This window comes from Xanthomonas sp. fls2-241-TYG-148 (genome assembly GCF_030208815.1).
In the GTDB taxonomy this organism is placed as follows: domain Bacteria; phylum Pseudomonadota; class Gammaproteobacteria; order Xanthomonadales; family Xanthomonadaceae; genus Xanthomonas; species Xanthomonas campestris.
In genome coordinates this window covers 170963-263820 of record NZ_JARVTE010000004.1, presented here as the reverse complement: position 1 = coordinate 263820, position 92858 = coordinate 170963, and the positions used below count along the sequence as shown (strand labels likewise).

The 92858-nt window shown below is 65.4% G+C and carries 80 protein-coding genes, 1 other RNA gene and 1 pseudogene (1 of these 82 cut by a window edge); 34 read left to right on the top strand and 48 right to left on the bottom strand.

Annotation, left to right across the window (positions count from 1 at the left end; genetic code table 11):
- Both QRM60_RS09130 and QRM60_RS09125 read left to right on the top strand, forming a co-directional pair.
- Window positions 1-705 (top strand): hypothetical protein (locus tag QRM60_RS09130; protein ID WP_343237649.1); only part of this gene is annotated, 705 nt, incomplete at its 5' end.
- Between the two features lie 586 nt (window positions 706-1291).
- The gene (locus tag QRM60_RS09125; protein ID WP_238595527.1) at window positions 1292-1678 is read left to right on the top strand and encodes a hypothetical protein; all 387 of its coding nucleotides are present in this window, start codon (window positions 1292-1294) and stop codon (window positions 1676-1678) included.
- Between the two features lie 225 nt (window positions 1679-1903).
- Here the strand turns inward: QRM60_RS09125 and QRM60_RS09120 are convergent, their stop codons facing one another.
- Together QRM60_RS09120 and QRM60_RS09115 are read right to left on the bottom strand one after the other, a co-directional pair.
- The gene (locus QRM60_RS09120; protein ID WP_285446027.1) at window positions 1904-2842 is read right to left on the bottom strand and encodes an XVIPCD domain-containing protein; all 939 of its coding nucleotides are present in this window, start codon (window positions 2840-2842) and stop codon (window positions 1904-1906) included.
- A 9-nt stretch (window positions 2843-2851) separates the two neighbouring features.
- The gene (locus tag QRM60_RS09115; RefSeq protein ID WP_076038269.1) at window positions 2852-3490 is read right to left on the bottom strand and encodes a hypothetical protein; all 639 of its coding nucleotides are present in this window, start codon (window positions 3488-3490) and stop codon (window positions 2852-2854) included.
- Between the two features lie 174 nt (window positions 3491-3664).
- Here QRM60_RS09115 and QRM60_RS09110 point away from each other — a divergent pair, with 174 nt between their 5' ends.
- Both QRM60_RS09110 and QRM60_RS09105 read left to right on the top strand, forming a co-directional pair.
- The gene (locus QRM60_RS09110; protein WP_285446026.1) at window positions 3665-4363 is read left to right on the top strand and encodes a transposase; all 699 of its coding nucleotides are present in this window, start codon (window positions 3665-3667) and stop codon (window positions 4361-4363) included.
- A 26-nt stretch (window positions 4364-4389) separates the two neighbouring features.
- Window positions 4390-5088: pseudogene (locus QRM60_RS09105) on the top strand (IS4-like element IS1481A family transposase); the annotation flags it as partial.
- Window positions 5089-5200: 112 nt separating this feature from the next.
- On the opposite strand, the gene QRM60_RS09100 reads toward QRM60_RS09105, so the two are convergent.
- The 7 genes from QRM60_RS09100 to QRM60_RS09070 all read right to left on the bottom strand — a co-directional run bounded on the left by QRM60_RS09100 (window position 5201) and on the right by QRM60_RS09070 (window position 15305).
- Entirely contained in the window at window positions 5201-6673 is a 1473-nt protein-coding gene (locus QRM60_RS09100) for an Eco57I restriction-modification methylase domain-containing protein (RefSeq protein WP_285446025.1), read from the bottom strand.
- A 37-nt stretch (window positions 6674-6710) separates the two neighbouring features.
- Complete coding sequence (locus tag QRM60_RS09095) at window positions 6711-7703, bottom strand: hypothetical protein (RefSeq protein WP_285446024.1); 993 nt, start codon at window positions 7701-7703, stop codon at window positions 6711-6713.
- Window positions 7700-8764 carry a DUF262 domain-containing protein gene (locus QRM60_RS09090; RefSeq protein ID WP_285446023.1) on the bottom strand — a complete coding sequence of 355 codons (1065 nt, stop codon included), beginning with the start codon at window positions 8762-8764 and terminating at the stop codon, window positions 7700-7702. The genes QRM60_RS09095 and QRM60_RS09090 overlap by 4 nt, the downstream gene beginning before the upstream one ends.
- 95 nt (window positions 8765-8859) lie before the next feature.
- The gene (aceE, locus tag QRM60_RS09085) at window positions 8860-11547 is read right to left on the bottom strand and encodes a pyruvate dehydrogenase (acetyl-transferring), homodimeric type (protein WP_285446022.1); all 2688 of its coding nucleotides are present in this window, start codon (window positions 11545-11547) and stop codon (window positions 8860-8862) included.
- 458 nt (window positions 11548-12005) lie between these two features.
- On the bottom strand, window positions 12006-13007 hold the full coding sequence (locus QRM60_RS09080; RefSeq protein ID WP_285446021.1) for an arabinogalactan endo-1,4-beta-galactosidase: 1002 nt from the start codon (window positions 13005-13007) through the stop codon (window positions 12006-12008).
- Window positions 13008-13395: 388 nt separating this feature from the next.
- Window positions 13396-14709, bottom strand: coding sequence for an XVIPCD domain-containing protein (locus QRM60_RS09075; protein WP_285446020.1), 1314 nt, complete (start codon window positions 14707-14709; stop codon window positions 13396-13398).
- Window positions 14706-15305 (bottom strand): hypothetical protein, encoded by a 600-nt coding sequence (locus QRM60_RS09070; protein WP_285446019.1) that lies wholly within the window; start codon window positions 15303-15305, stop codon window positions 14706-14708. The genes QRM60_RS09075 and QRM60_RS09070 overlap by 4 nt, the downstream gene beginning before the upstream one ends.
- A 297-nt stretch (window positions 15306-15602) precedes the next feature.
- Here QRM60_RS09070 and QRM60_RS09065 point away from each other — a divergent pair, with 297 nt between their 5' ends.
- From QRM60_RS09065 to QRM60_RS09050, 4 genes are all read left to right on the top strand, one after another.
- On the top strand, window positions 15603-17552 hold the full coding sequence (locus tag QRM60_RS09065) for a SpoIIE family protein phosphatase (RefSeq protein WP_285446037.1): 1950 nt from the start codon (window positions 15603-15605) through the stop codon (window positions 17550-17552).
- Window positions 17553-17984, top strand: a complete 432-nt coding sequence (locus tag QRM60_RS09060) for an ATP-binding protein (RefSeq protein WP_011038704.1) — start codon at window positions 17553-17555, stop codon at window positions 17982-17984. It abuts the gene before it with no gap.
- The gene (locus QRM60_RS09055) at window positions 17981-18400 is read left to right on the top strand and encodes an STAS domain-containing protein (RefSeq protein WP_011038703.1); all 420 of its coding nucleotides are present in this window, start codon (window positions 17981-17983) and stop codon (window positions 18398-18400) included. The genes QRM60_RS09060 and QRM60_RS09055 overlap by 4 nt, the downstream gene beginning before the upstream one ends.
- A 93-nt stretch (window positions 18401-18493) precedes the next feature.
- Window positions 18494-19117 carry an HAD family hydrolase gene (locus tag QRM60_RS09050; RefSeq protein WP_285446018.1) on the top strand — a complete coding sequence of 208 codons (624 nt, stop codon included), beginning with the start codon at window positions 18494-18496 and terminating at the stop codon, window positions 19115-19117.
- A 1013-nt stretch (window positions 19118-20130) separates the two neighbouring features.
- On the opposite strand, the gene QRM60_RS09045 is transcribed toward QRM60_RS09050, so the two are convergent.
- The 10 genes from QRM60_RS09045 to mdcA all read right to left on the bottom strand — a co-directional run bounded on the left by QRM60_RS09045 (window position 20131) and on the right by mdcA (window position 29177).
- Window positions 20131-20850, bottom strand: coding sequence for a GntR family transcriptional regulator (locus QRM60_RS09045; RefSeq protein ID WP_285446017.1), 720 nt, complete (start codon window positions 20848-20850; stop codon window positions 20131-20133).
- Window positions 20851-20929: 79 nt separating this feature from the next.
- Window positions 20930-22285, bottom strand: coding sequence for an SLC13 family permease (locus QRM60_RS09040; RefSeq protein WP_014509127.1), 1356 nt, complete (start codon window positions 22283-22285; stop codon window positions 20930-20932).
- A gap of 89 nt (window positions 22286-22374) precedes the next feature.
- On the bottom strand, window positions 22375-23295 hold the full coding sequence (gene mdcH, locus QRM60_RS09035; protein WP_115556856.1) for a malonate decarboxylase subunit epsilon: 921 nt from the start codon (window positions 23293-23295) through the stop codon (window positions 22375-22377).
- Window positions 23296-23458: 163 nt separating this feature from the next.
- On the bottom strand, window positions 23459-24298 hold the full coding sequence (gene mdcB / locus QRM60_RS09030) for a triphosphoribosyl-dephospho-CoA synthase MdcB (protein WP_285446016.1): 840 nt from the start codon (window positions 24296-24298) through the stop codon (window positions 23459-23461).
- A gap of 323 nt (window positions 24299-24621) precedes the next feature.
- Window positions 24622-25263, bottom strand: coding sequence for a malonate decarboxylase holo-[acyl-carrier-protein] synthase (mdcG, locus tag QRM60_RS09025; protein WP_285446015.1), 642 nt, complete (start codon window positions 25261-25263; stop codon window positions 24622-24624).
- Window positions 25264-25265: 2 nt separating this feature from the next.
- Window positions 25266-25970, bottom strand: coding sequence for a biotin-independent malonate decarboxylase subunit gamma (gene mdcE, locus QRM60_RS09020; protein WP_042597222.1), 705 nt, complete (start codon window positions 25968-25970; stop codon window positions 25266-25268).
- Window positions 25967-26863 carry a biotin-independent malonate decarboxylase subunit beta gene (locus QRM60_RS09015; protein WP_285446036.1) on the bottom strand — a complete coding sequence of 299 codons (897 nt, stop codon included), beginning with the start codon at window positions 26861-26863 and terminating at the stop codon, window positions 25967-25969. The genes mdcE and QRM60_RS09015 overlap by 4 nt, the downstream gene beginning before the upstream one ends.
- A gap of 14 nt (window positions 26864-26877) precedes the next feature.
- Window positions 26878-27207, bottom strand: coding sequence for a hypothetical protein (locus tag QRM60_RS09010; RefSeq protein ID WP_285446014.1), 330 nt, complete (start codon window positions 27205-27207; stop codon window positions 26878-26880).
- Window positions 27204-27521 (bottom strand): malonate decarboxylase acyl carrier protein, encoded by a 318-nt coding sequence (gene mdcC, locus QRM60_RS09005; RefSeq protein ID WP_040940535.1) that lies wholly within the window; start codon window positions 27519-27521, stop codon window positions 27204-27206. Before mdcC ends, QRM60_RS09010 begins: the two co-directional genes overlap by 4 nt.
- A 9-nt stretch (window positions 27522-27530) precedes the next feature.
- Entirely contained in the window at window positions 27531-29177 is a 1647-nt protein-coding gene (mdcA, locus tag QRM60_RS09000) for a malonate decarboxylase subunit alpha (protein ID WP_285446013.1), read from the bottom strand.
- A 197-nt stretch (window positions 29178-29374) separates the two neighbouring features.
- Between mdcA and QRM60_RS08995 the strand changes: the two genes are divergently transcribed.
- Complete coding sequence (locus QRM60_RS08995; protein WP_285446012.1) at window positions 29375-29908, top strand: PadR family transcriptional regulator; 534 nt, start codon at window positions 29375-29377, stop codon at window positions 29906-29908.
- Window positions 29909-30015: 107 nt separating this feature from the next.
- A complete protein-coding gene (locus tag QRM60_RS08990; protein ID WP_285446011.1) occupies window positions 30016-30804 on the top strand; it encodes a siderophore-interacting protein in 789 nt (262 codons plus the stop codon).
- A gap of 224 nt (window positions 30805-31028) precedes the next feature.
- Here QRM60_RS08990 and QRM60_RS08985 read toward each other — a convergent pair whose 3' ends face one another.
- Both QRM60_RS08985 and QRM60_RS08980 read right to left on the bottom strand, forming a co-directional pair.
- On the bottom strand, window positions 31029-31751 hold the full coding sequence (locus QRM60_RS08985) for a YceI family protein (RefSeq protein WP_012437248.1): 723 nt from the start codon (window positions 31749-31751) through the stop codon (window positions 31029-31031).
- Between the two features lie 90 nt (window positions 31752-31841).
- A complete protein-coding gene (locus QRM60_RS08980) occupies window positions 31842-32432 on the bottom strand; it encodes a malonic semialdehyde reductase (RefSeq protein WP_011038689.1) in 591 nt (196 codons plus the stop codon).
- A 135-nt stretch (window positions 32433-32567) separates the two neighbouring features.
- On the opposite strand from QRM60_RS08980, the gene QRM60_RS08975 reads away from it, so the two are divergent.
- The 7 genes from QRM60_RS08975 to QRM60_RS08945 all read left to right on the top strand — a co-directional run bounded on the left by QRM60_RS08975 (window position 32568) and on the right by QRM60_RS08945 (window position 38422).
- Window positions 32568-33512 (top strand): mitochondrial fission ELM1 family protein, encoded by a 945-nt coding sequence (locus tag QRM60_RS08975; RefSeq protein WP_285446010.1) that lies wholly within the window; start codon window positions 32568-32570, stop codon window positions 33510-33512.
- Window positions 33513-33558: 46 nt separating this feature from the next.
- Window positions 33559-34419, top strand: a complete 861-nt coding sequence (locus tag QRM60_RS08970) for a DUF2145 domain-containing protein (protein ID WP_285446009.1) — start codon at window positions 33559-33561, stop codon at window positions 34417-34419.
- A complete protein-coding gene (locus QRM60_RS08965) occupies window positions 34416-34919 on the top strand; it encodes a hypothetical protein (protein WP_011269490.1) in 504 nt (167 codons plus the stop codon). Before QRM60_RS08970 ends, QRM60_RS08965 begins: the two co-directional genes overlap by 4 nt.
- 228 nt (window positions 34920-35147) lie before the next feature.
- On the top strand, window positions 35148-35705 hold the full coding sequence (locus QRM60_RS08960; RefSeq protein WP_042597233.1) for a VUT family protein: 558 nt from the start codon (window positions 35148-35150) through the stop codon (window positions 35703-35705).
- Between the two features lie 800 nt (window positions 35706-36505).
- Window positions 36506-37534 (top strand): alpha/beta hydrolase, encoded by a 1029-nt coding sequence (locus tag QRM60_RS08955; protein WP_285446008.1) that lies wholly within the window; start codon window positions 36506-36508, stop codon window positions 37532-37534.
- A 273-nt stretch (window positions 37535-37807) separates the two neighbouring features.
- Window positions 37808-38182, top strand: a complete 375-nt coding sequence (locus tag QRM60_RS08950; protein WP_285446007.1) for a cyclophilin-like fold protein — start codon at window positions 37808-37810, stop codon at window positions 38180-38182.
- Between the two features lie 166 nt (window positions 38183-38348).
- Window positions 38349-38422, top strand: a non-coding RNA gene (locus tag QRM60_RS08945) — sX9 sRNA.
- 4 nt (window positions 38423-38426) lie between these two features.
- Here QRM60_RS08945 and glnE read toward each other — a convergent pair.
- The 7 genes from glnE to QRM60_RS08910 form a co-directional block, all read right to left on the bottom strand.
- A complete protein-coding gene (gene glnE / locus QRM60_RS08940; protein WP_285446006.1) occupies window positions 38427-41249 on the bottom strand; it encodes a bifunctional [glutamate--ammonia ligase]-adenylyl-L-tyrosine phosphorylase/[glutamate--ammonia-ligase] adenylyltransferase in 2823 nt (940 codons plus the stop codon).
- 189 nt (window positions 41250-41438) lie between these two features.
- A complete protein-coding gene (locus QRM60_RS08935) occupies window positions 41439-41789 on the bottom strand; it encodes a DUF3325 domain-containing protein (protein ID WP_161962822.1) in 351 nt (116 codons plus the stop codon).
- On the bottom strand, window positions 41786-42106 hold the full coding sequence (locus QRM60_RS08930; RefSeq protein WP_115556871.1) for a DUF3649 domain-containing protein: 321 nt from the start codon (window positions 42104-42106) through the stop codon (window positions 41786-41788). The genes QRM60_RS08935 and QRM60_RS08930 overlap by 4 nt, the downstream gene beginning before the upstream one ends.
- The gene (locus tag QRM60_RS08925; RefSeq protein ID WP_285446005.1) at window positions 42103-43701 is read right to left on the bottom strand and encodes a PepSY-associated TM helix domain-containing protein; all 1599 of its coding nucleotides are present in this window, start codon (window positions 43699-43701) and stop codon (window positions 42103-42105) included. Before QRM60_RS08925 ends, QRM60_RS08930 begins: the two co-directional genes overlap by 4 nt.
- A gap of 55 nt (window positions 43702-43756) precedes the next feature.
- A complete protein-coding gene (locus tag QRM60_RS08920; protein ID WP_285446004.1) occupies window positions 43757-46285 on the bottom strand; it encodes a TonB-dependent receptor in 2529 nt (842 codons plus the stop codon).
- A 533-nt stretch (window positions 46286-46818) separates the two neighbouring features.
- Window positions 46819-47844 carry a FecR family protein gene (locus QRM60_RS08915; protein ID WP_285446003.1) on the bottom strand — a complete coding sequence of 342 codons (1026 nt, stop codon included), beginning with the start codon at window positions 47842-47844 and terminating at the stop codon, window positions 46819-46821.
- A gap of 12 nt (window positions 47845-47856) precedes the next feature.
- Complete coding sequence (locus QRM60_RS08910) at window positions 47857-48366, bottom strand: sigma-70 family RNA polymerase sigma factor (RefSeq protein ID WP_014509154.1); 510 nt, start codon at window positions 48364-48366, stop codon at window positions 47857-47859.
- A gap of 482 nt (window positions 48367-48848) precedes the next feature.
- On the opposite strand from QRM60_RS08910, the gene QRM60_RS08905 reads away from it, so the two are divergent.
- Window positions 48849-49367 (top strand): hypothetical protein, encoded by a 519-nt coding sequence (locus QRM60_RS08905; RefSeq protein ID WP_285446002.1) that lies wholly within the window; start codon window positions 48849-48851, stop codon window positions 49365-49367.
- Complete coding sequence (locus tag QRM60_RS08900; RefSeq protein WP_285446035.1) at window positions 49367-50284, top strand: SMP-30/gluconolactonase/LRE family protein; 918 nt, start codon at window positions 49367-49369, stop codon at window positions 50282-50284. Before QRM60_RS08905 ends, QRM60_RS08900 begins: the two co-directional genes overlap by 1 nt.
- Window positions 50285-50494: 210 nt before the next feature.
- Here QRM60_RS08900 and QRM60_RS08895 read toward each other — a convergent pair whose 3' ends face one another.
- On the bottom strand, window positions 50495-52951 hold the full coding sequence (locus tag QRM60_RS08895) for a hypothetical protein (protein ID WP_285446001.1): 2457 nt from the start codon (window positions 52949-52951) through the stop codon (window positions 50495-50497).
- A gap of 577 nt (window positions 52952-53528) precedes the next feature.
- Window positions 53529-55706, bottom strand: coding sequence for a hypothetical protein (locus tag QRM60_RS08890; protein WP_285446000.1), 2178 nt, complete (start codon window positions 55704-55706; stop codon window positions 53529-53531).
- 164 nt (window positions 55707-55870) lie between these two features.
- On the opposite strand from QRM60_RS08890, the gene QRM60_RS08885 reads away from it, so the two are divergent.
- Together QRM60_RS08885 and QRM60_RS08880 are read left to right on the top strand one after the other, a co-directional pair.
- Window positions 55871-57385 (top strand): acetyl-CoA hydrolase/transferase family protein, encoded by a 1515-nt coding sequence (locus QRM60_RS08885; RefSeq protein WP_285445999.1) that lies wholly within the window; start codon window positions 55871-55873, stop codon window positions 57383-57385.
- 181 nt (window positions 57386-57566) lie between these two features.
- Window positions 57567-57770, top strand: a complete 204-nt coding sequence (locus QRM60_RS08880) for a hypothetical protein (protein ID WP_285445998.1) — start codon at window positions 57567-57569, stop codon at window positions 57768-57770.
- Between the two features lie 396 nt (window positions 57771-58166).
- Here QRM60_RS08880 and QRM60_RS08875 read toward each other — a convergent pair whose 3' ends face one another.
- Both QRM60_RS08875 and QRM60_RS08870 read right to left on the bottom strand, forming a co-directional pair.
- Window positions 58167-58370, bottom strand: coding sequence for a hypothetical protein (locus QRM60_RS08875; protein WP_153065454.1), 204 nt, complete (start codon window positions 58368-58370; stop codon window positions 58167-58169).
- Between the two features lie 225 nt (window positions 58371-58595).
- Entirely contained in the window at window positions 58596-59669 is a 1074-nt protein-coding gene (locus QRM60_RS08870; RefSeq protein ID WP_070689544.1) for a 3-deoxy-7-phosphoheptulonate synthase, read from the bottom strand.
- 658 nt (window positions 59670-60327) lie between these two features.
- On the opposite strand from QRM60_RS08870, the gene QRM60_RS08865 reads away from it, so the two are divergent.
- Window positions 60328-61146, top strand: a complete 819-nt coding sequence (locus tag QRM60_RS08865) for a pepsin/retropepsin-like aspartic protease family protein (RefSeq protein ID WP_285445997.1) — start codon at window positions 60328-60330, stop codon at window positions 61144-61146.
- A 372-nt stretch (window positions 61147-61518) separates the two neighbouring features.
- Here the strand turns inward: QRM60_RS08865 and QRM60_RS08860 are convergent, their stop codons facing one another.
- The 5 genes from QRM60_RS08860 to QRM60_RS08840 form a co-directional block, all read right to left on the bottom strand.
- Window positions 61519-64404, bottom strand: coding sequence for a TonB-dependent receptor (locus QRM60_RS08860; protein WP_285445996.1), 2886 nt, complete (start codon window positions 64402-64404; stop codon window positions 61519-61521).
- Between the two features lie 770 nt (window positions 64405-65174).
- The gene (yghX, locus tag QRM60_RS08855; protein ID WP_285445995.1) at window positions 65175-66062 is read right to left on the bottom strand and encodes a YghX family hydrolase; all 888 of its coding nucleotides are present in this window, start codon (window positions 66060-66062) and stop codon (window positions 65175-65177) included.
- Window positions 66063-66371: 309 nt separating this feature from the next.
- The gene (locus QRM60_RS08850; RefSeq protein ID WP_285445994.1) at window positions 66372-66605 is read right to left on the bottom strand and encodes a hypothetical protein; all 234 of its coding nucleotides are present in this window, start codon (window positions 66603-66605) and stop codon (window positions 66372-66374) included.
- 116 nt (window positions 66606-66721) lie between these two features.
- Window positions 66722-68362 carry a chaperonin GroEL gene (gene groL / locus QRM60_RS08845; RefSeq protein ID WP_011035771.1) on the bottom strand — a complete coding sequence of 547 codons (1641 nt, stop codon included), beginning with the start codon at window positions 68360-68362 and terminating at the stop codon, window positions 66722-66724.
- Between the two features lie 145 nt (window positions 68363-68507).
- Window positions 68508-68795, bottom strand: coding sequence for a co-chaperone GroES (locus QRM60_RS08840; RefSeq protein WP_003483210.1), 288 nt, complete (start codon window positions 68793-68795; stop codon window positions 68508-68510).
- 272 nt (window positions 68796-69067) lie between these two features.
- Between QRM60_RS08840 and QRM60_RS08835 the strand changes: the two genes are divergently transcribed.
- The 7 genes from QRM60_RS08835 to accC all read left to right on the top strand — a co-directional run bounded on the left by QRM60_RS08835 (window position 69068) and on the right by accC (window position 77756).
- A complete protein-coding gene (locus tag QRM60_RS08835) occupies window positions 69068-70858 on the top strand; it encodes an endonuclease (protein WP_285445993.1) in 1791 nt (596 codons plus the stop codon).
- 591 nt (window positions 70859-71449) lie between these two features.
- Complete coding sequence (gene cutA / locus QRM60_RS08830) at window positions 71450-71782, top strand: divalent-cation tolerance protein CutA (protein WP_115571981.1); 333 nt, start codon at window positions 71450-71452, stop codon at window positions 71780-71782.
- Between the two features lie 5 nt (window positions 71783-71787).
- Window positions 71788-74094: a protein-disulfide reductase DsbD gene (locus QRM60_RS08825; protein WP_228418638.1), complete on the top strand. Its 2307-nt coding sequence runs from the start codon at window positions 71788-71790 to the stop codon at window positions 74092-74094.
- 840 nt (window positions 74095-74934) lie between these two features.
- Window positions 74935-75381, top strand: a complete 447-nt coding sequence (gene aroQ / locus QRM60_RS08820) for a type II 3-dehydroquinate dehydratase (RefSeq protein WP_115571983.1) — start codon at window positions 74935-74937, stop codon at window positions 75379-75381.
- 78 nt (window positions 75382-75459) lie between these two features.
- Window positions 75460-75942: an acetyl-CoA carboxylase biotin carboxyl carrier protein gene (gene accB / locus QRM60_RS08815; RefSeq protein ID WP_011035766.1), complete on the top strand. Its 483-nt coding sequence runs from the start codon at window positions 75460-75462 to the stop codon at window positions 75940-75942.
- 77 nt (window positions 75943-76019) lie between these two features.
- The gene (locus QRM60_RS08810; RefSeq protein ID WP_238152258.1) at window positions 76020-76346 is read left to right on the top strand and encodes a four helix bundle protein; all 327 of its coding nucleotides are present in this window, start codon (window positions 76020-76022) and stop codon (window positions 76344-76346) included.
- Window positions 76347-76388: 42 nt separating this feature from the next.
- Complete coding sequence (accC, locus tag QRM60_RS08805; RefSeq protein ID WP_014509173.1) at window positions 76389-77756, top strand: acetyl-CoA carboxylase biotin carboxylase subunit; 1368 nt, start codon at window positions 76389-76391, stop codon at window positions 77754-77756.
- Between the two features lie 629 nt (window positions 77757-78385).
- Here accC and QRM60_RS08800 read toward each other — a convergent pair.
- Window positions 78386-78751: a hypothetical protein gene (locus QRM60_RS08800; protein ID WP_011035763.1), complete on the bottom strand. Its 366-nt coding sequence runs from the start codon at window positions 78749-78751 to the stop codon at window positions 78386-78388.
- Entirely contained in the window at window positions 78748-79653 is a 906-nt protein-coding gene (locus QRM60_RS08795) for a hypothetical protein (protein WP_115556882.1), read from the bottom strand. Before QRM60_RS08795 ends, QRM60_RS08800 begins: the two co-directional genes overlap by 4 nt.
- A 462-nt stretch (window positions 79654-80115) precedes the next feature.
- Between QRM60_RS08795 and prmA the strand changes: the two genes are divergently transcribed.
- Window positions 80116-81036 (top strand): 50S ribosomal protein L11 methyltransferase, encoded by a 921-nt coding sequence (gene prmA, locus QRM60_RS08790; protein ID WP_115556884.1) that lies wholly within the window; start codon window positions 80116-80118, stop codon window positions 81034-81036.
- Between the two features lies 1 nt (window position 81037).
- Here prmA and QRM60_RS08785 read toward each other — a convergent pair whose 3' ends face one another.
- Entirely contained in the window at window positions 81038-81532 is a 495-nt protein-coding gene (locus QRM60_RS08785) for a hypothetical protein (protein WP_161962827.1), read from the bottom strand.
- A 148-nt stretch (window positions 81533-81680) separates the two neighbouring features.
- Between QRM60_RS08785 and QRM60_RS08780 the strand changes: the two genes are divergently transcribed.
- From QRM60_RS08780 to fis, 3 genes are all read left to right on the top strand, one after another.
- Window positions 81681-82058: a helix-turn-helix transcriptional regulator gene (locus QRM60_RS08780; protein ID WP_011035759.1), complete on the top strand. Its 378-nt coding sequence runs from the start codon at window positions 81681-81683 to the stop codon at window positions 82056-82058.
- 287 nt (window positions 82059-82345) lie between these two features.
- Window positions 82346-83644, top strand: a complete 1299-nt coding sequence (locus QRM60_RS08775) for a DUF3426 domain-containing protein (protein ID WP_285445992.1) — start codon at window positions 82346-82348, stop codon at window positions 83642-83644.
- A gap of 115 nt (window positions 83645-83759) precedes the next feature.
- Window positions 83760-84032 carry a DNA-binding transcriptional regulator Fis gene (gene fis, locus QRM60_RS08770; RefSeq protein ID WP_011035757.1) on the top strand — a complete coding sequence of 91 codons (273 nt, stop codon included), beginning with the start codon at window positions 83760-83762 and terminating at the stop codon, window positions 84030-84032.
- A 289-nt stretch (window positions 84033-84321) separates the two neighbouring features.
- Here fis and QRM60_RS08765 read toward each other — a convergent pair whose 3' ends face one another.
- From QRM60_RS08765 to QRM60_RS08730, 8 genes are read right to left on the bottom strand one after another with little or no spacing between them, the layout of a single operon-like run.
- Window positions 84322-85296, bottom strand: a complete 975-nt coding sequence (locus QRM60_RS08765) for a phosphatidate cytidylyltransferase (protein WP_012437216.1) — start codon at window positions 85294-85296, stop codon at window positions 84322-84324.
- Window positions 85293-85925 (bottom strand): lysophospholipid acyltransferase family protein, encoded by a 633-nt coding sequence (locus QRM60_RS08760; RefSeq protein WP_042597267.1) that lies wholly within the window; start codon window positions 85923-85925, stop codon window positions 85293-85295. The genes QRM60_RS08765 and QRM60_RS08760 overlap by 4 nt, the downstream gene beginning before the upstream one ends.
- Window positions 85922-86569, bottom strand: coding sequence for a CDP-alcohol phosphatidyltransferase family protein (locus QRM60_RS08755; protein WP_070689533.1), 648 nt, complete (start codon window positions 86567-86569; stop codon window positions 85922-85924). The genes QRM60_RS08760 and QRM60_RS08755 overlap by 4 nt, the downstream gene beginning before the upstream one ends.
- Complete coding sequence (locus tag QRM60_RS08750; RefSeq protein WP_285445991.1) at window positions 86569-88062, bottom strand: TIGR04222 domain-containing membrane protein; 1494 nt, start codon at window positions 88060-88062, stop codon at window positions 86569-86571. Before QRM60_RS08750 ends, QRM60_RS08755 begins: the two co-directional genes overlap by 1 nt.
- Window positions 88059-88502: a hypothetical protein gene (locus tag QRM60_RS08745; protein WP_115529741.1), complete on the bottom strand. Its 444-nt coding sequence runs from the start codon at window positions 88500-88502 to the stop codon at window positions 88059-88061. The genes QRM60_RS08750 and QRM60_RS08745 overlap by 4 nt, the downstream gene beginning before the upstream one ends.
- Window positions 88499-89836 carry a phosphatase PAP2/dual specificity phosphatase family protein gene (locus QRM60_RS08740; protein WP_285445990.1) on the bottom strand — a complete coding sequence of 446 codons (1338 nt, stop codon included), beginning with the start codon at window positions 89834-89836 and terminating at the stop codon, window positions 88499-88501. The genes QRM60_RS08745 and QRM60_RS08740 overlap by 4 nt, the downstream gene beginning before the upstream one ends.
- A complete protein-coding gene (locus QRM60_RS08735) occupies window positions 89833-91596 on the bottom strand; it encodes a bifunctional alpha/beta hydrolase/class I SAM-dependent methyltransferase (protein ID WP_285445989.1) in 1764 nt (587 codons plus the stop codon). The genes QRM60_RS08740 and QRM60_RS08735 overlap by 4 nt, the downstream gene beginning before the upstream one ends.
- A gap of 54 nt (window positions 91597-91650) precedes the next feature.
- Window positions 91651-92265 carry a CDP-alcohol phosphatidyltransferase family protein gene (locus QRM60_RS08730; protein WP_285446034.1) on the bottom strand — a complete coding sequence of 205 codons (615 nt, stop codon included), beginning with the start codon at window positions 92263-92265 and terminating at the stop codon, window positions 91651-91653.
- 75 nt (window positions 92266-92340) lie between these two features.
- On the opposite strand from QRM60_RS08730, the gene purH reads away from it, so the two are divergent.
- On the top strand, window positions 92341-92858 hold the start of the coding sequence (purH, locus tag QRM60_RS08725; protein WP_285445988.1) for a bifunctional phosphoribosylaminoimidazolecarboxamide formyltransferase/IMP cyclohydrolase. 1066 nt of this gene lie beyond the right edge of the window; the window shows 518 of its 1584 coding nt (coding positions 1-518); it begins with the start codon at window positions 92341-92343; the stop codon falls past the right edge of the window.

Genomic DNA, 92858 nt, shown 5'->3' with positions numbered 1-92858 from the left:
GTTCATCCATTTGGCCTTCTTGGCACTATTACTCAGAAGATCGTGAACAGGTTCTTAGAAGAACGCCTAAGGGTGCTGCCAGAGTTCCCGGCAGACACTGCCAGCCCTAGCCGCCTAGTGCGCGGCGCTGCCATCGTTTTGGCGTGCGGAATAGCCTCTACGCTGATTGCGTCGTTCTTCAGTTTTACGAGTATTCAACCCCAGTTGCTAGCGAAGGTCGCAACCGCCGGCTTCTGGGTTGCATTGGCGGCGCTAGGCGTCCTGATGATAATTAGTCTCTACGGGATAGTGAGTGATCTACGTCAATGGACAGTCGATCAGGCTATGCGCACTGATCATCAGCTAGAGCAATTTCTGCAGGAAGTGACTTGGTTGAAGGGGTATCCGGCAGCAACCCTGCAACTCATGCTGGATCACGCCCGCTACAGCCATACGCGCCGTGCGGGTCGAATTGCGTTATTAGCCGGTAGCGTCGACAAGCTAGGTCTGCTTCCAGTCGCGGCGTCGCTCTTCCTGGTTATGCGCGCTGGTGGAAATCCTCTAGCGATGTCTCCAATGACAGCGATGGTTGGTATTTTGCTGCTGTTCTTTTGGATGGTCTGCTGGGTAGCCACCTCGGCTAGGGGCAAGCTTCAGACCTATGAATATTTGCTCGAGATGGCATTGAAGAGCAAAGAAAAGGATGAAGCAGCAACCGGCGCATAAACTTGATTCAAACGAGGTCAAGTTGACCTGACACTGTTACGTCCTAGCTCCATTACTTTACGGGAGCATACTTGCAACCGACATCCACATGGATGATCGTCTGTGTGATTGCGTTGGAGTTGTCAAAACATGCAAACAAATCCTTTGGCCAACCGCAGCCTTCTGGCAATACTGGCAATCGCTAGTCTTTTTTTTATATCAGGATGCTCTGCCATGCAGCAAGACCCACGGCTCGGCTTTGATCCTCAACAGTCTGCCGCCAAAGCAAGGCAGCAGCTTGAAGCGGCCAACCCGGCTGGTTCGCCCGTCACGGCCGTGCAAAGGAGTCTTGAGAACCTTGGCTTTCATTGCAAAGCACTGAGCTCTCCGGGAGCAGGTTACAAGACATCAGTTGCGTGTACGCTCCCGCCCATCGTGAAAGAATCGCAGCCATCAGTGACAGCACCAGCCGTAGCGGTTACCTGGATGGTCGGATTTCATTCAACTGACGGAATCCACTTAAGCAAGCTCGTAGTGAATCGAGCTCCTCAGGATATTGGGGAGTAGTCGCCAATCTATTTAGACGAGTCCACACAGGGGCATTGATGTGAATTTAAAAATTAGGCTGACTCTTGCTGCGGGATTACTTGCGATATCAACTTTGACTGCGTGTACAGTAGGAAAGATACGCTCTGATTACAAGAAAAAAGATGTTCAGCCGGTCAAGATCGAGAAAGCAGAGAGAAACGTAATCCGAATTAGCTACTACATGCCTGCAGAAAGCCTCTTTTGTTCTCCCGGTGTGGATTTCGCGAACGACCACGGCGTATTGCGTATTGCCATTCGCAGATGCGGCATCAATGAGAAATGTGACCCCATGGCGAAAGTTGAAATTTCCAAGACTGAGTCCTCGTCACCTGAGGTCGCCTTACCGTATGCAGGCGAAAAGGTCGTGCTGGTCTACGCAGATACCGAAGAAACGTTGACCTTCTAATTCAATCATAAGAACGATAAAACCGTAATCTGCCATTATTCATGGCAGCGGCAGGGGCCCAGCCAGGCTGTCTTTCAAGCGTCGCTCGAAGTAAGGACCTGCTGCTTCGTCGGCGTCAAGCTCACTTATCGGTCACGCAAGCCAAGTGCCGCCAACTGATAAGTAACCCTGACCCCAGCTATTCCCTCACTAACCGCCTCCCTTTCCCAGCCAAACGAACGGCGATCAACCCATCTGCATCGGCGCGCGACTTTGCTCAAGTGCAGGCTCCTGCTGTGCTGCCAACGCACGTTCCTGTTGGGTGTTAGAGATTTGCTCGACCTTTGCGAATGACTGCTCGACAGGTGTTTTTGCTGCTTCTTCGGCCTTTATCGATGATCTGAGGTGAGCAGGGTTATTCAGCTCGCCTTGCACTACAAATAGGCGCTGGCCTGCTCCGTCACCGGGAGTATTTCCGAGTACCACGTGGTCTACGCGGCTTAGTCCGCCTTCCTTCGCGGTTGCCAGTAAGCTAACTGAAATCTTCTCGCTAGTGGCATCGTAGGTCCTGCCATGTTGTTGATCGATGCCTGCAACCTGTTCCCGAATCGTGTTGAGCATCTGACGATCTTTTTCTGGCAACTGCGCATCACTGATCACGCGCTGCAGGAGTGTCCGCTCCGGCATGCGATTGTACTGCTCATTGTTCAGTTCGCTATCGGGAACAGGAGCCTGGATACTACGAATGTACTCAACGTTGCTGAGCGGCTTCAGTCCACCCTCGAAGTCCTTATCCTGTATGACCTTCAGGTCGGTACGATGCAGACCAGCATAATTGATAGCACCCCATGTGTAATCGATGCAGCTGTTCATTGCGCCGTGATACTGCGTATTGAAGCCATGTTCGCCGGGCTTTGCACCAAACTCCATCAATTTTTCGTATTGATCCTTGCTGATCTCCATCGTGCGTTGATAGAAAGGCTTTTGGTATTGATCTGCATCATCGTTGTAGACCCTTCCAGGCCCTCTCATCACGCCGTGCTCGATGGGTGAAAACCCGAAGCTGGTTTGCTCCTTCCCGTGCGTGACTGTGTAGTACATGTGCCCTGCTGCCGATGTTCCACCGTCAAGAAGCGGTGTCCCCGGCGCGGCAACGTAGAGGGTGACAGCGTATTTATCGTCCATGAGGTTTTCCTACTTTGATTTGTGTCGGTAAGCGATCAGCAACTCGGATTGGATCGATGCCAACTGTGGCGGCTGGCCAAGCAGCCTGATGCTCAACTGATACTTGCCAGGCTGAATTCCCTGCGCCCATGCGAAGGCAAGCTGCGTGTAGCGACGCCCTGGAGATTCCAAACCCGCAGATTGAAGGGAAGAGCCATCCACCTCGTCCAGCCACACGCCAGGAACACGCCCGTCTGCACCCACTGCGATGGTCCTAGCGGGAGCTCCTGCATGCGATTCAACACGCACCAATGGCATGTTGATTGCGCCGCTTGGTTCAAGCCGTTTCAGAACAAGCTCAGCGTGCAGGCCGGATCTGCGGAGTGCTTGAGCAGCTTCAAGTGACTTCAGAGCATCCTCGTCACCAACGCGGATACCCAGGAAGAGTGTGCCAGTCGCATTCTTGCCAGGAGGCTGCACGTTGAATTCGACCATCATCGGACTGGTCATCGCAGCCAACTGCAGCGCTCGTACGATGGGAAGCTGCCCATCAGCCGCAGCGCGCGTTGGCACGTCCTGCATCTGGTTTGTCTGTGCGTGACAGCTTGTCAGAAGCAAGATGCCTGAGCAGACCAGAACACATAGAAGTAGTTGCCCGTATCGTTGCATGTGTATTCCTTCACTTTAAGCAGGACTAGCAAGCCGCGCGTCTATGGCTCTACTTGTTTATACACCGCTAACAGCGGTCAAGTTTACTTCCTACCCAAATTTCAGGCTACGGCCTCAGCTTTCGGGAGGGTGTCCTCGCTATCGGCACCAACGCCTTTCCGCGAGTCTTGCCAGGTGGCCAGACTTCCGCGCATCGACCTTCCCGGCATCCCGCAGCACATCGTGCAGCGCGGGAACAACCACTTGCCGTGCTTTCTGGATGATGGCGACCGATTGCGCTACCTGCACTTGCTGCATGAGGCTCTGCACGCCACAGGCTGCCAGCTGCATGCCTATGTATTGATGGACAACCATGTGCACTTGCTAGTCACGCCACCTGCGGCGGGACGAGTCGGGCAACTGATGCAGCGGATTGGGCGCAACTACGTGGCGCTGTTCAATGGCCGCCACGGGCGCACCGGCACGCTATGGGAAGGGCGCTACAAAGCCTGCCTTGTGGACAGTGCGGACTACGTCCTTCGCTGCTATCGCTACATTGAGCTCAATCCGGTGCGTGCTCGCCTGACCGACAACCCGGCGGCGTATCGCTGGTCCAGTTGCTCAGCCAACCTAGGCCAGCGCAGGCACTCCGCACTGACACCACATCCCTGTTGGCTTGCGCTTGGCAGCGACCCAATTGAGCGATACAAGGCCTACCGCGCCCTGCTCGATGAAGCCCTCTCCGACGAACTGCTCGCTAGCATTCGCCTTCATCTACAGCAGCAGCGAGCATTGGGCCACGATGCCTTCCGCGCAATGGTCGAAGCCAAGACCCGTCGCTTTGCGGGCATCAGGCCCGCTCATCGGCCACGCAAGCCGAGCGCAGTCGATTGATAAGTTAACCTGACCCCGTTATTCGGGCCATGGGCTGGTGTTGGGTTGGGCGACTGCGCGGGCGCACGCAAGTCAAGCCGCAGGACGTGCGGGATGAAGCAGATCAGTGGATCGACAGCCGGAAACTGCATGTGTTGGCGTCCAATCGTGCATGCGAGTTACCGCCGATGCAGGCCAATCGCAGCGATCCACTCGATTGCAGGTTGGTGATTTACGCCAAGGCACGGCAAGGGCGCAAACAGTGCAATCGCCGCTCACCCGCCAAAGCCTCACGTGCGTCATCGAGTCTGAAGGCCGCAGCGCGTGAGCGCGAGCCTTGGCTGATCGTTGCATCCCCGCAGCTGCAGGCACCCAGCGCAAAGCAGTTGGTTAATGTGTACGCACGACGGATGCAGATCGAACTGGCATTTCGCGATCTGAAATCACATCGCTACGGCCAGGCGCTGGAAGACAGTTTGACCCGACGCGGCGAGCGACTGCAGATCCTGCTGCTGATCAATACGTTGGCTGCATTCGCCAGCTGGTTGGCAGGGCTGGGATGCGAAGCGACCGGTATCGCCCAGTGGCTGTCTCCACGCAACAGCACACGCAAGCTCTACTCCACGCTACGCATCGGCCGAGAAGCCTTGGTCCGGCACTGGCCGATGGAGCCCATCTCACGGTGGATAGGGCGCTTGCGAGCACTGCCTGCGGCAGTGCGCGAGCAGATGATGCTTACGGTGTAAAACGTGGGGATACCTTAGAACCTGACCCCGTTATTCGACCCAGGCCTGTACGTCCGGTTCGCCTAATTACCTCCGTCCCCATGGCGGAGGCGCCTACTACGTTTTATGCTTATCACAGACCAAGTGTGTCAAGCACCAGATCATCTATCCGCAAAAAATCAAATTTCGCGTTAATTATTGCATCACCCAAAACTCTAAGCCGCTCAAGTGAAGGATAAGGCAGGGAATTTAAATCCGCAGCATTAACTTGCGTATGGCCATTAAAACTACGAAAATATTGATCAACGCACTTACTATTTAGATACGCCCAAAGACCTGCCGCAAGGCAGGGCTCAAGCGAAGATTTACGAGCGTGCAAGACGTTGAGACCGTTATCAAATGCGAGATGCGTTTCACCATCAAAATTCGTTGGCTGCACCAAAGCCGCCACTATGCGCCTTTTACTCTCTTTCGGAGACAAACGCTTGACGATGACGTAGACACCCATCGGGAATAATAAGCCCCCCGTCAACCTATTAATCTTTAGGCGCCGCTTTTTACTGTGCCTTTCAGTGGGCCATTCGACGGACTGGTCAACAATGTTGCGCGAGTAAATCATAGGCGCGGACCGCGATGAACGGCGATCTGTTTGATGTTCAATGGTTCGGAAAGAGACGACCGGGCCAGTTGAAACGGAAACACCAAGCTTCTCAAGCTTGCATCTACCATTAAGATTCGCAAGCCTCAGTAGCTCACGCTCCAGAGGTATATGTACAAATTTTTGCGGATCTTCGGGCAGGACTACTTCTTCAAAGCTTACATTGCGGATATTTATGTCATTAAAAATATCCTCTTTTGAGGACGACAGTCCAATATCGCCTTGGAGCCCGCCTTTTTCCAGCAAGATTATTACACTTTCTTGAAGCACATCGTCGTCCTTAAACGGCGCGTATCTGCTCTCAAAAGAGTGAATTCGCTTTATCGCCGCGCGATCCAGGATGTGTTCACGAAATGCTTGATGGTAGACACCATTACAAAAAGACCTAGGAATGATGGCAACAAGCTGCCCACCTAACTCAAGCTGTTCGAGTGCCATTCCGACAAAAGCAGAGTAAAGATTCGCGGCGTGTACACCGCAATCCTTTGCCATACGCGCGGCGCCGCTAGATGGACCAATTTTCTTATATGGAGGGTTGAGAATTGCGTGCGTATAGCTGACCCGACCTTTAAGGATTTGCGCGCGCGCTACACCCAAATAATCCTGACTATGCAGATCAACATTAACTCCGCCACCCTGCAAATCAGCCTGGATCAGCGCAAGATGCGGAATTAAACGTTCGTCAATCTCGAAGACGGTTGCATATACTGACTTAGGCTCTAAACCTTCAGAAAGCCACTTATCAACTGCAGCACAGACAAGGGCTCCGAGACCCCCACACGGATCAAGTAACCGAACATTAGTCTCTTTACTCTCCAGTAGGGATGCCATGAATACGGCAGTCTCCATAGGAGTCATAAACTGGCCCAAGGCCGCTTTGTATTCGCGCTTGGTATTGCCGGCTACATCGCGACGAGATTTTTCGATATTTTCAAGGAAGAAGTTCATAAACAACGCTCACCAAGCCAGTCTTGTAGCCCATCTCTCATGCCTCTGGAAGTGAGACCACAACCAAGCCGGGGTAGGCATTGGCATTATCGAAAAAATCTTCGAAGCCCTCGATAGGGCGGGCCATCATCACGTAGACCTGCCTCTTGTCGGGTTTTCCTGATACGTAATTGCGCACCAATTCGCCGCGTTGGCGAAGCAGGTAGATAAGAAGAGTTTCGTATGGAGAAGAATCTAAAGAATGACCCTCTCTACCTTGTTTACCTTTATCAAGAATTTTTTCCAGCTCGTCAACTTCAATTTGAAGGCTTTCCAGTAATGCACAGAAGTTAGCAGCAACCCTTCTTACGTCCTTGGGAAGCTGTCCGGGCTCCCAATGACGAGCAACGACACCAATGACTTTACTCGTCCGCTCCGTCGCGCTGTCGACCTTTTTGAGGAAGCTACTATCGCTTATCTTGGGAGCCTCTGCGATTACAAGCTCAGCGTGTTCCAGCATTGCTTTTACCTGGAATGAAACACGTTCCAGGGGCCAACTAACGCTGTCCGCCTTATAAACAAGGTCGTGTGTAGCAATGGCCCAAGCGTGCTGAAGAAACGTTTTTATCTGGACCTCGAACTTCATACCTACGATCTGCGAATCTACGAACCAGGCGGGTGATTCCTTTGGCGTTACGTAAAGCCGAAGATCATCAAAATCAAACACTGCAGGCCTCTTATGAGTCTTATCGTCCTTCCTGGGACGTTTCTCCTTAATATCAAAATGCTCCTCAATGAGCTCCACGGCTTCTGCAACATCCCTATAGCTCGGGACAACAAGTGTGCACGCAAAAATGTCCTCCATTGCGCTGGCTTCTTTCACACGACCTGTCTCAAGCTTTAGGGCGAAGCTCTCTAGCGACTTCACTCTGGCCTCGTAGTGCCATCGATTGTTGCGCTGGTTTAGGCGTCCAGCGCAATAGTTCTTTAGCAACTCAGCTTTCGGCGCTATTACCTCGTACAGCGCTCTGACAGGCGTTGATATTTTCATTGATTGATTAGCGCTGAGATGACATTGTGCCGCGCGAGTCTCTGAGCCGGCTCGGTGCTAGCACCCTTGAGGTTTGTGAGATACACCAATGCTTGGGCATACTCGCCCTCAGGCTTATTCCTAATAAATGAATCAATATCACCCTGCTCGTTCAGTTCGCTAACTTTATCCATCAAAGCTGCATACTTCTCGGCAAAGTCGCCAACGGGTGGCAAAGCATCGCTTAGAGCCAGAGCTCCCCACAGTGAATAAAATTGCCCTGCCTGCTTTGCATACTTCGAAACCAGAGAATACTCATCTTCAAGCCGAAGCATGAAATTCTTCAGCAACGCAACCCTTTCAGCAAAAGCCTCGACATCGAAGTCGCCACCGACATCATCAAGGTCATCAAAACGGGCGTAACCTTCATCGATATAATCTTGATCAAAGCCAACAATTCTTCTATCCAGCACCACTAGCAGCAGCTCCGAGATAAACTGAATATCACTCATCCGCTTTGCGCGAGCCTTTGTCGCAATGCTGAGAGTGACCCAAGCTTTTTCCGATGCCTCGTTCTCAGCGTAATTTATCAGCCAGCCATCGAAGCGTGCGTGACGCATCTCCTGGCGCATCAGCTTTCGGGAATTTCTATTCAGACGGTCAAAAACGTTATTTACGACGCCATTGTCTGAAACATCAATCATTTCAACGGTGATTTGGTAGTTCCAGAAGGACTGCATCAATTCATCGACCTTCTGTATTTCAGACCACTTTTTGTTATCAATTCGAAGGTCACCAAATTCTTTGGCCGCACGCAACTTATCGCTTACAAATTCGAGAATCGTCTGTATTCTCTGCTTTCCATCAACAACGTGGTAAGTGGAGAGACCATTTTCAGTGATTTCTTTATGCAAGAACACCGCTGGACTTGGATAGTTTCTCAAGATGGTATCAAGAAAGAACTGCTTATCTTTCCGAGTCCACACACTTCGCCGCTGATAAGGTGGATCAAGATTTAACTTTCCATTCCGACTCAGGTCGATTAGCCACGTAATGTCTTGTGTTGTCGGGCGTCTGTTCATGGTTCATCCTTGGGCGAGTTATGGTTAAGAGTGGCTTATCTTAAAACGAAAGAGGCGGCTATGAGCCGCCTCTTTCTTAATCCTGTGATGAGTTATCAAACCCCAACAGGATTCGCCTTCTCAGGATCAATCTTGTACTGCTTGATCGCCCTAGCCACATCCTTGCCCGTCATCTTGCCATCCTTCGCAAGCGCAGCAATCGCCGCATGCGCGATGTAGTAACGGTCCACTTCAAAGAACCGACGCAGATTGGCACGCGTATCCGAACGACCGAAGCCATCCGTGCCGAGCACGCTGTAGGTCATCGGGATGAAGGCGCGGATCTGGTCGGCGAATAGGCGCACGTAATCCGTTGCGGCGATCGCCGGGCCCTGGCGGCCTTCCAGCAGCTGGGTAACGTACGGCTTGCGCTGTTCGGCTTCCGGGTGCAGGCGGTTCCAGCGTTCGGCGTCGAAGCCGTCGCGGCGCAGTTCGTTGAAGCTGGGGCAGGACCAGATGTCGGCGGTGACGCCGAAGTCCTTATCCAGCAGCTCTGCTGCGGCAATGGCCTCACGCAGGATGGTGCCGCTGCCCAGCAGCTGCACGCGCAGTTCGCCCTTCTTGGGCTTGCCGGCGTCCTTGAGCAGGTACATGCCCTTGATGATGCCTTCCTGCGCACCGTCCGGCATGCCGGGGTGTGCGTAGTTCTCGTTCATCAGGGTGATGTAGTAGTACTCGTCGATCTGGTCTTCCATCATCGCCTTCATGCCGTGCTGCATGATGACGGTGACTTCGAAACCAAAGGTCGGGTCGTAGCTACGCACGTTCGGGATGGAGCCGGCGATGACCTGGCTGAAGCCGTCTTCGTGCTGCAGGCCTTCACCGTTCAAGGTGGTGCGGCCGGCGGTGCCGCCGAGCAGGAAGCCACGCGTGCGCATGTCCGCTGCCTGCCAGGCGATGTCGCCCACGCGCTGGAAGCCGAACATGGAGTAGTAGATGTAGAACGGCAGCATCGGCACGTCGGAGACCGAGTAGCTGGTGCCGGCGGCCATCCACGAGGCAATGGCGCCCGGCTCGCTGATGCCCTGCTGCAGCACCTGGCCGGTCTGGTCTTCGCGGTAGTACATCAGCTGGTCCGCATCGACCGGCTTGTACTTCTGGCCGAACGGGGCATAGATGCCGATCTGGCGGAACATGCCTTCCATGCCGAAGGTGCGCGCCTCATCGGCCACGATCGGCACGATGCGCGGGCCCAGTTCCTTGTCGCGCAGGGCGATGTTGAGGCTCTGCACAAACGACATGGTGGTGGAATAGCTGCGCTCGCCGCTGTCCTTGAGCAGGCGCTCGAACTTGTCGAGCGTGGGCGCCACGAACGACTTGCTGGCCTTGGGACGGCGCGACGGCAGGAAGCCGCCCAGCACGTTGCGGCGTTCTTTCAGGTACTGCACTTCCGGGGAATCTTCGCCGGGGTGGTAGAACGGCACCTTGCCGTCTTCCAGCTGCGCGTCGGTGACCGGGATGTTGAAGCGGTCGCGGAAGTGCCTGACCGCCGCATCGTCCAGCTTCTTGGTCTGGTGGGTGGGGTTGAGCGCCTCACCGGCCGAGCCCATGCCGTAGCCCTTGACGGTCTTGGCCAGGATCACGGTGGGCATGCCCTTGGTGTTCACGGCCTGGTTGTAGGCGGCGTACACCTTGTGCGGGTCGTGGCCGCCACGGTTGAGGCGCCAGATGTCGTCGTCGGACAGGCCGGCGACCATGGCCGCGGTCTCCGGGTACTTGCCGAAGAAGTTGGCGCGCGTGTAGGCGCCGCCGAAGGCCTTGCAGTTCTGGTATTCGCCGTCGACGGTTTCCATCATCAGCTTGCGCAGGACGCCGTCGGTGTCCTTGGCCAGCAGGGCATCCCAGTAACCGCCCCACAGCAGCTTGATGACATTCCAGCCGCCGCCACGGAACACGCCTTCCAGTTCCTGGATGATCTTGCCGTTGCCGCGCACCGGGCCGTCCAGGCGCTGCAGGTTGCAGTTGACCACGAAGATGAGGTTGTCCAGGCCTTCGCGGCCGGCCAGCGCGATGGCGCCGAGGGTTTCAGGCTCATCCGACTCGCCGTCGCCGATGAAGCACCACACCTTGCGGTCGGACTTCTCGATCAGGCCGCGGTTTTCCAGGTAGCGCATGAACTGCGCCTGGTAGATGGCGGCCAGCGGGCCCAGGCCCATCGACACGGTGGGGGTCTGCCAGAACTCGGGCATCAGCCACGGGTGCGGGTAGGACGAGATGCCCTGGCCGTCCACTTCCATGCGGAAGTTGTCCAGCTGGGCTTCGTTGATGCGGCCTTCGAGGAAGGCGCGGGCGTAGATGCCCGGGGCGCTATGGCCCTGGATGAACAGCAGGTCGCCCGGATGCTGGTCGCTGGGCGCGCGCCAGAAGTGATTGAAGCCCACGTCGTAGAGCGTGGCGCTGGACGCGAACGAGGCAATGTGGCCGCCCAGGTCACCCGGCTTGCGGTTGGCCCGCACGACGGTGGCCATGGCGTTCCAGCGGATGATCGAGCGGATCTTCCACTCCAGCGCGGAGTCGCCGGGGTTCTTGGCCTCGTTGGCCGGAGAGATGGTGTTGACGTACTCGGTGGTGGGCGAGAACGGCAGGTAAGCGCCGGCGCGGCGGGTCTGTTCGACCATGCCTTCCAGCAGCTGATGGGCGCGCTCCGGGCCTTCGACGTCGATGACGGCCTTGATCGATTCGAGCCACTCCTGGGTCTCGAGCGGGTTCGGATCGTTGTGCAGCACTTCGTTCAACCAGTTCATTAGCGCTCCCGGGGGGACACACCCCGCGGGTGTGTCGACATCGTGAATTCGTGAACCCCCAAGTGTACCGCACGCACCTGTTGCCATTCCTCGCTACGGGTGCGTATGGAATGGGACGGTGTTGTGCGGTGAATGCGTTGGTGGCGGATGCCACGCATGCGGCCGCTACTGGTGTACGACCAAAGGATAAGGGCCGCTGGCGGCGGAGTCGCCGCATGCCCCCCCTTCTCCCATCGGGAGAAGGTGCCCCGCAGGGGCGGATGAGGGTACGGGCGAAGCCTCGTGCAGTTGTAATTACACGAGGGCTTCGCCCGTACCCTCACCCCAACCCCCCGCTGCGCGCCCCGGCCCGCGCTTGCGGCGCGGGCGCTCCAAGGCACGCGCGCCAGTGGCGCGCAAGCCGTGCCTTCTTGCCCCGAGGGGAGAGGGGCGGCGAGTGGGCAAGCAAACGAGGCCGATCAGAACGCCTGCAGTGCTTCGGTGAGCCGGCCGTTGTTGTCGACGGCGCCCATCGTGTAGCCCTGCCAGCCTGGGTAGGCGTTCGGTTCCCAGTAGAAGATGCCGAGCATGCGTGAGCCGATGGCGTTGCTGCGGGTGATCAGGTTGCCGAGCATGGCGCGGGTGGTGGCGGCTTGCTGCCAGTCCATGCCGACCTCGGCCACGATCACGTCGCTGCCGTAGCGGGAGATCATGTCGCGCAGGTTGGTCTCCAGGCGGGCGTTGTAATCCTGCCAGCTGCCGACCGGCGGGTAATGCGACATGCCGATAACGTCCCACTTGCCGCCGGCCGAGCGCAGGTTGTCGAAGAACCAGCGGAAGTTGGCGTTGTCGTAGCCGTTGGCCAGATGCACGATGACCTTGGCGTTGGGATACACCGCCTTGGTGGCGTTGTAGCCGCTGTTGATGAACTGCCCAAGGTTGGCGAAGTTGGGCGTTTTGCCCTGGCCCCACAGCATGCCGCTGTTGATCTCGTTGCCCACCTGCACCCAGGTGACGGTGATGCCGTTGTCCTTGAGATACTTGAGGATGCCCTGGGTGTGGTTGTAGACGTCGGTGTTGAGCTGGGCCACCGAGTGACTGGCCCAGGCGGCCGGTTTGGTCTGCTTGCCCGGGTCGGCCCAGCTATCGCTGTAGTGGAAGTCGATCATGATGCGCATGCCCTGCGCGGCGGCACGCTTGGCCTTGTCGAGGGTGTCGCGGCCATCGTTCCAGCCGCCTTGCGGGTTTACCCACACGCGCAGGCGGATGGCGTTGCCGCCCACGTCCTTGAACAGCTTGATGAAGTCGGTGGTCTTGCCCGATGCATCCTGAAACACCTGCGGCGGGTTGGCGGCGGCCTGCTGATTGATCCAGCTGACATCGGCGCCCTCGGCCAGCCCTTGCGCGCCCGCACCGGCGCTGACGATGCACAGCACCAGGATCAGCAGCAGACGGGTGTGACGCGTAGAAAACATCCTCATGAAACGCTCCCTTGATCGATGGATGACGCGCCAGGTGGCGCAGTACCGGATCCCCCCGATGTGCACTGCGTCGCGCGCACGTGCTGCTGTTTCCAGCTGGCCAACGTGCCACGACGAACCGCTGGCGATTCAAGCATGGCGATCCAGCGCGGTCGAGGTCGCTATAGGCGAACTGTGATTGCGGAATATCTCAGCGCGAGAAAACACCGCACTGGCGCACCTTCGCATTGGTTGCGGGCGGTCCTGTTGTGCGTGTGCAGCACAAACCCGGTGCATCTGTGCGCAAACAGGCAACAAAAACGCCGGCAAGCCGGCGTTGTGTCGAAGTGCTGGAGGCTGCGCGATGCGAGGCAGAACGCGCCGCATCAACTGCAACCGCGTAGCGCACTCAGCCCATGGCGCGCGCGCCCTGCTGCTGTTGCTGGGTCTGCGTCTGCTGCTGTTCCAGCGCCACGGCCTGACGCGCGGAGTTTTCTGCCACGCGCTGGCTGCTCTGCTCCAGCGGGGTGTTCATTGCGGTCATGGTGTCGACGCTGACGCGCAGCTGCGCCGGATCATCGGCACGGCCCTGCACCGCAAACGTGCGCGCCGCATCCGGACTCATGGCCACCGAATCGATGCGCTGGCCGCCAGCGGCATGCATCTCCGAGGCGAGCACGCCGGAGAGCTGCGCGCTTTGGTGATCGGGCGCACGGCCGGCACGCAGGTCCTGCGCATGTACGCCGCGTTGGGCGTCCTGAAACAGCGGGTTGCCAGCGTGGCCGGGCTGATCGATGCGCAACGAGGTGTGGTCGTTGCTGTGATCGCGCTTGGCGGGCTCGCCCGGGGCTAGCGGGCCGCGGACGGCATCGATGGCGTCCTGGCCCAGGCCACGCGCGCTGCGCGTGAGAATGGTCGTGCCGGTGCGTAGGCCATCCACATCATTGCGGTATTCGTCGATCATCCGCGCGTTCTTTTCAGCGAGCGGACGTGCGTTGGGATCGGTAAGCGCCGAGTGCTCGCCAAGGAAGTTACCCAGCTTGTGCGCGCCCAGCGAAGCGCCTGCCGCGACCAGCGGATAGTCGGGAACCAGGAAGTTGGCTTTGCTGTTGCTGTAGCCAGCGCCACCTAACGTGGCGATCTCATCAGGCTTGGCGTAAATGCGCACCTGCCCAAAATGTGGCGATGCTGCGCTAACTGGGTCGGAGGCCATGACGTGATTGACCACGCTGTTGCCGCCTTCCGGGATCCGGTAGCTCAGGCTTGCCGCGCCATACGAATTGAAGGTTTCTCCCTTGAGGTCGTAGTGGTGCGCGGAGATCTGTGCGAGCGCACCGCCGAGCGAGTGGCCGGTGACGGTCACTTCGGGTGCGTGGCCGGTTCGATTGCCAACGTCCTTCGCCATGGCCAACGCATTCTGGGTCAGTGCCAGCGCATCGGCGGCCTGCGGGTTGGTCCGCGACGTCACCATGGTTGCGTCGGTGAGGATGTCGTTGACGTTGCCTTCGGTACCGCGATGCGCCACCACGATCTCACCGCTGCTCTCGAGGCGATAAATGGTGCCCTGATAGCCATTGGACTTGTTGTTGACGTGATCGAGCACGGCGTAACGCTGTCCCTCGATCGTCACGATCTCTTCTTGCCCAGGCGCGCGCCGGCCTACTGCACGGTCCTTGTAAACATCCTCAGACAGACCGGCGTATTGCGGAGAAGGGATGGTCATGGCGCAACTTCCTTGGCGGCCAACGTGATGGTGAAGAGCTCGTTGCGGATATCAGCCTTGAATTTTTCCGGGCTGAGTTCGCCGGTGTCCGGGAAGCCGTTGGACTCCGAACGAGGATACCCCTTGGACCAGTAGTACTTGGTTTGCGTTTGCTGCGCCGTCACCGTCTTCGCTTCGATAAACGAAAGGAACCGCGTCTCTTCTTCCGCACCAGTCGCCTTGAGCATCACGCTGGCGCCACTGAACTCCCAATGGCAGACGCCACGGCCGTAATAGTCCTCGTCCTGCATCAGGTCCAGGTACACAGTGCCGCGGTATTCGGTGTCGGACACCTTCTTCAGCGCGAAATCTTCCTGGCTGGTGATGCGCCCGGCGGTCCCGGTTTCCGGCTGGATCTTTCCGCACGCGTCTTCGTTGCTGACGTCGTATTGCGCCGCACCCTGGACAAGGCCAAAGGCGCCTGGGGCATTTTTCAGGGTAAGCGTGACTTCGACGGCCTTGCGCGGGTTGGGATTCAACTTGGCAAGGCCGCGGCCGCCCGCCTCGACGTCAGCTTCTGCGGCGGCCTCGGTGGCGGGGGATTGGGTCTGGGTCATGCTGGTCTCCGGGGCGCTACAGGCCGAAAGCAAAAGGGCCAGCAGGCTCGGGGTAAGAATCTGGCGCAAGGCCGGCCTCCATGGCGGTAGGGGGGCCAATCTAGTCCGCTTGAGCCCGCGAGGTCAATTTACGGCAGGTAAGCATGCCCCCGAAGTGAGGCCATTGTGGGCGGCCGCAAAGCTGCGATGATCCTGGGCATCTGCCAGGGAGCGCACGTCATTACCACCGGCCCCATTCCACCTGTTGAGCGGGCTGCGGTCATCACCCCGCGCGTGCGCTGGCAACGCAGCCTGCGCATGCGTGTGCTGCTGGCGGCCACCGGCGTGCTGGTGGTGTTGCTGGCGGCGTTGGGCACGCTGTTTTATCTGGGCGCCCGCGCAGAGCTGGTGGATGCCGCACGCAACGAGGTGGACGGGCTGACCGAGCAGACCGCGCGCAGCCTGGCGGCGATGCTGGATTCGGTGCAGGTGAGCGGGCGCACGCTGGCGGCGAGCAGTAGCGCGGTGGGGCTGCAGCCGTTCAACCTGCGGGCGTTGTTGCTGGCCACGCTCAGCGGCGACCCGGATACCGGTGCGGCGCGCCTGATCATTGCACCCGGCACGCAGAAGGCCAACGACACCGGATTTGTCTGGTACGTGCGCCGCGATGGCACGCGCATGGTCGAGCATTCCGCGCAGGAGCTGGGCTACGACTACCGGCGCATGCCGTGGTACCTGCGCACCCAGCGCGAGGGGCGTGCGTGGTGGTCCGAGCCGTCCGTCAACAGCGCCGGTGGCGGCGAGTTGTACACCAGCTACAACCTGCCGTTGCGCCGGCCCGGCGATGCGCCCGATGCCGCGCCGGTGGGCATGGTGAGCGTGGATCTGCCGCTACGGCATCTGCGCGAAATCATCGACCAGTTGCCGCGCGATATCGGCATCCAGCCGATGCTGTTGTCGCCGGAAGGCATGCTGGTGTTCAGCCCGGATCCGGCGCTCAACCTGCGCCGCACGCTGGCATCGTACGTGGCCCGTTCGCGGCCGGATCTGGCGCCGTTGCTCAAGGCGGTGGCCGCCGGCCAGCCGATTTCGTTTTCGCACACCGCGCCCGATGGCGAGCGCTTCCTCACCCATAGCGCAGCGGTGGGGCATAGCGGGTGGACGTTTGTGCTCTCGGCCTCCGAAGGCTATGTGTTGTCCGGCCTGAACTGGCTGGCGGCCTGGGTGGCCCTGGCGGCCTTGGTGGGTGCGTTGGTGTGGTGGTGGCTGATGCAGCGCATCACCCGCAAGTTGACGCGGCCGATCGAGGAACTGACCGATACCGCCGAGCACTTCCGTCGTGGCGAGTTCGAGTACCCGCTGCGGCATATCGAACGCGACGACGAAGTGGGCGTGATGGCGCGTGCGTTCGATAGCGCGCGCGGCGCGATCCGCGACCATATCGCCGAGATTGGCGAGATGACCGCCGCGCGCGAACGCATGCAGAGCGAGCTGCAGATTGCGCGCGAAATCCAGCAAGCGATGCTGCCCTCCGGGCGCACCTTCGACCGCGCCAGTTCGCACCTGGAAACCTGCGCATGGCTGGAGCCGGCCAAGATGGTCGGCGGGGACTTCTACCACTTCGTGGAGACCGAACCGGGGCTGCTGTGGTTCGTGGTGGGCGATGTCTCCGACAAGGGCGTGCCGGCGGCCTTGTTCATGGCGCGCACGGTGAGCGTGCTGGAGATTGCCGCGCGCCGCCACACGCGCCCGGACGGGATCTTGATCGCCGCCTCCACACGGCTGGCGGAAAACAACGAGACCTGCATGTTCGCCACCGTGCTGTGCGGGTTGATCAACGTGGTGAGCGGTGACTACTGGCTGGCCAGTGCCGGGCACGAGCCGCCGCTGTTGATCGACCTGGATGGCCAGGCGCGGCCGCTGCCATTGGAAACCGGCGCGCCACTGGGCATCGAGGTGCAGGACCATTACCCGGTGCTGCAGGGGCGCATGACGGCCGGGCAGACCTTGCTGGGCTACACCGACGGCGTGACCGAGGCGATGGACGAACACGGCGCCAGTTACGGGCTGCCGCGGCTGCTGGCGGCCATGCACCCGCGGCGCAGCGCGGCGGCGCAATGCAAGGCGCTGATCGCGGACATTGCCCGCTTCACCGGCCAGGCCGACCAATACGATGACATCACCCTGCTGGCGATCCGGCTGCGCCAGGAGCATGCTGGCACGGTCGACACCGCTGGCCGGGAGGATCCCGGGGAGGCCGGGACCTAAATGAAGCTCGATCTGGCCATCGCCCCGTCGCTGGCGCAGCTGGCCGGCGCCAACGACGTGCTGGAAGACTCGCTGGCCCGTGAAGGCCTGCACGCCGAGCGCATCGGCCAGGTGCGGCTGATTGTGGAGGAGCTCGGTTGCAACGCGCTCACCCACGGCCAGTGCGCCGAGCAGCCGCTGCAGCTGTATCTGCAGCTGGACGCGCAGGCGCTGGTGCTGGAATTGCGCGACCCCGGCAGCGCATTCGACCCCTGCCAGGCCGGCACGCCGGAATTGGAGGCCGACCTGGAGGCCCGCCCCATCGGCGGTCTGGGCCTGTATCTGGTGCATCAGTTCGCCGATCACATCCACTACCACCGCGATGGCGCATACAACGTGGTGCGCATCACCCTGTTACAGCCGTACGCCCCCGTCCCCGAGGCATTGCCATGACCACGCTCGCCATTCAGATCGACCCGCCGCAAGACACCCGCCAACGCGTCACCCTCAGCGGGCGCCTGGACACCCACACCTTCCACGACCTGGACGAAGCGCTGTCGCCGCTGCTGGCCACCCCCATCACCACCCTGGTGCTGGACCTGGCCGACCTGGAGTACATCTCCAGCGCCGGCATCCGCAGCATCTTCAAGGCACGCAAGGCCCTGGCCACGCGGCACGGCAAGGTGCTGGTGGCGCACCCGCAGCCGCAGATCCGCAAGGTCTTCGACATGGTCAAGGCCGTGCCGTTGAGCGATGTGTTCGCCTCCACCGAAGAACTGGACGCGTACTTGTCCACCATGCAGCGCAAGGTGATCGAAGAACACGCCAACGGCGACGCGCCGATCGTGTCGCACTTCGCCAACGCCTGACGCCATCGCCTGCGCGCACACGTGGGGACGTGTGTGCGTGCGGCGAACGTGTGCCGGCGCGTACGCTGAGCCGCCCCATACCCCTGCGTCGCGATGCCCGCACTGATCATTTTCGATTTCGACGGCACATTGGCCGATTCGTTCGGGTTCTTCCTGAGCACCCAGCGCACCCTGGCCGCCCGCCACGGCTTCCGCGCCGCCGAAGCGCATGAAGTGGATGCCGCACGCCGGCTGACCACCCGCGAATTACTCAAACACTCAGGCCTACGCAGCTGGCGTGTGCCGCTGGTGGCCGCCGACTTCATCCGCCTGATGCGCGCCGCACCGGCGCCCGCACTGTTCCCGGGCGTGGACGCGACACTGCGCGCCCTCCACGCCAGCGGCACACGGCTGGCCCTGGTGTCGTCCAACTCGGTGGAAAATGTGCAACGCGCCCTCGGCGCGGAGCTGAGCGCCCTGTTCGCCGTGTTCGAAGGCGGCGCCCACCTGCTAGGCAAACACCGCGCCCTGCGCCGCGTGCTACGCGCCACCGGCCACACCCCCGCACAAGCCATCTACGTCGGCGACCAAGTCGCCGACTGGGAAGCCGCACAGGTGCTCGACCTCCCATTTGCTGCGGTTGCCTGGGGTTACGCCCATCCGGACGTCTTCATGCAACTGCCAAACACACACCTGATTGAAGAGGTTGAGGGATTGCTTGCGTTGCCTGGGCGTTAGCGCTTCAACTGTCGCCTGGCCTGTCCTTTGGATCGTTGTTCGAGGAAAGCCAAACGTGCTGGACGCATCTGCCCAACATGCACTGATTGAACAGGTTGAGGGATCGCTTGCATTGCCCGAGCGTTAGCGCTGCAGCCGCAGCCTCGTCTATTTGTTAGGCACCTTGCCGGAGCAGAGCCGGAAGTGCTGGACGCATCTACCCAACACGCACCTGATTGAACATCTGAGCGGATTTACTCGAATTGCTTGGGCCTATTGCAGCACCGCGCTCTCATGACCTTCGGGAACCTTCCCGAGAGAAGCCGGGCGTACAACGCACCTCTCCACATACACCTGACGACCACTGAGCTGGCTGCTAGCTTTGGCCAAGCGTAGTGCAGCACCCGTACCCTCATCCGCCCTTCGGGCACCTTCTCCCGAAGGGAGAAGGGAGTGGTTTACGTGTTCGTGCGGATCGCCTCTAGCCCACATCCACTCTGCCTCTGCCTCTGCCTCTGCCCATATTTTGAGCGTTAGCCTTTGCTCTGTCGTTGGCCCTTGCTCTGTCGTTGGCTTTTGCTTTGCCGTTGGCCTTGCTCTGCCGTTTGCCTGGCTCCCTCCAAGTCGCCTTAAAGCAAGCCGAGCACCGCAGTCACGCGTGGCCGAAGAGGCGCCCTTGTCTGAGCGTAGCGAGTTTGGGCGCCGTGCCGCGCGTGGCGAGGAGCGCAGGGCACCGGTGCGGCTTCACCGCACCGGATTGCGTCGGCGACAGCGGTTTTGGTTCCTTTTGCCAAGACAAAAGGAACTCGCGCCGCAGGCGCGAAAGCTCTGCACTTGCCGTGCCTTGCCCTGCACTTTGCCGTGCTATGCACGTTGCCGCGCTCCGCACTTCGCAATTGCACCGCACCGCACCGCACCGCACTCAGCACACCCCGAAATACCGCCCAAGAATTCGCTACAGCGAAACAGCCACATGCCGCTGCACCCTCACCCACCCAGCGAACAACGCCTCCCAACAGCAGAACGAAAACCCCCTAAACCCCACCCGACCGCGGCAACGGCGCAGGCACATTCAACATTCCCCCCGCCGCCACATACGCCGCCAACGCCTGCCCCTGACTCAACAAATGCGTGTGCATGGTCCGCTCGGCACCTTCCGCATCGCCGCGCCGCACGCACTCCATCAATTCCCGATGCTCGGCCAACGACTGCGCCATGCGCCCGGGCGTGAGCAACTGCCTGCCGCGGTGCATCTTGAGAATGCGGTGCAGATCGTGGGTGACGCGGATCAACCACGGATTGCCCGCGTAGTGCTGCACGGTCTCGTGGATCAGGTAATTGTTGCGGTAGTACTCGGCAAGGTCGCCAGCAGCAGAGGCCGCTTCCATCGCCGCATGCAGTTCCTCCAGCCGCTGCACACCGGCCGCATCGATGCGCTTGACCGCATCGTGCGCGCAGCGGCCTTCCAGCATCGCCATCACCGGGAACAGCTGGTTGAGGTCTTCCAGCGACAAGCGCGTGACGCGGCTGCCACGGCCGGCGTCCAGCTGCACCAAGCCTTCGGCCGCCAGCAGCTTGAGGCTCTCGCGCAGCGGGGTGCGACTGATGCCCAGTTCCTCGGCCAGGGCGGGTTCGTCGATCCATTCGCCCGGTGGCAGCACGTAGTCGTAGATCTTCTGGCGCAGGCGCTCGGCCACTTCCTCGTAGAGCGGTACGCGCTTCTTGGTCGTGCGCGAATCGGGGGCGAGGATCATGGCGGGAACATCGTCGTGGCAGGGAAGAGGGCGCCCATTCTACGGGCGCGCCCCCCTGCCCTGCCGGCGGCATGCCGGCTCACAGCCAACCCGGCACCACGAACAGCAGCCACGCCACCAGCGGGCCGAGCACCACCACCAGGCCGCTATAGACCAGGAAGCGGCGGAACAGCGCGTCGCGCTCTTCCTTGGCGGCCGAGGCCACCACCAGCGCGCCGTTGGTAGAAAACGGGCTGACGTCGACGATGGTGGACGACACCGCCAGTGCGCAGATCACCCCGGCCGCGCCCAGATGCCCTTGCATCAGGAAAGGCACCGCCAGCGGAATGGTGGCACCGAGCACCGCCGCCGACGAGGCAAACGCTGACACGATGCCGCCCACGTAGCAGACCAGCAACGCACCCAGCAATGGCATGCCAATGTGCGAGACGCCGGTGCCGATATAGTCCACCGCACCGGCCTTTTCCAGCACTGCCACATAGGTCACCACGCCGCTGATCAACAACACCGTGGACCAGCTGATGCCATCCACCGCGCCCTTTTGCGCGCTGGGCGAAATCAGTGCCAGTGCCACCGCAACGGTGATCGACACCAGGCCGACGTTGAGGTTGTAGACCAGCGCAGCCACGCCCAGCCCGAGCAGGCCGACCAGGGTGATCACGCGGTCGCGGGTGATGGCCACCGCTTCCAGCGCAAGCGGGTTGGTCGACAAGGTGCCGCCGCCGGCCGCCACCAACGCGCCGTGGCCTTCGATGGCGAACGGCCGCTTGGAGGCCTGGTCGTCGGCTACCGGCACGTACTGCGCATCGGCCAGCGACAGCTCGTTGCGGCGCATCAACTGCAGACCACCAAAGGCGCAGAAGCAGATGATCGCCATCATCAGGTTGAAGCCCAGGCTGGTGAGGAATACGGCCATCTCGGTGACATCGAGCCCGGCCTTCTCCACCACCTTGTTGGTGATGCCGCCATACACGCTGATGGGCGAAAACCCGCCGCCCTGCGCGCCATGGATCACCAGCAGGCCCATCATCAAGGGATTGATGCGGTACTGCTTGGCAAAGCGCAGTGCCACCGGGCCGATGATGGCCACCGCCGCCGGCCCCAACGCACCAAACGCGGTGAGCAGGCCGGTGATGAGGAACATCACCCACGGGATGGCCACGATGCGCCCACGCACTGCGCGGACTGCCCAGTGCACCAGCAGATCGATGGTGCCGTTCTTCTGCGCGATGGCGAACAGATAGGTGATGCCGACCAGGGTGAGGAACAGATCGCCCGGGAAGCCGGCCAGGACCTCCTTGCCGTCCAGCCCCACCCACACGCCACCGATGATGAAGGCCAGCGCGAAGGCCACCGCACCCATGTTGATGGGCAATGCGGTGGCCACGATGAACATGATCACCAAGCCAAGAATCGTTGCAATTTGCGGGGTCATGCGCCCTCCCAGACACCTGATACGCGTACAGCACGGATGGCCGCCCGCCACCCCAGGGTTACTACCTGTGCACCACGGTCAACCGCACCTCACGCCACACGCTCGCAGGCGGCGCTCACCCACTCGGCGGCACCGTCCAGGCTGTGAAAATCTTCCACCGAGCGCGCTTCGCACGCGGGCAGCAGCTCACGCGCCATGCGTGCCAGCGCGCTGCCCGGGCCAAGTTCGAGAAACACCCGCGCGCCACGTTCGGCGGCCTGCACCAGTACGTCATGCCAGCGCACGGTGCGCGCGATCTGCGCAGACAGGCTGCTCACCACCGCCTGTGGCGTAGTAACGGCGCGCGCATCGATCCCTGCCAGCACGCGCTGCATTGGCGCACGCACGGCGCTGTCGTTCAGCACCGCGGCGAATGCATCGGCGGCCGGCTGCAGCCAGTGTGTATGCGCGGGCACGCTGACCGGCAAGTGGGTGACGCGGGCCCCGCGCGCGGACGCGTCGTTGCCCAGTGCGGCCAGCGCACTGCGCGGCCCGCCGAGCACGGCATGGTCGTCGCCGTTGATGATCGCCACGGCCGCGCCATGGCTCTGGCAGAGCGCGTCCAAGGCGGTGATCGGCAGGCCGACCACGGCCATCAGGCCGGCGTCTGCCGGGCTGATGGCATCCATCACACGTGCGCGGGTGGCCGCGAGGTGGATGCAGGTGGGGATATCGATGCTGCCGGCTACAGCGTGCGCAGCAAGCTCGCCCACGCTGTAGCCGAGCACCAGCGTTGGGGTGGGCAACTGCGCACGCAATGCCTGCCAATGCGCCAACGTGCCGGCGCAGACCAGCGGTTGCGCGATGGCGTTGTCGAAGCGACGCGGATCGGCAGCGAGTGCGATGGGATCGGCGCCAAGCACGCTGGCAGCGGTGGCGATCACCTCGGACGCCGCAGGCAGCTGCGCGATGCGCGCGAACATGCCGGCGTGTTGGCCGCCCTGCCCCGGGCACAGGATGGCGAGGCTCATGCGCGGCCTCGCGATGCGCGCGCCTGACGCGTGCCGCGCGTGCCGTTGTGGCGGCGTGCGCGCTGGCCATTGCCGCGCAGGTATTGCTGTTTGCCTGGCACACCTGCCGCGCATGCAGCAGGCGCGCAAGAAAGCTGTGCCGCCAGCAGCGCGGCGCGCATGCTTACAGCGCCTCCTGCGCATGCAGAAACCACGCACAGGCCAGCAGGTCGGCGCTGCCGCCCGGGCTGAGCCGGCGGGCGACGAATCCATCACCGATGTGCGCCAGCTGCGCACGCCAGCCCGCCTGTGCAATGCCGCCGGCTGCCAGGAACGCGCGCGCCTGCTGTTGCGCATGCGCCAGCCCGGCCTGGCCGCCACGATGCAGCAGATTAAGATCGTCCACCTCGGCGATGAGTTGCATCAAGGTCTGCGCCAAGGCCGCCTCATGCGATGCGCCGCCAGCCAGCGCGGCACGCAGCGACGGCAAGGCCACATTGCGCAGCAGCGGGTAACCGGCTGCGGCCTGCTCGCGCACGCCGGCCACGCGGTACTGCGCACGCATGCGTTGGCCATGACTTTGGGAATCCAGCGGTGCAGCCTGCAGCGCGACGCTCCACTCCTGCACCGCGCAACACACCTGCTCGCCGCTGGGGCTACGCCCATGCAACGCACGCAGGCGCGCTGCCTGTGCGGTGAGCAGGCCGAGGCTGAAGATGGCGCCACGGTGGGTGTTGATGCCGCCGGTGGCACGCGCCATCGCCGCTTCGGCAGCAATGCCGAGTTGGCGCAGATGCTCGAATGGCGCCTGCGCACTTCCGGCCTGCGCGATGGCGACAAAATAGCCGCGCAACGCAAACAGGCTGCGCAGGAAGGTGGACGCATCCATGTCGGTATGGCTGCCTGCATCGAACGGCGTGACCAGGCCCGGCTTGGGCGCGCAGGCCAGCTCGGCGTGCAGCGCGCATACCGCCAGGCGGCCCAGGCGGTGGGCAAGGGGCGATGCGGCGCCTGTAGTGGTCACGCTCGTGCGGGTGTTCGCTGCAGTGTCAGTGACAGCGCTTGCGTGTGGAACGTCGCGCGGTCCTTCGCCTGTAGAAACTCGAACTTGCCGATGTGCCGCATCGCCGCGGAGTGCCTGCGTAACGCGATTCGTTAGCGTGCTGCTGCTTGAAGTGCCAGGCCTTGACGCTAGGCCGATGGCGACCGAGGACAGACGAGTGCCCTCCATATCGATAGCGCACGCTGTTTCGGGCGCGTTACCGGGAATGCCCGTCGCGCTCAGGCGCGCTCCTACGGGAGCTGCGGTGATGCCCCGCGATGCAGGGTGACGTGCTGCACGCATATTCATGCTGCGCACCGCCCTGGAAACAGCGCGGTGCGCGGCAGCAACCGGCATCCGTCGTTGCGCTTCACCAGCACCTGCTGCGCGTCGCCGGCATATTCGCGCCAGTTCACCGCGTTGCCATCGGGCAGCAGCAGTTCGCCATCGGCACGTCGTGCGGTGACGTGTTCCCATTGCTGCAGCAGCGTGACCACCGCGTGCGCCTGCGTAGGCGTGTCCAGTGTCCACAGCAGATCCACGTCCGAAGCGGCATGCACATACGGCAGCCCGGTCACCGCCTGAAACGCAAAGCTGCCGAAGACGCGCGGCTGCATGCCGATGGCTGCGGCCTGCGCCTGCAGCGCCTGCAGCGCGCCTTGCCATTGAGGTGGCGCATGCGAGATGACCTCGGGCAAGGCCAGCGCAGGCACGCTGCGGGCGATGTCGCTCACTTGCGCGCACAACGCAATGCGCTGTTTGCCCTCAGCAGGTGGCAAGGGCACGCCCAGCCGCACTTGGCCGGGCTGTTCAGCGCCATCGCGGCGTGCAACCACCGCCGGAAATCCCGCTGCAAACCAGACCTGCAGCCGAGGCTGTGCTCCAGGCGTGAGCGCCTGCCACGGCGCATCTGCCCGTAACCACACCAGGGCGTGGCGGCCGGCCATGCTCAGGCCTCGCCCGCTGCCACGGCGGCGCTGACATCGCGCGCCAGCGTGCGGCCACCGCGCTCGGCACCGAGCGTACGCCGCTGATCACCGGTGCTGGGCGTTGCCAGGGCATCGAGCAAGGCTTGCGCCAGGTCGCCGTCCCACAGCGATTCCACTGCGCCCATGCGCACGTAGTTTTCGACGCCCGGCGCGAACACCGGCGAGCTCTTGCTCAAGGCTTGCAACGTGTCCACGGTCTGCTTGGTCACGCGCGCCATCGCACGCAGATCCATCACGCGGATCTGCGCATCCGGCAAGGCATGGATGTGGTCGGCCATCAAACCGAACGACAGAAACCCGCCGCTCACCGACTCGCCGTAGACCAGCGTCACCAGCCGTGCGCCGCGTGCACGCGCCAGATCGAGCGACTTGGCCAGATGCGCGAAATAGCCATTGATGCCGAGCAATTCGTCACGCCGTGCCAGCCGTTGCCCGGCGGTGTCGGCCAGCATCACGATCGGCCGTTGCGGATGCGTGCGCGTGCTGGCCAACACCGTGGCAGCCAGGGCGAGCGCATGGTCCACACCGACCTCCAGCTTGTTGGCGGTGCCGATCACGGTGACTTCGCCGGCCGCGGTAGTGGCGCTGCCGGTTAGCACGTCGTCGTTGCAGGCGATGGCGTGGCCCAGCGGAAACAGCTGGTCGAATAACGCACTCAGCGTCATGGCGTGCTCCGGTCGGCAGTGGCCGCGAGGAAGGCGTCGGTGTCCAGCAGCGGCAGGCGCTCCGGGTCGGCAATGCCCTGGCGGCGCCAGATCTCCACCCCGTCGCGGCAATCGCCATACGCGGTGATGTGCGCCGCCAGCGCGTGGTGTTCGCGCTCCAGTGCCTGCAACGCGGCATCGCCTTGCGGTTCGACCAGTGTGTCCAGCGTGGTGGCCGCGGCGTCTGCAAAGGCGGCAATGCGGTCGGGCACCAGCGTCTGTGCATCGCCAATCAAATAGCGGTGCTTGCCGCCGGTGACGCGCCATACCAGCGCGCGATCCCGTGCGTCGAACTCTTCCACGCCACGCACGGTTTCGATCACATCCGGGCCGGACAACGACAGCCGCCCTTCTTCGGACATGATCACCGCACTGCAGCAGCGCGCCACGATGCCCATGCCGCCGAAGGCGCCATTGCCGCTGCCGATCAGCGCCAGCACCGGCACGCCGGCCGCGCGGGCACCCAGGGTGGCGCGCATGATCTCGGAGATGGCGATCAAGCCGGCATTGGCTTCGTGCAGGCGCACGCCGCCGGTGTCGAGCAACAGCACCACCGCATCGGGCGTGGTGGCCGCCGCGCGTTCCAGCAAGCCGGTGAGTTTGGCGCCATGCACTTCGCCAACGCCGCCGCCCATGAAGGCGCCTTGCTGGGCGGCGATGAGGACGTGGCGTCCGCGCAGCCGCCCTTCGCCGACCACGATGCCGTCGTCGAATGCGCCGGGGGTGTCGAGTTGCGCCAGGTGCGGGCTGATCAGGCGGCGACGTGGGCCAACGAATTCAGTGAAGCTGCCCGCGTCCAGTAGCCCGTCGATGCGCTCGCGCGCGTCCGCTTCGTAGTAGCTGCGCTCGGCCATGGGAATGGTGGTGCTCATGCGCGGCTCCGGATGGCGTGTGTAGGCAAGTGGCTGGGCGCGATTGAGGCGTTGTTACTGGTAATGCCCATCGCGCGCGAGCGCGCTCCTACGGTGCTGATGCGTTGGCTGATGACTGCTTGTGTAGGAGCGCACTTGTGCGCGATCGAGGCATTACCGGTAATGCCCATCGCGCGCGAGCGCGCTCCTACGGTGCTGATGCGTTGGCTGATGACTGCTTGTGTGGGAGCGCACTTGTGCGCGATCGAGGCATTACTGGTAACGCCCATCGCGCGCGAGCGCGCTCCTACGAGGTCATGGGTGTGTGCGGGATCGTGGCGGCTCATGCGTCGGCTCCTTGCAGCACGTCGATGGCCTGCTCCAGACGCAGGCTCACCACCGCCGGCGTAGCGCCCACATCGTTGATGCTGATGCGCACGTCCTGCAGCGGGTGACGTGCGGCGAAATCGTCCAGCACCGCTTGCCAAATCTCACCGAAGCCGCGTGCGGCGGTGACGATTTCGATCTCCATCGCGCCGCCCAGCGGCACGCGCTCGACCAGCACTTCCAGATTGCCGGAGGCAACCACGCCGACCAGGGCGTGATCGAGCCCGGTGCGTGCGCCGTTGCGGCCATCGAAGCGATAACGCAGGGTTTCCATGCACTACCCCTACCAGTTGCGAAAACGTTTCGGCGGGTCGTACAACCCACCGGACCAGCGCACCAGGTCCTTGACCGTGCGCGCGGCAAGCAGATCGCGCGTGGCATCGCGCGGGCGGATGCCCAGATCGTCGGGGCGCTTGATGACCCCGCGGTCGCGCAGGTTTTCCACCATGCGCTTGTCGCGGCCCAGGCCGACCGCGGTGTAACCGGACACGCCGCGAATCGCCTGCTCGCGTTCTTCCGGCGTGCGGCACAGCAGCAGGTTGGCGATGCCTTCTTCGGTGAGCACATGGCTGACGTCGTCGCCGTAGATCATCACCGGCGGCAGCGGCAGGTTGGCGCGCTCGGCCAGCTCCCACGCATCGAGCTTGTCGACGAAGGCCGGCGCCATGTGTTCGCGAAAGGTTTCCACCATCTGCACCACTAGCTTGCGCCCGCGCGGCATCTCGCCCGGCCGTGCGGCTTCACGCCCGGCCTTGAGCCACGCAGCGCTTGCATGGCGGCGACCCCGCGCATCCGAGCCCATATTTGGCGCTCCCCCGAAGCCGGCGATGCGATCGCGCGTGGCGGTGGAACTGTTGCCTTGCAAATCGATCTGCAAGGTGGAACCAATGAACATGTCGCACGCATATAAACCCGCGGTCTGCGAAAGCGCACGGTTGGAACGCATGCTGCCGTCGGCACCGGTAAAAAACACATCCGGGCGCGCGGCGATGTACTTCTCCATGCCCAGTTCCGAGCCGAACGAATGCACCGACTGCACGAAGCCCGACTCAATCGCCGGGATCAGCGCCGGATGCGGATTCAGCGCCCAATGCCTGCAGATTTTGCCCTTCAGCCCTAGCGACTCGGCGTAGGTGGGCAGCAGCAGTTCGATGGCAGCGGTATCGAAACCGATGCCGTGATTGAGCCGGTTCACACCGTATTCGGCGTAGATGCCCTTGATGGCCATCATCGCCATCAGCACCTGGATCTCGGAAATCTGCGCCGGGTCGCGGGTGAACAGCGGTTCGATGTAATTGGGCTTGGGCGCGTGGGTGACGAAGTCTACCCAATCGGCCGGGATGTCTACGCGCGGCAGCGTGTCCAGAATTTCGTTGACCTGCGCAATGACGATACCGCCCTTGAACGCGGTGGCCTCCACGATCACCGGCGTGTCTTCGGTGTTGGGCCCGGTGTAGAGATTGCCGTGGCGGTCGGCGGCCTGCGCGGTGACCAGCGCGATGCGCGGGGTGAGGTCGATGAAATAGCGGCCGAACAATTCCAGGTAGGTGTGGATGGCGCCGATCTCGATGCGCCCTTCGCTCACCAGCCCGGCCAGGCGCGCGGCCTGCGGGCCGGAGAACGAGAAATCCAGGCGCTTGGCGATGCCGCGTTCGAACACGTCCAGGTGCGCGGGCAGCGACAGCACCGACTGCACCATGTGCAGGTCGTGCACGCGCGCCGGGTCCACCTCGGTGAGGCAGCGCGCCAGGAAATCGGCCTGCTTCTGGTTGTTGCCTTCCAGGCAGACGCGGTCACCCGGCTCGATCACCGCTTCCAGCAGCGCCACCACATCGTCGGCGGCCACCACCCGCCCGCGGGGCGCGAGCGCGGCGGCGCGCTGCAGGCGCTGGCGGCGGCTCTCGGCCTGGGTGTCCCACTGTCGACTCATCGCGTACGCCTCACCGGGCCGAGCCCGTAATGTCGAAGTAATTACATCGTAATTATGAAGACCTTCCCTGTCTAGCGGCGCTGCAGCATCCAGCTGCGCCGAGCAGTTTCCGTGCCGTGCGAGTCAGCTGGGCGACAGCTGCACGCTTGCGGCGGTTTGCATTCCGATATATCGTTTCGAAAATTTCGATATATCGAATGCGAGCTCCTTCCGACCCCATCGCCGCGTCAGATTTCGACACTCCCGCCGGGCGCGCCCGGCGATCCGGCACCGCGCGCCCGCTTGGCCATGGCGACCTGCGTCTGCTGTTGCTGGCGCTGATCGAGCAGCAGCCGCGCCATGGGTACGAGCTGATGCGCCAGATCGCCCAGCTGTTCAAGGGGCTGTATACGCCCAGCGCCGGCACGATCTACCCGGCGCTGGCGCAGTTGGAGGCCGACGGTTGGGTGCTCACCGACCAGGACCACGGGCGCAAGCGTTACCAGATCACCGAGGCCGGCCGCGGCCACGCCAGTGCGCACCGCGATGCACTGGACGCCGCCCTGGCACGCACGCACCGGCGCGCGCGCGACCTGATCAAGGCACAGACACCGCCGCCGATCCGCGACGCCATCCACCGCATCAAACACGGCCTGTTCGCCCGGCATGGGCAATGGACCGAGGCCGAAACCGCGCGCATTGCCGCGCTGCTCAACGCCGCCGCCGACGGCATGGAGCCAGGCGACACCTGAGCCTGCGCACCGCGCTTGTACGTGACATTGGTCCGCGCCAGCCTGACCGCGCCGACGCGCCCCTCCCCCGCCACGCGCTGCGTGGCCTTCCCCAGGAATTGCACTCCATGGCTGTCCACACCAATACCCAAGTTCGCCGCGATCCCCGCCTGCGCTCCGTGCAGGTGCTGCGCTGCGAAACGATCACCCCGCAGATGCGCCGCATCGTGTTTGGCGGCAGCGAGTTGGCCGGTTTCCAGAGCGATGCACCGGACGACCACGTCAAACTGTTCTTTCCCAATGCCGACGGCGCCTTCGTGCTGCCGACGATGACGGCCGAGGGCCCGCGCTACGACGCAGGCGCCGTGCCCTCGCCCGGCCGCGACTACACCCCGCGCTATTTCGACCCGCAGAGCGGCGAATTGGGCATCGATTTCGTGCTGCATGGCGATGGCGTGGCCTCCAGCTGGGCGGCACAGGCGCAGCCCGGCGATGACTTGAAGATCGGCGGCCCACGCGGCTCGTTCCTGGTAGCCGACGACTACGACCACTATGTGCTGCTCGGCGACGAAACTGCATTGCCCGCAATCGGCCGCTGGCTGGAAGCCATGCCGGCCGACATGCACGCGGAGGTCTACATCGAAATTGCCGACGCGGCCGAGCGCCAGGAGCTGCTCAGCGCTGCCGACGCGGATATCTACTGGCTGGAGCGCAACGGCTTCGACGCTGCGACGAGCACGCTGCTGGAAGACAGCCTGCGCGACTACGAGCCGCACGACGGCGACACGTTCTACTGGATCGGCGCCGAATCGATGCGCGCGCGGGCAATGCGCAAGTTCCTGGAAGAGCACCTGCAGGTAGACAAGGAGTCAGTGCGTGCGAAGGGCTATTGGAAGGCGAATCCGGCTGGGGAGTGAGCCGTTGGTGCGTGGTTTACGGCGTGCGTGGTGCGTGGTGTTGGGCTGAGGGTGGAGCCCTCGCGGCCAAGGCCGCTCCTACACGAGCTGAGCGGTTGTGGGCCCACCGCATCCCTGCATGGCGCCGGCCACGCGCATAAACAAAAAGCCCGCCAATTGGCGGGCTTTTTGTGTTCCACACATTGGTGCGATTGCGCGCACCGGTGCGTCGGCAGCGTGACGAATTACTTCGCGGCGGCGTCGCCGGCCTTGGCCTGCAGGGCCTCGGTGGTGATGCGGATCTTGACCTCGTCGCTGACATTCGGCGCGTACTGGCCCACGCCGAAATCGCTGCGCTTGATCGTGGTGGTGGCGTCGAAACCAGCGGCCGGCACCTTCTTCATCGGGTGCTCGCCGGCACCGTTGAGGGTGACGTCCAGCACGACCGGCTTGGTCTGGTCCTTGATGGTCAGATCGCCGGTGACGGTCAGCTTGTTGGTGCCGGCCGACTCGACCTTGGTGCTCTTGAAGGTGGCGCTCGGGAACTTGGCCGCGTCGAAGAAATCACCGCTCTTCAGGTGTTCGTCGAACTTGGCGGTGAAGCTGTTCAAGCCGGACAGCGGCAGGGTCACCTGCACGGTCGACTTGGTCACGTCGGCGGCGTCGTACACCAGGGTGCCGTCGACATTGCCGAAGTGCGCGGTGGGGTTGGAGAAGCCGAAGTGGCTCCACTGCGCCAGCACGTCGGTGTGGGTGGGGTCCAGCGTGTAGGTGCCGGAGGCCACCTGCACGGCCGGCGCGGTCGACGCATCGGCAGCCGGTGCGGGCGCAGCAGCGGCGGCATCGGCCGGGGCGGTGGCGGCCGGGGTTTCGGCAGCCGGCGCGGCGGCGTTGTCAGCCGGCTTCGAGCAGGCGGCGATGGCCAGGGTCAGGGCGAGCGGCAGCAACAGCTTATGGGTGGTCTTCATTGAAACTCCTTGAGATGGGTGAGCGCGCCGAGGCGACGCGATGGGACAGGGGCAGACGGACGAGGACTGCGGGAAACAGCGACCGCGCGCTTAAGCGATGCGTGCGGCTTCGTCGAAACTCAGGCGCGGCAGGCGCGGGAACAGCCCGGCCGGGTCACCGTACCCGAGATTGACCAGAAAGTTGGATTTAATCGGCGTGCCGGCAAAGAACGCGGCGTCCACCTTGGCATTGTCGAAGCCGGACATCGGGCCGGCATCCAGGCCCAGCGCACGCGCGGCCAGGATCAGGTACGCGCCCTGCAGCGAGCTGTTGCGGAATGCGGACTCGGTGCGCGCCGTACGCGGGCCGTCGAACCAGCTCTTGGCATCGGCATGCGGGAACAGGTACGGCAGCTTCTCGTGGAAGTCTTCGTCAAACCCAATGATCGCCGTCACCGGTGCGGCCAGGGTTTTGGCGGCGTTGCCCTCGGACAATGCGGGCTTGAGCTTTTCCTTGCCCTCGGCGGTGGTCACGAACACGAACCGCGCCGGCGAGCCGTTGGCCGCGGTGGGGCCCCACTTGACCAGGTCATAGAGCTCGCGCAACAGGTCTTCGCTGACCGGCGTATCGAGGAAGGCGTTTTGCGTGCGGGCGGTGCGAAACAGCTGATCCAGCGCGGCAGCGTTGAGCAGGTCGGACATGGAGACTCCGGGAGACAGTGGGATGGCGACAGTAGGGTGCAGCAACGGCGCCAGTGTGAAGACCCGCAGTGTAGAGTGGTGCGATTGCTGGAACACACGCTCAATCTGAAACAAATCTATGTCGGATCTGAAACGATGGCAGTGACCTGGGCGGTGAGCGACGGGCGCGCCGGCAATGCCCGCCAGGCCGAAGCGCTGGCCCGCGCCCTGCACCCCGACACCGTGCATGCACTGCATCTGCAGGCCAGAGCGCCCTGGCGCTGGGCCGCGCCGCGGCGCCTGCCGGGCGCCAGCGCGGCCTTCGGGCCGGCATTTGCCGCGCAACTGCAACACCCGCCCGGCCTGGTGATTGGCTGCGGACGCCAGGCGGCGTTGGCCACGCGTCTGCTGCGCGCCCGCGGCAGCGTGGCGGTGCAGATCCTGGACCCGCGCCTCGACCGGCGCCAGTGGGACCTGGTGGTGGTGCCCGAGCACGATGCACTGCGTGGCGAGAACGTGCTCACCCTGCTTGGCAGCCTGCATCCGGTGGACGACGCCTGGCTGGCCGCCGGGCGCGCGGCATTCCCCGCAGTGGGCAGGTTGCCGGGCCCACGTGTGGCGCTGTTGATCGGCGGGCCCACCGCGCAGGTGCCGTGGACACTGCAGGCGTTGGCGGCGCAGTGCAATGCCGTGCAGGCGCAGGTGCGCGCCGCAGGCGGCAGCCTGTTGATCACCGCCTCGCGCCGCACGCCGCCGGAGGTGGTTGCGCTATTGCGCATCCTGCAGCAGGGCAACCCCGGCCTGCTGTGGTGCGACGCGCGCGATGGCGCCAACCCGTATGCCGGCCTGCTGGGCTGGGCGGACGCGATCGTGGCCAGCGCCGATTCGGTCAACCTGCTCTCCGAAGCCTGCGCCACACCCGTGCCGGTGGTGGCGGCCTGTGCGGAATTCGCGCGCGGCCGTGTCGGCGCCTATGTGCAGGCACTGCAGCAGCGCCAGCGCCTGTGCGCAGCTAATGAAGTTTTGGCTACCACGGCCGCTATGCCGGTACGCGAAACCGAACGGATTGCGGCGCAGGTGCGTATGCGCCTGGGCTTATGACCGCGCCGACAGCAACGCCATGACCGCACAAGGAAGATGCCCCCAGATGCAGCGCTCTCACGGACACCGCATGCGCTACGCAACGGCGATCATGCTGTTCCTTGCCACCCTACCTGCGATCGGTGCGCCGACCTGCATCCCGCACTACCCGACACCGGCCACGCTGGCGGCCATGTTCGACCTGGCCCGGTCCACGCAGCAGGCGCTGGACAGGCTGGACGGTGCACGCGTCGTCCTGTTGGCACGCGGTGGCCAGGACTTGAGCCGGTATGGGCTGAAACATAGTCATCTCGCCTTCGCACTGCGCGAGGACGATGGCAACTGGCGCGTCACGCACCTGCTCAATCACTGCAAATCCGACACCTCCGAGCTCTATCGCGAAGGGCTGAGCAATTTCATCGGCGAAAGCGCGCTGCATGCGGATCTGCGCGTCGGCGCGCCCTCGCCTGAGGTGCAACAAACGCTGCAGCGCTTGTTGCAGGATCCCGGTACCCTGGCGCACGCCCTGCACACGCCGCGCTACAGCATGATCGCCTACCCGTTTTCTACCGATTACCAGAACTCCAATCAGTGGGTGCTGGAGGTACTGGCCGCCGCGCTTGCGCAATCCGACCCACAGACCACAGCGGTGGCGGCGCCAGTTGTGAATCGCCGTAGCGCGCAGGCCTGGCTCAAGCATGCCGATTACCAACCCACCCGCCTGCATCTCGATCTGAGTAAACGCATTGGGGCCCGTTTCTTTGTGGCCAATGCGGCAGTGAGCGACCATCCGGCCAGCGAACGCATCTCCGGCAATTACTCGGTGATCACGGTCGAGTCGGTGTTCGACTTCCTGCAACAGCGCAAGGCGCTGCTGCAGGAGTTCTCCATTCCACGCAGCGCTGCCGCGCACGGAGCATCTCCATGACCTCATCCTTCCGATCCGTCAGCCTCGTGGCGCTGCTGGCGCTCAGCGCCGGCCAGCCGATGCAGGCGCAGGCCGGCCTGACCACCATCACCCGTGGCGACGCGTCTGCGATGTCGGCCATTCTGGTGATCTCCGCGCCGTACTTCGTGTCGTTGGCGCTGACGCACAGCGCAGTAGCGGGCTCGGAGGCGCTCACCCACGCGTCGAACAAGGCATCCGCCGGGCCGTTGCCGCCAATGCGCGTGACATCGGTAGGCCCCACGCCCGACGGCGGCAGCGAGGTCCAGCTCCAGGATCCTGCGCAAGCTGCCAACACCGCATTGCTACGTTGGCCTGTCCGCAATGACGCACCGGCGGCAGGGTTCCGCGTTGGCGAGACGGTGACCTTCCAGCCAAGCCCAGCCGGTGCGGGCTGGACCGTGCAATCGGCGCAGGGCGAGGCGCTGGCATTCGTGCCGACTGCGGAATCGGCTGCACAGAACAGCAGCCAGGCCTGGTAACACGGCCCTGGCGAATAACCACCTGTGAGCCTGCAACAGCACATCGCACGCATTGCCTGCTGCAGCTGATCGCTTTGTGTTGGCTGTTTCGCGCCCTTCTTTCGCGCGAGCGTGCCTCAGTCCGTGATGGCCGCTGTCAGCACATCGAAGTCTGAGCAGAAGCCGCAGTAGCCCATACCCGGCGACGCACGGATAATTAGCGCCGCCCACGACTGCTGTTGTCCCGCCATGCCTGCCGCCCCTGCTCCCACCTTCGCACCGCTCACCGTTCGCGCCCTGTTGGGGGCGGTCTCGGCCATGGGCGCCGTGGTGCTGCTGTCCAACATCCTGGTGCAGTACCCGATCAACGACTGGCTGACCTGGGGCGCATTCTCGTATCCGTTGGCGTTTCTGGTGAGCAACCTGATCAATCGGCGCTTCGGCCCGCGTGCGGCGCGCACGGTGGCCTGGTGCGGATTTGCGCTGGCGGTGCTGTTATCGATCTGGCTGGCCACACCGCGCATTGCCGCCGCATCGTGCACGGCCTTCATCGCCGCGCAGTTGCTGGACATCACTGTATTCGACCGGCTGCGTCATGGCCGCTGGTGGCGCGCGCCGATCGTGGCGACCACCTGCAGTGCCACCCTGGATACCGCCATCTTCTGGAGCATCGCCTTTGCCGGCGCCGCGCTGCCCTGGCTGAGTTGGGCGGCGGGCGACCTGGCCGTGAAACTGGGCATGGGCGTGTTTCTGCTCGGCCCATTCCGCGCCTTGCTCTGGCGTGGTGTCCCGCACGCCAATCCATGATTGCGCACGAGCAGCCTGCTTGTACGAGCGCAGCCGCGCGCCTGTGCACTGCATGCAACAAGGCTGATCGCTGAGCGTCCAAGCGCGGGCGGGCCGGTAAGTTTTTTTGGAGTGCTGTCGGCGTGTCACATGCATCCGCCACACCCGCACCGCGGCGGGCACATTCAAGTTCCTTGTCATAGCGACACGCGGCAACGGCCAGTTGGGCGGTATGTAGATGCACTGCTGCCACCGCAGCTCTCACGTCTACCGTTGCGTTGCGATGATGCCCATCAAGCAAAGCGGACCGACGCTGTTGTACTGCTTGAGCCGGGCACTGCCTCACCACGCGCGCTCCATTCCCGCTTGTGAGCGTCGCTAGCATTGCGACGCCACTCGACAGCACAGGTGGGGTAGCGATCACTCGCCGCTCATCGCCATGCACACCACTCATGAAACGCCCACATGAAGGCATGCACGTAGCGGTAATGCTCCCGCGCACTGGCTGACCTACAGTAGGCCACCGCGAGATGCAGCAGTGCAGCAGCAATCACATTAGCCACGGCCAATTTGTCGCAGGTAGCGAACATGCAAATGCCGCCATGCGGTCACGTGTCGCTTTGCGCAGTCAATCGCGGAATCACCGCCGTCAGTGCAGCGCGGTCATTGGCAAGGCAGCACTGCGCAAGTGCGAAGCGATGCAACGCAATAACAGCGTCTGTCGCAAACGCACTACCGCAGCACCCAATCCATCCACCAGCAAGCGCAGTGCAACCACCGAGCCGGTGTGCTGTGGCGCGCGCCCTCCATGAGAACCCACCATGCAACTGCGCCTTCTTGTTCTGCTGCTCTTGCTGATCTCACTCACTGTCTTCGGAGCAGATATGTCCCACGACGCCAATAATTTCTACACCAGCGACAAGGTGACCCTGCAGCAGGTCACCTTCAAGAACCAGTACCAGATGACCGTGGCCGGCACGCTGTTCGTGCCCAAAGGCCTGGACACCGGCAAGCGCCATCCGGCCATTGTGGTCGGGCACCCGATGGGTGCGACCAAGGAGCAGAGCGCCAACCTCTACGCCACCAAACTTGCCGAGCAGGGCTTTGTGACGTTGTCGCTGGACCTGTCGTTCTGGGGCACAAGCGAGGGCCAGCCACGCAATGCGGTGTCGCCGGATATTTATGCGGAAGACTTCAGCGCAGCGGTGGACTTCCTGGGCACGCAGGCATTCGTGGACAGCACGCAGATCGGTGCGCTGGGCATCTGCGGCAGTGGCAGCTTCGTGATCAGCGCAGCCAAGATCGACCCACGCATGCGCGCCATTGCCACGGTGAGCATGTACGACATGGGCGCGGCCAACCGCAACGGGCTGCGCCATGGGCTCAGCCTGGAACAACGCAAGCAGATCATTGCCGCAGCTGCCAAGCAGCGCGCGGCCGAATTCGGCGGCGGGCCAGTGGAGTACACCGGCGGCACGGTGCTGGCGCTGACGAAGGACTCCAACCCGATCGAACGCGAGTTCTATGATTTCTACCGAACGCCACGTGGCCAGTACACCCCACAAGGCCAATCGCCCGAGCACACCACGCGCCCGACGCTGACCAGCAACGTCAAGTTCATGAACTTCTACCCGTTCAACGATATCGCCACCATCTCGCCACGGCCGATGCTGTTCATTTCCGGCGAAAACGCGCATTCAATCGAGTTCAGCGAAGAAGCGTACCGCCTGGCCGGCGAGCCCAAGCAACTGGTGATCGTGCCCAACGCCGGCCACGTGGACCTGTATGACCGCGTCGCGCTGATCCCGTTCGACACGCTGACTGCGTTCTTCCGCAAGAATCTGCAGTAAGCGCCACGCCATGGCGCGGTGCATGGCGATGTGTTGGCACGCACAGCGCGGGCGGAGACGCAGGTTCATGGCGTAACAAGTCCAGGCCGCGCCTACCTGACGGCAGCACATGTGGTGTGTGAATTACCTAAACGTTCGAGGGCAACACCAATGCCAACGCTTCGCACGCACACGTGCCTGCGTACCCTGCTGCTGGGGTGCGCCTTTCTGGTCACCGCATGTTCGGCGGCCACGCCACCGGCAGCCACCCACCCACAGACATCGGAGCGCACCATGCGCATCACCCTCACTATTGGCAGCGATGTCGTAGCGGCGGAGTTGGTCGACAACTCGGCCACCCGCGCCCTGTTGGCACAGTTGCCGATGAAGCTCGACTTCGAAGACTTCCATGCCACCGAGAAGATCAGTTACCTGCCGAAGAAACTCGACCTGTCCGAGGTGGGCCCGGCTGGCAAGGCGCAGGCGGGCGACCTGATGTATTACGTGCCATGGGGCAATCTGGCGGTGTTCTACCGCGGCTATACGCCGTCGCGTGATCTGGTCCGGCTGGGGCGCATCGTCGCCAATCCGCAGGCCCTGACACGCTCGGCCAGCTTCACCGCCACCGTCGAGCGTGCCGCACCTGCGGCACCCGCATCGCGACCCTGACATGTAAATCGCACGGAAGTGCGAGGCACGCGGGCTGCGTGCATTGCATCAGCGACCACGCGCCTGCTCGACGGCCTCTAACCCCACGCCCCTGGCACACCGTTAGAGCAGCTATCAAAACGACTGCGCCGCCGCCAGGCGGGCGCGGCCGGTGCTCGGAATCGGCATGTACTCCCGTACACTCCGGCCCTCCGCGCCGTCCGCACCCACCTGACGGTTGCTCGCTACGTTTTGTTAGCCGCTCTTAGTCCCGCGGTGCGTCGCGCCCGCGTGGAAATGCCAGGCCTTGCGCTTGCGCACAGTCGAAGATGGTGCGCGTGGCGTCCTGGATGGCCGCAGTTGGCGTGATCAGGCGCGGCCGCCGGTCCAGCGTGCAGGCCAGGCCAGCGTCCACCAATGTGGCATGCGCGCCGTGCAATCGCTGCGCGGCATCGGCGGCCAGCCACTGTGCCTGCGCCAGGGCATCGATCAAGGCCGGCGTGTCGCAGGCCTGCAGCAGTGCCGGATGCTGCGCGGCTTGGCCGAGCACGCCGGCCTGCAGCAGGAATTCCAGGTCGACCAGACCGCCGGCCCCCTGCTTGAGATCCAGACGCCCGGCGTCGCTGCGGTCCAGCTCCGCACGCATGCGCGCACGCATCTTGCACACATCGGCCAGCAGCAACGCGGTGTCGCGCACACGCGCCAAGGTCTCCTGCCGCACCTGCGCAAATGCGGCGCACAGCGCCTGATCACCGGCCACCGCCCGCGCGCGCACCAGCGCCTGGTGTTCCCAGGTCCAGGCACGCTCGCGCTGGTACTCGCGGTAGCTGGCCAACGACGACACCAACGCGCCCTTGCCACCATCAGGGCGCAAGCGCACGTCGATGTCGTAGAGCCGGCCGGCGCCGGTTTCGGCACCCAGCAACGCCATCACCTTTTGCGCAAGGCGCGCAAACCAGCGCCCGGATTCGAGCGGGCGCGCGCCATCGGAGGCTTCCACCGCGCGCGGGTGATCGTAGAGAAACACCAGATCCAGGTCCGAGCCGAAGCCCAGTTCCATCCCACCCAGGCTGCCATACCCGATGATGGCGAACGCACCACCCGGTACCTGCCCATGCGCGGCCTGCAATTGCGTCTGCGCCAGCTGCAGCACCGTCTGCACCACCGCTTCGGCCAACCAGGCGAGTTGGCGGGTGCTCTCCACCGCCTGCTGGCGCCCATCCAGCGTGGCCAGTGCGATGCGAAAACTCAGCGCGAGCCGGCGCTCGTTGAGTTCGCGCAGCGCCGCTTCCGGGTCGTCGATCTGCAGCGTGTCCACGCACGCGGCATGCAGTGCCGCGCGATCCGGCAATGGCCCTGCAATGCGGGTGTCGAGCAGTTCGTCCAGCAGCAGCGGATACGCGGCCAGGCGCTCGGCCAGCAAGGCACTGCGCGAGAGCACATCGACCAGGCGAGCCAGCGCGCTGGGTTGCTCGTCGAGCAGCGCCAGGTAGCTGGTGCGGCGCAGCGTGGCCTGTAGCAGGCCAAGCACGCGCCGCAACGCGGCGTCTGGCTGGGTCGCGCGGATCGCCGCATGCAGCAGCGCCGGCATCACCCGGTCCAGCCGCGTGCGTGCACCATCGGAGAGCGCGCGCACGCCGGAGGACTGTGCGAAATCGGCCAGCATGTGATGCGCGTTGCCGGGATCGTGCAGGCCGATGCCCAGCAACGGCGCCGCATCGCCCTCGGGCAGCGCGCGCCAGTAATCTGCCAGCGTATCGGGCGCGGTAGCGTGCACACGCGGTGCCAGCAACTCGGCAAATTCCGCCGCCACCCGCGTGCGGTGCGGTGCCAACGCCTCCAGCAACGCCTGCCAGTGCGCATAGCCCAGACCGAGCGCGATGCGTTCGCGCTCCGGCTCGCCCTGCGGCAAGGCATGCGTCTGTGCATCGCGCAGCATCTGCAGGCGGTTCTCCACCCGGCGCAGGAAGCGGTAGGCCTCGGCCAGTGCCTGACCGGTGGGTGGATCGATCTGCCCGAGGTCCACCAGCGCCTGCAAGGCCGGCAACAAACGCCGCTCGCGCAAGCTGGCTTCGCGCCCACCACGGATGAGCTGCAGCGATTGCGCCAGGAACTCGATCTCACGGATGCCGCCCGGCCCGCGCTTGATGTCGTCCAGGCGTGCATGGCGCGCCACTTCGGCGGTGATCGCGGCCTTCATGTCGCGCAGCCCGTCGAGCGCAGTGAAATCCAGGTAGCGGCGATACACGAACGGGCGCAGCGTTTCCAGCCACGCCTCGCCGGCGGCGATGTCGCCGGCCACCGCGCGTGCCTTCAACCAGGCATAGCGCTCCCAGTCGCGGCCTTCGCGCTGGAAGTACTGGTCCATGCCGTTGAACGACAACGCCACCCGCCCAGCACTGCCAAACGGGCGCAGGCGCAGATCCACGCGATGGCTGAAGCCATCGGCGGTGGTTTCGTCGAGCAGCTTGGCCAGCTGTTGGCCCAGCCGCGCGAAATATTCTTCGGCTGCCAACGGGCGCGCGCCATCGGACTGCCCGGCCTGCGGATACGCATAGACCAGATCCACGTCGGAGGAAAAATTCAGTTCGCCACCGCCGAGCTTGCCCAGCCCGAACACCACCAGCCGCTGCACGCTGCCGTCTTCGGCAATCACCTGCCCATGGCGGGTGGCGAATTGCTGTTCCAGTGCCTGCAGCGCGCATTGCAGGCAGGTTTCCGCCAACGTGGTAGCACCGGCCAGGGTGGCGTCCACCTCGTCCAGGCCGAGCACGTCGCGCCAGACCAGGCGCGCGGAGGCGGCTGCGCGGTAACGGCGCAGTTGTGCGGCCCACTCCTGCGGCTGCGCCGGGTCCAGGCGTGGCACCGGCAGCGGCGGCGGGTCTGGCTGTGCCAGGTGGGCGAGCAGCGCAGGTTGGCGCGCGAGCGTATCGACCACGAAGTCGCTGGCCAGCGCTACGCGTGCCAGCGGGTGCTCAACACCTTCGGGCCACGGCGCATCGGCAGGCAGGGCGTGGCGGACGCGCGCCACGGCCCGCTCGATCAGAGCGGCCAGCGCAGGAGAGGCAGACGGAATGGGCTGTGACATGGCCCGATTCTGGCATCCCTGCCGGGTAGCACCATGTGCAGATGCGCTGCCGCGCGTGCGCCGCCACCGCCGTGCACAGTGGGAGCGCACGCGTGCGCGAACGCGTTACCGGCACTGCCAAGCTCGCGCGCAAGCGCGCCTACCATGGCAATGACGCACCCGCATACGCATCTACACGTTGCGCTCGCGCTAGCCGAGCCCCAGCACTGCGCCGGCCGCAGCCACGCCGCCCAGGCATCCCACCGTCACTGCCACCCAGGCGCTGCGGCGCGGTGCATATGCCAGCCCCAGCGCCACCCACAAGGCCCCGGCGCTCGCCATGCCCAGCCAGAGCACCGCGCCTGCACTGCCGCCCCAGGCGCGCACGCATACGCCCAGTGCGCTCAGCAGCAGGCACGCACCGAGCACGCGCAACTGCCAGCGCTGCGCACGCGGTGCAGTGCGCTGGCCGGTGAGTTGTTCGTAATGGCGATGCATCGCTACGCAAATCGCCATCATGCCGGCGTGGCACAGCGCCAACGCGGTAAGCGAGGCGATCATGCCGGCCATGCACTGCCCCGCAGCACCCAGTCGATGCCTGCCAGCACCGCCAGCGCGACGAGCATCCACCGCCACATCCGCCACGCGCTGCGCGCACGGAACATCCACATCGCCAGCAGCGTGTAGACCACGAAACTCAGCAGCGTGGTCACCAGCACCGCAACCACCGGCGGCATGCCTGCCACGCGGGCCAGCAGTTGCGCGGCCACGCCGCTGCCACTGGCGGTGAGCGCATAGCCGCCCATGCTGGCCGCCAGCACGCGCCCGGCGACGGCGCCGCGGTAACGCCATGGCGATGCCTGTGGCGATTGACTCATGCACCGGGCTCCGCTGTCTGCGTGCGCCGCGCCGCACGCACGGGTGGCGGCGCACTGACGCGCTGCTGCACGCGATACGCGGCATAGGCAACGCTCACACCGAAGCCCAGGGCGGTGAGTTCCACCGCGGCGCGCTGCAGGTCGCCATCGAGCAGATAGCGCCCCACATGCTGACCGGTGCTGGCCGCGTTGAGCAGTGGCAGGCCAATGCACAACGCGGCGGTGATACCCAATTGCTCCACCCAGGCACGCAGCGGTGGGCGCAGCAGGCCATGCAGCAACGTGCCGGCCCACACCCACAGAAACACCCGGATTTCCGTCTGCGCACGCGCCTCCAGCTCTGCCGGCAGCAAGCGGTTGGCATAGAAGTACGCAATGCAGGCCAGCGCGGTGCCGGCCAGCGCGGCCACGTTGCACGCTTCCACCACCCGATAGATGCCTGCCGTGGCAGCGCCGAATTCCTGCTCGCTGCGGCGCCGGCGCTTGACGGTGAACAACACCGTGCCGGTGGCGATCATCGCGGTACCGGCCAGGCCACAGACGAAGTACAGCCACTTGGCGGTCCAGCCGCCAAACCCGGCCACATGCAAGGTCTTGATCGTCGCCTCCACATCGGCGGCTTGCAGCGGCGTGTGCGCCGCAACCGCATGCCGCTCCAGTAGCGCGCCACTGCCGGTATCGAACACCACGCTGGCCGGTGGATTGAGCAACTGCCGCGAGTGCGCGGTGTCGGCAACACGCGCAATCACGCGCAGCGTGCCACCGGGCTGGTCCGGGCGTTGGATGACCAACGTTTGCGCAGGCTGACCATTGAGCGCTGCGGCGCGCTGCACAAGATCGGGCAGATAGGTGTGCATCCGCTCGTGCCGGGTTGGCTGGGCCGCTGGTGCCGCGGCGGCAGGCGACAACGCCGCCTCGTACCGGGCGTAGGCGTCTTCGTCCTGTCCATATAACGCGTGCAGCGGGGCGGAGAGATAGCTGGTGGAGAAATACGCCAGCCCGGTGTAGACGATCATCAACAGGAACGGCAGCGTGAGCACGGCGGTGGCGTTGTGCGCATCCAGCCACGAGCGCTGCCCCTTGCCCGGACGGAAGGTGAAAAAGTCCAAGAAGATGCGCTTGTGCACCACCACGCCGGACACCAACGCAATCAGCCCGCACATCGACACCCAGCCCACCAGCCAGTAGCCGGGGATGCCGCCCTGCAAGGTGTAGTGGAAGCTCATGAAATGCCGCCCGCCCTCGGTCTGGCGGCCCCACGGCGTGGGCAGGACTTCGCCGGTGATGGGGCTCAGCGTGGCCTGGCCGGCGCCAGCGGGGCCACGCCAGACCACATCCAGGGTGTCGCCCGGCTGCACCGGCAAACTGACGCGCCACAACGTGGCCTGCGCCGCCTGTTGGCGCAGGTGCGCCAGCGCGCGTGGCACCAGCTGTGCCTGGGCCAGTGGCGCATGCGTGGCGGCGCCGGGCAGCGCCGGCCTGGCCTGCATCCAGCTGGTGATCGGATCGCGGAACACGCTGAGCGTGCCGGTGAGGAAGATCGCGCACAGCAGCCAGCCACAGGTGAGGCCGCACCAGGTGTGCAGCCACGCCATGCTTTGCCGAAAGCCCTCCCTCATGCGGCCATCGCCCCGTGCATGCAGCGGCGCATCACAGCGCGCCGCGCAGGGTCACCATCACGTTGCGCGGTTCACCGTAATAGCGGCCATTCACGAAGCTCGACAAGGTGCTGTAGTAGCGCTTGTCGAACACGTTGTTGAAGTTCACCGCCAGCGACCACTGCCGGTTCACCTGGTAACGCGCCAGCGCATTCCACACCGCGCGCCCGGGAATATCTGCAGTGGCCGCGCCGATCTGCCGATACGCCGCACTCTGCGCGCTCACGCCGCCCCCCACGGTGACGTCCTGCAACACGCCCGGCAGCCGGTAGGTGGTCCACACCCGCAGCAGGTGCTTGGGCGTGTAGCTGTTGAAGGTCTGGCCCTGGCTGCTGACATCCTGCAGATAGGTGGTGCGGTTGAAGGTGTAGCCGGCGAACAGGTTCCAGTCGCGCAGCACTTCGCCACTGACTTCCGCATCGAAGCCGCGGCTGCGCACCTTGCCGGTGTCGATGTAGCAGAAGTCGTTGTTGCGGCAGGTCGGGCTGGTGCTCAGGTCGGCCTGCGCGCGGTTCTTCTGCTCCACCTGGAACAGCGCAAAGGCGGTATTGATGCGTCCGTCCAGCCACTCGCCCTTGAGCCCCAGCTCGTAGTTGGCGCCGGTCATGGGCTTGAGCATTTCGCCGGCTTCGTTCTGCGCGTTCTGCGGCTGGAAAATGTCCGCATAGCTGGCATACGCCGACCAGGTGGGCGTGAGCGCGTACAGCAGGCCGGCATACGGGGTGACCTGCCCGGTTTCGCGGGTGTGTTCGATCGACTGCGAGGGCGACAGCCCGGTGGTGGTGGTGTTCCATTTGGTGTCGTGCCAGCTCACGCGTGCGCCCACGATCGCCTTCAGCGGGTCGGTCAGCTGCCAGCGTAACGCGCTGTACAGACCAAGCTCGCGCGAGGTGCCGTGACGCGCCTCGCGCGCACTGGCAAAGATTTCCTCATCGCTGATTGCACGCACGTTGCGTTGCAGCGAGAACACGTTGAAGGTCTGAAAGTTGTTCTTGTTGCCGTAGACCGTATCCACCGTGGTTTCGGCGTAATTGCTGCCTAACACCAACTCGTGGCGCCGCCCGAGCGCGTTGAAATGCCCAATCACATTGGCATCGACGCCGGCCACGTCCGCTTCAGAAATGGTGCGCGCCGCCAGCAGGGCGCCGGTGCCGTTGGCCGGGTTGATCGCGCGGCTGGAGCTGGCGTACTTGAGGTTGTGCCGCTCATGCACCTGCACCGCGCTGAGCTTGAACACCCAATCGGCGTTGAAGCGATGGTCCAGGTCCAGGTACAGGCCGCGATTGGACGAGGATTGCCGGTTCCACTGCGCGCCCAGGTTGGTGCTGCGCGGCAGGCCGATATCGCGGCCGTCGGTGTAACTCGGCAGGCCGCCGAAAAATGGTCGGCCTTCGACTTCTTCGTAGCTTGCCGCCAGGCTGACCTGCGTCTGCGGCGAGACGCTGTAATCCAGCGTGCCGTAATAGGTGGGCGTACGCCGCTCCACACCATCGACGAACGAGTGCTGGTCCTGGTAGTCGATCACGCCGCGCGCGCGCAAGGCACCATCGTCGGTGAGGTTGGCGCTGGCATCCAGCAAGGAGCCATAGCGGTCCCAGGAGCCGGCCTGCAGCATCACGCTCACGCCGGGCACGTCCAGCGGGCGCTTGCGCACCAGGTTCACCGCACCGCTGGGGTTGCCGGCGCCCTGCAGCAGGCCGGCGGCGCCGCGCAGTACTTCGGCACGGTCGTAGATGCCCATGTTGGCGCTGTAGTTGCTGGCGCGGCCATACATGCCGCGATTGAGCGGCACGCCGTCGTACTGCACGGTGGTGATGTCGAAACCGCGCGCATAAATGTATTTGCCGCCTTGCGGGCTCTGCACGATGGTGATGCCGGTGGTGCTGGCCAGCGCGTCGTAGACCGAGGTGATGTTCTGCTCGTCCATCAGTTGGCGGGTGACCACGCTGATCGACTGCGGGATGTCCTTCAGGCGCTGCTCGCCACGGCCGATGCTGACCGCGCGCGCGGTATAGCTGCCGGTGCCGCTGGTGGCGGCGCGGCGTTCGGCCTGCGCGGTGACTTTCACCGTCGGCAGCAGCCAGGCATCCACTTCGCCCTGGCTGGTCACCGCCGCAGGTGCCGGGCGCAACACGTAGCCGCCGGTCTGCAGTGGCACGGCCTGCAACCCACTGCCGGCCAGCACCGCAGTGAGTGCGCCGGCCGCGGTGTAGTCGCCGTCCAGCCCGGCGGTGGTGCGCCCATCGGTCTGCGCAGCGGTAAAGCTCAGCAGCAGGTTGGCCGAGCCGGCCAGGCTGCGCAGGGCCGGTGCCAGTGGCCCGGCCGGGATGCTGTAGCGCTGCCGGGCCGCGGACGCGGTTTGGGCATCCTGCGCGGCGGCAGCGGGACTGGTGGCCAGCACCGTCAGGCCGCACAGGGCCAGCGCAATCGCGATGGTGATGGGCCTGGGCAGTGCAGCGCGCGGCAGTGAGAGGTGCAGCGAAACAGCGTGGTGGCCGCGGCGGCGGTCGGAGATGGACATGGGGTTCCCGCAATCTAAGGTGGCGTCGCACTGACACCGTCATCAAGGAGGTGCCACGAGCGCGCCGATCGGGCAGACGATCTCGCAACTTTTTTTCGGGACTTGCGGCGGCGGTGTCTGCCGGGCGTCCGCAGACGCGGGCCGGACTGGCTGATGACCGCAGCGCGCGGTCGTCGGACAGAGGTGTCTTACGCGAGCACCCGCGGATGGCGCGTCGGGAACTTGGGGCGCATACCGACTCGCCGACACCACGGCGTTGCGTGTCTGGCAGCCGCACCGGCGGCCCGACCAGCCCGGCGATGCGCGCCTCGCCCATCAGAGTGCCCGCCCAGTTCTATTCAGCGCTGCGCCGCGTACGGCACGATCTGCGGGCGCCGCAGCGCGATCGCCGCGCTTGGATCCGCGAAAAAACCTAGTGAGCAATCGTCAGCAGGTGCGGGCGGCGCAGAGGAACTGGAGTGTCCGTAGGACCATAGGGTTTCGAGCAACGGCCGCACCCGCCTCGCAGCTACGCAGTCGTTCGATCGCTGCGCCTAACCGGCCGCCTGGATGCTCACCCAGTAGCGGCTGCGCTGGCGCACCCGCACCGGCAACACGCTGGGCAACATGGCCAGAATGCGGTCGGTATCGTCCAGCGGAAACACCCCGGAGACGCGCAAGCCGGCCACCGCCGGGTCGCAGCGCAGCAGCCCGGGGCGGTAGCGCTCCAGCTCGGCCACGAACGCATCCAGCCGCAACTCGTCGGCAATCAACTGGCCGCGCTCCCAGGCGGTGGCCTGCGCATCGGCCGGCCCGGGCGCCTGCAGGAACGCGGCATTGAACACGCATTGCTGGCCGGCCTGCACGCGGCGCGCGGCGTGAGTGGCATCACGCGGGCGGATCTCCACCGCGCTCTCCAGCACCGTGACCCGGCTCTGCGCCTGGTCCTGGCGTACGCAAAAGCGCGTGCCCAGCGCGCGGACATCGCCGTGCACGGTACGCACCAGCAGCGGGCGCGGGTCCTGCGCGGCGCCCAGCGCGTGCGCGGTCACCACCATGATCTCGCCGGCCACCAGATCCAGCAGGCGCTGGTGCGTATCGAAGCGCACATCCACCGCGCTGCGCGTGTTGAGGGTCAGGCGGGTGCCGTCGTCCAGCTGCAGTACCCGGCGCTGCCCGGTGGCGGTGGCGTAGTCGGCGGTTGCCTGTTGCCAGCGCTGGGTGCGGGTGGCCAGCAGCCCGGTGGCGCCGGCCAACCCGCCCCACAACACCAGGTTGAGCGCCTTGCGTCGGCCCGGCGAGGCGGGGCGCTTGCCGTCGGCATACGGCGACAGGCTGCGGTACGCCGCCTGCGGTGCCAGGGTCTTCAGTCGCCCGGTCACCGCTTCCAGATGCGCCCAGGCCCGCGCGTGGTCCGGATGCGCGGCGCGCCAGTGTTCCCAGTCACGCAATTGCGCCGCGCTGGCGGTGCCGGACATCAGCACCGTCAGCCACTCGGCGGCCTGGTCGGCCACCTCAGCGCTGATCGGCTGCCCGCCGGCCAGGGGCGTGCGCGGCGTGCTGGCGTTGCTCGCAGACATCGGTGCCACCACTCAGGCCGACAGCGCGAACAGGCATTGCCGGTTGGCGCGCGTGAGGTATTGCTTGACCGAGCTGCTGGACACCCCCAGGCGCTGCGCGATCTGCGCGTAGCTAAGCTCGTGCAGGTGCGCCAGCAGGAAGGCCTCCTTCACTTTCGGCGGCAGGCCGTCCAGCGCCTGGTCCAGCTGCTGCACCGCCTCCAGCGCCAGCAGGTGCAACTCCGGCGAAGGCGCCAGCTCTTCCGGCAACGCGGCCAGCATCTCCAGGTAGCTGGCCTCCAGCAGCTTGCGCCGCTGGCGGTGCGCCATCAGCCGCCGCGCGATGGTGGCCAGGAACGGCCGCGGCTCGCGGATCTGGTCGGCCGCGCCGGCATCGATCACGCTGATGAAGGTGTCCTGGGCCAGGTCGGCCGCCACGCACCCGTCGCCCAGCTTGCGCCGCAACCAGCCCTGCAGCCAGCCGTGGTGGTCGGTGTACAGGCGCTCCACCTGCTGCTGAAGCGCGACTTGCGTGGCCGACACGATGACCTCCTGGACGCCGGACCCGGGCAGGGTGCACCCGGGATTAAATGAGAATTGATCTCATTCTAACGGATGCAGCGCCGTGTTGCAGACGCGACCGGGTCTGCACTGCTCCGGCGGGCAGCGTGCTTTGGCTGCGGCGGAGGTCAGTTGCCGCTCGCGGAATTCCTGGAATGGCAGTCGTCCGTGGATGGACAGCGATACACGGCGGCAATCGCAGGACGTGCCTCTCGCGCTCACGCGCTCACGCGCCAGACATTGCAGCTGAAGCTGCGCTCGCGACCGACGCGCCTGCCCGAACTGCGCGCGAAGGCATGCCGTGCTGATGTCATCGCCATCGTCAGCAAGACCCCGTCCACCTGCCAGCAAGGTCGCATGCAACGTCAACAGTCGCCCTATGCACCGGTTCGACCTTTTACGCCTCGCAGACAACGCCCTGACAAACGCCATGCTGCACTGCGGTTTTCGCACGAGGTCACCGTATGTCGCCCACCCTGTTGCCCGCCGCGGCCCTGCCCTCGCAGGTCGCGCTGCATAACGACGGTACCGATCCCGCCCTGCCGCCCAGCCTGCCGTTCCTGCACCTGTGGACCGGGCCGGACGGGCTGAGCCGGCTCAACACCTCGCAGTTGGCCGGCTTCCAGAGCAAGAGCGTAGGCGGTGGCGCCGCGCCGCAGTGGCTGCGGCCGTTTCCCGGCGAGGTGGTGGGCGTGCAGTTTGCGGTGCTGCCGGTGGGCTGGGTCGGCGACTGGCACGAAAGCCCGCACCCGCAGTGGGTGATCCCGCTGCGCGGGCGCTGGTTTATCGAAACCGGCGACGGCACGCGCGTGGAAATGGGCCCCGGCGATATCCATTTCGGCCAGGACCAGGGCACCACCGACGCACGCGGCCACCGCTCCGGCCAACTGGGCGACACGCCCTGCCTGCAGATGATGGTGCAATTTGCGCACTCCCCCGGTGTGGCGGCAGCGCATCCGTTCGATGAAACAGCGGCGCCATGATGGACAGCCATTGCCGCGTCCGCCCGGCCGGCCCGGCCGTTCCCGCCGACTGCGACCCGCCCCGCACCACGCACGCCGCGCTGGCCGCACGGTTGGGCGATGCGCGCCTGCTCACCCTCTACGACCAGGCCACCTGGAGCGAAGGCCCGGCTTGGTGGGAGGCCCAGCGCACGCTGGTGTGGAGCGACCTGGTTGGCCGCCGCGTGCTGGGGTGGCGGGAAGACGGCACCGTGGATGTGCTGCTGGATGCCACCGCCTTCACCAATGGCAACGCGGTGGATGCGCAGCAGCGCCTGGTGCACTGCGAACACGGCCGGCGCGCCATCACCCGCAGCGATGCCGATGGCCAGGCCCACCTGCTGGTGGGCCGTTATGCCGGCAAGCGGCTCAACTCGCCCAATGACCTGATCGTGGCGCGCGATGGCGCGATCTGGTTCACCGACCCGCCGTTCGGCTTGCGCAAACCCAGCCAGGGCTGCCCGGCCGATCCGGAGCTCGCCCACCACAGCGTGTACCGGCTGCCGCCGGACGGCGGCCCGCTGCAGCGCATGGCCGACCTGGACCACCCAAACGGGCTGGCGTTCTCGCCCGACGAGCAGACCTTGTACGTCTCGCAAACCCCGGAGCAGGGACACGGCAGCGTGGAAATCACCGCGTTTGACTGGCGCGATGGCGCGCTGCACGACCGCCGCCACTTCGCCAGCGTCCCGGACGGGCTGCCGGATGGCTTCTGTGTGGATCGCGGCGGCTGGCTATGGAGCAGCTCCGGCACCCGCGTGTGCGTATTCGACAGCGACGGGCAACTGCTCGGGCACATCCCCACGCCGGGCACCGCCTCCAACTGCACCTTCGACCAGGCACAGCAGCGGCTGTTCATCACCGGCGGGCCGTGTCTATGGATGCTGCCGCTGCCCTGAGCATGTGCGCAGACGCGCGGCGTAGACTGTTCAGGCAATAAAAAAGCCCGCTTGCAGCGAACTGCCAGCGGGCTTTGCTCCCTCCCCCACGTCGGGATGCAGGATCATAGTGCGCGCCTGTTCGGCGACTTGCACGCTGCACTGCAAAACAATACCCGGCAGTACAGAACTAGAGTTTTTCCTTCACATCGGACTCGCCACGTGCGGGCCTCAGCGCAACAGATCCGGCTGCGCGCGATACCACTCGGCAGCGCGTAGCAGATGCCATTCGGGCGTGTCGTTGCGCAAGCCCACCGCCGCACTCAATACACCCCAGCGCGCCAACAGGCTGCCGCTGCGTTGCGTGCCACGCAGACGCAAACGTGCATCCACCTGATAACGCGCGTTGTGCGCCTGCAAGCGATCCACGATCACTTCATCGCCCTGCCAATGCACGCGCGCGGCGAGCTGCGCCTGGCCGGCATCCACCAGCCGCACCATCCAGTTGGGCAACGACCGATCGCGTGCATAGATGGCCATCAAGAACGCCAGGTCACGCACGTCGATGCGCACGCGTCCATCCACACCCACTGGCGCATGCCAGTGCATGTGCGTGTCATCCAGTACGATGCGCGCCCACCAGCCATCGCGTCGCTGTCCATCGGGGCCGGTGAAACCGACATTGCGCAGGTTGATCTGGCTGGCATCAAGGCGGAAATTTTCTGCACGCAGATCGCCGCGTTGCAGTCGCAGGTTTGCATCCACATCGCCGCGCAACGCGAGCCCGGCAAACTGCAGGCGTGCCGCCCGCGCGGCGATGCGCAAACCGCCCTTGCCGATACGTCCACCCGGCTCGATCTGCAGATCGCCACTGAGCGCACCGCTGCCCCCATCGAACCGCAGCTGCTGTTGCGGCAGGTAGCGGTTGTAGGCGCGCAAGTCCGGCACACGCGCATTGGTGAACACCAGATGCGCGCGGGTGGTGTCGCGCAAGCTGGCCAGGGTGCGTGCGTCGGCACGGGTCTGCAGGTCCAGGCGCAGATCGCGCCCTTGCACGAACGGGCGCGCCAGTGCCGTGCGGTGGGCGATTGAAAACTGCTGCATGCGCAGTGCCAGCGAGGGCAGCAGATGGCCGGCGGCATCGGCCTCCACGCGCAGGTCGGCGCTGGCCTGGCCTTCGATGGCGTGCTCCATCACGCCCACGCGCGCGGTGACGCGCGGCACCTGCAATCGGCTGCCGGCGGCCAGCTGTCCGCGCACGATGCGCAGGTCTGCATCCACCAGGCCGTCGCCTTCCAGCGTCAGCCAGTCCACGCCGGGAAACAGTGCCGGAATCCAGCTGAGCGAGGCGAGCTGCCAATGCATGCGCGCGTGCCCGGACGTCCGCGGCAACAGGTTGCGCGGCGCCTGCAGTGGCAATCGCCGGCCCTGCACGCGCAGGTCCGCATCCAACGTCAGGCCGGCATCGGCCGGCTCGGGCATGCTGACGCGCAGGCGCATGTCTTGATCCACCTGCAACTGCGCGGCCAGCTCGCCCAGCAATGCGTTTGGTGTGCGGGTACCGTCGTGCAACGGCGTCCGCCATTGCAGGTGGCTCCCCGGATGCAGTTCACCGCGCGCCCAGCGCAGCTCGCCATCGGCACGGCCTTGCCCGGCTCGCGTCTTCAGCCTGGTTTTTCCTTGCGCATCGCGTGTCACTTCCAGCGCGGCGGTATCGCCACGCACACCGATCAGCGCGTCGGTGAGTTGCAACACCGCCAACCCGCGTGCCTGCGCCGCGGTATGCCGGGCAATGCTGGTTTCCACCCGTAACTGGCCGTTACGCAGCAATTCGGTGCCGGCCCAGTGCAGCGTGGCGTGCTCGAACACCGCGCGCGATGGAAACACTTCGATCGGCCCGCCGCGCAGTTGCTTGAACAGGCCAAATTGCAGCTGCCCGTCACCGGCGACTTGTAACTGGCGAAGTGCCAGCGCCTGCACCTGCTCGGCGACGATGCGATCGAACTGCAACGTCCACGCGGGGGTTTGACTGCGGGTGGAGCGTGCTGCTGACTGCGTGGTTGCCGTGGTGGATGCGGTGGGTGCGGTGGGTGCCTGGTCGGCTGAGATGGCGGATGCATTCGCTGCATTCGCTGCATTGGCTGCATTGGCTGCATTGGCTGCAGCAGGATTGGCTGGCATCCCATCGGCTGGCGAAGTGCGTGGCGTAGAGGCGCCGTTTGTAGCTGCCGCTGTAGCTGCGGCGCTAGATGCAGTTGCGCTTGCAGTTGCCGACGAAGCCGCAGGCGCGGGAGATGCCACAGCAGCGCCAGGCTGGTCGGACGCATGCAAGCCGCCGCGCACACCCTGCGCATGCAGCTCCGGCACCAACAGTTGGCGATGCAACAGCGGCAGCAAGCGCACCTGGCCATGCAGGCGGTCCGCACTCGCCTCCCAACGGCTGCGCGTCGTGCGGCCGTGCAAGCTGACGTCCCACAAGGTCAGGCGGCCCGGCCACCAGGTCATCCCCGCGCGCCACTGCATGGCGAAGCGGTCCGGCGTGCGATTGAGCGCGGCAGTGCCCAGCGGCGTGTTGAGGAACAGATTGCCGAGCAGCAGGTACGCGGCGTACAGCGCCACCACCGCAAGCACCGACCAACGCACGGCGCGGGGCACGGCACGCCAACGGGCGCGGACAGGCATCGTCATGACGGCAAGCTCCTGAAGACCGCGCAGGCGGCACAGTGCAGTGTGCCAAGCCAGGCGTGATTGTCACGCGCAGCGGTGCGCGTCGCGATTGGTGTGATCGGGGATTGCCAGCCTATGCGGCGATCCCATCGATCACAGCATCTCGTAGGAGCGCACCTGGGCGCGACAGGCATTACCGGGAAATCCTTGTCGCGCCCAGGTGCGCTCCTACGTGGCTATCCGCCTCACCCAGACGCGGTGTATGCGCACCGATGACAAAAGACCACTACACGTCCGGTTTCCCGCGAGTTCCGTCAGCCGAGCAACCCGTAGGAGCGCACCGGGAGCGCGACGGGGCGTTACTAGGGAATCCTCATTGCGCCCGGGTGCGCGCCTACGTGGTTATTCGCGTCACTAACGCTGTGTAAGCATGCCGATGACGACAGACCGCGACAAACGTGGTTTCCCACGAACTACATGCATTGGTAGTTGCTCCCGCATATCCGCTCAGCCGCAGCAGACCGTAGGAACCCACCCGGGCGCAACGTAGCGTTACTGGTAGATCCCCTAGCGCCCAGGTGCGCTCCTACGCACACGCTCACTTCTTCTTGGCCATCGGCGGCAGCAAGGACGAGCGCCCCTCGTACCACTCGCGTGCGCCGGCCAAATGCCATTGGCGCTGTTGCCCATCGAGCTCGATGCCTGCACCAAGCACGCCCCAGCGCAGATACAGGTCGCCCCGCTTGTAATCATCGTCAATTGCCAGGCGCGCGCGTAGCGACAGGCGTGCGTTCTCCGCGTGCAGGTCGTCCACCACTACCTGCTGCTTGCGCCAGCGCAGCCGGCCGGTGGCGTCGAGCTGGCCGGCATCGAGCAGGCCCAGCACCCAGCGCGGGTAATCAGCGCGTTGTGCGAACACCGACAGCAGCGGCGCGGCATCGCGCATGCGCACTGCCGCATCGGCATCCACCTGGAAGGGCGCGGTGGCCTGAATCGTGCCGGCCGGCACCTCCACCTCGCCCCACCAGGCGGCGTCGGTGGCGGCATCGCCCACGCGCATGTTGCGCAAGCGAATGTGCGTGCCACTCAGGTCGAAGAACTTGGCCTTGAAGTCGGCACGCCGCAGGGTCGCCTGCAATTGCGCATCGCCGCGCATCTGGATGCCGGCGATGGACAGGTGCGCGCCCTGCCCGCGCAGATCCGCATGGCCGTTGCCCACGTCACCGGCCGCATTGAGCGCCACGTCGCCACTCAGCCGGCCGCTGCCACCCAACAAGCGCACGGTCTTGCCGGAAAGATAGCGGTTGTAGACGGTGAGGTCCGGCACGCGCGCATCGCTGAAACGCAGCTGCGCCTTCATTGTCTCGCGCAGCCGCGCCAACTCCGCATCGCCCTGCATGGCCAATTGCAGGTCGCGGCCGTCCAGCAGCACCTGCCGTGGCGCATCGCTGGGCGTGGCCCTGAACGTGGGGATACCCACATCCAGATGCGCCTGCGGCGTGGCGGCATCGTCGATGTGCCCGTGTGCCTTGGCAACACCGGCCAGGCGGGTGCCCGCCACCTGTGCCACCGCTTCCACCCGCGGGATATCCAGCGTGCTGCCACTGGCCAGCCGCCCCTGCGCCAGGCGCAGATCCGCCTCGACCAGGCCACCGCCTTCCAGCTGGAACCACGGCTTGCGCACGAACAACTCGGCGATCCAGTTCAGCGACTCAAACTTCCAGCGGCCGCGTACCTGCCCGGACAGGCGCGGCAGCAGTTGCGCCGGTGCGGCGAACGGAATGCTGCGGCCGGCGATGCGCAGATCGGCATCCAGTTCGCTGCCGGTGTCCGCATCGCGCGGCAGCCGCGCCTGCACGCGGATGTCCTGCGCTACATCCAGCTGCAGCGCGAGCATGCCGCGATCGGTAGCACCCACACCGGCCAGCAACGGCAGCCGCCACACCGCACGGCTACCCGGCTTCAAGGCCCCGTTTTCCAGCGTGATATCGGCCTCCACGCGTGCGGCGGAGGGGCCGCTACTGATGTCCACGTGCGGCGCGCCGGTGTCGATCTTCAACGCCACCGTGCTGGCGTTGAGCTTCAGGCGTGCACGGGTGATGCCGAGCTTGCGCAGGCCCGGCGCCTGGTCGCGGTAATGGCGGGGGAACTGGAACTGCGCGTCCAGTTGCGCGCCGTTGAACACCTGCACGCCGTCGTAGCTGACCACCGCATCGGTAAAGCCCGCTTCGGAAGGAAACAACTCCGACGGCCCGCCCTTGAGCTGTTTGAGAAAACCCACCGTGCCATGGCCGTGCCCGGCGATGAGCAGCTTGCCCAGACGTGCACTGCGGATGCTGGTGCTGCTGATCGCATCGAAGCGCAGCGTCCAGCCGCGGTTGCCGCGCGGCGGCGGCGGGATGGCCTTTTCGGCGGTTTCAACCTCGGCACTGAGGCCGGACGCATGCAGCCACGGCAGCCGCACCTCGCGCCGGAACAACGGCAGCAGCGCGATGCGCGCATGCGCGCGGTCGGCATGGAAGACGTAAACGGTCCGGTTGGCCTGCCCGCGCATGCGCACGTTCCAGGCCATCACCTGCCCCGGAAACACCGTGATTGCCGGGCCGGTCTGCATGGTGAACTTGTGCGGCTGCCGGTTGGTGGTGGCATCGAACAGCGGCGTGTTGAGAAAGATGTTGCCTGCCAGCAGATACAGCACGTACAGCCCCAGCAATACGACCACTGCAATGCGCCATGGCCGGGGCCAGCGCTGGAAGCGATCGCGAAGAGAGGGCATGGGTGCACAGTGTGATGAGTCCGCCGCCACTATCCCTGTTGGGCCGACGGCGAGGCGTGAATGCCTGCTCCGCCGCCTGAGCGCACACAGTACCATCGTCGAAGCCCCGCCCAGGCAGTGCAGCGGCGATAATTCGGCTTCCCCCGTCACACGCTGTGCCGCACATGTCCGACGAACGCATCCTCAACGCGCCGCTGCGCGACCGCCTGGTCTCTGCCGAGGCCGCTGCTGCGCTGATCCAGCCCGGCGAAACCGTGGCGATGAGCGGCTTCACCGGTTCGGGTTATCCCAAGGCAGTGCCGATGGCGCTGGCGCAGCGCATCGAAGCGGCGCACCTGCAGGGCGAGGCGTTCCAGATCAAGCTGATGACCGGCGCCTCCACCGCGCCAGAGCTCGATGGCGCGCTAGCCAAGGCCGACGGCATCGCCATGCGCATGCCGTTCCAGTCCGACCCGGATGCGCGCCAACGCATCAATGCCGGCACGCTGGACTACATCGATATCCATCTGAGCCACGTTGCCCAGCACGTGTGGTTCGGCTTCTACGGGCAGATCGACACCGCGGTGGTGGAAGTGTCGGCAATCCGTGCCGACGGCAGCCTGGTGCCGTCCACCTCCATCGGTAACAACAAGACCTGGCTGGACCTGGCCAGGAAAGTGATCATCGAGGTCAACGACTGGCAACCGGCCGGCCTGGATGGCATGCACGATGTGTATTACGGCACCGCGCTGCCGCCGCACCGCAAACCCATTCCGCTGCTGCACGGCGACGACCGCATCGGCGAGCCCAGCCTGCGCTGCGACCCGGACAAGATCGTGGCCGTGGTACGTACGCATGGCCCGGACCGCAACAGCCCGTTTGCCGCCGCCGATGACAGCAGCGAGCGCATTGCCGAACACCTGATCGCCTTCCTGCGCCACGAGGTAAGCAAAGGCCGGCTGCCGGCGAACCTGCTGCCGCTGCAATCGGGCGTGGGCAACATTCCCAATGCGGTGCTGGCCGGCCTGGCGCGTAGCGGTTTCCGCGACCTGGAAGCCTTCACCGAAGTGATCCAGGACGGCATGCTGGCGCTGCTGCGCGATGGCGTCTTGCGTTATGCCTCGTGCACCGGTTTTGCGCTCAGCCCGGAAGGCAATGAAGAGTTCAAACGCAACATCGATTTCTACCGGCAGCGCATCGTGATGCGCACGCAGGAAATCTCCAACCATCCCGAGCTGGTGCGGCGGCTGGGCTGCATCGGCATGAACGGCATGATCGAGGCCGACCTGTACGGCAACGTCAACTCCACCCATGTCATGGGCAGCCGCATCATGAACGGCATCGGCGGCTCCGGCGATTTCGCGCGCAACGGGTTCCTGTCGATCTTCCTCAGCCCCAGCATCGCCAAGGCCGGCAGTATTTCCTCAATCGTGCCGATGGTCAGCCATGTCGACCACACCGAACACGACGTCTCAGTGATCGTCACCGAACAAGGCCTGGCCGACCTGCGTGGCCTGACGCCCAAGCAACGTGCACGCCAGCTGCTGGAGCACTGCGTGCATCCGCGTTACCGCGACGCGCTGGAAGACTACGTCGCACGTGCCAATCGCGACAGCTATGGCAAGCACACGCCGCATCTGCTGACCGAAGCATTGGCGTGGCACCAGCAGTGGCTGGAGACTGGAGATATGTTGAGGTGATTCGGGAATCGGGAATCGGGAATCGTTAGTTTCAGCCGCTCTTTGCGGCGCGATCAATGTGTTGCACGAACTTCAACTTGGGCCGGTGCTTTGCCGTAGATACTTGGCCACGCCGCAGCCTTAGCGGCTCGCATCATGGGTGTCGTCGCTTTTCGCAAGACGCATGAATCATGCTGTGGCAATGCAAACTGTCTTGTTGTTGCTGTTGCTGTTGCTGTTGCTGCTGTTGCTGCTGTTGCTGCTGTTGCTGCTGTTGCTGCTGCTGTTGCTGTTGCTGCTGCTGTTGCTGCTGCTGTTGCTGCTGCTGTTGCTGCTGCTGTTGCTGCTGTTGTTGCTGTTGCTGTTGCTGTTGCTGCTGCTGTTGTTGCTGTTGTTCATGCGCTGAAGCTGTGAAGTGCGGCGCTGTCCGCGATGCCGTAGCTAGATGGCGACGCGCCTTCTCTTCGGGAAGTGGCGCGGCATACGGACGCTGCGCTGCAGCTCCGCTGTTGTCGGTGTGCACGCACAGCACAGAGCGCAACATGCGATTGCCACACCTGGCATTTAACGCTTCCCGAACTTCATTGCTGGCGTTGCCACGCTGCGACATCGCGCTGGCACGTGCGTCGCGGATAACGTTCCTGCCCGCTCGTCACCGGCGGCAGGACGCCCCTCTCTCCCCTCCTGCCGCCGGTGGCATCGGGTTATCACTGGGTGGTTTGCAATCCGTCGGGCCGGCTCCCTGTGCCGGCCCGGCGTTCTTGTTTTAGAACGCCATCGACCAACACTAGTGTGCTCACCGTCAGGCCGCTCGATACGTTTTGTTGGCCGCTCGTGCCAACGAGATTATCGCGACCGACGTCAACGCCGCCGGCGTGGCAAGCACTTGTTTGGATGTGCTGCGCTTGGATGCGCCGCGTTTTTTTTGTGTTTTGCGCTGTGAATATTTCGAGCGCTGCTTGACGATGTCGAACCATGATTGTGCTGCACTTTTGATGTGCTGCACTCAAATGTTCTGGGCTTTGACTCTGTTACACATGCGCACTTGTTGCGACGTCAGGTCAGTTGCAGGCACACGACTTGGAATGGCTGTCTTCCGCCGTACCCTCACTCCAACCCCTCTCCCGACGGGAGAGGGACTTTATCCCTTCTCCCACCGGGAGAAGGTGGCGCGGAGCGCCGGATGAGGGTGCGGGCGAAGCCTCGTATTCTCACGCCACTGCCTCAACGATCACGCAGCCTCGGCAACCCGCCGCGCACGACGTGCACGCACCGCACTCGCCAGGCGCTCCAGCACCTGCAGCGAGGTGTCCCAATCCAGGCAGCCGTCGGTGATGCTCTGGCCGTAGGTCAGCGTGCCGCCCGGCACCAGTTCCTGCCGGCCGCCGACCAGGTGGCTTTCCACCATCACGCCAACGATGCGCGTCTCGCCGCCCTCCAGCTGCGTGGCAATGTCGTCGATGACCTTGGGCTGGTTGTCCGGGTTCTTGCCGCTGTTGGCGTGGCTGGCGTCGATCATCAGCCGCGCCGGCAACCCGGCCTTGTTGAGCACCTGGCTGGATGCTTCCACATTGGCCGCGTCGAAGTTGGGCTGCTTGCCGCCGCGCAAAATCACATGACAATCCGGGTTGCCCGCAGTGGCCGCCACCGCGGTGTGGCCATCCTTGGTCACCGCCAGGAAATGATGCGGATGCGAGGCCGCGCCCACCGCGTCCACGGCAATCTTGACGTCGCCACCGGTGCCATTCTTGAACCCCACCGGGCACGACAGGCCGGAGGCCATTTCGCGATGCACCTGGCTTTCGGTGGTACGCGCGCCGATCGCGCCCCAGGCCACGAGGTCGGCGATGTACTGCGGCGAGATGATGTCGAGAAATTCAACGCCAGCCGGCAGGCCGAGGTTATTGATATCCCGCAGCAAGCCACGCGCCACGCGCAAACCCTTGTTGATCTGGAAACTGCCATCCAGGTCCGGGTCGTTGATCAGGCCCTTCCAGCCGATGGTGGTGCGCGGCTTTTCGAAGTACACGCGCATCACGATTTCCAGCGCATCGCCGAACTGCTCACGCAAGGGGCGCAGACGCTGCGCGTACTCCATGGCAGCCACAGGGTCGTGGATCGAACAGGGGCCGATCACCACCGCCAGGCGGTCATCGCGCCCGTGCAGAATCTCGTGCAGGGCGGCACGTGCGTTGGTGACGGTCTCGGAGGCGCGCTCATCGCAGGGCAGCAGCGACAGCAGCTGCGAGGGCGGGGTCAACGGTTCGATCTTGCGGATACGCAGGTCATCGGTCAGCGGCGGCATAACGTTGTCTCGGGTCGGCGGTGCATCAGGGAAGCCAGGCGAGGCGGCAACAAAAAAGCCGCCAGTGTGCGCTGGCGGCTTTTCGGGAATGCTGCTGAAGTTTCCTTCAGGGTGAGCGCACTCCTTCCTCCGCCAGCGGCATCGGAAAACCGTAGTACCAAAAATAAAATTGGCTGCGGGGTGCGTTCATGGGATGCATTGATAACACGCACGTTTCGGGCGTGCCACTGTTTCATCGGCAACGGAACCCTGATGCGGCGTGCGTGCGCTGGCGGTTCCGCATGCATGCAACGGCGCAGTTTCCGACCACTGGTGAGACAGAAGCCGGCGCAGGCGTTGCGCGGCAAGGGATTGTCGACGGGCAGCCTGGCGCCGCAACAGTGTGCTTGGATTGCATGGCTCGATCGATGCGATGCAGACAAACAATGGCTAACGCAGGCGTTGGTGGCGGCAACGCTTCTGCTTGCATCATCCGGGTGAACGCGCGGTAGGATCAGCGCGTCACCCACACGGACGTGCCGCCATTCGCATGCATTCCTGGAGTCTTTTGATTGGCCTTTGCGTCGCAGGGACCAGCGGGCTGCTGGCTGCGGCGCCCGCTCCGACGCAGGCACAGACGCACCAAATCCCGTTAACCCTGCAGGGCAAGCACCCGCGTGTGCAGGTACAGATCGTCGGCATCGCGCGGCCCTTGAGCTTTGTGGTGGATACCGCGGCCGGTGCCACCGTGCTGGATCTGTCCGTGGCCGAGGCCGCGCAGGTCATTGACCGCGCGCAGCACGACAATGTGATCCATGGGGCCGGCGGCAGCAGCGCGGCGCCACAACGCACGGGTAGCCTCGATCTACAGACAGGCAGCCTGGCGTTGAAAGCCAGCCTGATGGTGACCGACCTCTCCGCACTGGGCGGCAAGGCCGGCACCGGCATCGACGGCATTCTGGGCAACGACATCCTGGGCCGTTTCGACACCCGCTTCGACCTGCCCGCCGGGCAGCTCACGTTGTCGCCGCCCGGCACGCTCGACACGCGTGGCTGCATTGCCAATGCGCTGCCCGATCGCCCGGCGATGCTGCAGCGCTTCGGCATCGTGCAGGCGCAGCTGCAGGGCGATACGGGCACGCCGGCGGAGGCACTGGCCATCATCGATACCGGCGCGGCGCAGAGCGTGCTCAATACTGCGGCAGTCCGTGCGCTGGGTCTGGCCGAGGGCGATGCGCGGCTGCGCCCGCGTGCCACCGGCACTCGCGGGCTCGGCGCAGCCAGCGTGCCGACCTGGTTGTATACCTTGCCGTCGCTGCGCATTGGCACGTGGTCGCACGGTGCAGGCGAGGTCCGCGTCAGCGATCTGCCGGTGTTCAAGGTGATGCAGCTGCACACGCGCCCGGCCGTGATTCTGGGCATCGATCTGCTGCGCGACACGCCAGTGCAGATCCCTGCTGGCGCGCGCCTGGTGTGCCTGGGCAACGGCACTACCTGAGACGGCAACTGCTGTGCGGCCACTGCCACGGCTGATGCAGAGGCTGCGCGTAGCTGCCTACCCTCTTTTCCTGCAAGCATGCATCCTGAAAATGCTGCTCAACTCAGTTTCATCGCGTGCATGAAAGCACGCGGCCAAACATCGCGCGCTTAACTCAGCTGCACAGCTGTAGATGCCATGCGATTGCGGCAGTCGCAACGTCGCGCAACGCCGCCCCACACAACTCCCCAATCCCTAATAACGAATCCCGTTGCGGCGCTCGCCAACGCGAGACTCCAACCGCCAATCCCACCGCAACCGCATCCGTTTACGCACTCCGGCCATCCTCCATGCCACGCCATCGCGACGTAGCATGGAGGCGCTCACCGCAACTCAGAACGTAAACACATACTCCGCCGCCACTTCGCGGCCGATCGGGTTGAACAGCGTGGTGTTGTAGAACCCGTAGCCGTAGAAGCGCTCCTTGTTCTCGTAACCCACCTCGTTGAACACATTGTTGACGTAGAAGTTGACCTTGGCGTGGTCGGTGATCTTGTAGCCGGTGCTCAGGTTCCAGTAGATCGCCGGGCCCACGCGGCCGAAGTAGCGCTTGCTGGTTTCACCCAGATGCACGTTGGCGGTATCGGTCACCAGGCATTCGTCGGCGGCGCTGGGCTGGTAGCCATCGTCGAAGCGTGCGCAGGTGCCCCAGTTGACTGCACGCATCGAACCGAGCCGGCGGAAATACACCGTCCAGTCCCAGGCGCCGCCGTTGTCCCAATGCACGCTGCCACGCACGCGGCTGCGCACGCGTTCGTCGCGGCGGTTTTCGTCGCTGTCTGTGCGGTAGATCTGCTCGCGGTAGGCGATTAGGGTGTTGTAGTCCAGCGACAACTGGAAGTTGCCCCAGCCGGCGGTGCTCAGGCGGTACTTCAGCGATGCATCGATGCCGGAGGTTTCCATCTGCGCCAGATTGATCGGGCCGCGCTCGATGCTGGCGATGGTGCCGTCGGCATTGCGCAGCACGCGCGAGGTGATGGTGTCGCAATAGCCTGCCCCGCCCGGATTATTCCAGGCGCCGCCGCTGACGGTGGTGCCGGTGCGGCAGCCGGCTTCGGCCGACAGGATCTCGTCGCGATCCAGATCCTTGATCATTTCCTCCAGTTGGATGCGGTAGTAATCCACGCTCAACGACAGGCCTTGCGCGATATCCCACACCACGCCGCCGGTGAACGAACGCCCGGTTTCCGAGCGCAGATCCGGCGTGCCGCGGCGGTTTACATCCACGGTGTAGTAGATGTTGCTGTTCTCGTCGTTGCAGCTGCCGGTCAGATACGCGCCGGAGGAAATGCAGCGGTATTGGTCGATCACCGTCTGGTTGGTGGAGCTGGGTTCGCCGAGCACGTAATGCATGTCCGGTGCGCGGAAGCTGGTGGCCAGCGTGCTGCGAAACAGCAGGCTATCGATGGGCCGCCACTCCAGGCCGGCGCTCCAGGTGGTGTCACTTTGCGTGCCGACTTCGGTCTGCACCGCCGAGGAGCGGTAATTGCCATAGCGGTCGTACCGGCCGGCGATGTTGGCGCTCAGCGTGGACAATAGCGGGATCTGCAATTCCAGCCCGGCCGAACTGCGCAGGCGTTCGCCGCCGCCGCTGTCGACAACGTCCACCGGGTAACACTCGTTGGCGCACGGGTCAGGCGACAGTTGGTAGCCCTGCTTGGCCACTTCGGCCACGGTGGCAAAGCGGATCGGCCCGGCCCAGCCCTGGAACAGATCGCCACTGAGACTGAAAGCGGCCTGATTCACCCACGAATAGGCCGAGTTGTGCGACTTCACCACCAACGAATCGTATTGCTCCGAAGACAGCGGCGCGTACCAGCGCGCGGTGTTGACCGCATAGATGGAGCTGCCATCGGCGGCGGTGCCCAACGGGCTGCCGAGGAAATAGTCGGTAGCGCGCGCGGTGTCCACGGTGCGCACGTATTCGTCCACGGTGTAGCGCGAGCGGCCCACGCTCAGTTCCCAATCGAAACGGTCGGCCCACACGCCGCGCAGGCCAGCGCTGAGGTCCCAGGATTGTTCCTTGTTGTAGTTGGCCAGGCGGTCCCAGCCACCGGCCTCGCGGCGCGTCATCTGGCGAATCGCATACAACGAGCGGCCGGTATCGGCATCCTGGAACGGGCCCAGATACGCGTACGGCGGGTCGTAGGTCCAGCGGCCGATGCTGCGGTTGGCCGAGAACGTGGCCCAGGCTTCGGTGTGCTCGCCGAAGCGCCAGGTGCCGTAGAGATACGCCGAATAATCTTCGCTGCCGGTGACCAGGCCCCAGTCCGCGTAATCGCGCGCCATGCCGCAATAATCGCCGGCGTTGGTGAGCGCGCCGGTGTTCTGGTTGTAGCTCAGCCGCGAGGCATCGACGAATTCGCCACCGAAGCGCGCGCAGGTGCCCGCTGGCGGCGCCAGGCGTTCGTTGGTGTTGGCATCGACCAGGCTCAGGCCGGTGAACGGGTTGAACCCGTACAGGCGGTTTTGCCCGGTCCAGTTGGAATAGGACATGTCGTCCGAATCGTCCATCTGTGCACGGTCGCGCCCACTCAGTGGGTCGCGCCGGGTCGCCTGCAGCGCGTAGGTCAGGCTCCAGTTCTCGCCGGTGCGGCCACCGGCCCAGGACACATCGAAACTGTCGCGGCCGCCCTCGGTGGCGGTGCCTCCGCGCAGGCGCACCTGGTCGCCCTGGTAATCGCGCTTGAGGATCACGTTGACCACGCCGGCCACGGCATCGGAGCCGTAAATTGCCGAAGCGCCGCCGGTGAGGATCTCGATGCGCTCCACCGCGGCGGAGGGAATATTGCTGTAGTTGGAGAAGTTGCTTTCGCCGCCGTAGGGCAGTGGGTAGTCGGCCACGCGGCGGCCGTTGACCAGCAGCAGCGTGCGCCCCGGGCCGAGGTCGCGCAGATTGATCGGCGAGGCATTGGGCGTGTGCGAGCCCCACTGCGTGTCGGCTTCCACCGAGCCTTGTTGATTCATGCTGTTGAGCACGTCGTAGACGGTGGCGAAGCCTTCCTGCTGGATCTGTTGCGCGGAAATGGTGACCACCGGCTGCGCACCTTCCACCTGGGCCCGCTTGATGCGCGAACCGGTGACGCTGACGGCGTCCAGCGTGGAGGTGGCACGCGGGCTGTCCGCGTCGGTTTGCTGAGCGCGGGCCGGTTGCACGGCGGCGCCCAGCGCGAGCGAGAGGGAAATCGACAAGGCAAGACGATGACTGCGGCAGTTCATAAGATCCCCGGGAGAAAGCCGGACAATGCCGGCGTGGCGTGCTGCTGCAATGACGCCTGCGAGCGATGCACTGCATCGCCGCCCCTGTCCGATGGCCCCCCGACCGCTCGGCGCAAGCGCCTGCCCAGCGACGCTAGGGCGGCGATGACATCGGTGTCAACACCCTGTCATGCAAGTGTGATCTGTTTCGCGCTCTGCGGTATTTCGGGCGGCTGTACACGGTTGGGGCCGCGAGTGGATTGCGCGGTTCCTGCTGTTCACTGCCCAATTGAACGCATCGCACGGCGTAGGAGCGCCCTTGGGCGCGATGGGGTGTTACCGGTAATGCTTCTTCGCGCGCAAGCGCGCTCCTACCGGGTCATGGCTTCTGCATGGCTATGTGCGGATAGACGCAGAGTGCGTTGCTCAACGAGATGATCGTGGGCGCTTTTAGGGCAAGCGTTCTTGCCATCAAGTAGCTGTTGCTGCGGGCGCTGAGCGATGAGCAGTAGGCGTGGCTTCTCACGCAACCTCATCGGCGCGGCGTGCCACCTTCCTTCGATGCAGACAGGACGTCATTGGCCAATTGCAACGCCGCGCGCTTCGTAGGAGCGCCCTTGGGCGCGATGGGGCGTTACCGGTAAGGCTTCCTCGCGCGCGAGCGCGCTCCTACCGGGGCATGGCTTCTGTGTGGGCTATCGGCGATCGGCCGGCGAAGGGGCTTCTCTGGACGACACGATCGTGGCGCGTGCACGGCATGACCGTCATGCACGCCTCTCCCCGCTCGCTCCCTAAACCAAATACCTGCGGAACCACGCGATCGTGCGGTCCCAGGCCAGCGTGGCGGCGGCCTTGTCGTAACGCGGGGTGGAATCGTTGTGGAAGCCGTGATTGGTGCCGGGGTAGACATGGGCCTCGTAGGCCTTCTGCTGCGCCTTGAGCGCGGCCTCGTAGGCTGGCCAGCCGGCGTTGACGCGTTCGTCCTGCGCCGCGTAGTGCAGCAGCAAGGGCGCACGGATGCGTGCGACCTCCTCGGCGGTCGGTTGGCGGCCGTAGAACGGCACGGCGGCCGCAAGCTCCGGATACGCCACAGCGGCGGCATTGGCCACGCCGCCCCCGTAACAGAACCCGGTGATGCCGACCTTGCCGGTGCTGCTCTCGGGCCGCATCAGAAATTCCACCGCAGCGAAGAAGTCATTCATCAGCTTGGTGGGGTCGACCTGCTGCTGCAGCGCGCGGCCCTTCTCGTCGTTGCCGGGATAGCCGCCAACCGAACTCAAACCATCGGGCGCCAATGCGATGAAGCCGGCCTTGGCCACGCGCCGCGCCACATCTTCGATATAGGGATTCAGGCCGCGGTTCTCGTGCGCCACCACCACACCCGGCACCGGTGTGGTCACCTTGGCCGGGCGCACCAGATAACCGCGCACCTGTCCATGGCCATTGGGCGAGGGATAGGTGGTGTACTCGGCCACGATGTCCGGGTCGGTGAACTCCACTTGCGTGGCGAGCGCGTAGTTGGGGCTCAGCGATTCCAGCAATGTGGCCGCACTCAGCCCAGCCACCGCGAAGGCCGCAGCACGATCGAGAAAGTCGCGACGGCTCAGCGTGCCGTGCACATACCCGTCGTACAGCGCGAGCAGATCGGGATGAAACTCCTGAGCGGTCAGACGGCGCATGGCGTTCTCCTGGATGACGAGGTGTGTGCACGTACGTACGCGGGCGGCGCGCATCGAAAGCCGCATGGGGAACATGCACGACACGTTCGGCCGAGCATGCCGCCGTGCCCGCAGGGCTGCAAGCACGCCTGCGCTGCATGCGCGGCCACAACCGTTAGCGTCACGCCCCCCCGCAGCGAGCCGCCGCTCACTGCTGCCACACCTTCTGTGCATCACCAGCACCATCGGCGTCAGCACGACACCCGCGCTGTCCGATTACCATCTCGCCGATATTCGGGTGCATCGGCCAACACGCTTCGGTGGTCCTCATCAGCAGGGCGCGAACGCGTTTTCTACCGCGCAAGCGCAGCCCATCAGTGCAGCCACGGCCATAAAAACGCCGCTTCTCGTCGGGATTTTTTTTGATGCAACAGGCAAGTGGCTCGAGTCGCACTCCGCTTCACTCATGCGCGCCCGCGCGACCACGCCACCGCCAGCAGGCATCACCAGCTCGCCCCACTTCACTGCATCCGCGACCACGGCATCTGTGGCGATCATCAGCACGGCGCAAACGCGTTTTCCACCGCCCAGTCGCAGTGCGCAACTCCAACCGCAGCCCATAAAAAAAACCCCGCCTTTCGGCGGGGTCCTTTTTTGAAGCAACAACCAGTGGGGCTGGATCAGAAATCCATGCCGCCCATGCCGCCCATGCCACCGCCGGCCGGCATCGCCGGCTCGTCCTTCTTCGGTGCATCGGCCACCATGGCTTCGGTGGTGATCATCAGGCCGGCGATCGAGGCTGCGTTCTGCAGCGCCGAACGGGTGACCTTGGTCGGGTCCAGGATGCCGAATTCGACCATGTCGCCGAACTCGCCGTTGGCCGCGTTGTAGCCGTAGTTGCCGGTGCCTTCCTTGACCTTGTTCAGGATCACGGACGGCTCTTCGCCGGCGTTTGCCACGATTTCGCGCAGCGGGGCTTCCATGGCGCGCAGAGCGATCTGGATGCCGTGGGTCTGGTCTTCGTTGGCACCGGTCAGGTTGCCGACGGCCACCAGCGCACGCACCAGGGCAACACCGCCGCCCGGGACAACGCCTTCTTCAACGGCTGCACGGGTGGCGTGCAGGGCGTCTTCGACGCGTGCCTTCTTTTCCTTCATTTCGATTTCGGTCGAAGCGCCGACCTTGATCACTGCAACGCCGCCGGCCAGCTTGGCCACGCGTTCCTGCAGCTTCTCGCGGTCGTAATCGGACGAGGTGTCTTCGATCTGGGTCTTGATCTGGCCAACGCGGGCTTCGATCGTGGCCGAATCGCCGGCGCCGTCGATGATGGTGGTGTTCTCCTTGGAGACCTGCACCTTCTTCGCGCGGCCGAGATCCTTGATCGTGGCCTTTTCCAGGGCCAGACCCACTTCCTCGGAGATCACGGTGCCGCCGGTCAGCACGGCCATGTCTTCCAGCATCGCCTTGCGACGGTCGCCGAAGCCCGGTGCCTTGACGGCCACGACCTTGACGATGCCGCGGATGGTGTTGACCACCAGCGTCGCCAGGGCTTCGCCCTCGACTTCTTCAGCGACGATCAGCAGCGGCTTGCCGGCCTTGGCCACGCCTTCCAGCACGGGCAGCAGGTCACGCACGTTGGAGATCTTCTTGTCATGCAGCAGGATGAACGGGTCGTCCAGATCGGCCGACTGGCTCTGCTGGTTGTTGATGAAGTACGGGGAGAGGTAGCCGCGATCGAACTGCATGCCCTCGACCACGTCCAGCTCGTTTTCCAGGCCCGAGCCTTCTTCAACGGTGATCACGCCTTCCTTGCCGACCTTCTGCATCGCTTCGGCAATGATGTTGCCGATCGACTCGTCCGAGTTGGCCGAGATGGTGCCGACCTGGGCAATCGCCTTGTCGTCGGTGGTGGGCTTGGAGATGTTCTTCAGCTCGATGACGGCGGCCTTGACGGCCTGGTCGATACCGCGCTTGAGATCCATCGGGTTCATGCCGGCGGCCACAGCCTTGGCGCCTTCGCGGATCAGGGCCTGGGCCAGCACGGTGGCGGTGGTGGTGCCGTCGCCAGCATTGTCGTTGGTCTTGGAAGCCACTTCCTTGACCATCTGCGCGCCCATGTTCTCGAACTTGTCAGCCAGTTCGATTTCCTTGGCGACGGAGACGCCGTCCTTGGTGATGGTCGGCGCGCCGAAGCTCTTCTCGAGCACGACATTGCGGCCCTTCGGGCCCAGGGTTGCCTTCACGGCATTGGCGAGAACGTTGACGCCACGCACCATACGGGTACGCGCATCTTCACCGAAACGAATGTCTTTAGCAGCCATTAGTTGAAACTCCGGAAATTGGGAATGGGGAATGGGGAATCGGTCAATCAAAGGCGGATATCGGGGCTGGGTGGGATGGCGAGGGCGTTGGCCGCTCTACCGATTCCCGATTCCCCACTCCCGATTCCCGGCGCATAGCGCCTGATCAGCCGATGACCGCCAGGATGTCGTCTTCGCGCAGCACCTTGTACTCGACGCCTTCGGACTTGTAGCTGCTGCCGGCGTACTGGCCGTAGATGACCTTGTCGCCAACCTTGACCACCGGCGCGCGCAGGCTGCCGTTGTCCAGGGGCTTGCCGGCGCCGATGGCGACGACTTCACCCTTGGTGGACTTTTCCTTGGCGGAGTCCGGGATCACGATGCCGCCGGCGGAAACTTCGTCGGCTTCGATCGGCTTGACTACAACGCGGTCGTGAAGCGGCTTGATGCTCATAGAGAAAGACCCTCTTAAGTGATTGATTGGTCTGGAAATTATCGGCGATGTTAGCACTCGTATGTGACGACTGCCAGCACAGCGCGCGGAAAAAACCCGACAAAGCGGGTGCGGGCCAGAGATTGTGCTGGGCGCGCGGCTTTCAAGGGCCAGGCGCAAAATTTTTTCGCTGACGCACCCATGCGCGGTGACGAAATGGAACCAGGTACCAACGATTGTCATGCGTTGGTTCTACAGTCGGGACCGCATTCCCCGATCACAAGGAGCTGTCGATGAGGTTGCCGTCCCGAGTTGTGTTCCTGCGCTGCGCGCTCCCCCTGGCCTGCGCCGTGGCGCTGGCCGTTCCCTCCGCGCACGCGGCGGTGTTCATCAACGAACTGCACTACGACGACGCGGGCGCCTCCGGCGACAGCGGCGAAGGCGTGGAAGTGGTGGCCACCGCCGGCGAGTCGCTGAGCGGCTACCGCATCTATCTCTACAACGGCAGCGCGCCCAGCGCGGCGGTGAGCTACGCCAACACGGCGGTACCGGCCGGCAGCGTGGTCAGCTGCGGCAGCCAGGTGCGCATCGCCACGGTCAGCTACGCCAGCAACGGCGTGCAGAACGGCCCCAACGACGGCCTGGCACTGGTGGACCCGAGCGGGCAACTGGTGCAGTTCCTCAGCTACGAAGGCGCCATCACCGGCAGCGGTGGCCCGGCCGCCGGCGTCACCAGCCAGAACCTGCCGGTGAGCGAGAGCAACAGCAGCGCGGTGGGCAGCTCGCTGCAATTGACTGGCACCGGCAGCAGCGCGGCCAACTTCAGCTGGGCCGGTTCGTCGGCGCAGACCTTCGGCGCCTGCAACCGCGGCCAGACCTTCAACGGCAGTGGCGGTGGCGGCACCACCGGCGCACCCACCATCACCAGCACCACGCCCACCCAGGGCGCCACCGGTTTCCCGGCGGCGGGCGACCTGACCGTGGGCTTCAGCGAGGCGGTCACGTTGAGCAGCGGCGCGTTCGCGCTGAGCTGCGCCAGCTCCGGCACGGTGGCGCTGAGCTACCCGACGACTGGCACCCGCTTCACCCTGTCCACCAATACCGCCCTGGTCGGCGGCGAACGCTGCACCCTGGCCATCACCGCCAGCGCCATCCGCGACGCCAGCGGGCTGAGCCCGGCCGGCAATCAGTCGATCGCCTTCACCGTGGCCACGGCCAGCGGCGGCGGCACCGGCTACTACTCGCGGGTGAACACCACCAGCCCCAGCCAGCTGCGCTGCTCGCTCAACGCCACCATCCGCGGCCACACGGTCTACCCGTACAGCGGCACCGGCACCAGCACCTGGACCATCCTGGAGATGGCCGACGAGGACCCCAACAACAGCGGGCGGATCCTGGACGCCTATCGCAACCGTAGCTACGCCAAGGTCAGCGACCGGGCCGGCACCGGCAGCGGGCTCACCTACAACCGCGAGCACACCTGGCCCAACTCGCTGGGTTTCGGCAGCGCCACCGGCGACCGCGGCCTGCCGTACGCGCCCTACACCGATACCCACATGCTGTATCTGACCGACACCACCTTCAATGCCGACCGCGGCAACAAGCCTTATGCCGCCTGCACCAGCAGCTGCGGCGAGCGGGTGACCGAGGTCAACGACGGCAGCGGCGGTGGCAGCGGGCGTTACCCGGGCAATTCCAACTGGGTGCGCACACCGGACGGCAATGGCGGCACCTTCGAGGTGTGGGGCCGGCGCAAGGGCGACATGGCGCGCGCGGTGATGTACATGGCGATCCGCTATGAAGGCGGCACTGACGCGGCCACCGGGCAGTCCGAGCCGGACCTGGAGCTCACCGACGATCGCAGCCGGATCGTGCAGACCTCGGCCTCGTCGGCCTACATGGGCCTGCTGTCCACGCTGCTGGCCTGGCACCAGGCCGACCCGCCGGACGACGCCGAACGCGCTCGCAACCAGGTGGTTTTCAGCTTCCAGGGCAACCGCAACCCGTTTGTGGATCACCCGGAATGGGCCACCTCCAGCCTGTTCACCTCGGCCAAGCCGGCCAGCTGCCAGCTGGCCAACTGATCCATCCCGCCCCGGCGCGCACTGCGTCGGGCCGGTGCGGTGTGCGCCCGGCGGCCAGGGTTCCGCCGGGCGCGCCTCACTGGAACATCGCGGAAGCGTGCCTGGCGTAGGGCCGGCTGGGGGTTACGTCGCCGGTTCGAAGTGCAAGGGTGTTTTGCTGGGCGACGCAGCCCGCCTTGTCATCGTTTGTTGAGCACAGCGGCGGCGGCCTGGTCTTCGGCACACCAAAGCACGCATCCATCCAAATGCAATCTCCTCGACGGCCTGACTACCAAGGTCAGGTCTCGCCAGCAGCGCAATACCCTGCTTCGGCAGATGTATGCGCCGCCTGAGTTGCGCCCTAGCCGGCATCGCCGCGCTGACCGTCGGGCCGACAATGCCCTGGCGTCCGATGAAGCATCGATCCCGGTTGCCCAGCCAGGACCCCAGGTCGCGTGCCCCCGGCCCCACATCGCCCCGCTCCACTACCAACCTGCCAACGCCCGGGCGTCCCCATGCTGAATCAAGCCCCCGATCGCGCACGAAGCGGCGGCGCCGTGCCGGAAGGCGCGGTCGATCCCCCGCAATTGGGGGATTACACTGCCGTGTCTGATGAGCGCCTCCTCTCTCCATTTGTTGTTCAGCACCTGCCCGGATGCCCAAAGCGCCGATCGCATCGCGCGGGCACTGCTGGAGGAACGGCTGGCCGCCTGCGTCACCCAACTGCCCGGCGCACGCTCGCTGTACCGCTGGAACGGGGCCATCGAGCAATCCACCGAAGTGCAGTTGCTGATCAAGACCTGGGAAGACCGCCTGCCTGACGCCATCGCGCGGCTGCAGGCGTTGCATCCCTACGACGTACCCGAAGCCATTGCCGTGCAGGCCAGCGCCGGCCTGCCGGCCTATCTGGACTGGGTGCGTGCCGAAACCCGCAAGGAATCCTGACGTTCATGAAGTCCCTGTCCCGCTGGATCGCCCGCTGCGCCGTACTGGTCGCGCCCCTGTTCGTCGCCTTGCCACTGCTGCTGACCACGCCACCGGCGCAGGCGGTTACCGAGGCAGACCTGCTGCCGGTGGACCAGGCCTTCGCACTGAGCGCCAAGGCCGATGGACGTGACCGCATCGCGCTGACCTGGAAGATCGCCCCGGGTTACTACCTGTACCGGCATCGCATCAGCGTCAAATCCGGCCAGGGCTTCACCGCCGGTGCGCTGGATCTGCCTGAAGGCGAGAGCAAGCACGACGAATTCTTCGGCCAGGTGCAGACCTACCGCACCGCGCTGCAGGCCAGCCTGGCCGGCAAGGCCGCGCCCGGCCAGCGCAGCGCGATCCTGCAGGTGCAATACCAGGGCTGCGCCGATGCCGGCGTGTGCTACCCGCCGCAACGCCGCGAACTGCGCGTGGACCTGCCCGACGCGCCAACCGCCGCTCCGCCGCGCGAAAGCCTGGGCGCGCTGGTGCCGCGCGGCCCCAGTGGCGCACGGCTGTTCGGCGCGCCCGGCCAGACCGCTGGCGTGGACGCCCTGCCGCTGCCGGCCGACCAGGCCTTCAACTTCGAGGCGATCGTCGGCGACGGCAACAGCCTGTTGCTGCGTTTCACCCCGGCCCCCGGCTACTACCTTTACCGCGACCGCACCTCGCTGTCGCTGGAAGGCACCAGCGACATCCGCACCGGCCTGCCGCGGTGGCCGCAGGGCCGCACCCACCGCGACGAGCACTTCGGCGATGTGGTGGTGTATTTCGACCAGGCCGAAGTCACCCTGCCGCTGCTGCGCGACCGCCCCGATCCGGCCCGCGTGACGCTGGTGGCCACCTTCCAGGGCTGCCAGTCCGATGGCATCTGCTACCCGCCGATGACCCGGCGCGTGCGCCTGGACCTGCCGGCCGGCACGGTGTCGCCGCACAACCAGGCCACTGCCACGCCGCTGCTGATCTCGCCGCTGTCGGCCGGTGAAGTGGCCGCCGAGCGCGCGGCGCCAGCACCGCCTGCAGATGCCGCACCTGGTCCCGACGCAACGGCCGGCAACCCGGAGCGCAGCCGCCCGCCGCACCTGGAGCGCAACCTGCTCGCCATCCTGCTGCTGGCGCTGGCCGGCGGGCTGGTGTTGAACCTGATGCCCTGCGTGCTGCCGATCCTGTCGCTGAAGGTGCTGGGCCTGGCCCACAGCGGCGAGAGCCGCAACCACGCGCGCAGCCACGCCATCTGGTATTCGCTGGGCGTGCTGGTGTCCTTCGCTGCGATCGGCGGGCTGGTGATCGGCCTGCGCGCTGCCGGCCAGGCCGCCGGCTGGGGCTTCCAGCTGCAGCAGCCGTGGTTCGTGGCCGCGCTGGCCTACCTGATGTTCGCGGTGGGCCTGAGCCTGTCGGGCGTGTTCACACTGGGCAGCAACCTGGGCGGCATCGGCCAATCGCTGGCCGCGCGCAACGGACCGCTGGGCGACTTCTTCACCGGCGTGCTGGCCTGCGTGGTCGCCAGCCCGTGCATTGCACCGTTCATGGGCACTGCGCTGGCGTATGCGTTCACCGCACCTGCGCCGCTGGCGATGCTGGTATTCCTGACCCTGGGCCTGGGCCTGGCGCTGCCGTTCCTGCTGATCGGTTTCATCCCCTCGCTGGCGCGGCGGCTGCCCACGCCCGGCGCCTGGATGGAAACGCTCAAGCAGGTGCTGGCCTTCCCGATGTACCTCACCGCGATCTGGCTGCTGTGGGTACTGGGCAAGCAGCGTGGCGTGGATGCGCTGGCGCTGATGCTGGTCGGCGCCACCTTGCTGGCGCTGGGCCTGTGGTGGTTCGAGCGCAGCCGCTGGAACAGCCATCGCCTGGGCATGGGCCTGGCCGCGGCGATGCTGGTGCTGGCGATCGTGCCGGTGGTGGCGGTCACCCGCCTCAGCCTGCCACGCGCCACCGCCGCTGAAGGCAGCGTCACCTACACCCCCGAGTTGCTGGACCGCCTGCGCGCAGACAACCGCGTGGTGTTCGTCAACATGACCGCCGACTGGTGCGTGACCTGCAAGGCCAACGAAAAGAACGTGCTGAGCAGCACCGACTTCCGCGACGCGTTGCGCCGCGTGGATGCGGTCTACATGAAGGGCGACTGGACCAACGTCGACCCGAAGATCAGCGCCTTCCTCGACCAGCACCAGGCGGTCGGCGTGCCGCTGTACGTGGTCTACGGCCCCGGCGCACCGCCGGCGGTGCTGCCCACCGTGCTCACCGGCGCCATCACCGAAGACGCGCTGCTGCGCGCAGCGCGCTGAGGCCTCGGCCAAGCAGTACTGACAGCCGCTGCGCACGGCGTGACACGTTTCCCAGTGACCAGCTGAGTGCCATCGCGTCATTGCGTGTGGGTGGCCGCTAGATAGCGGCGCGGTCTACCGCGCTACTTCAGTCGGCCACGCGTTTGAACAGCCGGCACCTGCATTGCTGCCATTGCTGCCATTGCTGCCATTGCGCAGCAATCTGCGCTGAGTGATGCGCTGCCGCGCCCAGCACGATCAGGTCTCAAGCCTCAAGCCAAACGCACTGCCCCAACGCGTTCGCACGGTGAGCCCTGGAATGCCATCGCTCCGTGCGCCTAGGCCCCCCATAACTGGCACGCGCGGTCTGTGGCGCACGCTGACGCTGGTCGGCAACAGATTTGCCCTGACGCGTGCCATCGGGTCGCGAAACGCTGCCCCAGCGCGCTCGCACTGCGCGTGTTTGGAGGTCATCGCTTCAGCGCCTGGACTGCCAACAGCTGGCAGGCGCGGTCTGTGGCGCCAATTCGGTCGGCAACGCACCCGAACACCCCACACGTGCTCTGCTGCCATCGGGCGGCAATCTGCGCGCATTCGCACGGTTCGCCGACACGGAAGACTGGATACTCCAGGTGCGGTCTCGGTGCAGCGCCTGAGGCCACATGCGCGTAGCGAACTGCAACGCGCCCGCGCCAGCACGCTGCGCACCAGCGCTACATGCGCGGCGCAGCCCGCCAGTCCACGCTTGGTATGAGGTGGCGCAAGAATCAAACGATTGTTTAAAACATCGATAACTTCGCCCATCTGGACAGCATCGCCTGCATCGCGCAGACTTCCGGCCTTTCCGCTCTTCCGGATGTCATGGCCCACCTGCTGCTGCTGCACGGCCCCAACCTCAACCTGCTCGGCACTCGCGAGCCGGAGGTCTACGGGCGCACCACGCTGGCGCAGATCGATGCGGCGCTGGTGGACCGTGCGCAGGCGGCCGGGCACACGTTGGACTGCCTGCAGTCCAATGCCGAGCACGTGCTGGTGGAGCGCATCCACGCCGCGCGCGAAGACGGCACTGCCTTCATCCTGATCAACCCGGCCGCCTTCACCCACACCTCGGTGTCGCTGCGCGATGCGCTGCTGGGTGTTGGCCTGCCGTTCGTGGAAATCCATCTGTCCAACCCGCACACCCGTGAGCCGTTCCGGCACCACAGCTATCTGAGCGACAAGGCCGTCGGCGTGATCTGCGGCTTCGGCGCCGACAGCTACCGGCTGGCGCTGGAAGCGGTGATCGCGCGCCTGGAGCGCGACAGCTGACGCGCACTTCGCGCCAAACCCACCCCATTCCGCCGGCACCCGCCGGCACTCTCCACCGATTCACCTCAAGAGGCCCTTATGGATCTCCGCAAAATCAAGAAACTGATCGACCTGCTCGAAGAATCCAATCTCGCCGAAATCGAGATTAAGGAGGGCGAAGAAAGCGTGCGTCTGGCCCGCGTGCCCAAGGGCACCCAGGTGATGAGCGCCCCGATGCAGCAGTACGCGCCGGCCCCCGCCGCGCCCGCACCGGCGGCCACCATGCCCATGCAGTCGCCCACCGAAGCCTCCACCGGTGGCGCCAAGCAGGGCGCCGCCTTGCCGGAAGGCCACGTGCTGCGCGCGCCGATGGTCGGCACGTTCTACACCTCGCCCTCGCCGGACAAGCCGGCCTTCGTCACCGTGGGCCAGCAGGTCAAGGCCGGCGAGACGCTGGCGATCATCGAAGCGATGAAGATGTTCAACCCGATCGAAGCCGACATCTCCGGCACCATCGTCGCCGTCCTCAGCGACACCGGCCAGCCGGTGGAGTTCGATCAGCCGCTGTTTGTGATTGGCTGATTTGCCGGGAATCGGGAGTGGAGAATCGGGAATCGGCACAGCGGCCTCACGAACGTCTGGACGCTTGGCGTGATTCCATGGAGCTCGTCGAAATGATCTACCGGCTGACCGAGGTATTTCCCGACCAGGAGCGTTACGGCCTGACTGCGCAGTTGCGCCGCGCAGCCGTCAGCATCCCGTCGAACATCGCCGAAGGTGCGGCACGACGCTCCACTCCCGATTACTCCCGTTTTCTATCCATCGCACGTGGATCGCTTTCCGAACTGGACACGCAAGTCCAGATCGCCGCCCGACTGGGTTACAGCCGCAGTGAAGATGACCAGATCGTCCGCCGTCAGGTCGACCTGGTGTTCGCCAAGCTCACCGCACTGATGAACGCCCTACGCAGACGTGGAGCCGCCTGATGCCCGCATCTACCCATTCCCCATTCCCGACTCCCTATTCCCATGCTCGATAAAGTCGTCATTGCCAACCGAGGTGAAATCGCGCTGCGCATCCTGCGCGCGTGCCACACGCTCGGCATCCGCACGGTCGCGGTGCACTCCACGGTCGACCGTAACCTCAAGCACGTGGCCATGGCCGACGAGTCGGTGTGTATCGGCCCGGCCGCCTCCAGCGACAGTTACCTCAACATCCCGGCGCTGATCGCCGCGGCCGAGGTCACCGACGCGCAGGCCATCCACCCCGGCTACGGGTTTCTCTCGGAAAACGCCGATTTTGCCGAGCGGGTGGAAGAATCCGGCTTCATCTTCATCGGCCCCAAGGCCGACACCATCCGCCTGATGGGCGACAAGGTCGAGGCGATCCGCGCGATGAAGGCCGCCGGCGTGCCGTGCGTGCCCGGCTCGGGCGGCCCGCTGGGCGATGAGATCGTGGCCAACACCAAGATCGCGCGCGAAATCGGCTACCCGGTGATCATCAAGGCCGCCGGCGGCGGCGGTGGACGCGGCATGCGCGTGGTGCATTCGGAGGCCGCGCTGAAGGCGGCGATCGAAACCACCAAGTCCGAAGCAAAAGCCGCTTTCAGCAACGATCAGGTCTACATGGAGAAGTTCCTGGAGAACCCACGCCATGTGGAAATCCAGGTGCTGGCCGATGGCCAGGGCAACGCCATCCATCTGGGCGAGCGCGATTGCTCGATGCAGCGCCGTCACCAGAAAGTGGTGGAAGAAGCGCCGGCACCGGGCATCACCGAAGAACTGCGCGCTGAAATCGGCAAGGTGTGCGTGGATGCGTGCATCCGCATCGGTTACCGCGGCGCGGGCACCTTCGAATTCCTGTTCGAAGGCGGCCGGTTCTACTTCATCGAAATGAACACGCGGATCCAGGTGGAACACCCGGTGACCGAGCGCATCACCGGCATCGACCTGGTGTGCGAGCAGCTGCGTATCGCCGCCGGCCACAAGCTCAGCATCAAGCAGAGCGACATCGTGTTGCGCGGGCATGCGATCGAATGCCGCATCAACGCCGAAGACCCGGAAACCTTCATGCCCAACCCGGGCCTGATCACTGCCTTCCATCCGCCGGGTGGTCCTGGCGTGCGCGTGGATACGCACATCTATGCCGGCTACAAGGTGCCGCCGAACTACGACTCGATGATCGGCAAGCTGATCGTGCACGGGCCGGACCGCGAGACCGCGATCGCGCGCATGCGCGTGGCGCTGAGCGAGATGGTGGTGGACGGCATCAAGACCAACATCCCGCTGCAGCAGCGCATCATGCGCGACAAGGGCTTCCAGGCCGGTGGGCAGAACATCCACTACCTGGAAAAGCGCCTGGCCGAGCGCAAGAACAAGTCCATCGCGCTGGTTTGATCGCAGTAGCGCTGGCCAAAAAAAGGCGGGGAAACCCGCCTTTTTCGTGTCGTGTGCGCCGGGAGCGTGGTGTTCAAACTGCGGGGCCGCGGCATTACGCCGGCGCGTTATCTGGCGAACGACTTGCGCGTCACGTCTACGCGCCGAACCGTGTGACCGGCTTCATCGCGTGAAGCGCGTCGCGTGCGCGGCCATGCGTCTGTGCTGCGTGGCGAACGATCTGCGCGTCACGCCTGCGCGCCGAACTGCGTGACCGGCCTCATCGCATGGAGCGCGTCGCGTGCGTGACCATGCGTCAGTGCTGCGTGGCGAACGACCTGCGCGTCATGCTTGCGCGCCGAACTGCGTGACCGGCTTCATCGCATGGAGCGCATCGCGTGCGTGGCCATGCGTCAGTGCTGCGTGGCGAACCACCTGCGCGTCACGCCTGCGCGCCGAACTGCGTGACCGGCTTCATCGCATGGAGCGCTTCGCGTGCGTGGCCAGGCGTCAGTACTGCGTGGCGAACGATCTGCGCGTCACGCCTGCGCGCCGAACTGCGTGACCGGCTTCGACATGTAGAGCGCATCGCGTGCGCGGCCATTGGCCGCTCGCACGCGCAATCGCGCATCACTGCACATCCGCGGCACTCAACGGCGCTTTGCTGCCGGTTGCTGGCTACCCGGCACCGGCACCGCGCCGCTGGGCGAGGATGGGTCGACCACGGTCATGGTTTCGGTGGAGCCATCCGGCCACACCACCTGGAACGTGGCGCCGGCCGGCAGCGAGGCGAACGGCATGCCGCTGCTGGCGCGATACACCGCGGCCACCTGGCTGGCGCCGTGCTGGCGCAGCTGCGCGTCGGCACCGACAGTGATGCGCTTGACCGACAGCGGCTGGTAGCGGTGATCGGCGGTGTCGATCATCACGATGCCCACCGCTGCGGCCGAATACGCCACGAACAGTGCCACCCAGAACCAGAACTTGGCGCCGTGCGCCAACCGACGATAGTTCATGACTGTGTCTCCGACCGCGTTACGAGTGTATCGACCATCTCATCCACCTTGTCTGCTCCCTGCCGCGGCACCGCGGCATCGAATACGAACGACACGAAATCCTGTGCGCTATCGCGCGAGCAGATGCCCGCGTTGGCGCAATAACTGGTGACCAGCGTGCTTTGCGCGCTGCAATCCAGGCCCAGCCGGCACGCAGCGACCTGCCAGGCCAGCTCGGCGAACTGATCGCCCGCCACATAACCGTCCAGGCTGTCATCGCCACTGGCGCGCGCGCCCATCGCCGGCGCCAGCGCCAGATACGCTTCCGGGTCGCGCGAGGCCAGCACGCGCTGCACCAGCGCGCGCTTGTAGCCGGGCGTGGTCTGCAAGGGTTCGCCCAACGCAAGCATGGCCGCTTCCGCAGCGAGGCTGCCGGCACGCGCGGCGGCCTGACGTTGCTGGGCCACCACGCGCGGGCTCAGCCCATCGCTGGGCGCAAAGCCGGCGCAGCGCTGCGCCACACGTTCGCGTGCGGCGTGCATGGCGGCCACGCCGGGCGCGGGTTGGGTGGCGATCCAGGCGCTGTCGGCCGCGTAGCCAGCCGGGCTGACCGCATAGGGGGCGCAGTAGTCGTAGACCCGGCTCAGGCGCCAACCGGCCTGTGCGTCACCGGCGCGCACTTGTTGCTGCAGCTGCTGCGCGTAGCGGTAGAGGTCCTGCTGCGGCTCGCCTGCGGTGCCGCGCGCCAGCTGCAACGCAGCGCTGCGCTCGGGCACCGCGTGCGGCTGGCCGACTGTGGGTGCGACGTGCGCAGCCGCGGTCTCCACGACGCCCGCTGTCTGCGGACGCGCCTGCCACCACGCCGCCGCAAGCGCGGCGGGAGCGAGCAACAGCCAGAGATGGCGGGCACGAACGAGCGGCATGGACGGCAACAGGCCTGGCGCGGGAACGTCCCGCAGCGACGGCGCGGAGTCTATCACCGGCGCTGATGCGGGTCGGCGCTGAAGCGGGCGCTAGCGCTTTTGTGGGAATCGGGAATCGGGAATCGGGAATCGGGATTCGGGAATCGGGATTCGGGAATCGGGAATCAGCGATTTGGGATTTGGGATTTGGGAGTTGGCGATTTGGGATTCGGGATTCGGGATTCGGGATTCGGGATTCGGGATTCGGTGATTCGGTGATTCGGTGATTCGTTCCATCCACATGATCGGTGCGAAGCGGGCCACACACGCAGAAGGCTGCTGCTCTCCTTACCCTCGAACAAACACGTGCAGCCGCAGACAACGCGTTTCCCAGCGCAGGCGATGGGCCGTGCTGCCACGCGACGCTCAGGGCGCGGCGCGCGAATCGTCTACGATGCACGTTTTACCGCCGCGACCGTCCCGATGCCGTTCCTTGAATTGACCCTGCCCTGCACCCGCGCCACCCAGCCCCGTTTCGAGAACGCGCTGGAAGATGTGGGCGCATTGGCCGTGACCATGCTCGATGCCCATGCCGGCACCATCAACGAGCGCGCCATCCTTGAGCCGGGCGTGGGCGAGGTGCGGGTGTGGGAGGAGACAGCGCTCACCGCGCTGTTCGACGGCGACAGCGACCCGCTGATGCTGCTGGCCGCGCTGGAAGCCTTCGACCCGGGCCTGGACACGCGCCATGCGACGTTTCGCAGCGTGGAGGACAGCGCCTGGGAACGGGCCTGGATCGACCAGTTCAAGCCGATGCGCTTTGGCGCGCGCACCTTCATCGTGCCGTGGAATCAGGACCTGCCCGAAGAGGCCACCACGCCCGACGCGGCGGTGGTGCGGCTGGACCCGGGCCTGGCCTTCGGCTCAGGCACCCACCAGACCACCGCGCTGTGCCTGCGCTGGCTGGATGCGCTGGCCGGCGAGGGCCAGTTGCAGGGCCGCAGCGTGCTGGATTTCGGCTGCGGCTCCGGCATCCTGGCCCTGGCCGCGCTCAAGCTCGGTGCGGCCAACGCGGTGGGCGTGGATTACGACCCACAGGCGCTGCTGGCCACGGCCGAAAATGCCGAGCGCAATGCGATGGAAGCGCAAATGCAGGTGTACCTGCCGCAGGACGAGCCGGTGCAGACCTACCCGGTGGTGCTGGCCAATATCCTGGCCACCGCACTGGACGCGCTGGCCGAGACCCTGGCCGCGCGCGTGGCGCCCGGCGGGCGCATTGCGCTGTCGGGCATCATGCAGGGCCAGGAGCAGGACCTGGTGCAGCGCTACACGCCCTGGTTCGAGCACCTGCACTGCGAATACGATGCGGAATGGGTACGCATCGACGGCGTTCGCCGCAACTGACTCACTCTGGCCGGAGTTCACCGCTGCGGATCCGCGCGGTGGTGACGGCATCCTCGACGCTGATGGCGCGCAGATGGGTCACCGGCTGCCAGCCAGCACGCTGCAGGGCCGCGCACCGCCAGCGGCTGGCCTGCCGCACCGCAGACGCGCGCATGCCCAGCTCGACCAGACCCAGCGCCGCCCACGCCAGCAACCAGCCGCCGGCGAACACACCGGCGAGCCACAGCCCGCCCGCACTGACCAGCACGCCTAGGCCAGCGGCCAGCAGCCGCCAATGGCGATGTCGCCATGCCCACCATCGGGGCGCCAGCGCCGGCCCCCAGTGCAGCCCGTCGATCACCGCGGTCCAGTCCTGGTCGCGGCGCCAGACCAGGTAACGGGCCGCACCCGCAAAGCGCGCCACGGCCGGATCCAGCGGCGAATAGGCCGGCCAGGGTGTCGGCGGCACAGGTTTCGGACGCGGCGCCGCGCGCCGGCCCCACAGACGTTTGCACATGACGGCTCCTCCTTGAGTTCGCTGTGATGTCGTGATCACCCAACGAACGCCAGTATCGCAAACATCTGCCGATATGAAAGTCATACGAACTATTTGATTGCGTCGCTGGCGCTATATCTCCCGGCCCGTTCCCGCCACCGGTGTCCGTGTGAGCAAGCTATACGAGCGTGTACGCGAGGCCCGCAGCTTGACCAAGCTGACCCAGGAAGCCCTGGCCGGCGAACTGGGCGTGACCCGCAGCGCGGTGGCGCAATGGGAGATGGCCGAAGGCACCGCGCCGTCGGTGGACAACCTGATCGGCCTGGCCAAACGCAGCGGCATGACGTTCGAATATCTGGCCACCGGCCGCGGTGAGCGCGTGTTCGGCCCGCCGGTGTCCTCGATTGCCGAAGAACCCGCCCAATACCGTCATCTGGACGAGCAGCAGCGCGTGCTGCTGTCGCGCTTCGACGCGTTGGCCCCGCGCCAGCGCACCGGCCTGCTCGATCTGCTGCTGGCCGAAGGCAAGCCGCGCCGGCGGCGCTGAGCTACACGCGGGGCCTTGTTGCTCCGCGGGGCAGTCGCCTGAGCCTGTGCGGAGCGGCGGCGGTGCCTAATCCATTTTCATCGCAGGGCAGTGTTCGCTGGAAACAGTGCTCGCGAGAAAACGTCGGCCTGTCCGAAGACGCCTGCGGCATGGGGGGGCACGTCCCTGAGCACTACGCCGTGGCGCCGCACGCAACAGGTGGGTGCGGCGGTCACTGACGGCGGCAGCGGGTTCGCCATGCGGCGCGCGCGTGGTTGAATAGCGGTCTTCCCGCTGCACGCCTGCCGATGTCCGAGACTCCGCCTCCGCGCCGCCCGCTTGCCACGTTCCTGCGTGCGGCCCCGGCCGCCCCGCCGCTGGTCCCGACCCCGCCCGCGCCTTCGACCGAGCCGGCCGACACCGCAGCGCCTGCCCCCGAATCCGCGCCGGTGGCAGCGCCGCTGGCCGCACCTGTTCCGGCGCCGGTACGTCCGTTGCCAGCGCCACCGCGCAGCCCGGAGGCCGCCCCGCCAGACGCCGCTGCACGTGCGCCTGACACCCTGATTGCACCCACACGGCGAGACGCGCCGCTGTCTGCGTCGCCCCTGCAGTTGCCTGCCACGCCACCCGCACCGGTGCCGGCGCATTCGTCTGCACAGACTGCGGACCCGGCCATGCGCCGCAGTGCAGACGACCGGCAAACTGCAGCGGCGGCGATCGCTCCGGTAGCAGCCGGAGCTGCAGCAACTTCTACAGGTCCAGCAGCTCAGGTAGCTCCAGCAGCAGCGCACGCAACCAACGCCCCCGACCAACCTGCAATTGCAGCGCAGTCCGCTGCGAGCGCGCCGGGCGCCACGGTCACGCAAACGCCGCAGGCGTCCCCCCCGGCGAATCAAGACGGCCAGCCTGCCCCAGCCGCTCGCCAAGCGGCCCCGGCCCCGGAAGCAGAGGCAGGTGCACCGGCCGAGGCCGAGGTAGAGGCAGATCGGGACGTCACCGCACCCACGTCCACACCGGCATCCAAATCCACATCCACATCCACACCCACACCCACACCAGCGTCGCCATCCCCCTCCCTAACTCCGGCCCCCACGCCGGAACCCGCCTTCGCCCGCCGCGGCCTGGCCCGGCCGCGCCTGCGCGCCAGTGGCTGGCAATGGGCGGTGCTGGTCGGGCTGGTGCTGCTGCTGGGCCTGCAGATCGTGATCGCCGACCGCGCGCGCCTGGCCGGCGATGCGCGCTGGCGCCCGCTGGTGAGTGCGGCCTGCGCGGTGGCGCGCTGCGCGCTGCCGCCGTGGCGCGACCCGGCCACGCTGACGCTGCTGACGCGCGACGTGCGCCCGCTGCCCGCTTACCCCGGCGTGCTGCAGATCCAGGCCAGCTTCCGCAACGATGCACGCTGGGCACAGGCCTGGCCGTGGCTACAGCTGTCGCTGTCCGATGCCGACGGCCGGGTGATCGGCACGCGGGTGTTCAGCCCGCAGGATTACCTGGGCCAGGCGCCCGCCGCGCAGGACACGCTGGCGCCCGGCCAGGCGGTGCAGGTGGCATTTCGGGTGCGCGAACCGGCCGCGAGCACGGCCGCCTTCAGTTTTGATTTCCGTTGAGCGGACGCGACCTGACCGCCACCCCACATGGGCGTGGCGAGCGGTGAGGTCACGCGCTAGACTCACTCCCCCTCGCCGGCCACGCGTCCCGGCTTCGTGACACTGGGAACCTCCTTTGAACGCAGCCCCCTCTCGTCCTGACAGCAGTCGTGGCGCCCCGAAGTCGCCGCTGCGCGAACACGTCGCGCAGTCTGTGCGCCGCTATTTGCGCGACCTCGACGGCAGCGATGCCGACGACGTGTATGAAATCGTGCTGCGCGAGATGGAAATCCCGTTGTTCGTCGAAGTGCTCAACCATTGCGAAGGCAATCAGAGCCGCGCCGCGGCCATGCTGGGCATTCACCGCGCCACGCTGCGCAAGAAGCTCAAAGAGTATGGGCTGACGTAGGTTTGGGAATCGGGAATCGGGAATCGGGATTGGGGAATCGCAACGGCGGTTTCGCGCGATGTGTGCATTCCCTGTGCGCATGAACATGCGTGGTTTGCACCGCAAATTAGGTTCGGGATGCGGGATGCGGGATGCGGAATCGCAACGGCGGTGTTGCGCTGTGTGTGCGTTTCCTGTGCGATGAAACACGTCTGGGTTGCACCACGATGGCGCAACGACTTGGGCACATGCGAGGTCTGACGGTTTAGCCGCTGTCACTGCTTGCCGACGGCGCGCTGCGGCACACCGCTTACGCCCAGCCGTAGCGAATCAGGTGGAAGAACACCGGCGCGGCGAAACACACTGAATCCAGCCGATCGAGCACGCCGCCGTGGCCTTCGATCATGTGGCCCCAATCCTTGATGCCGCGATCGCGCTTGATCGCCGACATCACCAGCCCGCCGAAGAAGCCCATCAGATTGGCCACCAGCGCCAGCCCGAAGGCGTGCCACGGTGCGAACGGGGTGATCCACCACAGCGCCATGCCGAGCAGGCTGGCCGAGAGCACGCCACCGATGAAGCCTTCCACGGTCTTGGACGGCGACAGCTTCGGTGCAATCAGATGCCGGCCGGCCAGTTTGCCCCACACGTACTGCAACACATCCGAGGACTGCACCACGATCACCAGGAAGGCGATCAACAGCAGGTTCCGCCCGGCATAGCCGGGGATCTCCAGATTCAGCAGTGCCGGCACGTGCGAAATGCAGAACACGCAGATCATCAAGCCCCACTGCACCTTGGCGGTGCGCTCGAGATAACGCGTGGTGTCACCGCCGATGGTGGCCAGGATCGGCAGCACCAAGAACGCATAGACCGGGATCAGCAACGTGTACATGCCATACCAGCCGGTCCACACCAGCCCGTACTGCCAGGGCAACACGATGTAAAACGCCGCCAGCAGCGCGTAGTAATCGCCGCGCCGGGTGGGCGTGAGGGTGATGAACTCGCGCAGCGCAAACAACGACACCAGCGCAAACAGCCCGATCACCCCGGCGCGCCCGAACACGAACGCAATGCCCACCACGCCGGCCATCACCCACCAGGCGCGGATGCGGGCCACCAGGTTGTCGAGCACCGCGCTGGGCTGCGCGCGCGCGCGCCAACGCAAGGTTTCGGAAATGAGCGTGGCCACCACCAACACCAGCGCAATGCCGCTGAACAACCACAGCGTCTGCTGGTGCATCGAGGACTGCTGCAACTGCCCACTGAACGCATACGGATTCATGCGCGTGCCTCCAGCTGGTCCGGCGACAACGCCAGCAGCGCCTCACGCGCACGTGCCAGAAACGCCTGCTTGTCTTCGTCGGCCTCCAGCCGTAATGGCGCACCGAAAGTGGTGGTGCATAGCAGCGGCAGCGGCAGCCATTTGCCTTTGGGCATCACGCGCTTGAGGTTATCGATCCACACCGGCACGAACTCCAGTTCCGGGCGTTGCCGCGCCAGGTGATACAGCCCGCTTTTGAACGGCAACACGCCCTCGTCGGGATTGCGCGTGCCTTCGGGAAACAGGATCAGCGAATCGCCAGCGTCCACTGCATCGCACAGGCATTCGATCGGGTCGCGAGTGCGGCGCGCCGCATCGCGTTCGATCAGCACGCCGTTGAACACCGCGTGGATCAGGTAGCGGCGCAGCGCGGTGCGTTGCCAGTAATCGGCCGCGGCCACCGGGCGGACTTCATGCCGCAGGCTGGCCGGCAGCGAGGACCAGATCAGCACGAAGTCGCCGTGGCTGGCGTGGTTGCCGTAGTACACGCGGCGTTCGTTGGACGGCGCGCAGCCGCGCCACAACGCGCGGGCACCGGTGAGGGTGCGGATGGCGCCACTGCAGGCACGTGCGATCAAACGGGCAATCATGTCCACTCCAATGCGCGCACGATCATGCGCAGCCGCAACACCACCGTCAGCACCGCACCGGCGATCAACACCGCCAGTGCGCCAATCAACACCCACGCCGCCGCACGCGGCTGGCCCATCCATTGCAGCGGCAGTGCCAGCACGGTCATCAACGACAACCAGTGCATGCGCTGCACGCGGCTCATTGGCCCCTGCCGCGGCTCGGCGGTGCCACAGGCCAGCCCGAGCATGCGCACGTAGGCGGTGGCCACGCAGCACAACGCCGCGGCCCAGCCCAGTTGCGCGGCCCACGGCACGCTGGCCTGTAGCCCGTAGCCCAGGCCGATGCACACCAGCACATCCGACAGGCGATCCGGTGCGTCGTTGTAGACCTCACCGGCGCGCGACACCAGCCGCGCCTGTCGCGCCAGCACGCCATCCAGACGGTTGCACCACAGCCGCCCCTGCAGTCCGAGCAAGGCCAGCAGCAGCGGTGCGGCACCTTCGCGCGTCGGCGCGCTCAAGCCGATGTAGAACATCAGCCCGGCCAGCGCCGCGAAGGCGATGCCCACCCACGACACGCCATTGGGTGTGGCGCCGCGTCCGCGCAACGCGCGTGCCAGCTGCCGTTGCCGCGCACGCAGGCCGGTGGTCTCGTGTGCCATCAGTCGCCTCCCCCGCCACATCCACCACAGCCGCCGCCACCATCGCCGCCGCTGTCGCCTCCTCCATCGCCGCCGTCACCACCACCGCCGCAGCTGCTCCCCGTGCTGTCGTGGTGATGCGTGTTCGGTGCGCGGATCTCGTGGTAACTGGCCCAGGGTGTGCCGACCAACGCCACCGTGCCGTACAGCGCCACGGCCTCGCCCGGATCGGCGCCGGTCCGCGCAGCATCGCGGCGCACTGCCTGCCGGCGCGCCTGCAGACGCGCATCACCGGCCAGGGTGCGCCGCACCGGCACCAGCAAAAACCCCAGGACCAGCACGCTGGTCAGCACCATGCAGCCGAGCAGGTACCCCACCGGAGACCCGCCCTGCACGCCAATCACCAGCTTGCATGCGCCCAGCACCCACACCACTGCCACGGGCAGGGTGCTGACAACGCGCACCCCGCGCGCAGCGCCAGGCGCAAGCCACAGGCCCTTGTCGATCAATTGCTGTCTGACCGGCCCGGCAAGCCCGCGCAGGGCCTGCCAGGCCACGGTGGGATCTTCGGCACTGCGCAGCGCCTGCAGCGCCGGTTCCAGTGCAGGCGGCACCGCAATGCGCGGCTGCCATCGCACCCATCGCCGTGCCTGTGCATCCTCATCGCGGTCCAGATAAACCGCGTTGCGCACCAGCAACTCGGTGAACAACAGATCGGCAACGCGATCGGCGCCACCGCTCAGGTAGGCGAATTCGCTGGCATCAACGGCATCGACCGCACGTGCGCGGCCACCACGCAATGCCCGCCGCAACCACGCCGCCGTGGACCAGCCCAGCGCGATCAGCGTGATGAAAAACGGCAGGAAGTGGACCCCGCGCCACTGCAACGGCTGCGGTATGCCGCCATTGGCCCAGTAGGCCAGCCAGGCGGCGACCGCCGCGGCAAGCGCCCAGCCGATGACTGCGCGCGGGAGTCGCCTGACCGACGGCGGTGCTGGCTTGCCGCGCAGCGCACGTAACGCGGCCGCGGACGCGTCATCGTGCGCCGCGGGCACAGCTGTGGGAGCCGGCCGCGGGGCCGGCCACAGCAGCGCCGGCGGCGCGCCAAACTGCAGCTGATACCGCTCCAGCGTGGCGCGGTATTGCTGCTGGAAGCGCGCATCCTCGGCGGCGCTGCCGCGGCCGGGCTGGTGATGCAGCGTGGTCTGCAACACCTGCGGGCAAAAGCTGTCCCAGTACTCGCGGGTGTCGGTGAGGTGGGTGTGCCAGACCTGATCGACCAAGGGGCTGGGCGTGGCCTGCGCGGTGCTGGTGCAGACCAGAAAACAGAAGCGCCGGTATTCCTCCACCAGTTGCTGCGCCACCGCCACGCTGCAATGCGCCTGCTGGGCGACGCGGCGCTCGAAGGCAGGCAAGGCATCCGCATCGGAGCCGAAGGCATACGCCTGCAGCCGCAGCCATAACGCGTGCTGCTCAGGTGTGGCCTGCAGTGGCACCGCCGGCGAGGTGGTCACAGCATCCCCTTGGCCAGCAGGCCGATCGCCAACCCCAGCACCTGCAAGGCGGCGTACAGCAGCTGCGTGCGCAGCAGGCCGCGCATGCCGCGCCAACGCGCACTCCAATCACGTACAGGCGGTGCATGGCGCAGCAGCCCGATGTCTTGCAAGGCCTGGTCGAGTTGCTGGGCGGCTTGAGTGTCATCGGCATGACCGCGTTCCAGCTGGCCGAGCACCGCGTCGAGCAGGTCGGCGTCCAAGCCCACCCGAAACGCCCAATAGCGCTGCGCAAGGCTGGCCAACGCGCTCAGCGCATAGGCAATTTGCACAACCCGTGGTGCGTCGGTGATGCCCAGCAACAACACGGCAGCGGCCAGCAGCAGCACCGAGCAACGGTCGATTGCCGCGCCCTGGCGCAACAGCGCGCGCATGCTGGCCAGCGTCATCACCGCGGTCATGCCGGCACCTGCGCGATAGGCGCATCGGCCGCAGCATCGCCGGCACACGCAGCGGCAATCGCCGCCTGGTGATGAGGCCCCAGCACGATCGACGGGCGCGCCGCGCGCACGCAAGCCATGGCCTCGCTGACGCTGGCCGCGCGCTGGCTGAGCACCAGCCACGTCACCACGCTGGCCGCACTGCGCGAATAGCCCAGCGCGCAGCACACCAGCACCGGCCCATGCGCGCGCGCGGCCTCGATCGCCTGCGCGGCAGCACGCAGGCTGGCGGGCGCCGGCGCCACCAGATCCAGCATCGGAATGATGCGGTCGTTCGCATGCGCATGGCGCAACGACAGTTCCGCACTGACATCCACCACCACCGCGAATGCCGCGCGCTGCGCCGGCAACGGAATCCGCCCCAACCACACGTCGTCGCACACCGCGCGCGGCAACGGCGCGCGCCGCGTCCACAGCCGCGAGTTGCACCAGGCTGCCAGCAGATAGGGGGCATACCACCAGCGCGCGGCCAGGCTCAGTTGCCCGTCGCTGCGCTTTTGAAACCCGCCCGGCCCCAGCAGTGCGTAATTGAGCGCCACCAGCAGCAGCGCGCCACTCATCCACAGCAGCCACAGCGCTGCACCGCCCAGCCACAGCGCCAGGCCAGCCGTCACGCCTGCGCCACCCAGATACAGCGCCGCCAGCCGCCAGCGCCGCGAGTCGCGCGCAAGGCGTGCATCGGTCCACGGTGCTGCGATGCGCTCGGGCCACAGCCACACGCACAGCCACCCGGCCGCCAGCCCGGTGGGTACGTCGATGAAATGATGCTGATAGGTGGTGAGTACCGAGATGCCGATCAGCGCGAACCATGCATGCAGCAGCCAACGCAACACGCCCTGCAGCTGCGCGCCGTAGCGCACCCACAGCACCACCAGCAGCACGATGTGCAGCGATGGTGCCTGGTTGTAAGGCTTATCGAAGCCCAGCAGCACCGCAAACAACCACCCGAACACGCCCTCGGTGTCGGGCCGTACGAAGCTGTAGCGCAACGGCCACAGCAGGAAACAGCTCACGCACAGCAGCTGTGCGGTGAACAGGCGCAGTGCATGCGTGTCCAGTTGCCGCCGCGTGCGGCAGGTAAAAAACGACACCGCGTAGAACACGTCGATAGACCAATACGGCACGATGGTCCACGGCCAGAACGGCATGCCGTGTTCCCAGCCGAACACCACCGACGGCACGCTGGCCGCGCGCCCGGCCAAGGTATTGGCCAGCCCGTAGCTGAGGAAGAAGAACGGCCCCAGCACCGCCAGCCACAGCGCGGCGCGAGCGAACGGGCGCGCGCCTGCATTCATGCGTTGATCCGCTGCGCCAGCGACACGGTGAAGATGCCGAACGCGTCGATGCGCTGGTCCACCTTGCGAAACCCGGCCGCTTCCACCAGGCCGTCCATCTCCTGCTGGCTGCGCCGGCGCATCACCCAGGCCACGCCATCGCGGTGGCTGGTGAGTGCGCGCGCAATGAATTCCAGCTGCGGATGCCAGGGCTGCCCGGTGTAGAGCAGATAGCCGCCGGGCGGCACCGCCGCGGCCACGCCAGCGAGCGAGCGCGCCACCTGGTCGTTGTCGGCAAACAGTTCGTACAGGCCCGACACCACCGCCAGCGTGGGCGCCGGGTCCACCGCGCCCACCGAGACCGGATCGAACGCATCGCCCTGCTCGAACCGGGCGATGTCGCCGGCACCCAGCGCCTGGATCAACGCCGCGCCCTGGGTGACGTTGAGCGGGCTGAAGTCGCGCAGCACGATCGCATCGGCACGTTGCGCGCCGCTGCCCAGCGCTTCCAGCACGTAGCGGCCATGCCCGGCGGCGATGTCCAGCACGCGCACCGGTTGCCCGGCCTGGCGCAGGCGGGTGGCGGTTGCGCGCAGCAATTCGCCCAGATGCGCACCACGGATGCGGATGCCGCGCCAGCCGATGGCGTTGAGGTAATTGCGGTCGATCATGCGGCCGAGCGGGCCGCGCCCACGCGCCTGGTTGCGATAGATGTAATCCAGCGTGCTGCCGGAATCGAAGCCGGTCTGCAGGCCCAGCGCGATGCCGTCGGACAACGTGCCACCCAGCCGCAGGCCCGCACGCACACCGCGCCAGCGCAGGTCTTGCAGGCTGTTGCGTTGCGGCGGCCAGGCCAGGCGTTCGGCTTCTTCGAAACTCGGGCCCGTACGATGCGCATCGCGCAGGTCCGCGCGCACCGGTGGCTGCGCAAAGCGCTCGCTGACGAACTGACGAATCTGCGCAATCGCCACCGCACGGTCGCGCTCACCCAAGGTGTCGTGGAAGAACCCGGGCAGAAAATGCCGTTGCTTGATCGGCGAGCGCAGGTTCTCGTAAAAGCGGTCCTGCGGGCCCCGATGCACCACGAAATCCGCGCCGGAGACCAGCAATTGGGTCGGCACGGTGATCGCCTGCGCATCGGCCACCACGCGGTCGGCCGCCGCGTACAGCCCCAGCAGCACACGCACCGAAATCGGCCGGGTGATCAACGGATCGGTGCGGTAGCTTTCCACGCGCGCCGGATCATGCGTCAGCCACTGCGGCTTGACGTAGCTGTTGACGAAGAAGTTGCCGCGCAGCGCCTGCATCAGCGCCAGCCCCGCGCGTGCAAACGGCACGTACAACTTGACCTTGAACGCCGGCGAGGCCAGCACCAGCGCGCGCAGCGGCGGCGCGTAGTCATGCACCCAGGTGGATGCCACCACCGCGCCCACGCTCTGCGCGATCACCACGATGTCCTGCACCGCGATGCCGTGGGTGGCACCGATGTGCGCAATGAAACTGTCCAGGTCGCGCACTAGCGCGTCGAAGCCGGGCGCGTCGCCGCGCGCGCCGGGCGAGCGCCCGTTGCCGCGTGCATCCCAGGCAAAGAACTGCGCGTCCGGCAGCTGCAATTCTTCGGCCAGGTGCATCACCCGCCCGGAATGCTCGTGCCCACGGTGCAGCAACACCACGGCCTTGGGCGGCGTCGCGGCATCGGCAGTGGCCTGCAGCGGCCAGTGCCGATAAAACAGGGGCGCACCGTCGAAACTGGCGAACTCGCGCTCTACAACTGTGCGCATCGGATCATCCTGAGAAGAAAGAGGTTGGGGATCGAGAAAACCGGGCGCTGCGCGTCAGCGCGCAGCGGCGTCGGCCAGGCCGGCGCGCACGCGCCGCCACACGGTTGCAGCGCAGGCCAGGCACAGCAGCAGCGCGACCCCGGTGACGCCATGCCCACCGAGCAGGCCAAACGCCAGTGCCAGACCGAGCGCACCGATGACGAAGGCACGGTCGCTCTTGCCCATCGGCCCGTCGTAGCGGCGGCCGGCGCCGACCATCAGCCCGAGCACGCCGGCGTATTCGGTCAGCGCGGCCAGCAGCGCAAAGCTCCATAGCGCGCTGGCGTTGACGCCGGGCACGCCGAGCAGGCTCAAGTACAAGGTTGCATCGGCAACCACGTCGCACAGCTCGTTGAGGTAGGCGCCCAGGCGCGATTGCTGGCCGAACTCGCGCGCCAGCATGCCGTCGATGGCGTTGAGCGCCATGCGCAGCAGCATCCACACCGGCAGCAACAGATACAGCAGCGGCCAGCTGGCGCCGGCGCGGTACACCACCGCGGCCACCAGCACCGAGATGGCTGCCGCGATCAGGGTGACCTGATTGGCGGTGATGCCGCCGCGGTAGAGCGCGCCAACCATGGGCCGCAGCAGGTCCTGGAAGCGTCCTTTCAGAGCATAGATCGAGGCCATACCGGTGGTTGAGTCCATTCGAGCGCTGGCGCAGCCTACAATATCGGCTGCCCCGCAACGACTGCCCTTTCATCCATGGCCTCTGATTTCCTGCCCGTGCGCCGGGCCCTGCTCTCTGTTTCCGACAAGACCGGCTTGATCGACCTGGCCCGCGCGCTGGTGGCGCGCAATGTCGAGCTGCTGTCCACCGGCGGCACCGCCAAGGCAATCCGCGATGCGGGCCTGCCGGTGAAGGACGTAGCCGAGTTGACCGGTTTCCCGGAAATGATGGACGGCCGCGTCAAGACCCTGCACCCGCTGGTGCACGGCGGCCTGCTCGGCCGCGCCGGTGTCGACGAAGCAGTAATGGCCGAACACGGCATCGCGCCGATCGACCTGCTGGTGCTCAACCTGTATCCGTTCGAGTCGGTCACCGCCAAGGCCGACTGCACGCTGGCCGATGCGGTGGAAAACATCGATATCGGCGGCCCGGCGATGCTGCGCAGCGCGGCGAAGAATTTCGCGCGCGTGGCGGTGGCCACCGACCCGGCGCAATACGCCAACCTGCTAGCCGAGCTGGAGGCCAACAACGGCCAGCTCTCGGCGGCCCAGCG

Excerpts from the sequence above, each read along its gene's own strand:
- QRM60_RS09120 (WP_285446027.1), bottom strand. The coding sequence starts at position 2,842 with ATGGACGATAAATACGCTGTCACCCTCTACGTTGCCGCGCCGGGGACA.
- QRM60_RS09115 (WP_076038269.1), bottom strand. The coding sequence starts at position 3,490 with ATGCAACGATACGGGCAACTACTTCTATGTGTTCTGGTCTGCTCAGGC.
- QRM60_RS09100 (WP_285446025.1), bottom strand. The coding sequence starts at position 6,673 with ATGAACTTCTTCCTTGAAAATATCGAAAAATCTCGTCGCGATGTAGCC.
- QRM60_RS09095 (WP_285446024.1), bottom strand. The coding sequence starts at position 7,703 with ATGAAAATATCAACGCCTGTCAGAGCGCTGTACGAGGTAATAGCGCCG.
- QRM60_RS09090 (WP_285446023.1), bottom strand. The coding sequence starts at position 8,764 with ATGAACAGACGCCCGACAACACAAGACATTACGTGGCTAATCGACCTG.
- aceE (WP_285446022.1), bottom strand. The coding sequence starts at position 11,547 with ATGAACTGGTTGAACGAAGTGCTGCACAACGATCCGAACCCGCTCGAG.
- QRM60_RS09080 (WP_285446021.1), bottom strand. The coding sequence starts at position 13,007 with ATGAGGATGTTTTCTACGCGTCACACCCGTCTGCTGCTGATCCTGGTG.
- QRM60_RS09075 (WP_285446020.1), bottom strand. The coding sequence starts at position 14,709 with ATGACCATCCCTTCTCCGCAATACGCCGGTCTGTCTGAGGATGTTTAC.
- QRM60_RS09070 (WP_285446019.1), bottom strand. The coding sequence starts at position 15,305 with ATGACCCAGACCCAATCCCCCGCCACCGAGGCCGCCGCAGAAGCTGAC.
- QRM60_RS09065 (WP_285446037.1), top strand. The coding sequence starts at position 15,603 with ATGCGTGTGCTGCTGGCGGCCACCGGCGTGCTGGTGGTGTTGCTGGCG.
- QRM60_RS09060 (WP_011038704.1), top strand. The coding sequence starts at position 17,553 with ATGAAGCTCGATCTGGCCATCGCCCCGTCGCTGGCGCAGCTGGCCGGC.
- QRM60_RS09055 (WP_011038703.1), top strand. The coding sequence starts at position 17,981 with ATGACCACGCTCGCCATTCAGATCGACCCGCCGCAAGACACCCGCCAA.
- QRM60_RS09050 (WP_285446018.1), top strand. The coding sequence starts at position 18,494 with ATGCCCGCACTGATCATTTTCGATTTCGACGGCACATTGGCCGATTCG.
- QRM60_RS09045 (WP_285446017.1), bottom strand. The coding sequence starts at position 20,850 with ATGATCCTCGCCCCCGATTCGCGCACGACCAAGAAGCGCGTACCGCTC.
- QRM60_RS09040 (WP_014509127.1), bottom strand. The coding sequence starts at position 22,285 with ATGACCCCGCAAATTGCAACGATTCTTGGCTTGGTGATCATGTTCATC.
- mdcH (WP_115556856.1), bottom strand. The coding sequence starts at position 23,295 with ATGAGCCTCGCCATCCTGTGCCCGGGGCAGGGCGGCCAACACGCCGGC.
- mdcG (WP_285446015.1), bottom strand. The coding sequence starts at position 25,263 with ATGGCCGGCCGCCACGCCCTGGTGTGGTTACGGGCAGATGCGCCGTGG.
- mdcE (WP_042597222.1), bottom strand. The coding sequence starts at position 25,970 with ATGACGCTGAGTGCGTTATTCGACCAGCTGTTTCCGCTGGGCCACGCC.
- QRM60_RS09015 (WP_285446036.1), bottom strand. The coding sequence starts at position 26,863 with ATGGCCGAGCGCAGCTACTACGAAGCGGACGCGCGCGAGCGCATCGAC.
- QRM60_RS09010 (WP_285446014.1), bottom strand. The coding sequence starts at position 27,207 with ATGAGCCGCCACGATCCCGCACACACCCATGACCTCGTAGGAGCGCGC.
- mdcC (WP_040940535.1), bottom strand. The coding sequence starts at position 27,521 with ATGGAAACCCTGCGTTATCGCTTCGATGGCCGCAACGGCGCACGCACC.
- mdcA (WP_285446013.1), bottom strand. The coding sequence starts at position 29,177 with ATGAGTCGACAGTGGGACACCCAGGCCGAGAGCCGCCGCCAGCGCCTG.
- QRM60_RS08995 (WP_285446012.1), top strand. The coding sequence starts at position 29,375 with ATGCGAGCTCCTTCCGACCCCATCGCCGCGTCAGATTTCGACACTCCC.
- QRM60_RS08990 (WP_285446011.1), top strand. The coding sequence starts at position 30,016 with ATGGCTGTCCACACCAATACCCAAGTTCGCCGCGATCCCCGCCTGCGC.
- QRM60_RS08985 (WP_012437248.1), bottom strand. The coding sequence starts at position 31,751 with ATGAAGACCACCCATAAGCTGTTGCTGCCGCTCGCCCTGACCCTGGCC.
- QRM60_RS08980 (WP_011038689.1), bottom strand. The coding sequence starts at position 32,432 with ATGTCCGACCTGCTCAACGCTGCCGCGCTGGATCAGCTGTTTCGCACC.
- QRM60_RS08975 (WP_285446010.1), top strand. The coding sequence starts at position 32,568 with ATGGCAGTGACCTGGGCGGTGAGCGACGGGCGCGCCGGCAATGCCCGC.
- QRM60_RS08970 (WP_285446009.1), top strand. The coding sequence starts at position 33,559 with ATGCAGCGCTCTCACGGACACCGCATGCGCTACGCAACGGCGATCATG.
- QRM60_RS08965 (WP_011269490.1), top strand. The coding sequence starts at position 34,416 with ATGACCTCATCCTTCCGATCCGTCAGCCTCGTGGCGCTGCTGGCGCTC.
- QRM60_RS08960 (WP_042597233.1), top strand. The coding sequence starts at position 35,148 with ATGCCTGCCGCCCCTGCTCCCACCTTCGCACCGCTCACCGTTCGCGCC.
- QRM60_RS08955 (WP_285446008.1), top strand. The coding sequence starts at position 36,506 with ATGCAACTGCGCCTTCTTGTTCTGCTGCTCTTGCTGATCTCACTCACT.
- QRM60_RS08950 (WP_285446007.1), top strand. The coding sequence starts at position 37,808 with ATGCGCATCACCCTCACTATTGGCAGCGATGTCGTAGCGGCGGAGTTG.
- glnE (WP_285446006.1), bottom strand. The coding sequence starts at position 41,249 with ATGTCACAGCCCATTCCGTCTGCCTCTCCTGCGCTGGCCGCTCTGATC.
- QRM60_RS08935 (WP_161962822.1), bottom strand. The coding sequence starts at position 41,789 with ATGATCGCCTCGCTTACCGCGTTGGCGCTGTGCCACGCCGGCATGATG.
- QRM60_RS08930 (WP_115556871.1), bottom strand. The coding sequence starts at position 42,106 with ATGAGTCAATCGCCACAGGCATCGCCATGGCGTTACCGCGGCGCCGTC.
- QRM60_RS08925 (WP_285446005.1), bottom strand. The coding sequence starts at position 43,701 with ATGGCGTGGCTGCACACCTGGTGCGGCCTCACCTGTGGCTGGCTGCTG.
- QRM60_RS08920 (WP_285446004.1), bottom strand. The coding sequence starts at position 46,285 with ATGTCCATCTCCGACCGCCGCCGCGGCCACCACGCTGTTTCGCTGCAC.
- QRM60_RS08915 (WP_285446003.1), bottom strand. The coding sequence starts at position 47,844 with ATGTCTGCGAGCAACGCCAGCACGCCGCGCACGCCCCTGGCCGGCGGG.
- QRM60_RS08905 (WP_285446002.1), top strand. The coding sequence starts at position 48,849 with ATGTCGCCCACCCTGTTGCCCGCCGCGGCCCTGCCCTCGCAGGTCGCG.
- QRM60_RS08900 (WP_285446035.1), top strand. The coding sequence starts at position 49,367 with ATGGACAGCCATTGCCGCGTCCGCCCGGCCGGCCCGGCCGTTCCCGCC.
- QRM60_RS08895 (WP_285446001.1), bottom strand. The coding sequence starts at position 52,951 with ATGACGATGCCTGTCCGCGCCCGTTGGCGTGCCGTGCCCCGCGCCGTG.
- QRM60_RS08890 (WP_285446000.1), bottom strand. The coding sequence starts at position 55,706 with ATGCCCTCTCTTCGCGATCGCTTCCAGCGCTGGCCCCGGCCATGGCGC.
- QRM60_RS08885 (WP_285445999.1), top strand. The coding sequence starts at position 55,871 with ATGTCCGACGAACGCATCCTCAACGCGCCGCTGCGCGACCGCCTGGTC.
- QRM60_RS08880 (WP_285445998.1), top strand. The coding sequence starts at position 57,567 with ATGCAAACTGTCTTGTTGTTGCTGTTGCTGTTGCTGTTGCTGCTGTTG.
- QRM60_RS08870 (WP_070689544.1), bottom strand. The coding sequence starts at position 59,669 with ATGCCGCCGCTGACCGATGACCTGCGTATCCGCAAGATCGAACCGTTG.
- QRM60_RS08860 (WP_285445996.1), bottom strand. The coding sequence starts at position 64,404 with ATGAACTGCCGCAGTCATCGTCTTGCCTTGTCGATTTCCCTCTCGCTC.
- yghX (WP_285445995.1), bottom strand. The coding sequence starts at position 66,062 with ATGCGCCGTCTGACCGCTCAGGAGTTTCATCCCGATCTGCTCGCGCTG.
- groL (WP_011035771.1), bottom strand. The coding sequence starts at position 68,362 with ATGGCTGCTAAAGACATTCGTTTCGGTGAAGATGCGCGTACCCGTATG.
- QRM60_RS08840 (WP_003483210.1), bottom strand. The coding sequence starts at position 68,795 with ATGAGCATCAAGCCGCTTCACGACCGCGTTGTAGTCAAGCCGATCGAA.
- QRM60_RS08835 (WP_285445993.1), top strand. The coding sequence starts at position 69,068 with ATGAGGTTGCCGTCCCGAGTTGTGTTCCTGCGCTGCGCGCTCCCCCTG.
- cutA (WP_115571981.1), top strand. The coding sequence starts at position 71,450 with ATGAGCGCCTCCTCTCTCCATTTGTTGTTCAGCACCTGCCCGGATGCC.
- QRM60_RS08825 (WP_228418638.1), top strand. The coding sequence starts at position 71,788 with ATGAAGTCCCTGTCCCGCTGGATCGCCCGCTGCGCCGTACTGGTCGCG.
- aroQ (WP_115571983.1), top strand. The coding sequence starts at position 74,935 with ATGGCCCACCTGCTGCTGCTGCACGGCCCCAACCTCAACCTGCTCGGC.
- accB (WP_011035766.1), top strand. The coding sequence starts at position 75,460 with ATGGATCTCCGCAAAATCAAGAAACTGATCGACCTGCTCGAAGAATCC.
- QRM60_RS08810 (WP_238152258.1), top strand. The coding sequence starts at position 76,020 with ATGGAGCTCGTCGAAATGATCTACCGGCTGACCGAGGTATTTCCCGAC.
- accC (WP_014509173.1), top strand. The coding sequence starts at position 76,389 with ATGCTCGATAAAGTCGTCATTGCCAACCGAGGTGAAATCGCGCTGCGC.
- QRM60_RS08800 (WP_011035763.1), bottom strand. The coding sequence starts at position 78,751 with ATGAACTATCGTCGGTTGGCGCACGGCGCCAAGTTCTGGTTCTGGGTG.
- QRM60_RS08795 (WP_115556882.1), bottom strand. The coding sequence starts at position 79,653 with ATGCCGCTCGTTCGTGCCCGCCATCTCTGGCTGTTGCTCGCTCCCGCC.
- prmA (WP_115556884.1), top strand. The coding sequence starts at position 80,116 with ATGCCGTTCCTTGAATTGACCCTGCCCTGCACCCGCGCCACCCAGCCC.
- QRM60_RS08785 (WP_161962827.1), bottom strand. The coding sequence starts at position 81,532 with ATGTGCAAACGTCTGTGGGGCCGGCGCGCGGCGCCGCGTCCGAAACCT.
- QRM60_RS08775 (WP_285445992.1), top strand. The coding sequence starts at position 82,346 with ATGTCCGAGACTCCGCCTCCGCGCCGCCCGCTTGCCACGTTCCTGCGT.
- QRM60_RS08765 (WP_012437216.1), bottom strand. The coding sequence starts at position 85,296 with ATGAATCCGTATGCGTTCAGTGGGCAGTTGCAGCAGTCCTCGATGCAC.
- QRM60_RS08760 (WP_042597267.1), bottom strand. The coding sequence starts at position 85,925 with ATGATTGCCCGTTTGATCGCACGTGCCTGCAGTGGCGCCATCCGCACC.
- QRM60_RS08755 (WP_070689533.1), bottom strand. The coding sequence starts at position 86,569 with ATGGCACACGAGACCACCGGCCTGCGTGCGCGGCAACGGCAGCTGGCA.
- QRM60_RS08745 (WP_115529741.1), bottom strand. The coding sequence starts at position 88,502 with ATGACCGCGGTGATGACGCTGGCCAGCATGCGCGCGCTGTTGCGCCAG.
- QRM60_RS08740 (WP_285445990.1), bottom strand. The coding sequence starts at position 89,836 with ATGAATGCAGGCGCGCGCCCGTTCGCTCGCGCCGCGCTGTGGCTGGCG.
- QRM60_RS08735 (WP_285445989.1), bottom strand. The coding sequence starts at position 91,596 with ATGCGCACAGTTGTAGAGCGCGAGTTCGCCAGTTTCGACGGTGCGCCC.
- QRM60_RS08730 (WP_285446034.1), bottom strand. The coding sequence starts at position 92,265 with ATGGCCTCGATCTATGCTCTGAAAGGACGCTTCCAGGACCTGCTGCGG.